Source organism: Stenotrophomonas sp. YJH_SMC_110, assembly GCF_059369255.1.
On the sequence record NZ_JCAFSM010000001.1, the window covers coordinates 851,140 to 962,726 of the forward strand.

The window sequence follows — 111,587 nt, forward strand, 5'->3', positions numbered from 1 at the left end:
GCCTTGGCTGCCTGGTCGCGCTCCCCCACCCAGACGATCCAGGCGGTCACGCCCAGCAGCCAGACCACCAGCAGCACGAACAGCCGCCACAGCCAGCCCAGCAGGCCGGTGCGGGGCCGGTGCCCGTCGCGGCTCAAGGCGCCCCCCAACGCAGCGCGGGCAGGTCGACATTGCCACCGGACAGCACCAGGCCCACCCGCAGGCCGGCAAACCGCTGCGGCTGTGCCAGTACCGCGGCCAGCACGGTGGCCGAGGACGGCTCGACCACCTGCTTGAGCACCTCCCACAGCAGGCGCATCGCGGCCATGGTGGCGGCGTCGTCGACCACGATCACCTCGACGCCGGCCGCGCGCAGCAGCGCGAAGTTGGGGGCGCCGATCAGGGTACGCAGGCCGTCGCAGATGGTGTCAGGGGTGAACGCGCCCTGGCGCTCGCCTGCGGCCAGCGAGCGCGCGGTGTCGTCGGCACCGGCCGGTTCGGCCAGCACCAGCCGGGTCTGGGGACTGGCGAACTGCAGGGCCCGGGCGGTACCGCTGGCCAGGCCGCCCCCTCCGACTGGGACTACCAGCACGTCGAACGGACCGTCGCTGTGCAGCAGCTCCAGGGCCGCGGTGCCCTGCCCGGCCATCACCGCCGGGTCCGCATAGGGATGGACCAGGGTCGCGCCGGTATCGGCCTGTACTTTGGCGCAGGCGGCCTCGCGGTCGGCGATGGTCGGCGGGCAGCGCCAGAGCGTGGCACCGTGGCGGGCGATGTTGGCCAGCTTGGCCGCCACCGCACCTTCGGGCACCACCACGTGGCAGGGAATGCCACGGGTGCGCGCGGCCAGGGCCAGGGCAGCGCCGTGGTTGCCGGACGAATGGGTGACCACGCCGGCACGGGCGCGATCGGCATCCAGCGACCACACCGCGTTGCAGGCCCCGCGGAACTTGAATGCGCCGCCGCGCTGCAGGTGCTCGGCCTTGAACGCCAGCTGCGCGCCGGCCAGCGCATCAAGCGTGCGCGAGCGCAGCACCGGGGTCACGCTGGCGTGCGGCGCGATCCGCGCAGCGGCAGCCAGGACATCGTCGGCACGGGGCAACAGTGAATCGCTCATGACGCAAGATTAACGTATGGCCCCACGCTGGCGACCCCGGCACAGGTCATGCCAGCATGAGGGCCTTCACCTCCATTCATCCTGGGCAGTGAAGTTAAGGGCCGATTCAACGCCTGCGCACGAAGCTGACTGCACAACCCGTCCTCTGGGGGGACCCACCATGAAAACGCGCCTGATGCTTGCCGGTGGCCTGTTGCTGGCCCTGACCGGCTGCACCACCTACGACTATGTCGGCGGTGGCCGCAGCGGCAGCTACTACCACGGTGCGCCGTCGGTGGAGTACCGCTACCCGGCCGGCTATCCCTACAACTACGGCTACCCTTACTACGGCGGCTATGGCGGCTACTACGGCGGCTATGGCAATCCGTACTACTCGCGCCCGATCTACCGCCCGCCGCACAACCACCGTCCGCCACCGCGCCCGCCCGGCAACGGTGGCGAGAACCGTCCGCCGCCGCCGCCGCGGCCGTCGTACAACGGCGGTTCGCCGTGGCGGAACATGGACTCGATGCGTCGCCCGCCGCAGTCGAACATCCAGCCGTCGGCGCCGCCGCCGCCGGCCCGTCCGACCCCGGCGCCGAGCGCGCCGAGGATGAACGGTTCCCCGTGGCGCAACATGGATCGTGGGACGCAGCGCACAGTTGAGCGCTGAACCGTCTTGCATTTCACCCGGTCCAGGTTGCACTCTACGGAACCGGTGACGGCCCGCGTCACAAAGTGACAAAAAGCGAGACGGGCCGCCGCAAAAATCTCTACGTCGATATCCGACAGGAACATCTGGATCCCCCCTGTTCCGGCCCTGTCGGATGTCGGCACCTCTGAAGACAGACGGCCCCGCACTGCGGGGCCGTCTGTTTTGCCGGGTCGCCAACCGGAGAGAGCCCCAGCGTCGGTAGATCCACGCCATGCGTGGTCGGGCCTTTCCCGGCAATCCCAAAAAAACAGGGCCGGACAGTCCCCCGACTGCCGGCCCTCTGCTCCCCCACCGTGCGCCTGTACCGGCCCCTGTTCCAATTCCGGTCACGGGCGCCTGCGGCGCCAGCCACGGTGGGTGCTATTGGGTTATCTGCAATAATCCTGCCAACTTTAGGGCTGATTTCGACGCCGGCCGGCCGGCACCGACGCCGCGGCCCCGAATGGCGCTAAAATCGCCACCCCGGCGCCGCCCCGGCCGCGCCTGCCCCCAGCTGAACAGCCCCATGAACCCGTCCTTCCATCGTTACGACGTCATCGTCATCGGCGGTGGCCACGCCGGCACCGAAGCCGCGCTGGCCGCGGCCCGTACCGGCGTGCGCACCCTGCTGCTGACCCACAACATCGAAACGGTGGGCGCGATGAGCTGCAACCCGGCCATCGGAGGCATCGGCAAGGGCCACCTGGTCAAGGAAATCGACGCCCTGGGCGGTGCGATGGCGCATGCCGCCGACCGTGCCGGCATCCAGTGGCGCACCCTCAATGCCTCCAAGGGCCCGGCCGTGCGCGCCACCCGCTGCCAGGCCGACCGCAACCTGTACCGCATGGCGATCCGCGCCATCGTTGAAGGCCAGGCCAACCTGACCGTGTTCCAGGCGGCCGTCGATGACCTGGTCATCGACGGCGACGCCGTGCGCGGGGTCATCACCCAGACCGGCCTGCGCTTCGATGCCGAGGCCGTGGTGCTGACCGCCGGCACCTTCCTGGCCGGCAAGATCCATGTCGGCCCGACCCAGTACGCCGCCGGCCGCATGGGCGACCCGCCGGCCACCACGCTGGCGGCGCGCCTGCGCGAGCGCCCGTTCCAGGTGGACCGCCTGAAGACCGGCACGCCACCGCGCATCGACGGCCGCTCGCTGGACTACAGCGTGATGGACGAGCAGCCCGGCGATTCGCCGCGCCCGGTGATGTCCTTCCTGGGTTCGGTGGACGAGCATCCGCAGCAGGTCAGCTGCTGGATCACCCACACCACCGAACAGACCCACCAGATCATCCGCGACGCGCTGCACCGCTCGCCGCTGTACAGCGGCCAGATCGAAGGCATCGGCCCGCGCTACTGCCCGTCCATCGAGGACAAGGTGGTGCGCTTCGCCGAGAAGGCCAGCCACCAGATCTTCGTCGAACCCGAAGGCCTGGGCATCGTCGAGATCTACCCCAACGGCATCTCCACCTCGCTGCCGTTCGACGTGCAGCTGGAGATGGTGCGCAGCATCCGCGGCTTCGGCAACGCGCACATCACCCGCCCCGGCTACGCGATCGAGTACGACTTCTTCGATCCACGCGGGTTGAAGGCTTCGCTGGAAACCAAGCTGGTCAACGGCCTGTTCTTCGCCGGCCAGATCAACGGCACCACCGGCTATGAAGAAGCCGCCGCGCAGGGCCTGCTGGCCGGCCTCAACGCCGCACGCCAGGTGCGTGGGCTGGACGGCTGGTGCCCGCGTCGCGACGAGGCCTACCTGGGCGTGCTGGTGGATGACCTGATCACCCACGGTACCAACGAGCCGTACCGCATGTTCACCAGCCGCGCCGAATACCGCCTGCAGCTGCGCGAGGACAACGCCGACCAGCGCCTGACCCCGGCCGGCCGCGAGATGGGCCTGGTGGATGACCAGCGCTGGAGCGCGTTCGAGACCAAGCAGGCCGCCGTCGCCGCCGAGCGCGCGCGCCTGGGCGCGCTGTGGGCGACCCCGGCCAATGCGCTGGGCCGCGAAGTGCAGGACACGCTGGGCGTGGCGGTCAGCCGCGAAACCAACGTGCTGGACCTGATCAAGCGCCCCGAGCTGGATTACGCGCAGCTGATGCAGGTGCCGTCGCTGGGCCCGGCCGTGGCCGACGCCAAGGTGGCCGAGCAGGTGGAGATCGGCGTGAAGTACGCCGGCTACCTGGACCGCCAGCGCGAGGAGATCGAGCGCCAGCAGCGGCATGAAGCCACGCCGATCGCCGAAGGCTTCGACTACGCCACGGTGCGCGGGCTGTCGGCCGAAGCGCTGCAGAAACTGGAGCGCGTGCGCCCGCAGACCATCGGCCAGGCGCAGCGCATCCCGGGCATGACCCCCGCGGCAATCTCGCTGCTGCTGGTGCACCTGGAGCGTGCACGCCGGGGCCGCGTGGCGTAGGCAGCACCGTCCGCTTCTGGTGGGTGCCGACCTTGGTCGGCACGAATCATCAGATCGCGACACTCCATGCTTCCGTGCCGACTAAGGTCGGCACCTACCAGAGCAGGGCGCGTTACCGTGCGTCTGCGCCACCGCCCAGCACCTTGAACAGCGTCACCCGGTTTCCCGCTTCCTGCTGCTGCAGCGCGATCAGGTCCTGCTGCGCGGCAAACAGGCTGCGCTGCGCATCCAGCGCCTGCAGATAGCCGTCCAGCCCGGTGCGATAGCGCGCCTCGGCCAGCGTGTAGCTGCGCTGGCTGGCGGCGACCAGTGCCCGTTGTGCCTCCATCTGCGCGCCCAGGTGATCGCGCGTGGCCAGGGCATCGGCCACTTCACTGAAGGCCTGCTGGATCGCCTTCTCGTACTGCGCGATGCCGATGTCCTTGCCAATCTTCGAGGCATCCAGTGAGGCCTTCAACGCACCGGCGTGGAAGATCGGCGCCGTGATGCTGGGCGCGAACGACCAGCCGCGGGTGCCGGCCGAGAACAGCGTCGACAACGCGGTGGAGCTGTGGCCGTAGTTGGCAGTCAGCGTCAGCGTCGGGAAGAACGCGGCGCGCGCGGCGCCGATATCGGCGTTGGCCGCCTGCAACGCGTGTTCGGCGGACAGCACGTCCGGACGCTGCAGCAGCACGCTCGAGGGCAGGTTGGAAGGCAACGGCGCCAGCCCCACGGTGCCGTCCAGTGCCTGTGCGCTGGGCAGCAATGCCGCGTCCAGCGGAGCACCCACCAGTAACTGCAGCGCATCACGATCCTGCGCCTGCTGGGTCTGCAGCCTGGCCAGCGCAGCGCGCGCGGCGTCCACACTGGTCTGCACCTGCGACAGGTCCAGGCCCGAGGCCAGGCCTTGTGCATGGCGGGCCTCGGTGCGCTGCAGGGTCTGCTGCTGACTGTCCAGCGTCTGCCGGGTGAACGCCAGCGACTGCTCGTCGGCCGCCAGCGCCAGCCAGGCCGTGGCCACTTCGGCGACCAGGCTGGTGCGCGCCGCACGCTGGTTCTCGGCACTGGCCAGCCAGTTCTGCAGAGCCTCGTTCTTCAGGCTGCGGATGCGCCCGAACAGGTCCAGTTCCCAGCTGCTGAAGCCCACCTGCACGGCATCGGCTTCGGTCACCTGGCTGACGCCGATCTCGCTGTTGGCATCACTCACCCGCGAGCGGGTGATGCTGCCGCTGGCATCCACCGATGGCAGCAGCGCCGCACGCTGGATGCGGTACTGCGCGCGTTCCTTCTCCACCTGCAGCACCGCCACGCGCAGGTCGCGGTTGTTCTGCAGTGCCAGCGCGATGACCTGCTGCAGGCGCGGTTCCAGGAACACCTCGCGCCAGGCCGGCATCGCCAGTGCTGGCCCGGTCTCGCCGGTGGCGGCATTGGCGAACTGTGCCGGCACCGGCGCCTCGGGGCGCTGGTAGTGCGGGGCCATGCTCACGCAGCCGCCCAGCACGGTGGTCATCGTTGCGGCCGCCAGGGCGCGCAGCAGCATCGGCTTCATGGGCGTGCCTCCGGGGCAGTGGCGTCGGCCGGCGCACGGCCCGGGAACAGGCGGCGCACCAGCAGGTAGAACAACGGCACGAAGAACATGCCCAGCACCATCGAGGCAACCGTGCCGCCGGCCACGCCGGTACCCAGCGAACGGCGCGCGGCCGAACCGGCGCCGGTGGCGAACACCAGCGGCAACACACCCATCAGGAACGCCAGCGAGGTCATCACGATCGGGCGCAGCCGCAGATAGACCGCCTGCAGGATCGCTTCGCGGGTGCGCTTGCCCTGCTGCTCGAGGATGCGCGCGAACTCGACGATCAGGATGCCGTTCTTCGCAGCCAGGCCAATCGTGGTCAACAGACCGACCTGGAAGTACACGTCGTTGTTGAGGCCACGCAGGTTCATCATCAGCACGGCGCCGAACACGCCTACCGGCACCGCCAGCATCACCGCGAACGGTACCGCCCAGCTTTCATACAGCGCGGCCAGGCACAGGAACACGAACAGCAGCGAGATGGCGTACAGCATCGGCGCCTGGTTGCCCGACAGCTGTTCCTGGTAGGCCATGTCCGACCAGGCGTGGCTGAAGCCATCCGGCAGTGTGTCGGCCAGGCGCGCGATCTCGGCCATCGCCTCGCCGGAACTGACGCCTGGCGCCGGCTGGCCGGTGATCTCCATCGCCGACACGCCGTTGTAGCGCTGCAATGCGGCCGGTGCACTGGTCCAGTGCGCACTGACCAGCGACGACAGCGGCACCATCTGGCCGGCCTGGTTGCGCACGCTCCAGCGCTCGATGTCCTGCGGCTGCATGCGGGCTTCGGCCGTGCCCTGGATGAACACCTTCTTGATGCGGCCCTTGTAGATGAAGTTGTTGACGAAGTCGCCACCCAGCGCGGCGTTCAAGGTGTCATTGATGTCCTGCGGATTGACGCCCATCGCCTGCGCCTTGGCGTCGTCCACCTTCACCGCGTACACCGGCGCGTCTTCCAGGCTGGCGTAGCGCACGTTGACCAGCTTCGGATCCTTGGCAGCGTCCTTCAGCAGCGTGTTGCGCGCGGCCACGGCGGCGGCATGGCCGGCACCGCCTTCGTCCTGCAGTTCCAGGGTGAAGCCACCGGCATCGCCGAGGCCGAGGATGGCCGGTGGCGAGGTGATGAACACCTGCGCATCGGGCACGCTGGCCATGGCCGCGGTCAAGCGCGCGGCGATGGTATCGGCATCGTCCTTGCGGTCGTCCCAATCCTTCAGCCGGATGAAGGCCTGGCCGACGTTCTGGCCACTGCCGCTGACACTGAAACCTGCGGTGGCCTGGATTGACAGTACGCTGTCGTCCTTCACCGCGGCGGCGCTCAGGCGATCCATCACGGCACGGGTCTGCTCCAGGGTGGACCCGGCGGGCAGCTTCACCAGCGCGTTGAGCATGCCCTGGTCTTCATCGGGCAGGAACGCGCCCGGCAGGTGCCACAACAACAGGCCGGTGGCCACGCTCAGCACCAGGTAGAACAGTACGCCCAGCGTGCGCCGGCCGAGGAAGCGGTCGACGCGATGGCGCAGTCGGTTGGAGGTGCGCTCGAAGCGATGGTTGAACCAGATGAAGAACTTGCCCAGCAGGCCCGGCTCGCCAGCGTGGTCGCCATGCGGATGGCCGCCCTTGGGAATCTGGTGCAGGATGCTGCCGCACAGCGCCGGGGTGATGGTCATCGCCACCAGCACCGACAGGATCATCGCAGCGGCGATCGTCACCGAGAACTGGCGATAGATCACGCCGGTGACACCGCTGAAGAACGCCATCGGCAGGAACACCGCGGTCAGCACCAGCACGATGCCGACCAGCGCGCCGGTGATCTGGCCCATCGCCTTCAACGTGGCTGGCTTCGGTGCCAGCCCTTCGAAGGTCATCACCCGCTCCACGTTCTCCACCACCACGATGGCGTCGTCCACCAGCAGGCCGATGGCCAGCACCAGCGCGAACATGGTCAGCGTATTGATCGAATAGCCGAAGGCGGCCAGCACGCCGAAGGTGCCCAGCAGCACCACCGGCACCGCGATGGTCGGGATCAGCGTGGCCCGCCAGTTCTGCAGGAACAGGTACATCACCAGCACGACCAGCGCGATCGCCTCGATCAGGGTGATCACCACTTCCTTCAGCGAGATGGTCACGAACGGCGTGGTGGTGAACGCCACGTGGTAGGTGTAGCCATGCGGCCAGTACTTCTGCAGCTGCTGCAGTCGTGCCTCGACGGCCTTGGAGACGGCGATGGCGTTGGCACCGGCGTTGAGCTCGATGCCCAGCGAGGCCGACGGCTTGCCGTTGAACGTGCTGATGCTGTCATAGCTTTCCGGGCCCAGGCCGATCGTCGCCACGTCGCCCAGGTGCACCACGCTGCCATTGGCATCGGCCTTGAGCACCACCTGCGCGAACTGCTCGGGCGTGTGCAGGCGGCTGCGCGCGGTCACGGTCGCGTCCAGCTGCTGGCCCTTCAGCGCCGGCTGGCCACCGAGTTCACCGGCCGACACGTCGGTGTTCTGCGCCTGCAGTGCGGTCTCGATGTCCGACGGCATCAGCGCGTACTGGCGCATCTTTTCCGGGTCCAGCCAGATACGCATGGCGTATTCCTGGCCGATCGGCTGGATGTTGCCGACACCGCTGACGCGGCTGATCTGGTCGTCGATGCGCGCTTCCATGAAGTTGGCGACATCGAAGTTGTCCATGCTGCCGTCTTCGCTGGTGAACGACAGCACCTCGAAGATCGAACCGCTGGACTTGGTGATGGTCAGGCCGTTCTGCTGCACCGCCTGCGGCAGCGTCGCCATCGCGGCCTGCAGCTGATTCTGCACCTGCACCTGCGCGGTGTCCGGGTTGGTGCCGGTGGCGAACACCAGGTTGACCTGCGCCGAGCCATCGGAAGCACTGGTCGAGGTCATGTACATCAGGTGGTCCAGGCTCTGCTGGGACTGCTCGATGACCTGGGTGACCGCGTTTTCCACGGTCTGCGACGAGGCGCCGGTGTAGGTGGCGCGGATGGTGATGGTGGGCGGGGCGATCTGCGGGTAGCGGTCCACCGGCAGGATCAGGATCGCGAGCAGGCCGAGCAGGCTGACCGCGATGGCGATCACCCAGGCAAAGATCGGCCGGTCGATGAAGAAACGAACCATGCGCGGCAGGCCTCAGTGCGACTTTTCGTCGGTGTTGCCGTTCGGGTCGACCGCCGGCATCGCCGCCAGCTGCGCCGTGGTGGCCGCCACCGCCTTCACCTGCTGGCCCAGCGCTACCGCACTGCCGTTGCTGACGATCACCCGCTCGCCAGCCTTCAGGCCCTGCGTGATCTGCCACTGGTTGCCCACCACCTGGCCGGTGCTGACCCGCCGCTCGACCACGCGATCCTCTGCGTCGAGCAGGCGCAGCAGCGGCTCGCCACGTTCATTGCGCAGCACCGCCTTCTGCGGCACCAGCAGGGCACGCGCATCGGTGGCCATCGGCAACACCGCCTTCAGGTACATGCCCGGCAGAAGCAGGCCCTCCGGGTTCGGAATGACCGCGCGCAGCACCACGTTGCCGGTGCCTGGATCGACTGCGCTGCCGACGAACTCCAGCGTGCCCTCATGGGCATAGGTGCTGCCGTCCTCCAGCAGCACCTTCACCTGGGCCTTGCCATCGATGGCCTTCACCAGGCCGGCGTCGAGCTGCTTGCGCAGCGCCAGCATCTGCGTGCTGGACTGGGTCACATCCAGATAGACCGGGTCCAGCCGTTGAATGGTCGCCAGCGCCGCGTCCTGGCCGGCGGCGACCAGCGCGCCGGCGGTGACGCTGGAGGTACCGATGCGGCCGTCGATCGGTGCGGTCACCCGGGTGTAGTCCAGGTTGATCCGCGCGGCCTGCAATGCCGCGCGCGCGGCAATCACGTTGGCCTGGGCCTGCTTCAGTGCCGAGGTGGCATCGTCGGCGTCCTGCTTGCTGGCCGCGTCCATGCCCAGCAGCGTACGGGTGCGCTCGGCCTTCGGCTGCGCCGACAGCACAGCGGCCTCGGCCTGCGCCAGCTGGCCACGCGCGGTATCGAAGGCGGCCTGGTACGGCGCCGGATCGACCTGGTACAGCAGCTGCCCGGCCTTGACCTGCTGGCCTTCGGTGAACAACCGCTGGCGGATCAGCCCACCGATCTGCGGCCGCACCTCGGACACCTCGAACGGCACCGCCCGGCCGGGCAGGGTCCGCTGCAGTGCCAGCGGTTGCGCGCGGGCGGTGATGACGCCGACTTCGGGGGTGGCCGGGGCCTCGGTCCTGCCCGCCGAGCAGGCCGCCAGGCCCAGCAGCAGGGGCAACAACAACGCACGGGGGGAGCGGAACAGCGGACGCAGGAGTGACATGGGGGGCGTGGGGGCCTTTCGTTGACCCGTGCACGCTGCCGTGAAAGTGTGCAGAGAATATGGAGATTGTGCGACCGGCTCAGCGGGCGCTTGCTTTCGGCGCCGCATGCGCCGCTAATGGCCCGGCGATGGCGAAGATTCGATTCAAATTCGGCCTGACCGCGAAGACCTTCCTCGCGATCTTCACCGCCTGCCTGCTGGTGCTGGCAGTGAACGGCATTGCCAGCCGCGTGGCGTTCCAGACCGGCTTCCTGGACTACCTCAACGACCAGGGCGACCTGCGCATGCAGCGCGTGATGCCACACCTGCAGCGCGAGTACCGCACGCAAGGCGGCTGGGAGCATCTGCGCGGTGACAGTGACCGCTGGGCGCGGCTGCTGCGCCCGGACCTGGGCCATGGGCACGAGGGGCCCGTGCCGCCGCTGTCCGACCAGACCGGCGTTCCCTCGCGGCTGGGCCTGTTCGATGCGCAGCATCGGTTCGTGGCCGGCAACCCGGACGCGATCAGCGACGACGAGCCGCACAGTGTGCAGGTGGACGGACACACCGTCGGCTGGCTGGGCATGGTGCCGTTCCAGACCGTCATCGCTACCAACGACCTGAATTTCTACAACACCCAGATGCGCGCATGGTGGGTGATCGGCATCTCGCTGCTGCTGGTGACCGTAGTGCTGGCCTGGCTGGTGTCGCGCGCGCTGCGCCAGCGCCTGGCCAAGCTGGCCGCCGCCACCCACCGGCTCGCCGCCGGCGACTACGCCACCCGCATCGAGCGCACCAGCGATGACGAGCTGGATGCACTGGTCAACGACTTCAACCGGATGGCGCAGGCGCTGGACGACACCGAGCGCAACCGCCGCGCCTTCATTGCCGACATCTCGCACGAACTGCGCACGCCGCTGGCGGTGGTGCGCGCCGAACTGGAGGCGATCGAGGATGGTATCCGCCCGCTGGACCGCGCCAACCTGGGTGCCCTGCAGGGCGAGATCCGCCAGCTGGGCAAGCTGATCGACGACCTGCACGACCTGTCGATGACCCAGTCCGGCGGCCTGGCCTACCGCTTCGCCCCGCTGGACCTGGTGGCGCTGGTGCGCAGCGAGCTCAATGGCATGCGCGTGCGCTTCTCCACGGCGGGGCTGGCACTGGAAGAAGCGCTGCCCGCCACACCGCTGCAGGTGTCCGGTGACGAGCGCCGCCTGCAGCAGGTGCTGGCCAACCTGCTGGAAAACGCACTGCGCTATACCCATGGCGGCGGCCGCGTGCGCGTGCAGGCTGCGCGCGTGCCCGCCGGCGTGCAGCTGATCGTGGAAGACACCGCGCCGGGCGTACCGGCCGACAAGTGCGCGCTGCTGTTCGAGCGCTTCTACCGGGTGGAGAGTTCGCGCAACCGCGCCAGCGGCGGCAGCGGGCTGGGCCTGGCCATCAGCCACAACATCATCCTCGCCCACCACGGCCATATCCACGCCGAGCCCTCGCCGCTGGGCGGGCTGCGCGTGGTCGTCACCCTGCCGGAGTCCGCATGAGCCTGTCCCCCGCCGCGTCCGCGAAGATCCTGATCGTCGAGGATGAGCCACGCCTGGCCTCGGTGCTGCGCGACTACCTGGCCGCCGCCGGCATGACCAGCGAATGGGTGGACGATGGCGGCCAGGTGATCGACGCATTCGCGCGCTACCAGCCCGACCTGGTGCTGCTGGACCTGATGCTGCCGCAACGCGATGGCGTGGACCTGTGCCGCGAACTGCGCGCCGGCAGCGACGTACCGGTGATCATGGTCACCGCGCGGGTGGAAGAGATCGACCGCCTGCTGGGCCTGGACATCGGTGCCGACGACTACATCTGCAAGCCGTTCAGTCCGCGCGAGGTGGTGGCGCGGGTGGTGGCAGTGCTGCGCCGTTACCGCCCGGACCCCGCTGCACGCGCCAACAGCGGGCTGCACATCGACGAACCGGCGGCACGCGCCACCTGGAACGGCAAGGGCCTGGACCTGACGCCGGTGGAATACCGCCTGCTGCGCACCCTGCTGGCCACGCCCGGCCGGATCTGGGCGCGCGATGAGCTGCTCGACCGCCTCTACCTGGACCACCGCGTGGTGGTCGACCGCACCGTCGACAGCCATGTGCGCAACCTGCGCCGCAAGCTGGCCGACGCCGGCATGGAAGGCGAACCGATCCGTTCGGTGTACGGCATGGGCTACAGCTACGAACCCTAGCCGGTAGTGCCGGCCGCTGGCCGGCAACCGCAGAATTCCAGGTGCGCCCATTGAGGTTGCCGGCCAGCGGCCGGCACTACCCGTGCGCAACTGCGCTACAGTCGAGCACGCTCGACATCAACGGATCACGACTGCATGGACGACATCCACCCGATCGCGCCGGGCAAGCGCGCCGCCATTCTTTCCAGCCTCGCCGACATCGAACGGCGACACGACGTGCGCGTTCTGCTGGCGTGCGAGTCCGGCAGCCGTGGCTGGGGCTTCTCTTCGCCGGACAGCGATTACGATGCACGCTTCATCTACGTGCATCGCCAGCCGTGGTATCTCACCGTCAACGAGAGCACCGGCCCCGGCGATGCGCAGCGGGACGTGATCGAACTGCCGATCGACGATGAGCTCGATGTCAGCGGCTGGGACCTGCGCAAGGCATTGCGCCTGGTTTCAAAATCCAATCCGACACTGATTGAATGGCTGCGCTCGCCGATCATCTACCAGCAGGATCACACCGCAGTGTCGCAGCTTTGGAAGGCAGCTGAGTCGTTCTATTCACCACTGGGCACGTGGTGGCACTACTTCAACATGGCGCGCTCGAACCATCGCGGTTACCTGCGTGGCGAAACGGTACGCACGAAGAAGTACCTGTACGTGCTGCGCCCACTGCTGGCCTGCCAGTGGATCGAGCACGAACAGCCCCCCCCCGCCGATGGCCTTCGAGGACCTGCTGGACCGGCTGCTGCCGCACGGCCCGGTGCGTGAAGCCATCGATGGCCTGCTGGCGGTTAAACGCGCCAGTGCCGAGGTCAGTGCCGGACCACGCGTCGCGGCGATCAGCGATTTCATCGATCGTGAACTGGCCATCCGGACTGCGCAGGCGCCGCAGCTGCCCGCTGGACACGGTGATGCGGCATGGCTGGATGAGCTGTTCCGGCAGATGCTGGCCGAGCACGCGCCGATCTGAGCGGCTGCACCTGACTCGGGTAGTGCCGGCCGCTGGCCGGCAACCGCAGAATTCCAGGTACGCCCATGACGTTGCCGGCCAGCGGCCGGCACTACCACGCAGGTATCATCGCGGTGAACGCCCTGATTTCCGGAGACACCGATGAACCCGCTGCGCCCCTTCCGCGACAAGATGCCCGTCCTCGGCCAGCGCGTGTACATCGATCCGGCCTGCACCCTCATCGGTGACGTGGAACTGGCCGAGGACGTATCAGTGTGGCCGGGTACGATCATCCGCGGCGACGTCAATTACGTCCGCATCGGTGCGCGCACCAATGTGCAGGACGGCACCATCATCCACGTCAGCCACCACAGCCCGTACAACAAGGCCGGTTACCCGACCCTGATCGGCGAAGGCGTGACCGTCGGCCATGGCTGCATCATCCACGCCTGCACCATCGGTGATTACAGCCTGATCGGCATGGGCGCCTGCATCCTCGATGGCGCCCGTGTGGAACGCCATGGCTTCGTCGGTGCCGGAGCGGTGGTCGGCCCGGGCAAGGTGGTCGGTGAAGGTGAGCTCTGGGTGGGCAACCCGGCCCGCCCGGCGCGCACGCTGAGCGACAGGGAGATCGAGTCGCTGCACTATTCGGCCGACCACTACGTGCGGCTGAAGGACGAATACCTGGGCTGAACGGCCAACGCCGCCATGCGGCTCTGCTAAAGTCTGGGCCCGACCAGGACCTGTCGAGACCCCCATGCCTGTGGCTGCCTGCCGGAGAGGACTCCGCCGCCCACAACGAAGGCCATCGCACTGATGGCCGCACCGATGCTCGATACCTACCGCGAGGTGGTGACGCCGGAGGGTGTGCCGCTGCAGTTGCCGGCGGCCGGCCCGGTGCCCCGGGCGATGGCCTGGCTGATCGATCTGGGCGTGCGCATCGCGGTGCTGGTGCTGATGTCGATTCCGCTGGCACTGCTGGATTCGTTCGGCTCCGGGCTCGGCCTGGTGCTGATGTTCCTGGTCTACTGGGCCTACCCGATCGTCTGCGAAGCGCGGTGGGGCCGCACCCTGGGCAAGCGCGCACTGGGCCTGCACGTGCTCGCGCGCGATGGCGCGCCGGTGGGCTGGATGGCCGCCATCACCCGCAACCTGCTGCGCACCGTGGACATGCTGCCGTTCGGCTATGCACTGGGCCTGATCAGCAGCCTGTTCGATTCCCACGGCCGCCGCCTCGGCGACCTGGTGGCCGGTACCGTGGTGGTGCATGCACCGGTGCTGTACCTGCCGCCTCCGCCCACCATCGACAGCGTGCTGGCCCCGCCGCAGCCGCTGCGACCGGAAGAACAGGCGGCGCTGATGGCCTTTGCCGAGCGCGCGCCGCGGCTGTCGGCGGCACGCCAGCAGGAACTGGCCGGCATTGCCGAGCCACTGACCGGCACCCACGGCCAGGTCGGCGTGCTGCGCCTGTATGCCATGGCCAACTGGCTGCTGGGGCGGCGATGAAGCAGGAACAGTTCGTCGCCCGCTACCAGCAGGAATGGCAGGACCTGGAACACTGGCTGCTGCTGCGCGCCGGTGCTTCGCGCCGCACGCGGCGCAAGGCCAGCGCGCTCGCGCTCGACGATACCGCCTTCCCGCAGCGCTACCGGCGCCTGTGCCAGCAGCTGGCGCTGGCCCGCGAGCGCGGCTACAGCCCGCAGCTGGTGCAGCGCCTGCAGCAGTTGATGCAGCAGGGCCACAGCGTGCTGTACCGCACGCCGCCGACGCGCTGGCGCGGTGCGCTGGAATTCCTGGTGGCCGACTTCCCGTTGCTGGTGCGCAGCCAGGCGCGCAGCATGTGGGTGGCGCTGGCGATGTTCGCGCTGCCGGCGCTGGCCTGCTTCGTGCTGGTGCAGGTCTATCCGGACCTGATCCACATGGTGATGGACAACCGCCAGATCGCCGAGATGGAGCGCATGTACGATCCGGCCGCCGAGCGCCTGGGACGCGACAGCGGCACCGACTGGATGATGTTCGGCCACTACATCCTCAACAACATCAGCATCGCCCTGCGTACCTTCGCCAGCGGCCTGCTGGCCGGCCTGGGCACGCTGCTGGTGCTGCTGTTCAACGGCGTGATCATCGGTTCGGTGGCGGGCCACCTGCAGCACATCGGCCATGGTGATCCGTTCTGGCGCTTCGTCGCAGGCCATGGTGCCTTCGAGCTGACCGCGATCGTGATCGCCGGCGGTGCCGGTCTGCAGCTGGGCATGAAACTGCTGGCACCCGGCCGGCGCAGCCGCCTGGATGCACTGGTCGAGGGCGGCCGCATCGGTGCGCGCCTGTGCCTGGGCGTGGCGTTCATGCTGCTGGTGGCCGCGTTCATCGAAGCCTTCTGGTCGTCGATTGCCGACGTGCCGGCGTGGGGCAAGTTCAGCGTGGCCGGCATGCTGTGGGCCGGCGTGCTGCTGTGGCTGTGGCGCGGCGGACGCGGAGGCGGCCATGCGCATTGATCACCTGGACGTGGTGCTGCGCGCGCGCAGCGGCTGGGAAGCAATGGAGCTGGGCAGCGCCCTGTCGCGCCGCCACGCACGCGCGGTATGGGGCAGCTGGCTGCTGGCCAGTGCGCCGCTGTTCGTGGTCTTCAACGCGCTGGGCTGGTGGCTGGATGCATTCGGCTGGGCGTGGCTGGCGATGTGGTGGTGCAAGCCGCTGTTCGAACGGGCGCCGCTGTACGTGCTGTCGCGTGGCATCTTCGGCGAGCCGGTCGGTACGCTGGCGGCCCTGCGCGCGCAACGCAGCTGGGGCAATGCAGGTTTCTGGGGCTACCTGGGCTGGCGCCGTTTCAGCGTGCTGCGCAGCCTGTGCCTGCCGGTGAACCTGCTGGAGGGCAATGCGCCGGCCCAGCGCGGTGCACGCCGCCGCGCTGTGGCCGCTGGTGCGGCGGGTGCCGCCGCCGTGCTGACCGTGGGCTGCATGGCGTTTGAAGCGGTGCTGGTGTCCGGTGCGATCGGCGCGGTGTTCATGTTCATGCCGCTGGAGCTGATGTCCGAATCATGGCGTGCCGCGTGGGACATGATCGGCCAGGACACACCCGCCTGGGCGCGGGCCGGCTTCAACCTGGCGTGCTGGCTGGCCTCGGTGCTGATCGGTCCGTTCTACGTCGGCGCCGGCTTCGGCCTGTACTTGAACCGGCGCACGCAGATGGAAGCGTGGGACGTGGAGATCGCCCTGCGCCGCCTGCGCGAGCGGCTGCTGCCGGCGGCATCCACGCTGGCCCTGCTGCTGTGCCTTGCCCTGCCGCTGGCCTACGCGCCAGTGCATGCGCAGGACGCGCAGACGGCCGCAGAACAGGCAGACGATGCCGGAGAGGACGAGGACAGCGCGGAGGAACCGGCCACTGCGGCGAACGATCCGGCCAATGCACCGGCCATGATCTTCGGTGCAGCGCCAGTGGACACCGCCGGCTTCCGCCAGGCGGTGAACCGCGCCTATGAAGATCCGCTGCAGCGCCCGACCCGCCAGGTCACGCGCTGGAAGCCGATCGAGCAGGCCGAGGAAAAAAAGAAGGAAGACAAGCAGCTGCAGCGTGACACCAACAGCAAGGGTGAACGCAAAACGCGCAAGGACGGCATCGCCTGGCTGGCACGCCTGGCCGAGTGGGGCCTGTGGGGCCTGCTGGGCGTCCTGCTGCTGGTGCTGCTGCTGACCGCACGGCTGTGGCTGCCGTGGCTGCGCGGCAGTGGCCGGCGCAAGGCCGAGGCCACACCGCAGGTAGTGGAAGAACCGGTGGAACTGCCGGTCGTGCTGCCGCCGGACGTGGCCACCCAGGCCGGCCTGCTGTGGGACCAGGGGCGGCCGCGGCAGGCGCTGGCCCTGCTGTACCGCGCCAGCGTGCGCACGGTGGGCGAGCGCAGCGGCATCGCGCTTCCGCCCGGTGCCACCGAAGCGCAATGCCTGCGCGCGTCGCGGCGCATGCCCGATGCCACCGACCGTGACCTGTTCGCGCGCATCGTGCGCATGTGGCAGTACGCCGCCTACGGTGGCCGCCTGCCCAGCCGCGCCGATTTCGATGCATTGGCCGATACCCTGCGCCGGCAGTACAGGTGGCTGGCATGAGTCCGCGCCTGTTCTGGTCGCTGCTGCTGGGTGGGCTGGTGCTGTTCGGCGTGCCGCTGACGATCCTCTACCTGCGCACGCACGAACGCGTGACCGAGACCGTGCAACTGCCGCCGCAGGGCGAAGCTGGCTACAACCCGCTGTACGTGCTGGGCCAGGCCCTGCGTGCCGATGGCATCGAGGTGCACTCGCGGCCGCGGCTGGACCTGCAGCAGATGGCGCTGGGCCCGCACGATACGGTGGTGCTGCTGCAGGACAGCAGCGAACTGCCGGCACCGGCGGCCAGGGCCCTGCTGGCCTGGGTTGATGGTGGTGGCCATCTGCTGGTGCGTACGCCGCCGCCCGCCGAGGACGACGCCAGCAGCACGCAGGGGCCCCTGCTGGACCAGCTGGGCGTGGACAGCCTGTATCAGCAGAGCGACTGCCAGCCATTCCACGTCATCGATGATCCCAGCCACGTCGAGTTCTGCGGTGGCCGTCGCTTCACGCTGGGCTTTGCCGCCAATGCGCGGGCCGAACGGCGCTGGGGCAACGAGCACAGCCTGGTGTTCGCACGCCTGCACCATGGCCAGGGCAAGGTGAGCGTGCTGGCCGACATGGAATTCATGCGCGGCGAGGTGGATTCGCCGGCGGCACGCCTGGCGTCGGCCGCAGGCAAGGCCAGTGATGGCCTGCACGATCTCTCGCACCGCGACCTGACCCGTTATCTGCTCGACCCGAATTACGGCAAGGGTGCGTTCTGGCTGGTCTATGCCAGCCGCCCGCCGTCACTGTGGGCGCGCCTGTTCTACCAGGGCTGGCCGCTGTGGGCGCCGCTGCTGCTGGCCCTGCTGGGCTGGTTGTGGGGCCGCTCGCAGCGCTTCGGCAGCCTGCTGCCGTCGCCGGTGCTGGAACGCCGCTCGCTGCTGGAGCACGTGCGTGCCAGTGGCGAGCTGCTGCTGCGCTTCGGCCACGGCACGCGCCTGTACGACGCCGTGTTCGCCCTGTTCCTGCATCGCCTGCGCCTGCGCGCACCGGTAGCCGCTGCACTGGACGGTGCGCCGCGCGATCAGGCCATCGCCGAACTGCTGAAATGGCCGCAAGGCCGTGTTGCCAGCGCGCTCACGCCCCCGCCACCGCACGATTCCTCCGCCCTGCGCGAGCGCATCCGCTTGCTGCTCCAGATGAGATCCCTGCTATGACCGAAGTCCCCGAGCTGCCGGCGGCCGCCAACGCCCGCCTGATCGAACGCGTCGATGCCATCCGCACCGCCGTTGGACACGCCTTCATCGGCCAGGCCGATGTACTGGACCAGATCCTGGTGGCGCTGCTGGCCGGTGGCCACGTGCTGATCGAAGGCGTGCCCGGTCTGGGCAAGACCCTGCTGGTGCGTGCACTGGCACAGGCCCTGGAGCTGGACTACGGGCGCGTGCAGTTCACCCCCGACCTGATGCCCAGCGACGTCAGTGGCCACGCGGTGTACGACCCGAAGAGCGAGAGCTTCAAGATCCGTCGCGGCCCGGTGTTCACCAACCTGCTGCTGGCCGACGAGATCAACCGTGCCCCGGCCAAGACCCAGTCGGCCCTGCTGGAAGTGATGCAGGAAGGCCAGGTGACCATCGAAGGCAAGGCCTTCACCCTGGCGCCGCCGTTCATGGCGCTGGCCACGCAGAACCCGCTGGAACAGGAAGGCACCTACCCGTTGCCGGAAGCACAGCTGGACCGCTTCCTGCTGAAGGTGCTGATCGACTACCCGCAGCTGGAGGACGAGAAGCGCATGGTGACCGCGATCACCAGTGGCCGTGCCGCCAGCGATTTCGACCTGAGCCAGGTGCCGCGTGTATTGGGGGCCGGCGAGCTGCTGGAACTGCAGCGCGCGACCGCGGCGATCACCGTCGATGACGAAGTGATCGACTACGCGGTGCGGATTGTGGCGGCCACGAGGCAGTGGCCGGGCATCGCGGTCGGCGCTGGCCCGCGCGGCAGCATCGCGCTGGTGCGTGCCTCGCGCGCTCAGGCGGTGCTGGCCGGCCGTGACTTCGTCACGCCGGACGACGTGCGCGACATTGCGCGCCCGGCGCTGCGCCACCGCATTGCACTGGCCCCGGAGCTGCAGATCGAAGGCCAGGACGCCGACGACGTGCTGGGCGCGCTGCTGGCCAAGGTGGAAGCACCGCGCCGATGAGACCGGCCCCGCTGCTGCTGGCGCTGCTGCTGGCCTGGGCTGCCCTGGGCGGCCTGGTGCTGGGCGGGTGGCTGCCGCGCTGGAGCTGGGCGCTGGCAGCCGTCGTCATCGCGCTGCCCGCCTTGTGGGATCTGTGGCGGCAGTCGCGGCGTCCGTCGCCGCAGGTACAGCGCGAACTGCCCGAAGCGCTGGCGCTGGGCGTGCGCCGCGAGGCGGCGCTGCGCCTGCAGGCCGAGCAATCGATGACGGTGCAGGTGTTCGACCTGGTGCCCGGCGGCTGGCCGCTGGAAGCGCTGCCGCAGCGCGTGCGCCTGCAGGCCGGTACGGCGTCCACCCTGCACTACCACCTGCAGCCGCTGCAGCGTGGGCACTTCCGCTTCGAGGGGGTGCACCTGCGCATGCGTTCGCCGTGGCGCCTGTGGTGGCAGCAACGCACGCTGCCGCCGGCGCTGGAGGTGCGGGTCTATCCGAACTTCGTGCCGCTCACCCGCTTCGCATTGTTCAGTGCCGACCAGGCCTCGCGGCTGGTTGGTGCGCACGTGAAGCGCCGCCGTGGCGAAGGCACCGATTTCCACCAGATGCGCGAGTACCGCATCGGCGACAGCCTGCGCCAGCTCGACTGGAAGGCCACCGCGCGTGCGCGCAAGCTGATCTCGCGCGAATACCAGGACGAGAAGAACCAGCAGCTGCTGCTGATGCTGGACAGTGGCCGGCGCATGCTGGCCAGCGAAGGCGGGCTCTCGCACTTCGACCATGCCTTGAATGCCTCGCTGGTGGTGGCTTACCTGGCGCTGCGCCAGGGCGACGCTGCCGGCCTGTACGCTGCCGGTGGCGAACGCCGCTGGGTGGCACCGCAGCGCGGCATGGGTACGGTCGAGCACCTGCTGCGCGCCAGCTACGACCTGCAGCCACGCGCGGTGGCCACCGATTACCTGGCCGCCGCCACCGAGGTGTCGCTGCGCCAGCGCCGGCGTGCGCTGGTGATGCTGGTCAGCAACGTGCGTGATGAGGACATCGAAGACCTGCTGGCGGCAGTGCGCCTGCTGCAGCGGCGCCACCTGGTGTGCGTGGCCAGCCTGCGCGAACGCGAGCTGGACGGCGCACTGGAGGGCGAGGTGCAGACACTGGAAGACGCCACCCAGGCCGGTGCCGCCGCGCTGTACCTGCAGCAACGCGCGAAGGCGCATGAGGCCCTGCGCAGCGAAAAGGTGATGGTGCTGGACGTGACCGCCGATGCCCTGCCCGGCGCGCTGGTGGAACGCTATCTGGCGGTGAAGCGCGAAGGGCTGCTCTGATACCCGCGATCGCTCTGGTAGGTGCCAACCTTGGTTGGCACGGAATCCACAGCGCCGACCAGGGTCGGCATCTACCAAAACCGGTTGCCGGCCAGCGGCCGGCGCTACCCCCTGCAACAACCGCCGCATCGCCTTGGTAGGTGCCAACCTTGGTTGGCACGAACCCACAGCGCCGACCGAGGTCGGCATCTACCAAAACCGGTTGCCGGCCAGCGGCCGGCGCTACCCCCTGCAACAACCGCCGCATCGCCCTGGTAGGTGCCAACCTTGGTTGGCCCGCCCACAGCGCCGACCAAGGTCGGCATCTACCAACGGCGGTTACCGGCCAGCGGCCGGCACTACCCCCTGCAACAACCGCCGCATCGCCCTGGTAGGTGCCAACCTTGGTTGGCCCGCCCACAGCGCCGACCAAGGTCGGCATCTACCAACGGCGGTTACCGGCCAGCGGCCGGCACTACCCCTGCGGCAACCGATGCATCGCCCTGGTAGGTGCCAACCTTGGTTGGCACGAAATCCACAGCGCCGACCGAGGTCGGCATCTACCAAAACCGGTTGCCGGCCAGCGGCCGGCACTACCCCTGAAGCAACCGACGTTGCAACCGCTCCACCGCACGCTGCAGCAGCACCCGGTTGCGGCCCAGCTTCATCCACTGCGGCAGGCGCGAGAACATCGAACCGTTGGTAACGCCCGCGCGCTCGCGCAGAGGCGCGGCAGCGTAGTCGTGCAGTGCCTGCAGATGGGCTTCGTTGTAGGCCCACAGCACGCCGGCCGCAGTCTTTTCGACCAGCCGCAGCGGCAAGCCAAAATGCGGATCGATCGCCTCATTGCCACGCCATCGCGACAACGTGACCTCCACCTCGCTGCTGCGTCCGCACTGACTGCAGTCCGCCGCCAGCGTCCGCAACGGCGACACTGCACGCGCACGGTGCAGCTCGGCGCGGACCCATTTGTGCCCGCAGTATCCGCAGGGACGATAGCCGCTGTAGCGCACGGGCCCGACCCAGTCGCCCGCGGCACAGCAACCGCAGCCGCATCCACTGTCGAGGGCTGCGCTGCAGCCCAGGCAGCGGAAACGTCGCGATTCCGGCGTCCGCACCACCCAGCCGGGCGTATCGCAGCGGTGGCAGCGCACCGCGATGCGGTCCGAATAGCGCCACAGGGCGTGGCCGTCATCCAGATGCCGGCCCGGCAGCGGCGCAGGCCGCAGGTCGCGATTGCGCCGCACCGTCATCAGACGTAGATCCGCGTCGGCGCCTCGTCGACGATCGCGTGCGGCACGAAGCGCGCACTGTCGCGGGTGATCGCGCTGTCATCCTCGCGGATGCCGATGCCGCAGGCATGGTCACCGATCACCCAGCTGCCGATCAGCGGATAGCCGCCTTCGAAGCGGGTGAGAGGATGCGCACGCTGGATGATCGCCGGGCCGTCGTAGGGACCGTCGCTGCGTTGGGTGCTGCCATCGGCCAGGTGCATCTCGATGTTGGCGCCTTCGCGCGAGAACAGCGGTTTGCGTACCCAGCCCGACGCCAGCGTGCTGCCGTCATCGAAATGCGCTTCCAGCAGGTTCGGATGGCCCACGTTGCGCTGCCACAGCAGCGGCAGGATGCCCTTGTTGCTCAGCACCGCCTTCCAGGCCGGTTCCAGCAGCTGCACGCCCGAACCGGGCAGCGCGCGGCCGAATTCCTCGGCCATCAGGTCTTCCAGCGGATACAGCTTGAACAGCGTGCCGATCACCGAATCGTCCAGCGCGGTGAAGCGTCCGTCCTCGGACAGGCCAATGTCCTCGATGGCGATGGCCTGGCCATGCAGGCCGGCCTGCGACGCACAGTCGCGCAGGTACTCGACCGTGCCGCGGTCTTCCTCCGAACTGCCGACCGCGCTGAAGTACAGCGGCGGCGGCAGCTGTGTGGCGAGGTCGCCGAAACGCTCGACCAGCGCTTCGTGGATGGCGTTGAACTGGTCGGCATGCTGCGGCAGGCGGCCGGCATTGCGCTGGTCTTCCAGCCACTGCCACTGGAAGAAGCTGGCTTCGAACAGCGAGGTCGGCGTGTCGTAGTTCAATTCGTACAGCTTGGCCGGGCCGGTACCGTCGTAGGCCAGGTCCAGGCGGCCATAGAGGTGCGGCTGGCGCTGGCGCCAGCTGTCGGCGATCCAGTCGCGGTAGTGCGACGGAATCGCCAGCTGGTCCATCAAGCGTTCGCTGCCGATGACATCACCGACCAGATCCAGCGCCATCTGGTGCAGCTCGGCGCTGGGGTCTTCGATGTCCTGTTCGATCTGGCGCAGGGTGAAGGCGTAATACGCGCGTTCATCCCAGTACGGCTGGCCGTCGATGGTGTGGAAGCGGAAACCCGCCTCTTCCGCGCGCGCCCGCCACTGGGCACGCTCGGCAATCCGGATGCGCTGCATGGGTTGATCAGCCGCCGTAGCTGCCGCTGGTGCTGCGGCGTGCGCTGGTGTTGCCGAAGCCACCACGGCTGGCAGTGACCGCACGGTTCGGCTCGCTGGTGACCGGGGCCAGGCCGGCCTTGCCAGCACCGATGCCGCTGGCGGTGTTCAGGCCACCGGTGCCGCCCGGTGCCGGGCGCGCCCAACCCGCATTCTTGTCCTGGTAAGCCGGTGCCGACGCCGGCGCCTGCGGGGCGAGGCCGCCGCGGTTGCTCAGCATCTGCGACATGAAGAAGCCCATCATCATCGGGCCGATGAACGAGGTACCGGCCGAGGTGTGCTGCTGCACGCACTGTTCCGGCTTGTAGTCCTTCTCGCAGGCTTCCTTGCTGGCGTACTTCGGCGCCGCATCGGCGGCCTGCTTCTGCGCTTCAGCGAACGCATTGCGGCACGACGACGGATCGCCGGTGGCCTCGGTGCAGGCCTCCACCGAGGTATACAGGCCTTCCTGCACCTTCACCTCCGGCTCCTTCTGGCAGGCGGTGAACAGCAGCGGCGCGGCGCTCATCAGCAGCAGCGCGGTGGTGCGGGAACGTTTCATGGCCTCATGCCCTGTCGACGGATCAATGCCCCAATGATGCCAAATCCGGGCCAGCAACCGGAATCGGCAAAGTCCGAAAGATGAACGGACTTTCATTTTCGTCGGCATTGGGGTCAGAGCCCATCGCGCCGCGATGGGATCCGACCCCAGGCGACGCACCGCTCTGGTAGGTGCCAACCTTGGTTGGCACACATCCCGCGGCGCCCGGTCATGCCCGGCGCGCGCAGCCAAGTCTCCGGCAAGAAGCCCCCTTGTTGTTCAAGGGGGGCGCGCCGAAGGCGCGGGGATAAGGGGAAATGCGCGGACCGCCAAGCCGCTGCAAGCGGTGAAGGTGGTTGCAGCAGCAACCGAAAAAATTGGCCATGATCGGCTGACCCCCACGTCGTACGGCCCGCCCGTTCCGCCCGCCATGCCCGAATACCGTTCCCGCACCTCCACCGCCGGTCGCAACATGGCCGGCGCCCGCGCCCTGTGGCGCGCCACCGGCATGAAGGACGGCGACTTCCACAAGCCGATCATCGCCATCGCCAACTCCTTCACCCAGTTCGTGCCCGGCCACGTGCACCTGAAGGATCTCGGCCAGCTGGTCGCGCGCGAGATCGAACAGGTCGGCGGTGTCGCCAAGGAATTCAACACCATCGCCGTGGACGACGGCATCGCGATGGGCCACGACGGCATGCTGTATTCGCTGCCCAGCCGCGAGATCATCGCCGACGCCGTGGAGTACATGGTCAACGCGCACTGCGCCGACGCGCTGGTGTGCATCAGCAACTGCGACAAGATCACCCCCGGCATGCTGATGGCCGCGCTGCGCCTGAACATCCCGGTGGTGTTCGTCTCCGGCGGGCCGATGGAAGCGGGCAAGACCAGGCTGTCCGAGCACAAGCTGGATCTGGTCGATGCGATGGTGGTGGCCGCCGATGACAGCGCCTCCGACGAGAAAGTCGCCGCGTTCGAGCGCAGCGCCTGCCCCACCTGCGGGTCCTGCTCGGGCATGTTCACCGCCAACTCGATGAACTGCCTGACCGAGGCGCTGGGCCTGTCGCTGCCCGGCAACGGCACCACGCTGGCCACCCACGCCGACCGTGAGGCGCTGTTCCGCCGCGCCGGCCGCCTGATCGTCGAACTCTGCCATCGCTGGTACGGCGGCGAAGACCCCAGCGCGCTGCCGCGCGGCATCGCCACCCAGGCCGCGTTCGCCAATGCGATGACCCTGGACATCGCCATGGGCGGCTCCACCAATACCATCCTGCATCTGCTGGCCGCCGCACAGGAGGCGGAGGTCGACTTCGACCTGACCCACATCGACGCGCTGTCACGGCGCGTGCCACAGCTGTGCAAGGTGGCGCCGAACACGCCGAAGTACCACATCGAGGACGTGCACCGTGCCGGCGGCGTGTTCGGCATCCTCGGTGAGCTGGACCGCGCCGGCCTGCTCGATACCACGGTGCCGACCGTGCACAGCGCCAGCCTGGCCGACGCGCTGGAACGCTGGGACGTAGTGCGCAGTGACAACGACACCCTGCATGCCTTCTTCAAGGCCGGCCCGGCCGGCATCCCCACCCAGGAGGCCTTCAGCCAGGCCACGCGCTGGCCGACCCTGGACGTGGACCGCGCCGAGGGCTGCATCCGCTCGCTGCAGCATGCGTACTCACTGGAAGGCGGCCTCGCCGTGCTGCGCGGCAATCTGGCCGTGGATGGCTGCGTGGTGAAAACCGCCGGCGTGGACGAATCGATCCACGTGTTCGAAGGCCCCGCGCGCGTCTATGAAAGCCAGGACGCGGCCGTCGCCGGCATCCTCGCCGACGAGGTGCAGCCGGGCGAGGTGGTGGTGATCCGCTACGAAGGGCCGAAGGGCGGCCCCGGCATGCAGGAAATGCTCTACCCGACCAGCTACCTGAAGTCGAAGGGACTGGGCAAGCAGTGCGCGCTGCTCACTGATGGCCGCTTCTCCGGCGGCACCTCGGGCCTGTCGATCGGCCACGTCTCGCCGGAAGCCGCCAGCGGCGGTGTCATCGGTCTGGTGGAGAACGGCGACCGCATCCGCATCGACATCCCGGCCCGCCGCATCGACCTGCTGCTGGATGAGGCCACGCTGGCCCAGCGCCGCGCCGACGCCGACGCACGTGGCTGGAAACCGCGCGCGCCACGCCCGCGCAAGGTCACCAGCGCGTTGAAGGCCTACGCCCTGCTGGCCACCAGCGCCGACAAGGGCGCCGTACGCAACACCGCCCTGCTCGGCGATTGATGCCGATCCGGTAGTGCCGGCCGCTGGCCGCCATCTGGGAAAAGGGGACGGAGGGGATTAAGTCGTTTGTGCCTCAAACGACTTAATCCCCTCCGTCCCCTTTTTTCAGCCGATCACGCGCTTGAACGGCGGCAGCGCGTCGATGATGCGCTTGCCGTAGCGGCGGGTCAGCAGCCGCGAATCAAGAATGACCACGCGGCCGGTGTCGGTGGAGGTGCGGATCAGGCGGCCGGCGAACTGGGTCAGCGTGCGCAGCGCATGCGGAATGGCGATCAGGTTGAACGCGTTGAGCCCGCGTCCCTCGAACCACTCGCTGAGGGTGGCGGTCTGCGGGTCGGTCGGCACGGCGAACGGCACCTGGGTGATCACCACCGTGGTGCAGGCCTCGCCGGGCAGGTCGAGGCCCTCGCCGAACGAGTTCAGGCCGAACAGCACCGAGCCCTCGCCTGCCTCGACACGCCGCAGGTGTTCCTCGATCAGCCGGGTCTTGGACATCTCGCCCTGCACCAGCACCTGCTTGCGGCGCGCGGCCGGCATCAGCCCGGCCACCTTCTCCATCTTCCAGCGCGAGGTGAACAGCACCATCGAGCCCTTGGCCCAGTCCAGTTCGGTGTCCAGGTAGCGCGCCACTTCGCGCGGGTGGCCTTCGCGGTCGTCCGGCGTGACCGGGAACTTCGGCACGATCAGTTCGGCCTGGTTGGGCAGGTCGAACGGCGACGACAGCGAGACCATCTCGGCCTCTTCCGGAATGCCGTTGTCGATCGCCAGCGCCTGGAAGTCGCCACCGCCGGTCAGCGTCGCCGAGGTCATCACCACCGAGTCCACTTCATCCCACAGCAGCTTGCGCAGCACGTGCGCGGCCGACACCGGCGAACCGTGCAGCACCAGGTCGCCATCGCGGGTGGCAGTCACCCAGCGCGCCATCGGCGGCGCGCCGTCCTTGTCTTCGCGGCGCCACGCCTGCCACAGGTTGTACTGCTGCTCGATCATCTCCAGCGCCATGCCCAGGTTGCGCTGCAGGCGCTCGCGCGCGGCATCGTCCGGCTTGCCCTTGGCCACCTGCGTGGTGGCCGCATGCGCCCAGTTGTAGAGGCTGCGGGTATCGTCGGCCAGTGCCTCGATCGGCTCGCGCCAGGCCTCGGGCAGGCGTCCATTGGCCGCGCGCCACATCGGCTCTTCGTCCGCCGGCGCCGGCATCCACACCCGCTCGATGTGATCACGGAACGCGCGCAGCTGCTTGGCCACGTTGCTGGCGACTTCGATCGCTTCGTTGGGCAGCAGGTTGCCCAGCCGGTCCTTGTCGACCGCGCGGTACGCACCGGCGATCAAGATCTGCAGGCGGCCGGTGCGCTTGGCCATCTCGTCCAGCGCGAGGCTGGCCGCGCCCTGGTCGATCGCCACGTTGCCGATGTGATGGCCTTCGTCCAGCACCAGCAGCATGTCCGAGGGTGGCGCGATCAACGGCTGGCCGTTGTCGCTGTCACCGATCGACAGCGCCGACAGCAGCAGCGCGTGGTTGGTGACCACGATCTGTGCGTCGCGCACCGTATTGCGCGAGCGCAGCACCGCGCACTGCGCCGAATAGGCGCAGCGTCGCCCGGCACAACCCGAGGCCGGCGTGGTGATGCGGCTGCGCAGGCCGGGACTGATGGTCTCCGGCGCATTGTCGATATCGCCATCCCAGCTGCCGCTGGTGAAGGCGTCGGTCAGGCGTTTGGCGATGTCCATCTCGATCGGCGCCAGCGGCCGGTCGAACAGTGGCGCGTCATCCTCGAACATGCCGCCCTGCGAGCCCTCGCCCTGCGCCTCGGCGGCATTGCGCGTGCACAGGTAGCGGGTGCGTCCCTTGGCCAGCGCCACGGTCGCTTCCAGGCCGGTGGCCTTCAGGAAATTCGGGATATCGCGCTCGACCAGCTGCGACTGCAGCGCCACGGTGCCGGTGCTGATCACCAGCTTCTTCTTGGTGGCCAGCGCGATCGGCACGCCTGCGGTGAGGTAGCCCAGGCTCTTGCCGACGCCGGTCGGCGCCTCGACCACGCCGACGCCACCGCTTTTCGACAGCGCGCGCGACACCACGCCGATCATCTGGCTCTGCGAGCGACGGGTGGAGAAGCCGGGGGTGTTGGCCTGCAGCGTCGTGTACGCCTTGCGGATCGCGTCCTTCAAGGTGTCATCGAGCGTGCGCGGAGCGGCGACGGTTTCGGTCACGCCGGGAACTACCGTAGCTGGATCAGGCCGGTCATTGTCGCATGGCCGGCCGCGTTCACTGTTGCTGGCACCCTGAACGAGCCAGCGACGACGCCCGCCGGCGCGCACGGTCCGAAGCCCGCGCCGCACAGGGGCGAAACACGCCGGGCGTGGCCCGGCGCCAGCGCTCAGGCGACCAGGGCGGGACGGCTACGCAGCAGGCGCACCAGCGCCCACACCAGCAGCACCACGCCGATGGCCTCGACCATCGCCAGCGCGAAGTGCACCACGCCGAAGATGGCGCTCATGCCCGAGATGGCGCTGAAGTTGCCGCTGCTGACCAGCCACATCGGCAGCATGCCCGCCGCCAGGCCACCCAGGCTGGACAGCAGCAACAGCAGCAGGCCGACCAGCGCGCCGGTGCGGGTGGCATCGCGCGGCGCACCGACCACCCAGACCAGGCCGACGCACAGCGCGATCAGCACCGGCAAGCGCACGCCGACCATGCTCAGCACGGTCACCATCAGGGTTGTGCTGTCCATCGGTCAGTCCTCGCCGGCCAGCACGGCCGAGCCCTGGCGCAGCGACTGGTAGACCTCGCCGGTCTGCGGGCGCACGCCGTGCCACTGCAGGAAGCTCTCGGCGGCCTGCTCGACCAGCATGCCCAGGCCGTCGACGGTATTGCGGCACTGCGCCGCACGGGCCCAGGCCAGGAAGGCGATGGCCGCCTCGCCGTAGTTCAGGTCGACGGCAGTGGTCATCGAATTGACCAGCGACAGCGGCAGCTTGAACTCGACGTCGCGGTCGCGGCCAGCCGAGGTGGCATTGACGATCAGTTCGAAGTCGCCGAGGTCGCGCAGGTCTTCCCAGTAGCGGCTGATCGCACGGCCGGGCTCGCCCATCGCGTCGATCAGTTCGTCGGCGCGCTCCGGCGTGCGGTTGACCACCACCAGTTCGGTGATGCCGGCATCGAGCAGCGCCGGGGCGACGCTGCGCGCCGAGCCACCGGCGCCGATCATCAGCACGCGGCGGCCGCGCAGGTCCAGGCCGTGGCGGTCGGTCAGGTCGCGCACCAGGCCGATGCCATCGGTGGTGTCGCCGTGCCAGCGGTCGCCCTTGCGCAGCAGCGTGTTGACCGAGCCGGCGCGGCGCGCGCGCGCGGTCAGCGTGGTGCACACCGAGAACGCGGCTTCCTTGTGCGGCAGGGTGACGTTGGCGCCGACACCGCCCTCGGCGGCGAAGGCCTCCAGTCCGGCCAGGAACGCATCCGGGGCCAGGTCGATCGCGCGGTAGTCGATGGCGATGCCTTCCTGGCGACCGAACGTCGCGTGGATCTGCGGCGACTTCGAGTGGGCAACGGGGTGTCCGAAGACGGCGTAACGGTCGGTCATGGAATCCTCAAGCTGGCTAGACTGATGCTCTTTCGTGCACGGAACCGGATGATGCGCATCACCCCGCCCCTGCTGGTGCTCGCCGCCAGTCTACTCTCTGCCCCCGTGGCGATGGCGTTGAACGAGTACGGCATCGAAGGCATGGGCGTGGTCTCGACCCGCGCCGACGAGGGTCGCGCCACGATCAGCGCCGATGGCCAGCGCATCGTCTTCGCCCGCCGCGGCGAGGCCGGCTGGGGCCTGTGGGAGGCGCGCGTGGTGGACGGTCGCTGGCAGCAGGCAAAGGTACTGCCGGTAGGTGTGGCCGGTGAAGCCCGCGATCCCTACTTCAGCCGTGACGGCCGCTGGCTGCTGTTCGCGGCCGGCCGCGAGGGCGCGCTGGCGCTGTACCGCGCCGCGTTGGCCGCCGACGGCCGGCTGGGCCCGGCGCAGCCGCTGGCCGGTGACGGCGGGCGCCGGGAAGAGCGCGGGCCGGCCCTGAGCGCGGACGGCAAGCAGCTGTTGTTTGCCCGCCAGCAGGGCCGTGGCGCCGGCTGGGACCTGTTCGTGGCGACGCTGGATGCGCAGGGCCTGCGCGGCCCGGCCAGCGCACTGAGCGCGTTGAACAGCGCCGACGACGAGACCGACGGCGACTGGCTGGGCCAGGACGGCGCCGTGGTGTTCAGCCGCGGCAATGGCAGTACCGCGCAGGTCTGGAGCAGCGGCTGTGCGTGGAGCGGTGTAGCGCTGCAGCCGCTGGGGCTGTCGTTCAACCAGGCCGGCGGCTGGACCGGTGCGCCGGTGGTCGACAACGCCAAGCCGGGCGAGATGATGGTGGCCAGCAGTGCAGCGAAGGCGCCGCGTGCCGGTGGCGTGGACGTGTACCGGTTGGCGGTGCCGAAGGTGGCGGCGGTGGCCGGGTGCGCGCGGTAGATCCACGCCATGCGTGGATGGCCGTTTGGGAGATGCCAACCTTGGTTGGCATACGTGAAAGCGCCAACCAAGGTTGGCGACTACCAGTAGATCCACGCCATGCGTGGATGAAACGCCCTGTCAGCGCGACAACACCTTGGCGCGCAACTGCTCGTACTCCATCTCGCTCAGCTGGCCGTTGTCCTTGCGCTGGTTCAACGCGGCCAGCTCGGCCTGCACGGTCTCCGGCAGCGCCTGCTCACGGGCCACGTGGCGGGCAGCGGAGAGCTGTTCCGGCGGGCGCTTGCCGGCCCGCCAGGCGGCGATGAAGACAGCGACGATGATGGCGCCGAACACCAGCGTACCGGTGCCCCAGATCAGCCATTGCACCCATCCCAGTTCGGGTCCCATCGCGCAGTCCTCCGTCTATCGTGGCGCTATTGTCAGCGCTCGCGCAGCCATCGCGCCACCTGCGGCGCGAAATAGGTCAGCACACCATCGGCGCCGGCCCGCTTGAAACCCAGCAGCGACTCCAGCACGCAGGCGCGTTCGTCCAGCCAGCCGTTGGCGAAGGCGGCCTTCATCATCGCGTACTCGCCACTCACCTGATAGGCGAAGGTCGGCACACCGAATGTCTCCTTCACCCGGCGCACCAGGTCCAGGTACGGCATGCCCGGCTTGACCATCACCATGTCGGCGCCCTCTTCCAGGTCCAGCGCGATCTCGCGCAAGGCCTCGTCGCCGTTGGCCGGGTCCATCTGGTAGGTCTTCTTGTCGGCCTTGCCGAGGCTGGCCGCGCTGCCCACCGCATCACGGAACGGGCCGTAGAACGCCGAGGCGTACTTGGCCGAGTAGGCCATGATGCGCACGTTGATGTGGTTGTCGGCATCCAGCGCACGGCGGATCGCGCCGATGCGGCCGTCCATCATGTCCGACGGCGAGACGATGTCCACACCGGCCTCGGCGTGCGACAGCGACTGCTTGACCAGCGCTTCGACAGTGATGTCGTTGAGCACGTATCCCTTGTCGTCGATGATGCCGTCCTGGCCGTGGGTGGTGTACGGGTCCAGCGCCACGTCGGTCATCACTCCCAGTTCCGGGAAGCGCGACTTCAGCGCGCGGATCGCACGCTGCGCCAGGCCGTCCTCGGCCCACGCCGCCGACGCGTCCAGCGACTTCAGCGACGGGTCGATCACCGGGAACAGGTCGATCACTGGAATGCCCAGTTCCAGCGCTTCTTCGGCCACCTTCAGCAGCTCTTCGATCGACAGCCGCTCCACGCCCGGCATCGACGGCACTGCGGTGCGGCCCGCACGTTCGTGCACGAACACCGGGTAGATCAGGTCGTCGGTGGTCAGCGTGTTCTCGCGCATCAGGCGGCGCGAGAACTCGTCGTGGCGCATGCGGCGCGGGCGGTAAAGCGGGTGGGACATGGCAGGCTCCGAGGAGTGGCTATTGCAACAGGTAGCCCTGCGGCAGCAGGGGTTCGGGCAACGGGCGTTCGCCGAGCGCGTCGAGCTGGTCGATCTCGATCGTGCGCACCAGCGCGTCCAGCGGCAGGTCGTTCGGCTCCAGGCCGAACGGGTCTTCCATTTCTTCGCCCAGCTGGTCCAGGCCGAAGAAGGCGTAGGCCAGCACCGCCGACAGCACCGGCGTGCCCCAGCCCAGCGAGCTGGCCAGGCCGAACGGCAGCAGCACGCAGAACATCCATGCGCAGCGATGCAGCAGCAGGGTGTAGGCGAACGGCAGCGGCGTGGTGAGGATGCGCTCGCAGCCGGCCTGGATCGACGACATCGCGTGCAGGCGCTCTTCCAGCTGGGTGTAGAGGATCGGGTCGAGTTCGCCGGCGCGCAGGGCGTTGGCCAGCTCGGCAGCGATCATCGACAGCAATGCGTCGGGCACGTTCTCGCGCTGGCCCAGCTGCTCGCGCTGCGGCTTGTCCAGCCACGGCAACGCCGCCAGGGCCACGATGCGCCCGCGCAGGCGCGCGGCCAGCGCATGGGCAAAAGCCGTAGTGAGGTAGGCGATGCGGCGGCGGCTGCCGGCGTCATCGGCCAGCAGCAGGTTCACCTGGCGGGCCAGCGAACGCGATTCGTAGACCAGCTGGCCCCACAGCTTGCGGCCTTCCCACCAGCGGTCGTAGCAGGCGCTGTTGCGGAAACTGAGGAAGATCGACAGGACCAGGCCGAGCAGGGTGAACGGCGTGACGGAAACGCGCTCGATGCCGGTCGGCGGCGCCAGCTCCACCACCGCGGCCACCGCGATGGACAGGATCAGGATGGCCAGCACCTTCGGCGCGATCGCTTTTACGATCGAGCCGCGCAGGATGTACAGCAGTTGCCAGCCGTGGGGACGGGGTCGGATGATCATGGGGCAGCCGCGCCGGGCGCGGATTCACAGGCACGCGGGGGGCTCGCGCAGCCGTTCATTGTACGCCCCTGCCCGGCCCGCGGCCGTGTACCTGCGACGCCCTGTCGCACCCGGCGATGCGGCTCAGATCACGCCGCCACCCAGGCCCAGGCGCAGGATGCCGACCACCACCACGATGCCGTTCAGCACCAGCCCAGCCCAGGCCCGGCCGCGCTTGGTCGGGTGGGTGAACAGGATGCCCAGCGCGGCGATCACCGCGCCCACGGCGGCGAACGGGATCAGGAACCAGTTGCCCCAGCCCAGCAGCGGAATCAGCGCCAGGATCATCCACAACAGCGCCAGTACGCCCCACAACAGACTGATCACGCCCATTCCACTCTCCCGCAGTTGGTTCCTGTCTGTGCACCATAGTCGTTCCCGCCGTCGCCGCCTACTGCCGTTGGCGGGGCTGTCACCAGCAGCGTGCTAGCGTGCCGCCGTGCCTGCTCTGGGCCGGGTGTTGGCGCCGATTCAGAGTGGCCCGCCGATGATCGCAACCAGTCCTACAGGGGTCGTGCCATGAACATCCGTTGGGCCGCGTTGGCGGCCATCCTGCTGGTCGCCGCTGGCTGTGCCAGCACCTCCAAGGTCATGCTGGGGCGCGCCCGCGCGCCGATCGATCCGGCACTGGTGCAGATCTATTCGACGCCGCCGGCCGGCTCCCAGGAAATCGCCCAGCTGGAATCGGCGTCTGCCGTGGGCTTCGGCACGCAGGGCCAGACCGATGCAGCGGTGGCGCGCCTGAAGCGCGAGGCCGCAGCGCTGGGCGCCAATGGCGTGGTGCTGATGGGCGTGGGCAGCAGCGGCTCACCGGTGGGCATGTCGGTGGGTGCCGGCACGTTCGGCTCGCATGTCGGCGGTGGCGTCGGCATCGGTATTCCGACCACGCAGAAGCGCGCCGCCGGCGTGGCGATCTGGGTGCCGAACCCGGAACCCCCGGCACGACTGCCGACGCAGGTGATCACCCCGCAGCGGTGACGCGGCAGCATCACCGCGGGTAGTGCCGGCCGCTGGTCGACAACCTCAGAAATCCTCCCGACGTCAGGGGAATGCCGGCCAGCGGCCGGCACTACCGGGGGGTGTTCAGCGCTTGTACTTCGGCACGAACACCTTGTTCACCGCGTCGGCCAGCTGGTCCGGCGGCAGCAGGCCCTGGTCGAGCAGGAAGTTGTTGAACGCCAGGCGGTCGAACTTCGCACCCAGTGCCAGCTCAGTCTGCATGCGCAGTTCCAGGATACGGGTGTAGCCGTAGAAGTAGCTGCCGGCCTGGCCCGGCATGCGCACCATGTAGCGGTCCAGTTCCTGGGTGGCCATCGCCTTGGACAGGCCGACCTGCTCCATCAGCACGCGCTCGCCGTTGGCGCGGTCGGTCAGGCCGAGGTTGAGCATCGGGTCGAGCATCGCGCGTGCGGCGCGCAGCAGGCGGAACTGCAGTGCGATCATCTGCCCGTCCAGCGGCTCGTACGGCACCATCTCGGCCTCGGCATACAGCGCCCAGCCTTCCACGTTCACCGAATTGAACGCGAACATGGTGCGTGCCAGCGACACGCCGCGCTCGACCATCGCGGTGAACTGCAGCTCGTGGCCGGGGCGGCCTTCATGCGCGCTCAGCGTCCACGCCGCCGCACCGAAGTTGAAGTCGTCGTACTGTGCGCCCGGGCCCGCGGCCGGGTTGCCCAGCGGCAGCACGAAGGTGCCCTGCTGCCCGGTGTTGTTGACCAGCGGCGCAGGCAGGAAATGCGGGGCCGGGCTGGCCGCGCTCTCGGCGGCCGAACCCAGGCGCATCTGCATGGCGCGCTTGGGCACGTCGACGATGGCGTGCTCGCGGATCAGCGGATCGATCGCATCGATCACCTTGCGGTAGTGGCCTTCCAGATGGTCGTCGGCGATCTTGTCGGCCTTCAGCGCGCGGATCACCGCCACCGGGTCGCTCGGGTCGGCCACCTTCAGGCCCTTGTCCTTCACCACCAGCGGCGCCAGCTGCTGCATCGCCGAGCGGGTTTCCATGAACTCCAGCTGCGCACGCTGCATCAGCAGCTTCGGGTCGATGTCGATGCCGACCTGCTTGAGCTGGTAGGCGTACAGCGGCGCCGGCAGCCGTGCGTCGGTGCGCGCCTTCGGCAGCACGGTCGAGCGCGTCCAGCTGGCGTAGTCCTTCATCTGCCCGGCCAGGGCCTTCATCGCTTCATCGGCGCCGGCGATCTGGTACTTCTTCAGCAGCGACTCGATGCCGCTGATGTAGGTCTCGACGTTGTCCAGCGACTGCTGCACTTCGATCTTCGTCGGCTGCAGCAGGCTGCTGTCCTTCAAGCGCTCTTCGTAGCGCTGGCGGGCCAGCGCGGTGAACGCGGTGCCGCCCGGCTGCAGGCCGGCGTAAGCCTTGAGGCGGTCGATCGCCTTGGCCCGGCGCTCGGCCGGCACCTGGTCGGACAGCAGCAGGTTGAGGCCGCTGAACACCGTCTGCGGCGCGTCACTCCACGGCAACAGGTACTTCTCGTTGAGCTCACTGCCTTCGATGTTCTGGTTGGCGGCGTGGATCATGATCTCCAGGTCCTGGCGGACGTTGGGATCCTGCTCGGTGGCCAGCTTCGCCTTCAGTTCGTCGCGGGCCTTGGCCATCGCGGCGCGGTAGCGCTTGCCGTTGTCCGCGCCGAGGTCGGCCACCTTGTCGTCGTAGCCGGGCACGCCGAAGAAGCCGGTTTCTTCCGGCTGGAACGGGCCCTGCGCATCGAGCAGGATCTGCGCCAGTGCGTTGCTGCGGGCGACCCAGGCCGGGCTGGCCGGTGTGGCGGCCTTGGCGGCGGGTGCCGCCAGCGCCGGCGGTGCGGACAGCAGCGGGGCGGCGGTCAGGGCCAGGGCAACGGCCAACGCGATCGGCTTCATGGTGCACTCCAGGACAGGGTTGCCCGCACCCTACGCGCTCAGCGCGGTGGCGACAATCGGCCGGAGGTCACAACGCTGCGGTCAGCGGGCATTCGCCGCGTTCGCGGCAGGCCTGCAGTTCGCATTCCTGCGCGGCCTCATCGTCATCCAGCGCAGTCAGGTCGAAGGTCTGCTTGTTCTCGCCCAGCACGTACATCACCGGGTAGTCCCACACGTCGTCACTGCGGGTGCCCTTCACGAACAACCGGCCGTGTGCGCGGGGGCCTTCCAGGGCCACGGTCAGGCCGACATCGCGCTGGCCGTTGAGCGCGGTCTGCATGCTGCCCAGCGGCATCGATTCGGTACGCAGCGGCTCGCCGAAGGCTTCCACCAGTTCGATGCTGCAGCCGGCGCGACGCATCGCCTCGCGCATCGGTGGGCTCTCGCGTGCCGCCTCACTCCAGCGCAGCACGCTCCAGGCCACCGTGCCACCGGCCCCGGCCAGCACCAGCAGCACGGCCACGGGCATCGCCCAGCGCCAGTGGCGGGACCACCAGCCGGCGGGCTTCGGGCCGTGGGTGGGAATTGGCGGCGGCAGTGTCATCGGCGGGCTCCTTCCCGTCTGTGTTTCAAGGCTTCAGGCAGCGCCCCAGGAAGGCTTCGGCCACACGGTAGCGATGCAGGGCATCGGCGCCGGACAGGCCATGCTTGGCACCCGGGTAGGTCATCAGCTCGAACGGCTGTCCGCGCTTCTGCAGCGCGCTCATCAGACTGGTCGAATTGGTGAACAGCACGTTGTCGTCCGCCATGCCGTGGATCAGCAGCAACGGCGAGCGCAGCCCATCGATGTGGGTCAGCACGCGCGCTTCACGGTAACCGGCGTCGTTGCGCGCCGGCAGGTCCATGTAGCGCTCGGTGTAATGGCTGTCGTACAGGCCCCAGTCGGTGACCGGGGCACCGGCCACGCCGCAGGCGTACTGGTTCGACGCCTTGGCCAGCAGCATCAGGGTCATGTAACCGCCGTTGGACCAGCCCTGCACGCCGATGCGCGCCGGGTCCACCCACGGCTGCTGCTTGAGCCAGGCCACGCCGCGCAGCTGGTCGGTCACTTCCACCGTGCCCTGCTTCCCGTACAGCGCACCACCGAAGTCGCGGCCGCGGCGCGGGGTGCCGCGGTTGTCCAGCGAGAACACGACGTAGCCCTGCTGGGCCAGGTACTGGTTGAACAGATGGTCGCCACGGCCGGGCCAGCTGTCGGTGACAGTCTGGCTGGCCGGGCCGCCATAGACATACACCGCCACCGGGTAGCGCCTGGACGGATCGAAGCCGGCCGGCTTGATCAGGCTGTAGTGCAGCGGCGTCTTGCCGTCGGCGGCGGTGAGCGTGCCGAACTCGACCGGGCGCTGCGCGTCGCGGTAGCGCGCATACGGGTGATTGGGATCGGCCAGGTTGTTTTCCACCAGTGTGGCGATCTTCTCGCCGTTGGCGCGGAACAGCTCGATCTGCGGCGGCGTGGTGCTGTTGGACCAGCTGTCCACATAGACGCTGGCATTGCGGGCGAACGTGGCGCTGTGCATGCCCGGCGCCTTCGACAGGCGCTGCGGCTCACCGCCCTGCAGCGATACCGCGTAGATCTGGCTTTCGCGCGGGCTTTCGATGCCGGCACGGAAGTAGGCCTTGCCGGCCGTCTCATCCACCGCCAGCAGCTCGTCCACCGGCCAGTTGCCGTGGGTCAGCGCGGTGGTCTTGCCGTTGCTGTCGATGCGGTACAGGTGCTGGAAGCCGGTGCGCTCGGACGACCACAGTACGCTGCCGTCTTCAAGGAAGCGCAGGCTGTTGTGCAGCGGCACCCAGGTCGGGCTGGTTTCGTGGGCGAGTACGCGCTGGCGGTTGGAGTCGAGTGCCACTTCCACCAGGTCCAGCTGCTTCTGGTCGCGCGACTGGCGCTGGAAGCTCAGGTGCTGCGCATCGCGCCAATCGACGCGGGCCAGGTAGATGTCCTGTTCCTTGCCCAGGTCGATCCAGCGCGGCTGCGCCTCGGCGGCCGGTGCGATCACGCCCAGCTGCACGCGCACATTGGCGTCACCGGCGGCCGGGTAACGCTGTTCGATCACATCGGTGCGGTCGGCGTAGACCTCGTAGCGCTTCTGCACCGGCACCGGTGCCTCGTCGATGCGCGCGAACGCGATGGCCGAATCGTCCGGTGCCCACCAGTAACCGGTGTGGCGGTCCATCTCTTCATCGGCGACGAACTCGGCCACGCCGTTGCCGATGGTGGTGCTGCCGTCGCGGGTCAGCTGCAGCTGCTTTCCACTGGCCAGGTCGATCACCCACAGGTTGCGGCCGCGGATGAAGCTGACGAAGCCGCCCTTGGGCGACAGCTTGGCGTCGGTGGCGAAGCCCTCACCGTGGGTCAGCTGGCGCACGGCCGCCGCCCCCTGCTGCTTGAGGTCGTACAGGTACAGCTCGCCGCCCAACGGGAACAGCAGGCGCTGTGCGTCCGGCGACCACTGGTAATCGACGATGCCGGTCATCGCGGCGATGCGCTGGCGCTCGCGGCGCGCCTTTTCCTCATCGCTGAGGGTCTCGGTGCCGGGCAGCACCACCTTGGAATCAACCAGCAACCGGGTCTGGCCACTGCCGATGTCGTAGGTCCACAGATCCAGCTGGTTGCGATCGCTGTCCTTGCCGCGCAGGAAACTGACCTGCGAACCGTCCGGCGCCACCTTGGGCTTCATCAGGGTCGGGCCGGACAGCGGCAGCGGGCCGGTGATGGCCTCCAGGGTCAGCTTTTCGGCGTGGGCGGCGGTACTGGTGGCGAGCATGAGGGCAAGCGAAGCGAACAGGTGGCGCATGGAGGATCCCGGCAAACGGCAGGTCCGCCCGGCGGCGGGCGCGGGGCGGTCGTTCCCCCATCCTAACCAAGCCCGTGCAGGAAGGCAGCATGACCTTCTGCCCATGCTGCGGTGCTGGGGTCAGGGCCCTTTGCGTTGCAAAGGGATCCGACCCCGCGGCGGGTCAGCGCTGGCCGAACAGGTGCTTGCGCTCTTCGTCGCTGAGCGGCTTGCCGGCGTTCGGGTTCACCTGCTGGCGCAGCGCATAGGCGCGCTGGGTGGCCGGGCGCGCGGCGATGGCCTCGTGCCAGCGCTTGAGGTTCGGGAACGCGGCGAAGTCCACCGGCAGCTTGTCGTAGGCGCCGATCCACGGGTAGCTGGCCATGTCGGCGATGGTGTACTCGTCGCCGGCCAGGAAGGCGTGCTGGGCCAGGCGCTTGTCCATCACCCCGTGCAGGCGGCGCACTTCGTTGTCGTAGCGCTCGATGGCATAGGGAATTTTTTCTGGTGCGTACACGTTGAAGTGGCCCATCTGGCCACTCATCGGACCCAGGCCGGCCATCTGCCAGAACAGCCATTCCAGGGTGGCCACGCGGCCGCGCGGGTCGCTGGGCAGGAAGCGGCCGGTCTTCTCGGCCAGGTACAGCAGGATCGCACCGGACTCGAACACGCTCTGCGGGGCACCGCCATCGGCCGGGGCGTGGTCGACGATGGCCGGCATCTTGTTGTTGGGCGAGATGGCCAGGAACTCTGGCTTGAACTGGTCACCCGAGCCGATGTTGACCGGGTGGATACGGTACTCCAGGCCGGCTTCCTCCAACAGCAGGGTCACTTTGTGGCCGTTCGGGGTGGGCCAGTAATACAGGTCGATCATGGCGTCGGCTCGGGGTGCGGAAAGGAACCTGAAGTCTAGTGCGTGAGTTGGGTTGGCACCGTCATGGCGGGCCGGTAACCTCGCCTCTCCCCCGAAACGCAGCATCCCCCGCATGAGTGCAAACCGCCCGCCGCTCTCCCCGTTGTCCACGCTGATCTTCGCCTCGCGCTGGCTGCAGCTGCCGCTGTACCTGGGCCTGATCGTGGCGCAGTGCGTCTACGTGTTCCTGTTCGGCAAGGAACTGTGGCACCTGATCTCGCATTCCGCCTCGATGGGCGAGCAGCAGATCATGCTGATCGTGCTGGGCCTGATCGACGTGGTGATGATCTCCAACCTGCTGGTAATGGTGATCGTCGGCGGCTACGAGACCTTCGTCTCGCGCCTGCGCCTGGAAGGCCACCCGGACCAGCCGGAATGGCTGAGCCACGTCAATGCCAGCGTGCTGAAGGTGAAGCTGGCGATGGCGATCATCGGCATCTCCTCGATCCACCTGCTGAAGACCTTCATCGCCAGCGGTGCGCTGGGCGGTATCCCGCTGTGCACGCCGGAGCAGATGAGCGTGGCCGCCGCCAACATCGGTGTCGCCCGCTGCTCGATGCTGACCCAGGAAGGCGTGCTGTGGCAGACCATCATCCACTGCGTGTTCATCCTGTCGGCGATCGGCATCGCCTGGACCGACAAGCTGATGTCCAACGGCCACAGCAAGTCGCACGACAAGGCACACGACCACTGAGGTCGCCGCCGGCCACGACATGATCGCCGCGGCCCCACCCGGCCACCACCCCTTGTGCGGGGCGGTGGCCGGGATGCTAGATTGCATCCTCGCCGTTGCCGGCGGTGGCGTCGGGAAACGCCACCCTGCCGCGCCTGGACCACGGGTCCCGGCCATGCATATCAATGATTTACGTCACGTCGTCTTCTAAAGGGGAGCAGGATGTCGCACGTCTCAACGATCACCGCCGCGCGCCGGTGGCTGCCGGTTGCCTTGGCACTGGCGCTGGCCGCCTGCTCGGGCAAGGAAGAATCCGCAGCACCGGCTCCGGCCGCCGCCCCCACCGCCGCTGCACCGGCCGCACCGGTGGTCGCCGCCAAGGTGCAGTCGATGGGCACCGAGCAGCTGCGTGAGTCGGCCAGCCAGGCCCTGCGCGAGAACCGCATGTACGCGCCGGCCGGCGACAACGCCATCGAGTACTACCTCGCCCTGCGCGACAAGACCCCGGACGACGCCTCGGTGAAGAGCGCGCTGACCGACCTGCTGCCGTACACCCTGATCGCCGCCGAGCAGCACCTGGGGCGCGAGGACTACACCGAAGCGCAGCGGCTGGTGGCGCTGATCGAGAAGGTGGATGCATCCGCGCCGGCCCTGCCGCGCCTGAAGGACGGCCTGGCCAAGGGCGTGCAGAACGCGGCCAAGCGCACCGAGGCCGAAGCCGAGAAGGCCAAGAAGGACGCCGAGGACCGCAGCAAGCAGCAGACCGAACAGCAGCGCCTGGCCGAGCAGCGTGCCAAGGAAGCCGACGCGGCCAAGCAGATCGCTGCGCAGCAGGATGCCGCCCGCCGCGACAACGAGCGCCAGGAAGCCGAGCGCCAGGCCGCCGCGCGCCGCGAAGCCGAGCTGAAGCAGCAGCAGGCCGCCGCCCAGCAGGCCAGTGCCGCACGCCAGGCCGCGGCTCCAGCGGCCGCTGCGGCGCCGAACCTGCGCCCGGTCAGCACCCCGGCGCCGCGCTATCCGTCCGAGGCACTGCGTGCAGGCACCTCCGGCGAAGTGCTGGTGGAAATCACCGTCGGCACCGACGGCTCGGTGACCAACGCCCGCGTGCTCCGCGCAACACCGTCGCGCGTCTTCGATCGCGAAGCCATGAACGCGGTCAAGCGCTGGCGCTTCGAGCCGGTCAGCGCACCGGTCACCACCCGCCGTACCCTGGTATTCGCCCCGGGCGGCACCTGACCGCAAAAAGGGGACGGAGGGGATTAAGTCGTTTCCGCCCCCGCAATGAGGACACGGCCCGGCATGTCCGGGCCGTGTTCGTTTCAGGAGAGGCTGTCGATCAGGCGTTGCAGTGCCGGATCGCGCGCGGCCAGCACCTGGAACAGGCCCAGCGCATGCAGGCCCGGCAGCAGCCCACGCAGATCTGCTTCGGCGGTGGCCCGGGTGGCGTCATCGCTGGCGGGGTCCTGCCAGTCACGGACGCTGGCGAGGAAGGCGCCGACGCTGCCCTTGCGCACGGTGAGGCCGTTTACCTGTACTTCGTTCTGGTGGTCGGGAAGGATGTCCTGGGGCTGCATCGGGGCGGCTCGTGTTGAAATGGGCGCCCAGTGTGGCGCGCCCGGATCGGCGCTTCTGCCGTATAACTGCCAATGGATATGGCAGATCAGACACCGACCGGCTTGATTGATCCGGCATTGGCGGACGCCGACGACGGCCCCATCGTGCTGGCCGGCCAGCTGCGCGTGCCCGGGAGGCGGCGCACCGCCCGCCACCAACACCGGCGCGGTCAATTGCTGGGCGCCCATCAGGGCCTGTTGCGGATCGAAGCCGGGAATCTGCAGTGGCTGCTTCCGGCCGGGCACGTTGCCTGGATACCGCCGCTGCTGCCCCATGCGCTGCTCGGGGCAGACGGGTTCGATGGCTGGAGCCTGTACGTCCGCGCCGATGCCGGCCTGGATCTGCCCCCGCTGCCCCGTATTTTCCAACCCGATGCGCTGTTGCAGGCGGCGGTGACGCGCGCACTGCGCTGGCCGCATCAGGCACTGGACGCTGCGCAGGCACGCCTGGCCGGCGTCATCGCCGATGAGATCCGTGCCAGCACTCCCTTGCCATTTGCCCTGCCACAGCCGCGGGATCGCCGGTTGCGGCGGATCGCGGCGGCGCTGGCGCGTTCGCCGGACGACCTGCGCAGCGTCGAAGCGTGGGCAGCCGCCAGCGGACTGTCCAGCCGCAGCCTCGCCCGCCGTTGGCAGGCCGAAACAGGCATGGCCCTGGGCCAGTGGCGGCAGCGCCTGCGCGTGCTGCTGTCACTGCCACGCCTGCTGGCAGGCGAGCCGGTGATCAGCGTCGCCCTGTCGATGGGCTACGACACGCCCAGTTCCTTCATCAACGTGTTCAAGCGCGAGATGGGGGTAACGCCCGCGCGGTACGCAAAAGGGGACGGAGGGGATTAAGTCGCTTCTGACTCCTCCGATACGCCTGCGCGGCATTACCTGATGCCCTACGCCACGGTGCCGATGCCAGGCTGAGGCCCCCTTCGACCTGGGAATCCCATGCCCCGACAAGCGCGCCTGATGCTGGCCGGCCAGGCCTATCACGTGATCCAGCGCGGTGTGAACAAGGGTGCGATCTTTGTCGACGACATCGACCGGCAACTGTTCCTGCATCTGCTGCACAGCGCTTTCCTCAAGCACCGCGTCGCACTGCATGCCTACGTACTGATGGACAACAACATCCACCTGCTGGCCACGCCATCCACGCAGCGTGGGCTGGCCGATGCAATGCGCATGCAGGGCAACAACTATGTGCAGGCTTTCAACCAGCGGCACGGCCGCACCGGTCCCCTGTGGCAGGGCCGCTTCCATTCCTCAATGATCGACAGCGACGCTTACCTGCTCAGCGTATACCGCTACATCGAACGCAATCCCGTTCGTGCCGGCATTGCGGTCAGTGCTGAAGATCATCCGTGGTCCAGCGTGCACGGCAACCTTCAACGACGCGATGACCCCATGCTGACCCCGCATCCCGCATTCAGAGCGTTGGCCGCGACCGCTCGCAACAGGACGACGGTGTATGCGCGATTCCTGCGCGATGTGAATGCGTCCGCCGATCTGCCCGCAATCCGCAGTCATAGCGCCAAACAGCGTCCGTTGGGGGATGCTGCGTTCCTGCGGATGGTAGAGAAGACGCTCGGGCGCCCGGTGGCGATGCGAAGACAAGGCCGCCCACGCAAGGAGGGGACGGGAGGGGCAGAAACGACTTAATCCCCTCCGTCCCCTTTTTTGGGGTCAGCCGGAGATGGCCAGGCGCTCGTTGTGGTAGCGGCGCACGGCGGCGAACCACAGCACGGCGGCCAGGCCGAGGCTGGCACCAAGGTAGATCGCCCAGACCGTCGGGGTGATGGTCTCGTGGCGGATCACCTTCAGCAGCATCTGGTTCTGCGACAGGAACGGCACGGCGTACTGCCACATCTCGCTCTTCAGCGGGTAGGCCACCAGTGCGTAGCCGGGCAGCATCGGCAGCAGCATCAGCCAGGTCATGTGGCTCTGCGCTTCCTTCATGCTCTTGGCCGCGGCCGACAGGAAGGTCAGCAGCGAGGTACCGATCAGCAGCATCGGCAGCATCACCAGCAGCATCTGCAGCATCGAGCCGACGTTCATGTTGAACTGGCGGCCGATGTTGCCGGGTGCGATCTGCGCGCTCACCTTGAACGCGACCAGGGTCAGCAGCAGCGACACGAAACCGACCACGCAGGCGGCGGCGATCTTGCCGCTGACGATCGCGCTGCGCGAGCCCGGCGTGGCCAGCAGGGGTTCCAGCGACTGCCGCTCGCGCTCGCCGGCGGTGGCGTCCATCACCAGGTAGGCACCCCCGATGAACGAGGTCAGCGTCAGCAGTACCGGCAGCAGCATCGACAGGATCATGCCGCGCTTGGCTTCGGCACTGGCCAGGTCCTGGCGTGCCACGTCCAGCGGGCGTGCCACCTGTGCATCGATGCCGCGTGCCATCAGGCGCAAGGCACCGACCTGGCCGTTGTAGGTGGCCAGCGCCGCCTCCAGGCGTGCACTGGGTACCTCGGCCGCGCGACGCGTGCTGTCCTTGATCACCTCCACCAGCGCCGGCTTGCCCTCGGCCCAGTCCTTGCCGAAGTCCCCGCTGATGCGCAGCGCCACATCGATATCCTGGCTGCGGATGGCCTCGGCCAGGTCCTTCGGCGCCGGCGCGGCATTGAGGCCCTGTGCGGCGAGGAAGCGCACCAGGTTCGGCGCGTTCTCCGCGCCGATCGTCGGGATCTGCAACGGCTCCTCGATCTGGGTGCGCACCCGGCTCTCGGCCAGCTTGCCCATGCCCAGCAGCAGCACCGGGTACAGCAGCGGCCCGAACAGCAGGGTCAGCAGCAGCGTGCGGCGGTCACGCGACAGGTCGCGCAGTTCCTTGCGCATCACCGTCATCAGGGTCGACATCATGCTCATGCGTGCAGGCCCTCTTCGCTGCCGATCAGTTTCACGAACGCGTCCTCAAGATTGGCTTCACCGGCTTGTGCACGCAGTTCGTCGGCGCTGCCGGCGGCCATCACCGTGCCCTTGGCGATGATCACGATGTGGTCACACAACGCGCCCACCTCCTGCATGATGTGGCTGGACAGGATCACGCAGCGACCCTCTTCGCGCAGGCCCAGCAGGAAGCGGCGCAGCGCGCGCGTGGTCATCACGTCCAGGCCGTTGGTCGGTTCGTCGAGGATGACGTTGCGCGGATCGTGCACCAGCGCGCGGGCAATCGCGGTCTTGGTGCGCTGGCCCTGCGAGAAACCATCGGTCTGCCGGTCGAGGATGTCGCCCATGTCCAGCGCGTGCGACAGCACCTCGATGCGTTCGCGGATGCGCTCGGCCGACAGGCCATGCAGCTCGCCGAAGTAGGCGATGTTCTCGCGCGCGGTCAGACGCTTGTAGACGCCGCGCGCATCGGGCAGTACGCCCAGGTGGCGACGTACCTCCACCGGATTGCCGGCGGCATCGATGCCATCGACGCTGATGCTGCCCTGGTCAGGGGTCATCAGCGTGTAGAGCATGCGCATGGTGGTGGTCTTGCCGGCACCGTTGGGGCCGAGCAGGCCGGTGATCTGCCCATCGCCGGCGCGGAAGCCGACGTTGGCGACCGCCTGGATGCGGCCCGTGCGGGTATCGAAGGCCTTGTGCAGGTTGTCGGCGACGATCATGGTTCCCATCCGTTGAACGAGGTGAACGCCGGCACGTAGCTCAGCGTGTCCAGGCAGCCGGCATCCAGCGCCTTGGCATCGGTCTTGTCGATGAACTGGCCGAGCAGCCGCGGCATGCAGCCGGCGGTCAACGTGCCATGGCCCTGGCCACGGGCGACCAGCGCACGGCCATTGGGCAGGCCCTTGAGCACCTGTGCGGCGTAGCGCGGGGGGGTCACCGGGTCCAGCTCACCGGACAGCAGCAGTGCCGGCACGTCGCTGCGCAGCGGCACGGCATCGGTTGCCGGCGCCGGACGGTGCGGCCACACCGGGCAGGCGGCGAAGAAGGCGCTGGCCACTTCGTTGCCGAACAGCCGCTCGGGGTCCTCGGCCGGCGCGTGGTAGCGCGGCGCATCCTCGCTGCAGATCACCGACCACTGCATGCCGCGGTTGATCTGGAAATCCATGCTGCGGTTCGCGCCGCGCGCCAGCGATGCCAACGGGGCATAACGACCGTGCGCGGCTTCATCCAGCACCAGTGGCAGCAGCGAGGAATACTGCGGCACGTAGGAGAAGGCGAAGGCCAGGCCGACCACGCTGTCCGGCGTCAGGACATCCTGCCGCGGTGCGTTGGTACCCGGGTCGCGATACTCGACCGAGACCGGTGCACGGCGCAGGGTGTCGACCACGCTGCGCAGCTGCGCGCGGGTGTCGGTCGGGAAACGCTTGCTGCACGCGGCATCCTTGCGGCACTGCGCCGACTGCAGGGCGATCGCATCCTCGAAGGTGGTCGCGAAGTCGCCACCGACCACCAGCTCGTTCGGTACCACGCCATCGATGACGATGCTGCGGGTGTGCTGCGGATAGGCCCCGGCATAGCGCTGGGCCACGCGGGTACCGTAGGAGCCGCCAACCAGGTTCAGCTGGTCCACACCGAGCGCCGCACGCACCGCATCCAGATCGGCGATCGCCTCGGTGGTGGTGTAGAAGCGCGCATCGGCACGCCCCTGCAGCGATGCGGCGCAGCGCTGGGCGTAGTCGCGCAGCGATGCCTCGGAAGGCGCGGCATCCTCGTCCATCTGCAGCGGCTTGCCGTCCGCGCCCAGGCAGCTGAGCGGGTTGGAGCCGCCGGTGCCGCGCTGGTCGATCAGGAACACGTCGCGCTGCTTGCGCACCTGGCGCAGTGCGGTATCGACGATGACCGCCACCTCGCTGGCCGCCTGGCCGGGGCCGCCGGCCAGGAAGAACACCGGGTCGGGCTGGCTGGCGCCGCTGCTGCCCGATTCCAGCCAGGCGATGCGCAGGCCGATCCGGCGGCCATCGGGCTGGGCCCGGTTCTCCGGCACCTGCAGGGTGGCGCACTGCGCCTCCACGTTGGCGCTGGCGCCTTCGGTGGACAACGTGCAGGGCTGGAAGTCGATCGTGCCGAAGCGGCGGCTGGGTGCATCGCTGGCGCTTCCGGCGGCGGCCGGCGGCGGTTGGCTGCACCCGGCAAGCATCAGGCTGGCCAGCATCCCGGCCAGCGCGAGGTGGTGTCTTTGCATCGTGCTCGTTTCCCCTGGAGGACGTTCCTGTCGACCACGACGGGCTGCCGCGGAAGATGTGACCCAACTTACACGGGCAGCGCGCCGACGGCGATGGGCAATGACGAATCCGCCGCCGACGGCGCGCAGACCTGGCAGTCCCGCGCTCGGCCTTGGCCCGTGCAGGGCGGCATCGGCGGCGGCCAGCAGCACCCCAAGGGCCAGTGTTCCGGCCCGACGGCGATGCGGGGTCTGAAAACGGCGAGCACGGCGACCGGCGCATGCGCACAATCCGCGGAAAACCCAAGGAGACGCCCATGCACGCGTGGTACCTCGGCGGCATCGACCACCGCCCTTTCCTGCACCTGTTCGAGATGAGCGACAGCGCGCTCGCCACGCTCGGCATCCAGCGTCGCTGGGCCGGCGCCAACGGCGGACATCCCTGCCGGATCAGCCTGAGCGACCCCGCGCCTGGCAGCGAGCTGCTCCTGCTGTCCCACGTCCACCTGCCGCTGCATTCGCCGTACCGCGCCGCCGGCCCGATCTTCGTGCAGCGCGGCGTGACCCGTTGCGTCCTGCCGCCGGGCGAGGTGCCCCCGTATGTGCAGCGCCGGATGATCTCGATGCGTGCCTATGACCACGCCGCGCTGATGTGCGGTGCCCAGGTCTGCGCGGGCACCGAGGTGGCCGACCACCTGGATGCACTGTTTGCCGACCCGTCGGTGGCGTTCGTGCAGCTGCACAACGCGGCGCATGGCTGTTTCTCGTGCCAGGCAGATCGGGTGGGTACCGGGACTGCGTCGCGTGATCTCCATGACGTGATCGATGCCACGCCGGTCACGTGACGTCCAGCGCATCCGTTCAGCCCTGCGTGAAGCCTGCGGGAAGGGCTTCACATGCGCAGTCACGGATCGGCACTGCGATGGTTCCGTCCCCTGCAGTGCGGCTCGATACTCGCCGTGGTGCCGCCGAAAGTCCGCCGCGCAGCGCAGCTCCTGCGGTCACCGTTCCCTTTCGACGACCACAAGGATGCGCCATGTCATTACGATCCACACCGCTGTTGCTGGCCACCTCGTTCGCCGCTGCGGGCCTGTGCCTGGCCGGCAGCGCGTTCGCCCACGGCACGATGACCACGCCGGTCAGCCGCGTCTATGCCTGCTTCCAGGGCAATCCCGAGAACCCGACCAACCCGGCCTGCGCCGCTGCAAAAGCGATTGGCGGTTCACAGGCGTTCTACGACTGGAACGGCATCAACCAGGCCAACGCCAACGGCAACCATCAGGCCGTGGTGCCCGACGGGAAGCTGTGCAGCGGCAACAACCCGACCTTCCGCGGCCTGGACGTGAACCGCAGTGACTGGCAGACCACGCCGATCCAGGCCGATGCCAATGGCAAGTTCACTTTCGTGTTCAAGGCGACCGCACCACACGCCACGCGCGACTGGCGCTTCTTCGTCACCCGCGAAGGCTGGCAGCCGGGAAGCCCGCTGCGCTGGGCCGACCTGCAGGAGTTCTGCACGCTGGGCAATACGCCGCTGTCGGCCGACGGCACCTACAAGCTTCAGTGCACGTTGCCGCAGCGCACCGGCCAGCATGTGATCTACAACACCTGGCAGCGCTCGGATTCGACCGAGGCGTTCTATACCTGCATGGACGTGCGCTTCCAGGGAGGCGGAGGGACCGCACCGGCACCGCAATGGCAGGACGCCGGCCCGGTCACCGCACGCAGTGAGCTGCCGGTTGGCACGACGCTGGCGCTGCGCGTGTTCAACGCCAACGGCAATGACGTCGAACGTGTGGAGGCCACCCTGGCCAGCGGCCAGACCGCACCCGCGCAGTGGCCGTTGGTGCTCGCCCGCAAGGTCAATGCCAGTGCCCAGCACGCGCGCGTGGGCGTGCTTGCCAATGGCGTGATCACGCCGACCGCCTCGGCCACCGACAACCGCGTGTACCTGAAGGACGGCAACCGCTTCCAGCTCGATACCCAGGTGCCCGACCCGGGTACACCGTCACCGGGCGGTGATTTCGACCACGTGTACCCGGCGGGCATCGGCAGCTATGTGCCGGGCCAGACCGTGGTGAAGGGCAGCGACGGCAAGCTGTACGCCTGCCGCCCGTTCCCGGAAGGTGCATGGTGCAACGTCAACGCCGAGGCGTACCGGCCGGGTGTGGGTGCGGCCTGGCGCGATGCATGGATTGCATACTGAGACCGGGTACAGGGAACGGTGGCAGAGCGCCGTTCCCTGCATAGCGTGAGACGCGCCAGCGTGTGAGTGGGAAGCCGTTCCCATATGCAACCACGCGATGCTTTTTTGAACGTAATCCGATGGATGCGGGCGGGCGGGATGTCGAGACTTCGCGGGGTTTCACCACCCACAGGAGATCTCCATGCATCTGTCACACCGGACCGTCATCGCGCTGTCTGTGATCGCAGGCATTGCCACCTCTGGCAGCGCGTTCGCCCACGGCACCCTGTCCAAACCCGCCAGCCGTGTCTATGCCTGTTACCAGGGCAATCCCGAAAATCCGACCAACCCCGCCTGCGCTGCCGCCAAGGCCATCGGTGGTGCGCAACCGTTCTATGACTGGGCCGGGATCAACCAGGCCGAGGCCCATGGCAACCACCAGGCCGTCGTGCCCGATGGCGAGTTGTGCAGCGGCGGCAACAGCAAATACCGCGGCCTGGATCTGAACCGCAGTGACTGGGAGACCTCGCCGATCCGAGCCGACGCCCGTGGCCGCTACACGTTCGAGTTCAAGGCGCCGGCCCCGCATGCCACCCGCGAGTGGAAGTTCTATGTCACCCGCGATGGCTGGCAACCGGGCAGCCCGCTGCGCTGGGCCGACCTGCAGGAATTCTGCACGCTGGGCAACGTGCCGGTCTCCGGTGACGTCTACAAGCTGGACTGCCCGCTACCCAAGCGCAGCGGCCAGCACATCATCTACAACACCTGGCAGCGCTCGGATTCGGGCGAGGCGTTCTATACCTGCGCAGACGTGCGCTTCGAGGGGGGCGGTGGTGTGACCCCGCCGCCGCAGTGGCAGGACGCGGGTCCGGTCACTGCCCGTGGTGCGCTGGACGTGGGCACCATCCTGACCCTGCGGGTCTTCAACGCCCAGGGCAACGATCTGGAAAGCCCGCAGATCACCCTTGCCGCCGGCCAGACCGCTGCGAACCAGTGGCCGCTGGCACTGGCCCACAAGGTCAATGGCACTGCGCAGCAGGCGCGCGTGGGGGTGATGAAGAACGGCGTGATCACGCCCGTCGCCTCGGCTACCGGGAACCGCGTCTATCTGAAGCCAGGCCACCTGTTCCAGCTCGATACCCGCGTGCCGGATCCGGTCGATCCGATCGATCCGCCGCCGGCTGACGACTACGACTTCGTATACCCCGCGGGTATCGGCAGCTACACGCCGGGCCAGACCGTGGTGAAGGGCACCGACGGCAAGCTGTATGCCTGCCGCCCGTTCCCGGAAGGCGCCTGGTGCAACATCAATGCAGAGGCCTACCGCCCGGGTACCGGCTCTGCCTGGCGTGATGCCTGGATCGAGTACTGAAGGCAGGGCACCGGGGGCGGCGTGGGGTCGCCTCCGGTTTCCAGGGTTGCCGGTCAGCGGCCGGCACTACCGGGGTTCATGCGGTTGCCGGCCAGCGGCCGGTACTACCGGGGTTCGTGGGGTTGCCGGCCAGCGGCCGGCACTACCAGGTTCGTGGGGTTGCCGGCCAGCGGCCGGCACCAGCCGGACTTACTTGCTGCTGACGTACTTCTCGCGGCGGATCTGCGGGTTGCCCAGGCCGGCGGCCTTCAGCAGCTCGGCGCAGGCATCGACCATGTCCGGGTTGCCGCACAGGTAGGCGATGTCCGTGGCCGGGTCCGGCGTGAAACCGGCCAGCGCCTGCTGCACGTAACCGTGCTGCACGTCCGGATGCGGATCGGCGGGCAGTTCGCGCGACAGGCATGGAACATAGCGGAAGTTCGGGTGTTTTTCGGCGAAGCTGTAGAAATCCTCGCTGTACAGCAGCTCGCCCGGGCTGCGCGCGCCCTGCAGCAGCACGATCTGCGCACCACGTTCGGCCATGGCCTTTTCCAGCAGCGGCAGCATCGAGCGGTACGGGGTAACGCCGGTACCGGTGGCGATCAGCAGGTAGCGGGCATTGTGGTCACCGGGATTCAGGCAGAAGCGGCCGTAGGGGCCGGATGCACTGATCTGGCCGCCGTGCTCCAGCGCCTCGAACAGCGCGGTGGCGGCGCCACCGGGCACGAAGCTGACCGCGATATCCACCGCCTCGCCCGGGCCCAGTGCGTGGTCGTGAATGGTCGCCAGCGAGTAGCTGCGCTTGGTTTCGGTGCCATCGGCGTAGCTGAAATGGACCTGGATGAACTGGCCGGGCTGGAAATCCAGCGGCTGCCCATCGTCACGCACGAACTGGTAGTGGCCGACGGTCGGGGCCAGCATGCGGCGGCCGACCAGCTTGAGGGGGAATTGAACAGGCACGACTTTTCGGGACAGTGTGTAGCCGGGGCAAGCCCTCGGGGTCTTCTATAATAGCCCCTCCCCGCCCCTCTCCAGCGCCAGCCCATGGGCGCGAAGGCTTCGAGCTTGGCATCCCAGAACGATACGGCGCCCGCCCTGCGCGTGCGCGACCTGCGCAAGACCTACGACAACGGCACCCAGGCCCTGAAGGGGGTTTCCCTGGAAGTGGCCCCGGGCGACTTCTTCGCCCTGCTGGGCCCCAACGGTGCCGGCAAGTCGACCCTGATCGGCATCATCAGCTCCCTGGTCAACCTCAGCGAGGGCCAGGTGGAGGTGTTCGGCAGCGACCTGGTGCGCAACCGCAGCGCCACCATGCGCCTGATCGGGCTGGTGCCGCAGGAAATCAACTTCAACCTGTTCGAAAAGCCCTTCGACATCCTGGTGAACTACGCCGGCTTCTACGGCGTGCCGCGCGAGGAAGCGGAGCAGCGCGCCGAAGAGGAACTGAAGCGGGCCCACCTGTGGGAAAAGGCGCAGGTGATGAGCCGCACGCTGTCCGGCGGCATGAAGCGCCGGCTGATGATCGCCCGCGCAATGATGACCCGCCCACGCCTGCTGATCCTGGATGAGCCGACCGCCGGCGTGGACATCGAGATCCGCCGCGACATGTGGCGCGTGCTGAAGGAGATCAACGCTGCCGGCACCACGATCATCCTCACCACGCACTATCTGGAAGAAGCCGAGTACCTGTGCCGCCACCTGGCGATCATCAACCATGGCCAGATCGTCGAGCAGGGGCCGATGCGCACCCTGCTGGCCAAGCTGGACGTGGAGGGCTTCCTGCTGGACATCGACGGTGACCTGCCGGCGCAGCTGCCGGTGATCGAGGGCGCGACCCTGACCGCGCCGGACCCGCACACGCTGGACATCGACATGCCGCGCGCAATGGACCTCAACCGCGTGTTCGCCACGCTCAACGAGGCCGGTATCCGCGTGCGTTCGATGCGTACCAAGAGCAACCGCCTGGAGGAGCTGTTCGTGCGCCTCACCGGCAACCTGGAGAAGCCTGCATGAGCACCACCGAGCTGACCGACGGCCAGCGCAACCGCATCGCACTGATGACCATCGTGCGCCGCGAAGTCGCCCGCATCATGCGCATCTGGGGCCAGACCCTGGTGCCGCCGGCGATCACCATGACCCTGTACTTCCTGATCTTCGGCAACCTGATCGGGTCGCGCGTGGGTGACATGGGCGGCTACACGTACATGCAGTTCATCGTGCCGGGCCTGGTGATGATGAGCGTGATCCAGAACAGCTACGGCAACATCAGTTCCTCGTTCTTCGGTGCCAAGTTCGGCCGCCACGTGGAAGAGCTGCTGGTCAGCCCGATGCCGAACTGGGTGATCCTGTGGGGCTACGTGGCCGGCGCCGTGCTGCGCGGCCTGATGGTGGGCGTGATCGTGCTGATCATCGCGATGTTCTTCACCCCGGTGCGCATTCCGCACCCGCTGGTGATGCTGACCACGGTGATCCTGGGCGCGACGATCTTCTCGCTGGCCGGTTTCATCAATGCGGTGTATGCGAAGAAGTTCGACGACGTGGCGATCGTGCCGACCTTCATCCTGACCCCGCTGACCTACCTGGGTGGCGTGTTCTATTCGGTGAAGCTGCTGCCGGGCTGGGCCGAAGCGGCCACGCACGCGAACCCGATCTTCTACATGGTCAATGCGTTCCGCTATGGCCTGCTGGGCAGCAGCGATGTGCCGCTGCCGGTGGCCTATGGGTTGATGATCGGCTTCGTGGTGGCGCTGACGGCGCTGGCGTTGTGGCTGCTGCGCCGTGGCGTGGGCATGCGCAGCTAAGGGTGGCCTGCAGGGCCTGCGGCCCTGCACCCGCCGAATCAACGTCAACTTCAACGGCAACGGCAAAAGCTGACTATCCGGGGGATGGCGGGGTGGGTCCGATTGCGGGGGACGCCGTAAACCCATCCCTGGGGGCTTGGCCGCGGCATCCATGCCGCGGACACCCCCGCAATCGGACCCACCCCGCCTTCGACAAATTCCGGCGATCTGCCGGGATGTCGTTCTCCGCTGCTGCTGGTAGGTGTCGACCTTGGTCGACACGATGGATCGACGCCATGCGTGGATGGAGCTTTCACGGCAAAGCCGATGTTCCGCTTTTCTCGTTCGGGATTGCAGCTAGGCTGTGGCGATGAAGATCACTTCCATTGCGCTGGACAAAGCCGTGTCGGACGGCCCCATCGATGCCTTCAGCCATGCGTTGCTGGGCGATTCACCCACGCTGGATGAGGTGCTGGAATACCTGGCCTCGCGGCACGCGGCTGATCCCCGGTATCGCTACCTGTGCACGCTCGATGATGCCGGCCAGTGCCGCTACACCAGCATGCACGCGTCAGACGACGCGCGCATCGCGCTCTACGAGAACGAAGACCCGGCAACCCCCGACGATGCGTTGGCGGCACGCGGGCGGTTGCTGGCGCATGTGGTCGCGCAGCTTGAGCATTCGACGCATCGGCTGGAATGGAGCACGCTGGCGGGCACGCTGATGTGCAATGACGCGGACATCGAGGCATTGGTCGCGGCCAATGCCGCACCGGATCTCATCGTCGACGAGGTGGTCTACGTGCAACAGGTGCCCGTGGATCGTGACGACCTGCTGATCGCCGCCCTGCCCAACGGCTACTTCAGCGCGGACTGGAACATCTTCCAGAACCACGCCCTGATCCGGCACCTGCAAGAGCATTACGACTACCGCCTGTTCGGGCTTGGCGCATCGTGGCTGGGCTTCCAGCGTGACAGCGCGCCGTCGCCTGCGGAAGCGGACGCTCTGGTCGCGGACCTGCAGCGCGTCTACGCTGCCGGAACGCACGACACCTGGTCACAACTGGCTGCAACGCTGTCCTCCCGCACCACGCTTCTATTGGGATACACCGAAGGCTTCAGCGAACAGCTGCCCTGAGCGCGGTTCTACACGCGCTCGCGCAGCGAGCGGCCCGCTTCCGCTCCTGATCTGTCTTCCGTGGTGGCCGCACCCGGCCAACCCCACTGAACCGTGCTTTCCGCGAACCACCACGAGTGGCACCGCCGTTGGCCGCGATCTCCGGCACAATCGAAATCCTGATTCCCCAGAACACGGTGAACGTGCAATGCGCATCCTGATCCTCGGCGCCGGCGGTACCGGCGGTTACTTCGGTGGTCGCCTGGCCCAGGCCGGTGTGGACGTGACCTTCCTCGTGCGCCCCGCGCGCGCCGCCCAGCTGGATCGCGACGGCCTGGTCATCCGCAGCCCGCTCGGCGATGCCAGCTTCCCCGTGCAGCATGTCACCGCTGATGCACTGCCCGCATTGGCCGCGCAGAAGCCGTTCGACCTGGTCATCCTCAGCTGCAAGGCCTACGACCTGGACAGCTCGATCGACGCCATTGCCCCGGCCGTGGGCGCAGGCACCACCGTGCTGCCGATCCTCAACGGCCTGCATCACTACAACGCACTGGACGCGCGCTTCGGCCGCGACGCCGTGCTTGGTGGCCTGTGCTTCATCAGCGCCACCAAGGCCCCCGACGGTGCGGTGCTGCACCTGGGCAAACCGGCCAAGCTCACCTTCGGCGAGCGCGACAGCGGCGCGGCCTCGGCGCGCGTGCGCGCCTTCGCTGCGGTCTGCGCGCAGGCCCATCTTGATCACCTGGCCAGCGAACACATCGGCCAGGAACAATGGATCAAGTACACCTTCCTTACCGCGCTGGCGGCGGCGACCTGCCTGCTGCGCGCCGACATCGGCACCATCGTTGCCACCGATGATGGCGAGGCGATCGTGCGCGGCCTGTACGACGAATGCCTGGCCGTGGCCGAAGCCGCCGGTGAACCGGTTCCCGTGGCCGCGCAGGACACCGCCCGCGACACCCTGACCCAGGCCGGCTCGGCACTGAAGGCATCGATGCTGCGTGACCTGGAAGCCGGCCAACAGGTGGAGGCCGAACAGATCGTCGGCGACATGCTGGCCCGCGCGCGCAAGGCCGACCAGGAAGCCCTGCTGCTGCAGGTCGCCTACAGCAGCCTGCAGGCCTACCAGGCACTGCGCGGCGCGTGAGCATCATCTCCGCCGCCAGTGCATCGCCCTCGCGGGTGCTGATCCTCGGGCTGGGCTGGAGTGGCGGTGCGATGGCCCGACATCTGCAGGCATTGGGCGCACACGTCGCCGGCACGGTACGCGATCCCGCATCGGCACCACGCGATGGTCTGCGTCGCCATCCGCTGGGTGCCGATGCCACGCCATCGCCCGCCCTGCTCGATGAGATCGCGCAGGCCGAGGCCGTACTGTGCAGTGTGCCACCCGACGCCGATGGCGATCCTGCACTGCGCCTGCTGTTGCCCGCGCTGCGGGCCAGCCCGGCATTGCGCTGGGTGGGCTATCTGTCGTCCACCTCGGTGTATGCCGACCGCGCCGGCGGCTGGGTCGACGAGCGCAGCGCAGCCGATGCCACTGAAGCAGCCGGCGTGCAGCGCCTGCGGGCCGAAGCGCAATGGCGTGCGCTTGCAGGAGAACGCGGCATCGCATCGGCAGTGTTCCGCCTGCCCGGCCTGTACGGGCCGGGGCGCAATGCGCTGCTGCAGCTGGCGCAGGGACGTGCCCGCCACGTAGTGCGTCCCGGGCTGCTATTCAACCGGCTGCACGTGGATGACCTGGTGACGGTCGTTATCGCGTCGATGCAGCGGCCGTGCGTGGATGGCCTGTATCTGCCGGCCGATGACGAGCCGGCACCGCCGCAGGAGGTACTGGCCTTCGCCGCGCAGCTGGGCGGGTTTGCGATGCCACCTGCCGTGGCATGGGACGACCCTGCACTCAGCCCGACCCTGCGACGCTTCTACCAGAGCAACAAGCGCATCGACAGCCGTGGCACGCGTGAAGCACTGGCGTGGGCGCCGCGGTTCCCCAGCTACCGTGAGGGCCTGCGCGACCTGCTCCGGTAGTGCCGGCCGCTGGCCGGCAATCAACCGTGTTGCCGGCCAGCGGCCGGCACTACCATCAACCTGCGCCGGGCAGGCGGAAGAACGTACGCGTCGCGGCCGTTGCATTCGCGGCGGTAACTGCCACGTCCTCGCCACGGTCACGCGCCAGTTCTTCCACGATGTGCGAGAGAAACATCGGTTCGTTGCGGCGGTCCTTCGGCATCGGCTTCAGCGTGCGCGGCAGCAGGTACGGTGCGTCGGTCTCGATCATCAGGCGGTTGGCCGGGATGTTCTTCACCAGTTCGCGCAGGTGCGCGCCACGGCGCTCGTCGCACAGCCAGCCGGTGATGCCGATGTACCAGTCCTGGTCCAGGTAGTCGAACAGCTCGTCACGCTCACCGGTGAAGCAATGCACCACCGCCGGGCCGATGCGGCCTTCGAAGTTCTTCATCTGTGCCATGAAATCGGCATGCGCATCGCGCTGGTGCAGGAACAGGGGCTTGCCATTGTCCGCGGCCAGCTGCAGCTGGCGCTCGAACGCGCGGTGCTGGGCCGGGCGCGGCGAGAAATCGCGGAAGTAGTCCAGCCCGCACTCCCCCACCGCCACTACTTCCGGGTGGGCATGCAGCGCGCGCATTTCGGCATCGCATTCCTCGGTGTATTCCACCGCGTGGTGCGGGTGCACGCCGGCGGTGGCGTACAGGAAGCCGGGGTGCTGCTGGGCCAACTGCAGGGCCAGTGGCGAGTGCTCGCGGCTGGCACCGGTGATGACCATCTGCACCACGCCGGCCTGGCGCGCGCGGTCCAGCACGGCATCGCGGTCGCGGTCGAAGGAGTCGTGGGTCAGGTTGGCGCCGATATCGATCAGGTGCATGGTCATCGCGGGGGAAAAGTGCCCGCGCATTGTACCTGCGCCTGCCGTGGCCCCTTATCCTTTGCATATGAACGCCCCGCTCTTCCCGATTTCCCCGCTGCTGCCGCAGATCCAGCAGCAGCTGGCCGTGCAACCACGGCTGGTGCTGGAGGCCCCGCCCGGTGCCGGCAAGACCACCCAGGTGCCGCTGGCGCTGCTCGACGCGCCGTGGCTGCAGGGCCGCAAGATCATTCTGCTGGAACCACGCCGGGTCGCCGCGCGCAGCGCGGCGCTGTTCATGGCACGGCAGCTGGGTGAGGAGGTCGGCGGCACGGTCGGCTACCGCATCCGCTTCGAGAACAAGGTATCCGCGCGCACCCGCATCGAGGTGGTCACCGAGGGCATCCTGACCCGGATGCTGCAGGACGACCCGATGCTGGAAACCGTCGGCGCGATCCTGTTCGATGAATTCCACGAGCGCCATCTCAGTGGGGATCTGGGCCTGGCGCTGGCGCTGGACGTGCAGGCGCAGCTGCGCGACGACCTGCGCCTGGTGGTGATGTCGGCCACGCTGGACGGCGAGCGGCTGGCACGCTTCCTCGATGCGCCGCGGCTGAGCAGCGAGGGCCGCAGTTATCCGGTGGCGATCAGCCACTTCCCGGCGCGCCGCGATGAAGCCCTGGAACTGCAGGTGCGCCGCGCGGTGCAGCAGGCACTGGCCGAGCACCCCGGTGACCTGCTGGTGTTCCTGCCCGGCCAGCGCGAGATCGCGCGCGTCCAGGCCGGCCTGCAGGAGTCACTCGATGGCAACGTCGAGGTGCTGGCGCTGCATGGCGAGCTGCCGGTCGAACAACAGGCGCGCGTGTTGCAGGCCGCCAGCGATGGCCGCCGTCGCGTGGTGCTGGCGACCAACGTGGCCGAGTCGTCGGTGACCCTGCCCGGCGTGCGCGTGGTGATCGACAGCGGCCAGGCGCGCGAGCCGCGCTACGACCCCAACAGCGGCTTCACCCGGCTGGACGTGGTGGCCATCGCGCAGGCGTCGGCCGACCAGCGCGCGGGCCGTGCCGGTCGCGTGGCCGAGGGCGTGGCCTGGCGGCTGTGGCCGCAGTCGCAGCGGCTGGAGCCGCAGCGCCGCGCGGAGATCGACCAGGTGGAACTGGCCGGACTGGCGCTGGAACTGGCCGCGTGGGGCAGCAGCGACCTGCGCTTCCTCGACCCGCCACCAGCCGGCCCGATGGGTGCGGCGCGCGAACTGCTGCAACGCCTGGGTGCACTGTCGGACTCGGGCGCGATCACCGCACTCGGGCGCCGTGTACTGGCGCTGGGTACGCACCCGCGGATGGCGGCGATGCTGCTGGCAGCGCCCGATGCCCGCGCGCAGGCGCTGGCCGCCGATCTGGCCGCCCTGCTGGAAGCGCGCGACCCGCTGCGCCAGGGCGGTGACGCGCTGGCGGCCCGCTGGCGCGCACTGGCCGCGTTCCGCACTGGCCGCGCGCCGGGCGATGCCAACCGCAGCGGGCTGGCCGCCATTGATGCCGCCGCCAAGCAGTGGCGTCGCCGCCTGCGCTGCGAGGCTACGCCGCCGGCCAGCATCGAGGCGCACGAACTGGGCGATCTGCTTGCACACGCCTTTCCCGACCGGATCGGTTTCCAGCATCCCGGCGATCCGCTGCGCTACCTGCTGGCCAATGGCCGCAGCGCGCGCCTGCACGAACTGAGTGACCTGCGCGGTGAGCCGTGGCTGGTGGCCAGCGAACTGCGCTTCGAGGCGCGCGATGCGCTGCTGCTGCGTGCCGCACCGGTGGATGAAGGCCAGCTGCGCAAGGCATGGCCGGAGCGCTTCGTCACCGAAGACGTGGTGCGCTGGGAGAGCGAGCGACGCGCCCTGGTGGCGCTGCGCGAGACCCGTTTCGACCGGATCGTGCTGGACAGCCGCTCGGCCGGCCGGGTCGATCCGCAGCACGCCGCGCAGGCGCTGACCGATGCGGTGGCCGAGCTCGGCCTGCAGGCGCTGCCGTGGACCGAGGGCCTGCGCCAGTGGCAGGCACGGGTGGAATCGCTGCGGCGCTGGATGCCCGAGCTCGGCCTGCCCGACTGCAGCGACGATGCCCTGCTGGCCACGCGCGCGCAATGGCTGCAGCCCGCGTTCGCCGGCAGGACGCGACTGGATGCGCTGGATGAATCCAGCTTCGGCGAGGCGCTGAAATCGCCACTGGAGTGGTCACAACGGCAGTTGGTCGAGCGTCATGCGCCGACCCGCATCACCGTGCCGTCCGGACTGGAGCGGCCGATCACCTATGCGCTGGACAGCGAGAGCGGCGATCCGCTGCCGCCGGTGCTGGCGGTGAAGCTGCAGGAACTGTTCGGCCTGGCCGACACGCCGCGCATCGCCGATGGCCGCGTGCCGCTGACCCTGCACCTGCTCTCCCCCGGCGGCCGCCCGCTGCAGGTCACCCAGGATCTGCGCAACTTCTGGGAAAGCACCTACGCCGAAGTGAAAAAGGAGATGAAGGGCCGTTACCCGCGCCACCCATGGCCGGATGATCCGTGGACGGCGACGGCCACGCACCGGGCCAAGCCGCGCGGAACCTGATTGATAGTGCCGGCCGCTGGCCGACAGCCCCCTGGCACCAGGCGGAGAGCATTGCCGGCCAGCGACCGGCACTACCGGGTGCGGAGCCTGCCTGATCCTGAATGGCTGCGGTAAAGTCACACCACGTGCGTCCCCGACTGACATACCGTTTACGGGCAACACGCGACACTGGACTTCGACCCGAGGCAAAGGACCCCCGCATGAGCAAGCTGACCGTAATCACCGACCGCGCTCTGGAGCGCGCCCTGGAGCTGGCCCACACCGCCGGCGATGGCCTGAAGAGCGCCGGTGGCAGCCTGCGCAACGCGGACTGGATCAAGACCGGCGCCGCCCTCGGCGCAGTGAAGACCGGCGGCAAGGTCGCCACCAAGTTCGCCCGCCGCAACCCGGCCGTGACCATTGCCGCGGCTGCCGTCGGCGTCGGCCTGCTCGGCTATGCGCTGTACCGCAAGCAGCAGAAGAAGAAGGCTGCCAATGGCCACGTGGTGAATGGGCAGGCGCAGCGCATCCACGCACGCGACCGTCGCAACGACACCGTGGTGGACGAGCACAGCGATATCGGCAGCGACGCGTGAAGCTGCCCGGGTCAGAGCCCTTCCGCAGGAAGGGCTCTGACCCTACCAGCTACGAGAGGGCCGGATGCCGCGAGGTATCCGGCCCTTTCTGTTTCAACCGATCTGCCGCCACTGCCCCGGCTGCAGGTCGTCCAGCCGGTAGGGCCCCATCGCCACCCGCACCAGCCGCAGCGTTGGCAGGTTCACTGCCGCGGTCATCCGCCGCACCTGGCGGTTGCGGCCCTCGCGGATCGTGATCGCCAGCCAGGCATCGGGCACGGTCTTGCGGAAGCGCACCGGCGGATCGCGTGTCCACAGCGACGGCGCCGGATCGAGGCGCTCGATCTTCGCCGGCAAGGTCGGCCCGTCATTCAGCTCCACCCCATCGCGCAACCGTTGCAGCTGCTCATCGCTGGGCGTGCCTTCCACCTGCACCCAGTAGGTCTTGTCGGCCTTGTGCTTCGGGTCGGTCAACGTGTGCGCCAGCGTGCCGTTATCCGTCAGCAGCAGCAGGCCTTCGCTGTCATGGTCCAGGCGACCGGCGGCATACACGCGCGGCGGCAGGCCGAACCCGGACAGCGTCGGTCGCGGCGGTACGCTGCGGTCGGTGAACTGGCAGAGCACGTTGAAGGGCTTGTTGAAGGCGATCAGCATTGCGGGCACGGCAGTCGGCGGGTGGCGCATTGTCCCATGCCGCGCCACGCGCCACTCGGCTGTAGAGCCGAGCCCATGCTCGGCTCATCGCGCACAGCACGGCGGAACGCAACAGCAGCCGAGCATGGGCTCGGCTCTACAGAGTCAGCATGCGCCAGCCCGGCACCCCTCTTACGGCTTGATGAAGCGCAGGGTCATGCGGTCGCTTTCGCCGATCGTCTGGTACTTCGCATCATCGGCCTTGTCGTGCTGGTTGGTCGGCGGCAGCGTCCACACGCCGTTCGGGTGGTCCTTGGTGTCGCGCGGGTTGGCGTTGACCTCACTGCGCGCGTCCAGCTTGAAGCCGGCGGCCTCGGCCATCGCGATCACCTGCTGCTGGCCGACATAGCCGGTGTCATCGTCGTCAGCCACGTCGGCCTTGGCGCGGTGCTCGACCACGCCCAGCACGCCGCCCGGCTTGAGCACGTTGAAGAAGCCCTGGAACATGCCCTGCGCCTGGCCGGCCTTGCGCCAGTTGTGCACGTTGCGGAAGGTCAGCACCACATCGGCTGAACCGGCCGGGCCGAACACCGGCTTGGCCGGATCGTAGGCGACCACGGCAGTCTTGCCGAACTGTGCCGGTGCAGCGGCGTACTTCCTTTCCAGGCTGTCGCGGCTGCGCTGCTGGTAGTCACGGCCGCGGCCTTCGGGCACCGCCATCGGATCGACCACCGCAGCAACGTAGTGGCCCTTGTCGTGCAGCAGCGGCGCCAGGATCTCCGAGTACCAGCCGTTGCCGGGGGTGATCTCGATGACGGTCTTTTCCGGCGTCACCTTGAAGAACGACAGCGTCTGCGCCGGGTGGCGGAAACCGTCGCGCTTGACGTTGTTGGCATCGCGGGTGGGCGCCTTCACCGCCGCGTCGATGGCCGGCGACACCTGGATCTTCGCCGGCGCGACCGTGGCCGGTGCGGCAAACGCGGGAACAGCGGCAAGCAGGGCCGAAGCAAGCAGCAGGCGGCAACCACGCAGGGACGAAGCAGGCATCATCGGAGCGACTCCAGCGGAAGATGCGGCGAGACTAGCAGCCGCGGCGCCCCAGGTGTTCACAAAACGTTAGCCGCGTGCGTATCGCGGAACACTGTTTTGTGGTCGCCGCCGCAGCACGGTCACACTACGCGTTCTATTCTGGAGCACTTCCCCCAAGGAGTCCGTGCCCATGACGGCAACCCGCGAACTGGGCCGTTCCGGCCTGCATGTACGTCCGCTCGCCTTCGGTGGCAACGTGTTCGGCTGGAGCGCCGATGAGAAGGCCAGCTTCGCCCTGCTCGATGCCTTCGTCGACGCCGGCTTCAACCTGGTCGACACCGCCGATGTGTATTCGGCCTGGGTGCCGGGCAACGCCGGCGGCGAATCGGAAACGCTGATCGGCAAATGGTTCGCGCGCAGCGGAAAGCGCGACAAGGTGGTGCTGGCGACCAAGGTGGCCAAATGGGCCGAACGCCCCGGCCTGACCCCGGACAACATCAATGCGGCCGTCGAGGATTCGCTGCGCCGCCTGCAGACCGACGTGATCGATCTGTACCAGGCCCACGAGGATGATGAGTCGACGCCACTGGAAGCGACCCTGGCCGCGTTCGGCCGCCTGATCGAAGCCGGCAAGGTGCGCGCCATCGGTGCCTCCAACTACAGCGCCACGCGCCTGGCCGATGCGCTGAAGGTGTCCACCGACTACAAGCTGCCGCGTTACGAAACCCTGCAGCCGGAGTACAACCTGTACGACCGTGCCGGCTACGAGAATGAGCTGGAACCGCTGGTGCAGCGCGAACAGATCGGCGTGATCGGCTACTACGCCCTGGCCAGTGGCTTCCTCAGCGGCAAGTACCGCACACCGGCCGATGCGGCCAAGAGCCCGGCACGTGGCGAAACGGTGGTGAAGCGCTATCTGAACCCGCGCGGCCTGCGCATCCTGCAGGCGCTGGATGACGTGGCCAGCAAGCACAGTGCCAGCGCCGCACAGATCGCACTGGCATGGCAGATCGCGCGGCCGTCGATCACCGCGCCGATCGTCAGCGCCACCAGCGTCGAACAGCTGCACGATCTGCTGGCAGCGGCCAACGTGTCGCTGAGCGTGCAGGATGTCGCGCAGCTGGATGCCGCCAGCGCCGAAGCGTGAGGCCCGGTAGCGCCGGCCGCTGGCCGGCATTGCCCACGTGCCGAAGAAAACAATTGAACAAAATGGTTGCACGCGACTAAATCGTGGTTTATCGTGCGCACCTCGTTTCAACAACCTCTGTAAACTTCCCTTGAACGCGCATTCCGTCGCCATCGCCAAACTGCTGCCATGCCTGCGCATGGACGGGCTGGCGCGCGCGTTCGGCAAGGAAGACCAGCTGACAACGGCCTGATACCCGCCCTGCGGAGATCGGCCACCCCGATCTCCGAGGCCTGACGACGCCCTCGGAACGCAAGTCCCGGGGGCGTTTTCGTTTGCGTCGGCACAAGGACCCGCGATGCCAGAACTGCACCCCGCGCGGCAACCCGCCGCTCACTGACCCAGGTTTCTCCCGCCCCGCCGAAGGATTTACTTCGCGCGATCGGCTGCGCCAGGACATTATCTGCATCGCATCAAAACATTATCGCTCGTCGATAATGTCGGTGGCCTGCACCCTCGATTCTCCAACGGTCCCGTTTCCATCACGGGCTGGTGCGCGCGGCGTTGCCGTGGCGTATGCCGGAGGTCGCGGACATGCCATCGCCTGGATCGCCTGCTGGAGGCAGGCGCCGGTTCGCCGGTACGCGGTTCGATTCCGCGCGGTCCCCAACTGGATAGCTCAGCAGGGTAGAGCAACGGATCCTGATTCCGTCTGTCGTGGGTTCGACTCCCACTCCAAACCACATGACCTGTCACGTCATGACTTGAAGCAACACCCGGGGCGCAAGCCCCAGCGGCCATTGTCGCCGTCCACCGCCATCGCCTTCGGGCGGGGCGTGGAAGGCAACGGACCGCACGCCGGGCCCCGGCCCGCCGCCACTGCCAGCCACGTTCCGCCCCGGTGCTGCCTGCCGGGAACGGCGATGGCAGCACTGCCGGCGCACCGAAGGCTCCGCGCGCGGACCGTCCGCCGATGGCCGCCCTCTTCCGCTGCCTGCACGTGGTGTGCAGGCGGCCGCGCCACGACCTGATCGACCCGGGTCATGGCGATTCATCCGCAACGGGTCGAACCACCAGAGCCATACAAGGAGAGACTCCCATGTTCTGGACCATCAAGGTCGTGATCGGCGACGGCGAGCGCGGCCTGGTGTATCGCAACCGTCGTTTCCAGCAGATCCTGCTGCCGGGCGTGCACCGCCTGTCGCCGTTCGGCGGCCGCCCGCACGTGGACATCCACACCGCATCGAAGGGCGCGGCCTATACCGGCAGCGACCAGGACAGCCTGATCGAGGCACTGGGCGCGACGCTGGACACGCACTTCGTGCTGGCCAATGTCAGCGCCACCGAAGTCGGCCTGTTGCTGCGCAACGGCCGCATCGATGAAGTGCTGCCGCCGGGCAGCCGCCGCCTGTACTGGCGGGGTTCGGTCGACACCCAGGTACGCGTGATGGCGCTGGGTGACGAGCCGCGCATCCCGGCGGACGTGCAGCAACGCCTGGGCCAGCTGGGGGTGCTGCCGCGTGTGGCGGTGATCAGCACCGTGCCAAGCGAGTCGGTCGGCCTGCTGTTCATCGATGGCACGCTGCGGCAGACGCTGGACGCCGGCCTGCACGCGTTCTGGAACTTCAACGGCAACGTGTCGGTGGAGCGCGTGGAACTGCGTGCACGTTCGCTGGACGTGTCCGGCCAGGAGCTGCTCAGCCGCGACAAGGTGACCCTGCGGGTGAACCTGGCCGCGACCGTGCAGGTGATCGACCCAGTGCGTGCACACCGCACGCTCAGCAATGCCGATGAGTTCGTCTACCGGCAGCTGCAGTTCGGCCTGCGCCAGGCGATTGCCGCGCGCAGCCTGGACGAGCTGCTGGGCGACAAGGCGGCGCTGGACGGCGAGATCGCCGCCCATGTGCAGGCCGCGATCGAGGGCCACGGCGTGCGGCTGCTCGGCGTGGGCATCAAGGACGTGATCCTGCCGGGCGAGATGAAGGAGATCCTCAATGGCGTGGTGCTGGCCGAGAAGCAGGCCCAGGCCAGCGTGATCCGTCGACGCGAGGAGGCCAACGCCACGCGTTCGCAGCTCAACACCGCAAAGCTGATCGAGGACAACCCGGTGCTGATGCGCTTGAAGGAGCTGGAGGCACTGGAGAAGGTCACCGAGAAGATCGACACGCTCACCGTATTCGGCGGCCTGGATGGCGTGCTGAAGCAGCTGGTGACGATCAGGTAGGGGGCAGCGGCGGCGCAGGGACGCGCCGCCGGCCCATCAAGGACATACACGAAGACATGGACACTCAACACAACTATCAATGGCTGCACGCCGAGGGCACCACGCCGATCAAGGGCTGGGTCAACGGTGTGCCGCTGGAAGCGCAGGCGCATGAGCAGCTGCGCAACATCGCCGCGATCCCGTTCGTCGGGCCGTGGGTGGCCGTGATGCCGGACGTGCACCTGGGCAAGGGCGCGACCGTCGGCTCGGTGATCCCGACCCGCGGTGCGATCATCCCGGCCGCGGTCGGCGTCGACATCGGCTGCGGCATGGCGGCGGTACGCACCACGCTGCGCGCCAACGACCTGCCCGACGACCTGCGGCAGCTGCGCAACAGCATCGAGCGCAGCATTCCGGTCGGCAACGGACGCGGCGGCGAGCATCACCGCATGCCCGACAGCATCCACACGCGGCTCGTGCAGTCCGGGCTGGCCGCCGGCCTGGAGAAGATCAAGGACAGGCACCGCAGAATCCGCACCGACAAGCTCGACCGCCAGCTGGGTACGCTGGGTGGTGGCAACCACTTCATCGAACTGTGCCTGGACGAGACGGACACGGTGTGGGTGATGCTGCACAGCGGATCGCGCGGCACCGGCAACCTGATCGGCACCTACTTCATCGAGAAGGCGCGCGAGGAACTGGCCCGGCGCGTGCTCGGCTTCCACCTGCCGGACAAGGACCTGGCGTTCTTCATGGAAGGCGAGCCGCTGTTCGATGACTACGTCGAAGCCGTGTCGTGGGCGCAGGACTACGCCCGGCAGAACCGCGAGGCGATGATGTCGCGCGTGCTGGCCGAGATGCGCCACCGCTTGCCGAAGTTCCAGCTGGCAGCGATGGCGGTGAACTGCCACCACAACTACGTGCAGAAGGAGACGCACCACGGCCAGGAACTGCTGGTGACCCGGAAGGGGGCGGTGAGTGCGCGCGAAGGCGAGCTGGGCATCATTCCCGGCAGCATGGGCACGCGCAGCTACATCGTGCGCGGCAAGGGCAACGCCGACAGCTTCCACAGCTGCAGCCACGGTGCCGGCCGGGTGATGAGCCGTGGCACGGCGCGCCAGCAGATCACGCTGGCCCAGCACCGCGAGGCCACCGCGCACGTGGAATGCCGCAAGGACAGCGGCGTGCTGGACGAGTCACCGGCCGCGTACAAGTCGATCGACGATGTGATGGCAGCGCAGCTGGACCTGGTCGAGGTGGTGCACACCCTGCGCCAGGTGCTGTGCGTGAAGGGGTAACGGAGCGGTGCCGGCCAAGGCCGGCCTCTACCAGAGCAGCACGTCGCGTCGGGGGTCAGATCGCTTTCTGCGAAAGGGATCTGACCCCGGCACATTCAGCGCGGCACGCTGTCTTCGGCCACCAGCGCATGATGCACGCCGATGCCCGCGCGCACGCCTTCGGCCATGGCCAGGGTGATGTTGCCGACCGTCGTCGCATCGCCTGCGGCATACACGTTCGGCACCGAGGTCTGCTTCATCATGTCGACCTCGATCAGCACCCCCAGCGGGCTCTCGACCAAGGTGCAGCCAAGCTGCTGCACCAATGGCGTGGCCATCGCCTGGGTGGCCGGTACGAACAGCGCACGCTGGGCGATGCGGCGGCCATCGGCCAGCTCCACTTCCAGCCAGGTCGGCTGGTCGCCCTGCACGCCCAGCACCGGCGACGTCTCGATCTGCACGCCGCGCTGCTGCATGGCAGCCCGTTCCTCATCGGTGATCGGCAGGCCCTGGCTGAAGAAGGTGACATTGCCCCAGTCGGCAAACAGCGGCGCCTTGCCGGCGGACATCGGATGGCCGCCAAGCAGGCCGATGGCGCCGCCACCCACTTCGTAACCATGGCAGTAGGGGCAGTGCAGCACGGTGCTGCCCCAGCGCTCGGCCAGCCCGGGCAGTTCCGGCAGCTGGTCGGCGATACCGCTGGCCAGCAGCAGCTTGCGCGCGGCCAGCACCTGGCCATCGGCGGTACGTACTTCCACGCCCTCTGCGCTGGCGTTGGCCTGCACAGCCTCGGCATGCACCCAGCGCACGCTGGGGTAATCCAGCAGCTGCTGGCGCGCGGTCTTCAGCAGCTCGGCGCCGCTGATGCCATCCAGCCCTGGCACCCCGTGCGAATGGCTGGCGAAGCGGTTGCGCGGCGAGCCGGCGTCGATGACGGTGACCGGCCGCCGGGCGCGGGCCAGGATCAGGCCGGCGGCAATGCCGGCGTAGCTGCCGCCGACGATGAGCACATCAGGATTCATGAGGACCTTCCAGGGAACGGTGATGGGCGAGATGGCGGGCGAAGTCGGCGCCGAGCTGGTCCAGCGTGGTCGCCCGCAGGCGCGCCTCCAGCAACCGCTGTGCCTCGCGTGCTCCCTCCAGCAGCGCGCTGTTGACCAGCTGCTGGATCGGGCAGCCGCCGCCGGCGTCGCGGGCGCCGACCTGCACCAGCGGTGGTGCGCCCACGGCCAGGTAGATGTCATGCAGGGTGATCGTTGCAGCGTCGCGGGCCAGCTGGCTGCCACCGCCATGACCGCGGGTGCTGCGTACCAGGCCGGCCTTGTGCAGCTGCGCCAGCAGACGGCGGATCACCACCGGATGGGTCGGCAGGCAGGACGCCAGCTGCCCGGACGTGCGCGGGCCATCCTGGCCGACCAGATGCGCCATCACGTGCAGGGCGTCAGAGAGCGGGTTCGCGGATTTCATGTAACTACATTAGTTACATTTATATCCCCTGTCCAGGGTCCGTATTTGTTCCATATGGACACATTTGTCCTATGAAACACTTCCTTCACATCACTAAACGAAACGCTAATGTGATGTTCGTCGCACTTCAGCGGAAGCGTAGCGGGTCGATACCGCATTGCCCCTTCCCGAGAGTGCTTCCCGATGAATGCGTCTGTCCGTGCTCCGCGCCTGCAGTCCAAGCTGCTCGGCGCGGTTTCTGTTGGCTTGGCCGTGGTCCTGCTGTGCGCGCTGGCAGGCCTGGCCTCCGCCTGGTTGAAGTTGTCCACCGAGGTCCCGCCCGAAGTCGCGCACAGCCGCGATGCCGAACGCCTGCAGCGTGAGTTCCGTGGCCAGGTGCAGGAATGGAAGAACGTGCTGCTGCGCGGGCACGACGATGCGCTGCGCCAACGCCACCTGGATGGCTTCGACAGCGAAGGCCGCCTGGTCGGGCAACTGGCCAAGGGTCTGGCCACCAGCCCGGACCCGCGCACGCGTGAGCTGGCGCAGGCGTTCGTTGGCCTGCACGCGCAGCTGCAGCAGGACTATCACGCGGCGCTGCAGGCATTTGCCGCGGCCGGCTACGATCCCGCGGCCGGCGACAACCTGGTGCGCGGCAAGGATCGCCCGGTGGCGATGGCTCTGGATGCGCTGAGCACGCACGCCACGCAGGTGGCTGAAGCGGCGCTGGCGGCACGTTCGCAGCAGGCCCGGCAGACCCTGCTGCTGTGCGCGGCGCTGACCGTGCTGGCCGCCGTGCTGCTGCTGATCGGTCTGGCCTGGTGGCTGCGGCGTGCGGTGGTGCAGCCGGTGCTGGCAGTGGAAGCAGCGGCGCGCGCGGTGGCCGCCGGTGACCTGCAGCACGCAGTACAGGTGCGCAGCCGCGACGAGATCGGTCGCCTCGCGCAGGCCATGCAGGCGGTGCAATCCACGCTGCGCAGCGTGCTGGATGCACAGGCCGCGATGGCGCAGGCGCACGAAGCCGGCACCATCAGCCATCGCATGGACGCCGCTGCCTTCCCCGGCGCGTTCGGCACCATGGTGGCCGACTGCAACGCACTGGTCGATGCGCACATCCGGGTGAAGATGCGCGCGATCTCGATCATGGGCCGCTACGCGGTCGGCGACCTCAGCCAGGACATGGAACGCCTGCCCGGCGAGAAGGCGGTGATCACCGAAGCGCTGGACATGGCCAAGCACAACCTCGGCCTGATCAATGGCGAGATCCGCCGCCTGGCCGAGGCGGCGGCCGCCGGTGACTTCAGCCAGCGCGGCGACAGTGCCCGCTTCGAGCATGATTTCCGTGCAATGGTCGAAGGCCTGAACCGCCTGATGCAGACGACGGAGCTGAACCTGGGCGAGGTCTCCAGCATGCTGCGCGCGATCGCCGATGGCCGCCTCGGTGCACGCATGCACGGTGATTTCCAGGGGGTGTTCGCCCGTATCGCCGGCGATGCCAATACCACCGCCACGCAGCTGGCCACCATCGTCACCGACATCAAGCACGCCTCCGGCAACATCCACACCGCCGCCGCGGAGATCGCCGCCGGCAACAATGACCTGTCGCGCCGCACCGAGCAGCAGGCGGCCAACCTGGAGGAGACCGCGGCATCGATGGAGGAGCTGACCTCCACCGTGCGCCAGAACGCCGAACATGCGCGCCAGGCCAACCAGCTGGCGATCGGCGCCCATACGGTCGCCTCGCACGGTGGCAGCGTGGTCGGCCAGGTGGTGGCAACGATGGGCGCGATCGAGACCTCGTCGCGGCAGATCGCCGAGATCATCAGCGTCATCGATGGCATCGCGTTCCAGACCAACATCCTGGCGCTGAATGCTGCGGTGGAAGCGGCACGCGCCGGCGAACAGGGCCGCGGCTTCGCGGTGGTCGCCAGCGAAGTGCGTACGCTGGCGCAGCGCTCGGCGGCAGCCGCGAAGGAGATCAAGTCACTGATCGAAGCCTCGGTGGAACAGGTTGGCCATGGCGCACAGCGCGTGCGCGAGGCAGGCGACACCATGGCCGAGATCGTTGCATCGGTGCAGCGCGTGACCGACATCATGGCCGAGATCTCCGCGGCCTCGCAGGAGCAGAGCGCGGGCATCGAACAGGTCAGCCAGACCGTGATCCAGATGGACGGCACGACCCAGCAGAACGCCGCGCTGGTGGAAGAAGCCAGCGCCGCCGCGCGCAGCCTGGAGCAGCAGGCCAACCGCCTGATCGATGCGGTGGATGTGTTCGACCTGTCGACCACGGCGGCGGCGAAGGGCGGGCTGGCACGCGCGGCTTGATTGATCCGGTTGCCGGCAAGCGGCCGGCACTACCGTCGAGCGCAGACAGGGGGAGTGCCGGCCGCTGGCCGGCAGCGTCCAACGCTGCATGGGTGGCGGCATGAACAGTGCGGACCAACGGTCCGCACCCACCACCACCTGCCGTCGTACACGTCGATGCAATGCACCGTTGCCGGCATGCACACGGCCGCTGGCCTACCCTTTCGTGGACATTCCCGCCTCCCTCCCCCTCTGCTGGAGCCCCCATGACTGTCCCCGCCTTCGGTCTCGGTACCTTCCGCCTGAAAGACCAGACCGTGATCGACTCCGTGCGCAACGCGCTGGCGGTCGGCTACCGCGCCATCGATACCGCGCAGATCTACGGCAACGAAGCCGAGGTCGGCCAGGCCATCGCCGATTCCGGCGTGCCGCGCGACGACATCTACCTGACCACCAAGGTCTGGATCACCGCGTTCAAGCGCGATGCGCTGCTGGCCAGCCTGCGCACCAGCCTGGAAAAGCTGCGAACCGAGTACGTCGACCTGGCGCTGATCCACTGGCCATCGCCGAACGACAAGGTCGACGTGCCGATGGAGGAGTACCTGGCCGCACTGGCTGAAGCCAAGGCGCAGGGCCTGACCCGCGAGATCGGCATCTCCAACTTCACCATCGCGCAGACCCGCAAGGCGATCGGCATCCTCGGCGCCGGTGCCATTGCCACCAACCAGATCGAAATCCACCCCTACCTGCAGAATCGCCTGCTGGTGAAGTTCCTGCAGGACAACGGCATCCACATCACCGCCTACATGAGCCTGGCCTACGGCGAGGTGATCAAGGACCCGGTGATCCAGGCCATTGCCGGACGCCACCAGGCCACGCCGGCGCAGGTCGCGCTGGCCTGGGCGCTGCAGCAGGGTTTCTCGGTCATTCCGTCCTCGACCAAGCGCGAGAACCTGGCGAGCAACCTGGAAGCGGCAGCGATCCGCCTGACCGACGAAGACATGGCACAGATCGCCAAGCTCGACCGCGGCCATCGCCTGGCCAACCCGGAAGGCATCGCCCCGGCCTGGGATTGAGGCAGTGGTGCTGTAGAGCCGAGCGCACGCTCGGCTGCTGCCTCCCCGGAACCGAGCATGGCTCGGCTCTACAGGTAGGTGCCGACCTTGGTCGGCACTGAGCCCTGATCGATCGTTGGAACACCGTGCCGACCAAGGTCGGCACCTACGAGAGGGCGGGGATCATCCCCTGCCCTGCAGCAACCACCCACGCATCGCCGCACTGACCTCGTCCGGCTTCTCCATCGGTGCCAGGTGCCCGCAGTCAGGCACCACCACCAGCTGCGAGTGCGGCACCATCGCGTGCATTTCCTCGCTCACCGCCAGCGGCGTGATGCGATCGTTCGCGCCGCACACGATCAGCAGCGGATCGCGGTAGCCGGCCAGCACATCATGGCCATCGCGGCGTTCCAGCGCGCTCTGGCGCAGGAACACGTCCGCGCCCAGGCGGGCGGTCATGTCGCGCACGCGCTGCACCAGCACGTAGTCATCCAGCCGCGACGCATCGATGTAGCTGCGCATCAGCACATCGCCGAAGCCGTGGAACTTCCCCGGCAGGCGCACGCTGGCACGTTGGCTGCGGCGCTGCTCGGCACGTTCCGGTGAATCGGCGTGGATCGAGGTATCGATCAGCGCCAGCTGCAGCACGCGCTCCGGCACAATGCGCAGGATCTGCTGGGCGACGAAGCCGCCCAATGAGAAACCGGCCAGCGCAAAGCGCTCCGGTGCCTGTGCGAGCACGTCCTCGGCCACCGCCTGCAGGGTCTCGCCACGGGTCTGGTCGCCTACTGTGCAGTCGGCGATGTCGGCCAGGTCGGCCAGCTGCGCGCGCCACAGCTCGGCATCGTTGAGCAGGCCGGGCAGCAGCAGCAGGGGAATACGGTCGGTCATGGGGGTATTGTCGCGCCAGCACGGTGACGGAACCATGCCGCAACAGGCGGTTGCGTTGTAGGGTCGCGCCATGCTCGACTGCTGCACGGCCCGTCGAGCATGGCTCGACTCTCAGAAGGCAGCGATACGGACGCGACCATGGCAGACCCCTACAACAGCGGCACCCCCACCCCACCCGCGCTCCGCTTCGATGATGCGCTGGTCACCACCGCCTTCGAGCTGCCTGGGCACCGCGTCGTGCGCAACCTCGGTGTGGTGCGCGGCATCACCGTGCGCTCGCGCTCGATCGTCGGCAACTTCCTCGGCGGTATCCAGACGCTCTTCGGTGGCAACATCACCATCTATACCGAACTGTGCGAACAGGCCCGCGAGGAAACCTACCGCGACATGGTCAAGCATGCGCGGCAGCTGGGTGCCAACGCGATCATCGGCATGCGCTACGACGCCACCGATGTGATGACCGGGCTGACCGAAGTACTGTGCTATGGCACGGCGGTGGTGGTGGAACCGATGCGTTGAAGCTGTAGAGCCGAGCCCATGCCCGGCTCAGGCGTGCCCGTGTGATGCAAGGCAGCCGAGCGTGGGCTCGGCTCTACAATGGCACGTCGGGCACCTCGACCTGCTGCACCGGCAGGGTCACCATCATCACCGTCGGGTCGTCCGGGTCCAGCTTCGTCTTGAAGCCCAGGCTCTGGCACATCGCCAGCATGGTGCTGTTCTCGCGCAGCACCTGGCCTTCGACCACGTCCAGCCCCAGCCACTTGGCGTACTCGATCATGATCGCCATCAGCCGCCAGCCGATGCCATGGCCCTTCAGGTCCGAGCGGATCAGGATGCCGTACTCGCCGCGGTGGTAATCCGCATCGGCATGCAGGCGCACCGCGCCCAGCATCTCGCCGCTGCGCGGTTCGATCGCCACCAGCGCAATCGAGCGCGCGTAGTCGAGCTGGGTCAGGCGCGCGATGAACTCGTGGCTGAAGTGCTTCACCGACTGGAAGAAGCGCAGGCGCAGGTCCTCGTCGCTGACGCGGGCGAAGAACGCACGGAACAGCGCGTCGTCCTCCGGCCGCACCGGGCGCACGAAGGCACGGCCGCCATCGGACAGTTCGATGGTGCGCTCCCACTCCTTCGGGTACGGGAACACCGAGAAACGTGGATGGCCGCGGCCCTTGTGCAGGATGCGCGACGGCGCCACCGCCACGCGGGCGTCGAGGGCGAGGATGCCCTTGCCATCGACCAGCAACGGGTTGATGTCCAGCGTACGCACTTCGGGAATGTCGGCGGCCAGTTGTGCCAGCTTCACCAGCGCCAGCGCCAGTGCGCGCTCGTCAGCCGCCGGCACGTCACCGTAGGCCTTGAGGATGCGCGAGGCGCGGGTCTGGCCAATCAGCTCGTGGGCCAGGCGCAGGTCCAGCGGCGGCAGCGCCAGCGCCTTGTCGTTGATCACTTCGACGGCAGTGCCGCCGCGACCGACCACGATCACCGGGCCGAACGTCGCGTCATCGGCGATGCCGACAATCAACTCGCGCGCCTTCGGACGCACGATGGTCGGCTGCACCAGCAGGCCGTCGATACGCGCATCCGGCCGCAGCTGGCGTGCGCGCGACAGGATCGCGTTGGCCGCGCTCTGCACCGCCGGCAGCGTGGACAGGTTCAGGCGCACACCATCCACTTCCGACTTGTGCGGAATATCCGGCGAGAGAATCTTCAGCGCGACCGTGGCACCGCGTTCCAGCAGCGGCTGCGCCAGGTCCATCGCCTCGTGCGCATCACGCGCATGCATCACCGGCGCGGAGGGAATGCCGTAGGCCTTGAGCAGTTCATGCGTAGCCAGCGGGTCCAGCCACTGCTGGCCGTTGGCCAGCGCGGCATCGACCAGTGCGCGCGCGGCGGCCGTGTCGACGCTGAAGTCCTGCGGCAGGCTGGGCGGCGTTTCCATCAACGCGTTCTGCGCTTCGCGGTAGCGCACCAGATGCTGGAAGCCACGTACGGCTTCGGCCTCGGTCGGATAGGTCGGCACCCGCGCCGCGTTGAGCGTGGCGGTGGCCTGGTCGTCGTTGCCCAGCCACACCGCGAACACCGGCTTGTCGCGGTGGTGGCGCGGGCGCAGGCCGAGCGTGCGGGTGAGTGCCTGCGCGGCGTCCGCCGATGAGGTGAACGCGGTCGGCACGTTGACCACCATCACCGCGTCATTCTCGTTGTCGGCCAGCAGCGCTTCGATGGCCGCGGCATAGCGGTCACCATCGGCGTCGACCACGATGTCGACCGGATTGCTGCGCGACCAGCCCTGTGGCAATACCGCATCGAGCTTCTGCACCGTGCTGTCGGACAGGGTGGCCAGCGTGCCACGCAGCGCGATCAGCTGGTCCACGGCAAGGCGGCCGACGCCGCCACCATTGCTGAGAATGGCCAGGCGGCGGCCAGGGAAGGTGCCCAGCCGCCCCAGTGATTCGGCGGCGGTGAACAGCTCGTCCAGCGCACCGACGCGCAGCAGGCCGGCGCGGTTGAAGGCCGCACCGTACACATCATCGGCGCGGGCCAGGGCCTGCACATGGGTATCGCGGCTGCCCGGCTGCACGCGCTCGGCGCGGCCGGACTTCACCACCACCACCGGCTTGGCGCGGGCGGCGGCACGCGCGGCCGACATGAACTTGCGCGCGTCCTTGATCTGCTCGACGTAGAGCAGGATGGCGCGGGTACGGTAGTCGGTGGCGAAGTAGTCGAGCAGGTCGCCGAAGTCGACGTCCATCGTATCGCCCAGCGAGACCACGGCGGAGAACCCGACCGAGCGCGCCACGCCCCATTCCACCAGCGCGGCGGCAATGGCCGAGGATTCGGAGATCAGCGCGAGGTCGCCGGCCTGCGGAAAATGTGCGGCGATGCTGGCATTGAGCCGCGCGTGCGGCGCGATCACGCCCAGGCAATGCGGCCCGAGGATGCGCAGGCCATGCTTGCGCGCCACCGCCTCTACCTGTGCAGACAACGAACCGGGGCCTTCGCCCAGGTGCGCGGTGAGGATGATCGCCGCCTGCACGCCACGTTCGGCGGCAGTGCGCACCACCTGCGGCACGATCGCCGCTGGTGCGGTGATCACCACCAGGTCGGGCACCCAGTCCAGGTCCTTCAGCCGCTTGACCGTGCGGATGCCATCGATCTCGGCATGCCGCGGATTGATCCACGCCACCTTGCCGGGGAAGCCGGTGCCACGCAGGTTGCGCATCACCGCGCGCCCGGCCGAACGCTCGCGCGGGCTGCCGCCAATCACCGCGACCGACTGCGGACGGAACACGGACTGCAGGTGGTAGGTACTCATGCGCCTACGGTACCCAAATTCCGTGGCGATGGGGTCGGAGGCGGGGTCGGATCCCTTTTCGCAGGAAAGGGCTCCGACCCCTGCTGCGGATATCCGGGGTCAGAGCCCTTCGCTGCGCGAAGGGATCCGACCCCGGCGTGCACGTTTTGTTACAGCAGCGTGCCGTGCAGGATCATCGCGGCGATGCTGAAGTAGATCACCAGGCCGGTCACATCCACCAGGGTGGCCACGAACGGGGCCGAGGCGCTGGCCGGGTCGAAGTCGAGCCGCTTCAGGATGAAGGGCAGCATCGAGCCGGACAGCGAACCGAAGGTGACGATGCCCACCAGCGCGGCGCCGATGGTGATCGCCAGCAGGATCCAGTGCTCGCCGTAGTCGTGCAGGCCGCCCAGCTGCCAGATCACGATGCGCACGATGGCCAGGCAGCCGAGGATGGCGCCCAGCACCATGCCGGTCGGCACTTCGCGCAGGGCCACCTTCCACCAGTCGCGCAGGCGCAGTTCGCGCAGTGCCAGGCTGCGGATCAGCAGCGAGGTGGCCTGCGAGCCGGAATTGCCACCCGAACTCATGATCAATGGGATGAACAGGGTCAGCACCACCGCGCGCGCCAGTTCGTCCTCGTAGTGCTGCATCGCGCTGGCCGTCAGCATCTCGCCCAGGAACAGCACGCTCAGCCAGCCGGCGCGCTTGCGCAGCATCTCGAAGAAGCCGATCTGCATGTACGGCTTGTCCAGCGCTTCCATGCCGCCGAACTTGTGCGCGTCCTCGGTGGATTCCTCGATCAGCGCATCGAGCACGTCGTCCACGGTGACGATGCCGAGCATCTGCTGCTGCGCGTCGACCACCGGAATCGCCAGCAGGTCGTGGCGGCGGATCAGCCGTGCCACCTCTTCCTGGTCCATCAGCGCATCCACTGTTACCGGCGGATTGACCTGAGCCACGTCCAGGATCGATTCCTCGGGCAGGCCGGTGATCAGCCGGCGCATGGTCACCACCTGCTGCAGCTGCTGGCTGGCCGGCTCCAGCACGTAGATCGCGTACACCGTCTCGCGGGTGCGCTCGACCTGGCGGATGTGCTGCAGGGTCTGCGCCACGGTCCAGCTGGCGGGCACCGCCACGTACTCGGTGGTCATCAGTGCGCCGGCGGTGTTCGGCGGGTAGCTGAGCAGCTTCTGGATGACCTGGCGGGCGTCGGTGCCCAGCAGCGGGATCAACCGCGCGCGCTCTTCCTCATCCAGCTCGTGGACGATGTCGGTGGCGCGGTCGTCGGCCATCAGGCCCAGCAGCGCCGCAGCCCGCGCGGGTGGCAGTGCGGCCACCAGCTCACCGCTGCGGTGCAGCTCCGGCGCTTCGAGCATCTTCACTGCACGCGGCAACGGCAGCGCAGCCAGCGTTTCCGCGGCGCGGGTCAGGTCCAGCGTGTTGAGGAATTCCACCGCGTCGGCGGTGTTGTAGTTCGCCAGCGGTGCGGCCAGTGCGGCGGCATCGGCCACCGGGCGCAGCAATTGCTTCTGGTTCATCGGTTTTGCCTTGTGGGGATGCGACCTCGCGCAACGCCAACGCAGGCAAACCGTCCCGGTGTCAGGCGGTGGCCATCGCTGGCGTCGAACGAGGTCGACTTCTACTGTCGCTGGACATGGGTTGGGGACTCCGGGATGCGTATGCCAACGGACGCGCCGCCAGCGGCGGGCAGTCTGGACCCGTGGGCCATGCAGGTCAACCTGGGCGCCCCGCGCTGGGTGGCCGCCCGGCCGGTTGTTCTCGTGCATACACAGGCCGGCGCGCATAATGTCGTGGTGGCGCTCGCCACGCCCTCCCCCATCCGAACGGACGCACAGCGGGCTCCCCCGATGACCAGGTATTCCCATGCATAGCGGTGGTCTGGAACTGGCCCTGGTGCTGCTGCTGGCGGCGGTCATCGCCGTGCCGGTGTTCAAGAAGTTCGGCTTCGGCGCGGTACTGGGCTACCTGGCGGCCGGCGTGGTGCTGGGCCCGGACGGGCTGGGCTTCGTGCAGGACGCCGACCGCATCCTCGGTGCCGCCGAGATCGGTGTGGTGATGCTGCTGTTCGTGATCGGCCTGGAGCTGTCACCGGCACGCCTGAAGGTGATGCGGCGCTCGGTGTTCGGCGCCGGCGCGGCGCAGGTGGCGTTGTCCGGGCTGGTGCTGGGCGGCCTGCTGCTGCTCGATCACTTCCAGTGGAAGAGCGCGCTGGTGGTCGGCGTGGCGCTGGCGCTGTCATCCACCGCGGTCGGCCTGCAGCTGCTGTCCGAGCACAAGGCGATCAACAGCGACCATGGCCGGCTCGGGTTCGCCATCCTGCTGTTCCAGGACCTGATCGCGATCCCGCTGCTGGCGGCCATCCCGCTGCTGGGCGGAGTGAAGAACGAGACCCTGCGCTGGGAAGATGCGGCCGTGGCGCTGGGTGCGCTGGCGGTGGTGATCCTGTGCGGACGACCGGTGCTGCGCAAGGTGTTCAGCATCATTGCGCGGACCCGCAGCCCGGAAGTATTCACTGCCACCGCCCTGCTGGTGGTGCTGGGCACCGCCTGGTTCATGCAGGAAGCCGGCCTCAGCCCCAGCCTCGGCGCGTTCCTGGCCGGCGTGCTGCTGTCCGATTCGGAGTTCCGGCATGAGCTGGAAGCGCAGATCGAACCGTTCAAGGGGCTGCTGCTGGGCCTGTTCTTCATCGCAGTGGGCATGGGCATCGACCTGGACCGCATCGCCGCCGAGCCGTGGCTGATCGCCGCGGGTGTCGGCATCCTGCTGGTGGTCAAGTTCAGCCTGCTCTACGCGGTTGGACGTGTCGCCCGGCTCAGCTCGCGGCAATCGCTGCTGCTGGGCAGCGTGCTGTGGCTGGGCGGCGAGTTTGCCTTCGTGGTATTCAACGAGGCACAGCGCGCGCACTTGCTGGGCAACGCCAACCACGACCGGCTGGTGGCGATCGTCGGCCTGTCGATGGCGATCACGCCGCTGCTGATGATCGCGCTGCTCAAGCTGCTCGGCCAGGAAAAAGCCGCACCACGCGCGGCGGCCGAGGCCGACAAGGTGGCGCCGGACAACCGGCCCAAGGTGCTGATCGCCGGCATGGGACGCTTCGGCCAGGTGATCGCGCGCCTGCTGACCGCGCAGAAGGTGCCGTTCGTGGCGCTGGAGGCGAACCCGGACACCGTTGCCGACCTGCGCCGCTTCGGCAACCAGCTGTACTACGGCGATCCGACCCGGCCGGAGATGCTGCGTGCGGCGGGGGGCGAGCACATCGATGTGTTCGTGATCACCGTGGATGACCCGGAGACCAACCTGCGCGCGGTACGCATGGTGCGCCGGCTGTACCCGGACGCGACGGTGCTGGCGCGTGCACGCAACCGCCAGCATGCCTGGCGCCTGATGGACATGTCGGCCGAGCCGTTCCGCGAAGTGTTCGGCACCAGCCTTGAGATGAGCGGGCGCGTGCTGACCGCGCTGGGCGTGGCACCGGACGTGGCCGAACGCCATGTGCAGCGCTTCCGCGAGCACGATGAGCAGCTGCTGCGCGACCAGTATCTGGTGTACGACGACGAGGCAGCGGTGATCCAGACCTCGCGCGACGCACGCAACGACCTGATGCATCTGTTCGAGGCCGACGCGGAAAGCGACGGCAAGTAGGCGTGCCGACCAACGGTCGGCACCCACCGGGGCACGATCGGCACCCACCGGGGGCAGGGTTGGCACCGACCCGATCGATGGCGGACCCGGTAGTGCCGGCCGCTGGCCGGCAGCCTCGGTATCCCGGAGGTCTCAGCAGGTTGCCGGCCAGCGGCCGGCACTACCCACTGCGGATTCCGATCCCGATGCTCAACCGTTGTCGCGCAGGAACCGCGCCATCGACGAAACGCCCGGCACGCGCGGTTCGAACTCGCCAGCGACGTCGATGAAGCCGCGCATCACCGCGATCTCGCGCGGGCTGCGGTTGAGGCTGTCGCGCACTTCCGGATCGGCACCGGCGCGCAACAGGCGCTGCACCAGCAGCGGCAGTCCATGCAGGGCGGCCAGATGCAGCGGGCCGAAGCCGCGCGGATCGCGCACGTCCAGGCTGACGTCCTCATCCAGCAGGCGCTCTACCGCCGCCATCACCACCTGCTCGTCGCAGGCGGTTCCCGGCTCGGCGCGTGCGCCCAGCAGCAGCAGCAGCGGCGTGACCGAACCGGCGGCGGCCTGGTCCGGCTCGGCGCCCGCCAACAGCAGGGTGTCGAGCAGGGCCAGCAGGCGCGAGCGGTCGCGGGCACTGAAACCGTACAGCGCGGCACAGTGCAGCGGGCCCAGCTGCTGCGCGTCACCGGCATGCACGTCGGCACCGGCAGTGAGCAGGCGCGCGACGATGTCCGGCAGGCCCAGCGCCGAGGCCAGCATCAGCACGGTCACCCCGCCCGGCAGGCGGTGTTCCAGCTTGGCGCCGGCATCGAGCAGGGCCGAAACGATGTCGACCTGGCGCATGCTGACCGCCGCCGACAGCGGCGTCGCACCGCTTGCAGCGGCGTGCTGCGGATCGGCACCGCGCGCCAGCAGCAGGTCGGTCACGGCCAGGTGACCACCACCGGCCGCACGCAGCAGCGCGGTGCAGCCCTGTGCGTCGACCGCGTCGACGGCAAATCCCAGATCGATCAGGCGGCGCACGGCGTCTACATCACCGGCCATCGCAGCGGCCGGCAGATCGGCCTCGCGCAGGGTACGGCGCGGCAGCGGCCACACCCGCCAGTCCAGCCAGTCGGCCAGGTCACGGCGACCGATCGACAGCGCCACGCCCAGTGGCGTCTGACCGTCGGCGGCACGTGCTTCCGGCGAGGCACCGTGCTGCACCAGCAGCTTCAGTGCGCCTTCGCGGGCCAGTGCGGTGGCCAGATGCAATGCGGTCATGCCATGACTGTCGCGCGCCTCGCGATCGACACCGGCCTTGAGCAGGGCCTGCTGCAGGCGCAGCCAGCCCAGGCGTACCGCCAGCGACAGCGGTGGGTCACCGGCCGGCGAAGCGGCGAACGGATCGGCGCCACGCTCCAGCAGTTCCAGCGCCAGTTGTTCCAGGCCGCGGGCGGCCTGGTCGTGCTGTGCGCAGGCGGCCAGGAAGCGTGCCAGCCCACCGCGCCCGGCCGGCGACAGGCCGCGCTGCAGCATGACCTGCAGCGCCGGCACCGCGTCGATGCCGCGCGACAGCAGCGCGAACATCGGCGTATCGGCGCAGGCGTCGCGCACATAGGGATCGGCACCGTGGGCCAGCAGCCAATCGACCGCGCGCGGCTCCAGGGCCAACTCCGGATCGAGCAGCAGGCCGCCCAGTTCTTCCGGCTGGCACAGCCTGGCCAGCGCGGCCATGCCATCGGTGTTGCCGAAGCCCAGCGCTTCGCGCAGCAGGGTCAGCGGCGGACGGTCCGGCAACAGGCCGCTGGCGCTGGCCGCTTCACCGCGCTCGGCCAGGCCATCACTGACGGCTGCCGGCAGCGGATAAGACGGGTCCAGCAGGGCCACGATCGCCCAGCGGCCCGCTTCGGCCGCATAGTCCACCGCGCGGCGGCCAACCGGGTCGGTGGCGTCGGCGGCGATGCCCAGTTCCACCAGGCGCTTGATCAGCAGCGGCGAGACATCCTCGGCCATCACTGCCAGCTGCACCGCATTGCGGCCTTCGCCGTCCACCGCGACCAGGTCCGGCTTGTGCGGCAGCAGGTGCTCGACCACGGCGGCACGGCCGGCACGGGCGGCTTCCAGCCACGGCGTGCGGCCCAGTGCATCGCGCGCTTCCAGGTTGGCGCCGGCGCCCAGCAGCACGCCGATGATCTCCACGTGGCCGGCCAGCGCTGCCTCGTGCAGCGCGCTGCGGCGCTGGCGATCACGCGCGTCGGCGCGTGCCTTGTGCTTGAGCAGCAGCTGCACGCCGGCCGGATCGTCGTCCTCGGTGGCGGCGGCGGCCAGCAGCACCGGGGTGCCATCGGCCGGTTCGCTGCGTGCACCGCGCTCGAGCAGGAAGCGGGCCAGGCGCCAGTTGCCGACCTGGCAGGCCACCGCCAGCGGCGACCAGCCCTCGCGGTTCAGCGCATCGACTTCGGCAGCGGCATCGCGCAGCAGCGCGGCAACGCCCGGGTCGGAACTGCGTGCGGCATGGTGCAGCGGGGTGTTGCCATCGCTGTCGGTGGCACGCGAATCGGCACCGTTGGCGAGCAGGGTCATCACCGCTTCGGGGCGGCCATGCCAGCTGTCACGGGTGGCGGCCAGCAGCGGGGTCATGCCCCGGTGCGGCGCGTTCACATCTACGCCGCGGGCAATCAGCTCGCGCAGCAGGCGCAGGTCCGGCAGCACCGCCGCCAGCACCGCCAGGCTGCGCTGGTCACGCCAGTTCGGGTCCGGCAGCGCATACGGATCAGCACCGGCCTGCAGCAGCTGCAGGCCACGGTCGACGCGGCCCTGGCGCGCGGCCTCATACAGGGCCGGTGTCAGTTCCTGCGGCGCCATCGCCTCCAGCGGCGCGGTTTCGGCCGCAGCGGGGAACATCGGTTCCTGTTCGCTGCTGGCAGCGGCGAACGGGCTGGGGCGCAGCGACACCAGCGGCGCGGGCGCGACCCGCTGCAGCAGCAGGTGCAGCGCCGGCGACAGCAGCACGACCGCCAGTGCGGCGGGCCAGCGTGCGCCGTCCGGCAACAGGCCCGGCCAGGCCGGCAGCACCACCAGTGCGGCCAAGGCGATCACCAGCGCCGCCACGCCAAGACCACGCCAGGCGGTCAGGTCGCGGCCGGCCAGCGCCTGCCAGTGCTGGGCCAGGCTGCCATCCAGGCGTTCGACATCGTTCCACAGCGGCCAGGTGCGCCAGGCCGCCAGCAGGCCGGCACTGACCAGCACGCTCAGGCCCAGCACCGCCGCCAGGCTGCCGCTGTCACGCAGGGCCGCCAGCGGCCAGGCCAGCAGCAGCGCCAGCAGCAATGGCGCGGCAGCCCACAGCGCCAGCAGTGCGGGCAGGTCCTGGCGTGCGACCACCTTCAGCGGCAGCAGCGCACGGCTGCGACGCCACCACGACACGCCCAGCGCGAACGCCGGCTGCGCCAGTGCGGCAAGGATGGCACCCGGCACACCGCCCACCGCGGCGCCCAACGCCAGCATGGCACCCACGGCGAAGGCGATCGACAGGGCACGCGGACGGGAGGTGTCAGTCATAGTGTCGCGGCATCAGGCTGGCCACCGACGGCGGTACCTGCAGGTAGAACCCGCGTTCGCTCATTTCGCTGCGGACCTTTTCAGGATCGGCCTGGGCCAGGCGGCGCTGGACATCCAGGGCCACCTCCAGGACGAAGGTGAGCGTCCCCAGCGAGGTGAGCAGCGGCGCGGGCAGCGCGCTGAAATCATCGCGTCGGGGAACGTAGACGTAGGTGTCCGGCTTGAGTTGGCTTTTATAGACGTAGGCGTGCATGTCCGCGGGACGATAACCCGGGAAGAGCCATGATTGTGTCGGAAAGCCGACACCGGGGAAAGCCGTCAGCCGACGATGGCGGCGCGATCGGCGGCGTTTCCCTTGCGAGGTTCAGCAATGTGGCGGCGACGTTCAGCCAACGCCGCCGCCACGCGGGCGCTTACTTGACCTTGGCGTAGGTGCCCTTCAGCGCGACACCGGCGAGGATGGTGCCGGCGTAGCACTCGTAATTGGTGCTGCTCTTGAACTCGTTCTTCTTGTAGTAGCTGACGATGTCGACCACGGCGTTGGCGCCGCGCGACCTGGCGCCGTCCTGCAGCGCGCGCAGCGCCGACAGCGCGACCCAGCGGCAGGCCTCGGCATCGCTCTTGTTGGCGGCGTTGGTCTTCTTGTTGGTCACGTCTTCACCCAGGCGCTGCTGCACGCTGACCGGCTGGCCGGCCAGGTAGAAGCGCACGCTGCCGTCGATGCCGGCGTCCTTGGCAGCCTGCGAGCTGACCAGCTCCTGCAGGGACTGCTCGACGCGGGTATCGCGGGCAGAGGCGGTGGAGGTCAGGGCCAGCAGCGCGGTGGCAGTGGCGAGCATGAGAGTGCGGCGCATCGAAACTTCTCCTTGTCAGGGGTGCGGGTGGATGGCGGAAACAGTGCGGTGGGGCGGTGGATCACTCGCTCCAGCGGCGGAACACCAGTGAGGTGTTGATGCCGCCGAAGGCGAAGTTGTTGCTCATCACGTACTCGGCCTGCAGTTCGCGGCCCTGCCCGGTGATGAAGTCGAGCTGGCCACAGCGCGGGTCGACCTCGGCCAGGTTCAGGGTCGGCGCGAACCAGCCGGCGCGCATCATCTGGATGCTCAGCCAGGCCTCGAACGCGCCACAGGCACCCAGCATGTGGCCGACATAGCTCTTCAGCGAGCTGATCGGCACGCGGTTGCCGAACACCTGCGCGGTCGCCTGGGTTTCGGCGATGTCACCGTGGTCGGTGGCGGTGCCGTGGGCGTTGACGTAGTCGATCTGCGCCGCGTCCAGGCCGGCATCCTCCAGCGCCAGGCGCATGGCCTGGGCCATGGTGTCGGCGCTGGGCTGGGTGACGTGCTGGCCATCGCTGTTGGTGCCGTAGCCGACCACCTCGGCAAGGATGGTGGCGCCGCGCGCCTGCGCGTGCTCCAGGTCTTCCAGGATCAGCGTGCAGGCGCCCTCGCCCAGCACCAGGCCATCACGGCCGGCATCGAACGGGCGCGGGGTGGTCTGCGGCGCATCGTTGCGCACGCTGGTGGCGAACAGGGTGTCGAACACCGCCGCTGCGGTGGCATCGAGCTGCTCGGCACCGCCGGCCACCATCACCGTCTGCTTGCCACTGCGGATCGCTTCATAGGCCGCACCCACGCCCTGGCTGCCGGAGGTGCAGGCACTGGAGGTAGTGTACACGCGCCCGGACAGGCCGAAGAACACGCCGATGTTGACCGGCGCGGTGTGGCTCATCATCTTCAGGTAGGTGGTGGCACTGATGCCATCGGTGGTGAACTCATTGAGCATGCGCCCGAATTCACCGGTGGCCTCGTGGCTGCCCGAGGACGAGCCGTAGGCCACGCCGGTACGGCCGCTGCGCAGCACCGGATGCTCGTGCAGGCCGGCTTCACGCAGTGCCACCTCAGTGGCGCGCACCGACATGATCGCGACCTTGCCCATCGAGCGGGTGGTCTTGCGGTTGTAGTTCGGCGGCAGCTCGAAATCCTGCGCCGGCGCGGCCAGCTTGGTGTTCAGCCCGGCATAGACATCCCACTCGGGCATCGCACGCACCGCATTGCGGCAGCTGCGCAGGTGTGCCTCGATGGTCGGCCAGTCGTGGCCGAGCGGACTGATGGCGGCGGCACCGGTGACCACCACGCGACGATCGGCGGCCATCAGATCATGCCTCCGTTCACCGAGATCACCTGGCGGGTGATGTAGCCGGCCGGCTCGGACAGCAGGAACGCCACCGTGGCCGCCACTTCGTCGGGACGACCGACGCGGCCGGCGGGAATCAGCTTGAGCGCGTGTTCAACCACTTCATCGTTGAGCATTTCGGTCTCGATCAGGCCCGGGGCCACGCAGTTGACGGTGATCTGGCGGCTGGCCAGTTCCAGCGCCAGGGCCTTGGTGGCACCGATGATGCCGGCCTTGGCGGCACTGTAATTGACCTGCCCGCGGTTGCCGGCCAGTCCGGACACCGACGACAGCGTGATGATGCGGCCAGGCTTGCGCCGGCGCACCATCGGCATGATCAGCGGATGCAGTACGTTGTAGAAACCGTCCAGGTTGGTGTGGATGACCTGGTCCCAATCCTCCGCTGACAGTGCCGGGAAGGCACCGTCACGGGCGATGCCGGCGTTGCAGACCACGCCGTAGTACGCGCCGTGCGCTTCGACATCGGCCTCCAGCACAGCGCGTGCGGCCTCGCGATCAGCCACGTCGAACATCAGTACGCGGGCCTGCTGGCCCAACGCGTGGATCTCGGCCATCACGGCCTGTGCCTCATCCAGGCGGCTGCGGCAATGCACCACCACGTCGAAGCCGTCACGCGCGATGCGCAGCGCGATGGCCCGGCCGATGCCCCGGCTGGCGCCGGTCACCAGCACGCTTCGATTCCCTGTCATGCCTGTCCACTCTCCAGATAGGCCATCGCATCGGCCGGTTCGAACACCGACACGTTGGCTGTCGCCCATTCGTCCTCGCCTGCCAGGATGCGGCAGGCGAACATCCCCAATCCATTGTCACCCAACAGCTCGCAGCGCGCCTGTACGCGCAGCCGCGATCCGCTGGGAAAGCTGCTGCGCGGGCTGCTGTAGCGGCGGCTGCCAAGCAGGAAGCCCAACTGCGGCGGCTTGCCCGCCGCACGCGCACGGCAACCGGCCCAGGCCGCGATGGCCTGCGCCATGTATTCGATGCCGACCCACGCCGGCACCTGGCCCTCCTCGACGAATAGGCCCGCGTCGGGCACCACCAGTTCGGCCTCGATGGTGTCCTGGTCCCAGTGCGTGATGCGCTCCAGCAGGCACATGTCCTGGCGGTGCGGCACCACCTCTTCGATCGCGTACAGCGTGTTCATCGACGCTCCAGCGCCAGCACGGCATTGCTGCCGCCGAAGGCGAACGAATTGCTCAGCACCCGCCGCGGTGCCTGTGCCAGGCGGGTGGCCGGTGCGACCAGCGGCAGTGCCGGCAGCGCGGGGTCTGCCACGCCGTCCCACCAGTGCGGTGGCAGCTGCTGCTGCGGGTTCCCGGCCAGCACGATCCAGCACAGTGCAGCTTCGATCGCGCCTGAAGCACCCAGCGTATGGCCGGTCAGCGGCTTGGTCGAACTGGCAGGCACCTGGTTGCCCAGCACCTGCGACACCGCCAGGCTTTCCATCGCATCGTTGTGGCCGGTGGCGGTGCCATGCAGGTTCACGTAGTCCACTTCATCGGCCGCCCAGCCGGCGCGCTGCAGCGCCTGCTGCAGGGCATCGATGGCACCCAGGCCCTGCGGATCGGGGGCGGACATATGGTGCGCGTCGGCCGATTCGCCCCAGCCGGCCAGGCATACCGGGCCGGGTTCGCGGGTGAGCAGGAACAGCGCGGCACCCTCGCCGATGTTGATGCCGGCACGGTGCTGCGAGAATGGATTGCAGCGCAGGGCCGACACCGATTCCAGCGCGCTGAAGCCGGCCACGGTGAAGCGGCACAGCGAGTCCGCGCCACCTGCGATCACGGCGTCGACGATACCGGCCCGCAGCATGCGTGCCGCCGACATCAGTGCCTTGGCACTGGACGAGCAGGCGGTGGAAAGGGTCCACGCCGGCCCCTGAGCGCCGCTGCGCTGGCGCACGAACTGCGCGGCAGTACCCATTTCCTGCTGGGCGTAATCGAACCCGGGCGGCCATTGGCCCTGTTCGGCATGGGTGCGCAGGGCCTGCTCGGATTCACCGATGCCCGAGGTACTGGTGCCCAGCACGACCGCCACGCGTTCGGCGCCGTGGCGGGCGATCGCGGCGGCCACCGCCGGTGCGATCTGCGCCAGTGCCACGTCCAGCAGGGCGTTGTTGCGCCCGCGCAGGGCGGCCGGCAGTTCTTCCAGCGTCGGCAGCGGTGTACGCACCTGCCCCAGCGCCAGGGTGTGCCCCGGCAGCAGGGTATCGTTGTCGCTGAGCCCGCCCGGCACGCCGGCGAACATCGCCGAAGCCACCGCGTCGCGGCCATCGCCGAGCGCGCAGACCACGCCCAGATCGTTCAGATAGATCGGTGCACTCATCGATCCGGCCCGGCCATGTCGATCGATTCGATGCGCAGCGCATAGCCTTCGGCGCGGTTGTCCAGCTGCACGCTGCCATCGTCCAGGCGCTGCAGCTGCAGCCACACCGTGCCGTCGCGCGACAGGCTGCGCTGATGGCCATCGTCACGGACCTGCCAGCCGGCTGGCAGCGCGGCCGCGATGGCTGCGGTCGGCCACAGCGCGAACTGCAGGTCATCCAGCACGCGCTCGGCGCGCACCTGCGGCGGCAGCCACGGCGCGCGCTGCTGGGTCAGCTGCCGGCCGTCCCACTGCAGGCGCACGCCGGTCTGGCCCATCGCCTGCACCGCCAGCTGCACCTGCTGCGCATCGGCTTCCAGCAGTGCATCCAGGTCGCGCTCATGCGTGCCGAACCGGAAATGCAACTGCTGCTGCAACGCCAGCGGCGCCGGCAGGCTGGCCGGCGACAGGCGCAGCGGCGGCAGTTCCACCAACGGCTTCGGCATGCGGCCGGCGCAGGCCACCAGCAGCAGGCTCAGCAGCAGTGCTGTCGCAGGGGCGATCAGGCGCCGCACAGCTGCTCCAGCACGCGCATGCGGCGGCCACTGTCATCGGCCACGTACGGGTTGTTGGTGTCCCAGGCGTAACCGGCCAGGATGGAGCTGATCATGTCGCGCACTTCGGGCTGCTGCTGCGGGTGGTAGATGATCTTCTGGAAACCGCCTTCGTACCAGCTTTCGACAAAGCGGCGGAAGGTCTTCACGCCCGCCCGCAGCGGGACCGAGAACTCCGCTTCCCAGTCCACGGCTTCGCCGGCATAGCGGCGCGCCAGGCATGCACTGGCCAGCTGCGCGGACTTGAAGGCGATGGTCACGCCGGACGAGAACACCGGGTCGAGGAACTCGCCGGCATTGCCCAGCAGGGCATAGCCCGGCCCCCACAACGAACTGACATTGGCCGAGTAGCCGGTGATGCGGCGCACCGGCAGCACCGCCCATTCGGCATTGGCCAGCAGCCGGGTCAGGTTCGGGTCCTCGCCGACGATGGCCTGCAGTTTCTGCAGGTCGTCGCCCTCGTAGCGCTCGAAGAACGACGGTTCGGCGACCACGCCCAGCGAGCAGCAGCCGTTGGAGAACGGGATTGTCCAGTACCAGACGTCGACGTGCTCGGGATGGGTGGTGATCAGGATCTTGTTGCGGTCGAAGTCCGCTTCGGCCGGAATGTTGTCGCGCACGTGGCAGAAGATCGCCCCGCGCACCGGGAAGTTGGACGGGGATTCCAGCTGCAGCAGGCGCGGCAGCAGGCGTGCGAAGCCCGAGGCGTCGAGGATGAAATCGGCCTCGATGCGGTACTCGCTGCCGTCCGGGCGGCGCACCGTCACCGCCGGCTGCTCGCCGGCTTCGACCGACAGCACTTCATCACCGAAACGCAGCGTGGCCCCCATGCGCTCGGCACCGCGCGCCAGCACGTTGTCGAAGTCGGCGCGCTGCACCTGGTAGGTGGTGCCCCAGCCCGGCGAGAACTTCTTCCTGAAGTCGAATGCGGTACGCGCTTCGCCGTGCACGAAGGCCGCGCCGTTCTTGTGCTGGAAGCCGGCTTCGACCACGTCCTGCAGCAGGCCGGCGGCCTCGATGTACTCCATGCTCTGCGGCAGCAGGCTTTCGCCGATGGAGAAGCGCGGGAACTGCTGGCGCTCCAGCATCAGCACCTGGCGGCCCTGCTGGCGCAGCATCGCCGCAGCCACGGAGCCGGCCGGGCCGGCACCGATGATCAGGATTTCAGTACGTTCGACAGCATCCACAGCAGTATTCATCGGTGCGTCCTTGTTGCTCGATCAAGTGGAAAGAAGGAAGTCGGAAGCTGGCTCAGGCCCGCGGCAGATCATGCGGCGGCGGCCGGAACAGCGGCGAGATCAGCCAGACCAGGCCGATGCCGAACAGCAGGGTCAGGCCGAACGCGCGCAGCGCCGGGGTCTGCGACAGTCCCAGCAGGCCGAACGACAGCCAGGTGCTGGCCGCGCCCACGCACACCGCCAGCCAGGCACTGGCATCGCCGCGGTGCTCGATCAGGAAGATGCCGTAGTCGATGCCCATGCCCAGCAGCAGCATCAGTGCCAGCACGTTGAACAGCTGCAGTGGCTGGCCGAACAGGCCCAGCAGGCCCAGGGTCAACGCACCGGCAATCAGGGTCGGCGCGAACACGCGCCAGGCCTGGCGGCGGTAGCGCAGCCACAGCGCGCCGAACACCAGCACGATGCCGACCAGCAGCAGCCCCCCCATCAGCTTGCGGTAGTGGCCCAGCAGCTGCGAGAAGTCGGCGGTGCGGTCCACCCAGCGCACGCCGGGCAGGCCTTCGGCCGCCCCGCGCAGGGTCGCCAGCGCATCGGCGCGCGACAGGTCATCGACCATCACCACGCTGATCATCTGCCCACCGACCTCACCCACCCACAGGTGGCGGAACGGCTGCGAGGCCGGCGAGGCCAGGAACGCCTCCGCGGTCAGCGGCGTGGTGGCGAAGTCGGGGCGCGGCAAGGGTTCTCCGACCGCATCGGACACGGCCTGCAGCACGCCCGGTTCCACCTTGGCGGTCAGCGCCGCATCGGCCTGCTGGCGTGCCGGCGACGGCAGCCAGTCACTGATCGCGCGGTAACCGCCGATGCGCTTGTCGTTGGCCAGTACACGCAGGCGTTCGGTCAGTGCTTCTTCGCGCTGCAGCAGCTGTGCAGCGTCACTGCCCTGCACCAGATAGAACTGCGCCGGGCTGGGCATGCCCAGCAGCTGGCTCAGGCGGATCTGCTGGGCCATCAGTGCCGGCGGTGAGGACTGCAGGCTGCGCAGGTCGTCATTGCTGTGCAGGCGGGCGATGCCGATGGCAGACAGCGCCAGCGTGATCACCACGAACACCGTCACCGGCCGGCGGCCATGCAACCGCGGGAAGCGCTCCAGCGTGTTGCCCAGCCACTGCGAGAAACGGGTCTGGCGGATCTCGCCGCCATCCAGCCACGGGAACCAGAAGATCACCGTGAGGAACGCGGCGGCCAGGCCGACCACCGAGAACAGCGCCATCTGGCGCAGGCCCGGGAACGGGGCCAGGCCCAGGGCCAGGTAGGCCAGCGCGCTGGTCAGCAAGGCCAGCCACAGGCCCGGCAACAGGTGCCGCAGCAGCTTCCAGCGGCGATCGGCCGGCTCGGCCTGGCGCGAGGCAAACCAGTGGATGCCGTAATCCTCGGCCACGCCCACCAGCGACGCACCGAACACCAGGGTGAGCACGTGCACCTTGCCGAACACCAGCACGGTCACCGCCAGCGCCACGCCACAACCGATCAGCAACGACGCGGCGACCAGCAGGATCGGCCGCAGCGAACGGAACGCCAGCCACACCAGCAGCAGCACCGCGGCCAGCGAGCCCCAGCCGATCGTGTTGATCTCCTGGTTGGCCTGCACCGCGGCCGCCTCGGCGTGCAGCGGCACGCCGGCATGCAGGATTTCCAGCTCCGGCGCTGCCGCCCTGGCAGCCCGCCCGGCACGTTCCAGCAGGCCGTCGAGATGACGCTCACCGTCGAGCTGGAACGCCGAACCCGGTGTATCGAACTGCAGCACGGCCCAGTGCCTGCCCTCGGCTTCGAGCAGGCCGTCATCGCCCAGCCGCAACCCCGACCCCTGCGACTGCTGCTGCCACCATTGCGGCCACAACGACAACGGGTCTTGCCGCCAGTCGGTCAGGCGCGGAGCGCCCATCGGGCCGTACAGCGCGGCCAACGCCTGCTCGGCCAACGCGCCCGGTTCGCTGCCCTGCAGCTGCTCGCGCTGGGCCGGCGTCAGCAGGCGGTCGCGGTACGGCGCGTAGAACGCGCGCGCCTCATCGAACCAGCCTTCGATCGAACCACTGGGCACCAGCAGGGCTCGGTCAGTGTCCTTGGCCATGGCCGCGGCAAAGGCCGCCTGCGCACGCTTGGCGGCAGCGCCGTCCTTGCTGCCCAGCAGCACCACCACCTGCCGCGAGCTGCCGTCGGCGATGCGCCGGGTGACGTCGCTCAACAGGCGGTCATGCGCATCCTGCGGCAGCAGCGCGAGGATGTCGGTATCGATCCGCGATTGCTGGCTCCACAGGTGCCACTGCTGCGCGCCCAGTACCAGCAGCAGCAACAGCCAGGCGATGCCCAGCCAGTGCCACCAGCGCCGCAGCCGCTCCGGTGCGTTCGATGCGACGGCCTCACTCAAAGCGGCGTGCCTCGTCGGCGGTGAGCGTGGCCGGCGCCTCGCTCAATGCACTGAACTGGATCTGCGTGCGGTCCTTGTTGGCCTCGACGATCTCGACCTGGCGCACGTAGCGGTCACCCTGCAGGGTCAGCGACTGGAACGCCTTGGCCAGCATCGCCGACTTCGGCGTCAGCCGCAGCCGCCAGCCCTGCCCTTCACGGCTGGCCGCCACGTTGAACTGGCTGGACAGCGCCTGCACGTCGCCACTCATCAGCGCGAACATGATCGCGTTCACCGAACGCATCGCCGGCTGCTGCCGTGCATCGAGTTCGACACGGGTGCTGCCATCGCGCTGGCGGCTCAGGATGCGGTCGGCGGTGACCACCACTTCGGAAGGGAACGGCTTGAGCGTGGCCCAGATCACGCCGTGCTGGCGCGCGACCACGAACTGGCCCTGCGAGCGCAGCGGGTTCCTGAAGCCGCTGACCTGCTTTTCCTGGCTGAACTGGCCACGCAGCACATCGGGCCGCGCCACCGCCTGGGTGATCGCATCGATGGCGGGGTCGGCCGCCTGCACCTGCGGTGCGGCAACGAAGATCAGCGCGCACAGCAGCACGCTCGAAAGACGGACAAGGGGGTTCACGGCGCAGGTACTCCCAGGCGTTCCCACAGTACCGGCGGGCACTGGTACAGCATTTCCTTGCTGGCCGCGTCCACCGCGACCTGGATGGTCATCGCGCGGGTCAGCACCTGGCCGCTCTGCGCATCGAGGATTTCATACTCGATCTTCAGCCGGTTCTCCCATTCCACGATGCGCGCGACCACGCGCAGCGCCTGGTTGAACAGCAGCGGCCGCACGTACTTCACCCGCGCATCGACCACCGGCCACAGGTAGCCCGATTCGAGCATCTGCGGGTAGTCGTAGTCGTAGCGCCCGAGCAGCGCGCAGCGCGCGATCTCGAAGTACTTGAAATAGTTGCCATGCCAGACCACGTTCATCGGATCGCAGTCATGGAAGGCAGGGGTCAACGCAATTTCGCCAACCCGTTCGATGGCCTCATTCACCGGCATACAGCTCCCAACGTTGCGCGCGGATCTCCACCAGCAGTTCCCGCAGTTCGCGATCCAGCGCGCGGTCTTCTTCAACCAGGGCGATGCGCTGCCCCAGGTCGGCGTACATGTCGGCCAGACTGCCATGCAGCTGCGCGTTAAGGCCAACCCGTTCGCGCAGCGCCAGGCCCTGGCGGGCGGCGATCAGCATTGCCGCCACCACCTGTTCAGTCAGCTCGATCACGCGCAGGCAGTCGCGCGCGGCGATGGTGCCCATGCTGACCTTGTCCTGGTTGTGGCACTCGGTGGAACGCGAGAACACGCTGGCCGGCATGGTCTGCTTCAGCGCTTCGGCAGTCCAGGCCGACACGCTGATCTGCAGCGCCTTCAGGCCATGGTTGATGGCCGCGCGCGGGCCGGTGGCCGCCGACAGGTTGGCCGGCAGGCCGTGGTTGTAGCGGGCATCCACCACCAGCGCCAGCTGCCGGTCGAGCAGGTCGGCAACGTTGGCCACGGTGTTCTTCAGGGTGTCCATCGCCAGTGCGATGTGGCCGCCGTAGAAGTGGCCGCCATGCAGGATGCGCTCGCCGTCGGCGTCGATCAGCGGGTTGTCGTTGGCACTGTTCAGTTCGGTTTCGATCAGCTGGCGCAGGAACGGCAGGCTGTCTTCCAGCACGCCGATGACGTGCGGCGCGCAGCGCAGCGAATAGCGGTCCTGCAGGCGCTGTTCGTTGCGCGGCGGGCGTTCGCTGTGCAGGTCGCTGCGCAGGCGCGCAGCGATGCGGCCCTGGCCCGGGTGCGGCTTGGCGGCAAACAGGGTTTCGTCGAAGTGGTGCGCGTTGCCGTCGCTGGCCAGCACGTTGAACGCGGTCAACCGCGTGGCCATGCGCGCCAGGTAATCGGCGCGCTGCCAGGCCAGGCAGGCCAGGCCGGTCATCACCGCGGTGCCGTTCATGATCGCCAGGCCTTCCTTCGGCCGCAGCTTCAGCGGGGTCATGCCGATCTTCGCCAGCACTTCGGCCGCCGGCTGCACGCGGCCGTCATGCAGCACCTCGCGCTCGCCGCACAGCACCGCCGCCACGTACGACAGCGGAGTCAGGTCGCCGCTGGCACCGACCGAGCCTTCGGCCGGGATCATCGGCAGCACGTCGTGCTGCAGCAGCGTGGCCAGGCCTTCCAGCAGCGGCACACTGACGCCGGACATGCCGCGCACCAGCGACGCCAGGCGCGCGGCCAGCACCGCGCGGGTCTCGACCGGGTCCAGGTAACGGCCCAGGCCGCAGCCGTGGTAGGTGTACAGGTGGTGCGGCAGTTCCGCCACCAGCGCCGGCGGGATGTTCACCGTGCACGAGTCGCCGTAGCCGGTGGTCACGCCGTAGATCACGCCGTCCTCGCGCAGCAGGCGGTCGAGGAAGTCGGCACCGCGCTGGATGTGCGCGCGGAACGCCGGCGCGTCGCTCAGTGCGGCCTCGCACTGGCGCTGGGCCAGGGCAACCACGTCTTCGATGGTCAACGGTGCGTCGCCAAAGCGGCACACGGGTACGGCGTCAGTCGTCATGCGGAGCCTGATCCCAGAAGGGGAAGAAATTGAACCAGTCCAACGGGGACTGGATGACCTGGAGTTCCAGCCAGCGCGCGAAGCGCTGTGCCTGTTCGGCCAGCGCGGCGTCGCGCGAGCCACGCGGCAGCACGATGCGTTCGGCGAACTGTTCGAATGCCACCCGATAGCCGTCGCCCTCGTGCAGGCAGGCCATGGTGTAGACCGGGCAGCCCAGCGCCGCGGCGAGCACATAGGCGCCGATCGGGAACGGCGCGCGGTGGCCCAGGAAATCGGCAGTGACGCTGCGGCCACCCTGTACCGGCGTGCGGTCGCCGACGATGGCAACGAAGCCCCCCGCCGCCACGCGCTCGGCCAGCATCACCGCGGTGGCCGGCCCCATTTCGGTCACCTGCACCAGTTCCACCGCCGCCAGCGGGTCCAGCCGCTGCAGCAGGCGGTTGAAGCGCTGCGCATGCGCGGTGTGCACCAGCACGGTGATGCGGAACCCCGGCACCTGTTCGGCCAGCACCTGGCACAGCTCCAGGCAGCCGATGTGCGCGGTGAGGATCAGCCCGCCCTCGCGGCGCGCGATCTTCTGCAGCACCAGGTCACGATGCAGGTGGATGCGCTCGGCCGGGTAGCGCCCGCCCAGGCCGAGGATCTTGTCCAGCATCGTATCGGCGAAGGCGAAGAAGTGGCGCAGGCTGTCACGCCGTGTCGGCGCGCGGCCGAGCACGCCGCTGTGCGCCTGCAGCCGCTGCAGGTACTGCATCGAAGCCTGGCGCCCTATACGGTTGCCCAGCCAATGGCAGGCCACCACCGGCCACACGCACAGGCGGAACGGCCAGCGCCCGAACCAGCGGTGCACCCAGCACAGGAACAGCACGCCGGCCACCGACGTCGATTCGCCGATGTCGGCCCAGTGCGGGGCACCCTGCGCGGCCGCCATCTCAGCGCTGCCCCCGCAGGCGGCGCCACAGCAGCCGCGGCGCACGCCAGAGCATGCCGAAGAACAGGCGGGTATGCATGCGGCTGATGCGCACGTTGTCGCGCCACACATCGAAGTGCGACACGCCATCGGATGGATAGGTCACACGCGTGGCCAGGTGCTCGACCGGCAATTGCCGCCAGTACAGCCGCACCATCACTTCGGTATCGAAATCCATGCGCCGGCCGATGGTCTCTTCACCGATCAGGCGCAGTACCGGCGGCAGCGGATACACGCGGAAGCCACACATGGTGTCGCGCAGGTGCAGCGACAGCGTGTTGATCCAGACCCAGATGTGGGTGGCGTAGCGGCCATACAGGCGCGCCTTGGGAACACTGGCGTCGTAAGCCGGAATGCCGCAGATCACCGCCTCGGGATGGGCGCGCGCGGCTTCGATGAAGCGTGGCAGGTCAGTGGTATCGTGCTGGCCGTCGGCATCGATCTGCAGCACGTGGCTGTAGCCACGCGCGCCGGCCTCGGCAAAGCCGGCCAGCATCGCCCCGCCCTTGCCCTGGTTGACGTCCAGGCGCAGCAGGTCGACGCCCTGGCGCTGTGCCAGCGCGCGCAGCACCGCCGCGCACCCATCGTGCGAACCATCGTCGACCAGCAGGCAGGGCAGTCCCGCAGCCTGCACGCCATCGACCACCGCCGCGATGGCGTGCTCGTGGTCGTAGACAGGGATCACCACCAGTGGCGCGAATGCGGCACCGGCAACGGCCGGGTCAGTCCGCATCAGCGAAAACCACCCTGCCGCTGGCATGCACACCGTGGCTGGAGGTGTAGCGGAAGGCCAGCACGTTGCGTGCGGCATCCCAGTCCAGCTGCAGGGTCAACTCGTCACCGGGGCGGGCCACGTGCTGGAATTTCACCGCATCCATGCGCACGAACGCGCCCCGCATCACAAACGCCTGGCGGGCGAAGCGCACCGCCCAGTCCAGCTGCGCCACGCCGGGCAGGATTGCCGCCTGCGGGAAGTGGCCCTGGAACGGCCGCAGCGCCGGGTCCAGGGTCATGCGCAGGGTGGCGCTGGCGGCATCGCGGTGATCCCACGCCGGCACCGGCATCAACGGCTGGAACAGCGCCGCCAGCGCGGCCTGGGTCACCTTGCCCTGCGCATTGATCGGCAGCGCCTGCACCAGGCGCCAGCGACGCGGCCGGGTCACTGCGTCATGCGCATGCGCCAGGCGGGCGCCAAGGCGCTGGCCCAGCGCCCGCCGCGCAGCGTCGCCGCCCTCCAGCAGCGCCGGATCGGCCGGCACCACCACGGCGGCCAGCTGCTCGCGCTGCCCGGGCAGCACCAGCACGCGCGCGTCATCCACCTCGGCGTCTTCGCGCAGCGCGCGTTCCAGCGCATCCAGCGACACCCGGCGTTCCTCGATCTTGACGATGCGGTCGGCCCGGCCCAGCAGGCGGAAGCGGCCGTCGGCCATGGCTTCGACACGGTCCTGGGTGCGCCACCAACCGGGGGTGTCCAGGTGCGCCGAGGCCACCGCCAGGCAGCCATCGTCGATGCGCCACTGCACGCCCGGCAGCGGCTGCCACGGCGGCAGGTCGATGTCCCAGCGGCGCCAGGCGATGCCGCCGGTCTCGCTGCTGCCATAGACCTCGGTCGGGGCCACGCCCAGCCACTGCCGCACCTGCCGCGCTGCGTCTTCCGGCAGAGGACCACCGGAGGAGAACACCGCGCGCAGGCGGCCATGCAGGCTGGCCCAGTCGAGCTGCCCGGGCAGGCGCTTGAGGTGGGCCGGCGTCGCCACCAGCACCGTATCGGTACCGGCCAGCGCACCCACCAGGTCTTCGTGGAAGAACCGGCGCGGATGAATCAGACGGCCGGCGGCCAGCGGCCACAGCACGCGGAACAGCAGCCCGTAGATGTGCTGGTGGGACACCGTGCCATGGACCTGCACACCCTCCATCTGCGCACCGAACGCGGCCTGCAGCGCCTCCACCTCGCGCGCCAGCTGGTCCAGGCGCTTGCCGATCGCACTGGGCTGGCCGGTGCTGCCGGAGGTGAACACGCACAGCTCGCAGGCGCGCTCGTCCAGCGCCTGCAGCTCATCGTCCAGCGCGGCGTCCAGCGTCACCAGCGAGCGGTAGTCGGCGGACACGTCGCCTGCGAAGCCGCTCACCTGCGGCTGCAGCGCCTGCAGCGTGGCTGGCAGGTTGTCGGCGGCCAGGAACACCCGCTTGCCGGCATGCCAGGCACCGAACAGCGCGGCGGCAAAGGCCACGGCATCATCGAAGTACAGGGCCCAGTCGCGGCCTTCGGCGGCCGCAAAGGCGGCGCGCCAGGCCAGTACGCGCTGGCGGAAGCCGGCATGGTCGATCACCTCGCCGTCGCACAGGCCGACGCTGCGCTGCGGCCGTGCCTCCAGCAGCAGCCGGTCCAGGGCAATCCACTCAGCCATGCGCGTGCGCCGCCTTCACCTGCCGCCGCACCAGCCACTCCCCTGCGAACAACACGCCCATCATCACGTACGCCAACAATCCGTTGTAGAGCATCCAGACCCGGTCCGACGCGTACAGCGCGGTCAGCAGGGCCAGGCTGCCGTTGAGAACGAAGAAGCCGCACCACACCTGGGTGACGCGGCGGGTATAGGCCACCGCGAACGGCGGCAGGTCCGGCTCCTGCAGCCGCGCCAGGCGCTCCACCAGCGGTGGCCCGAAGCGCAGGCTGGTGCCGAACACCGCCAGCATCACCACGTTGACCAGCGCCGGGTACAGCTTCAGCGGCAGGGCCTGGTTGAGCACGGTGGCCAGCACCGCCAGCAGGCCGGTGCCAGCGGCGGCGGCCCACCACAGCGGCTGTCGCGTGCTCAGTGCACGCAGCAGGGCCAGGGTGAACAGCAGCAGCGACAACCAGCGCGGCTCGAAACGGCCCATCGCCAGGTACACCAGCAGCGGGTAGGCAAGCGAAATCGCTGCCACCACGACGGTACGTGCGCGAGCCATGGCGAAGCCGCCGGCGCTGCAGTCAGGCGGCTGCCTGGTCCGGCAGCAGTCCATGCACGACATCGACGATGTCCTGCACGGTGCGCACGGCCTTGAACGCTTCCGGCTGCAGATTGCGGCCGAGCAGCGGCTTGAGCTGCACGATCAGGTCGACCGCATCGATGCTGTCGATGTCCAGGTCGTCGTACAGGCGGGCCTCGGGGGTGATCCGGGCGGTTTCGATCTCGAAGCTGTCGGTCAGGATGCTGACGATGCGTTCGAACAGTTCATTCTTGGTCATGGCAATTCCTGGCGCCGTTACGACTGGCGGGCGGCGACGAACTCGCCGAGCGCGCGCACGCTGGAGAAATGGCGACGGGTTTCTTCCGAATCGGCCGAGAGGCTGACACCGTACTTCTTCTGCAGCGCCAGGCCCAGTTCCAGCGCGTCGATCGAATCCAGGCCGAGGCCCTCGACGAACAGCGGCGCGGTCGGATCGATGTCCTCCGGCGTGATGTCCTCCAGCGAAAGGGAGGAAATGATCAATTCCTTGATCTCGTGCTCAAGTGCTTGCACGGGGCGGATCTCCAGACAGGTCGAAATAACGAGAAAGGTGCTCGGTGACGCGGCGTGCTGCCAAGGCATCCCCCCTTGGCGAGTCGTCATCGGCCAGGAAGGGCGCGATCGGGATATCTTCGCCGATCTGCAGCCGAACGTGAAAGCGACGTGAGGGGACACGATACCACTTCTGTCCCTTGGTCAACGTCGGCGGGGTGCAGGTGATCCGTACCGGGGTGATGTCCAGCCGGCCGCGGACGGCGATGTTGGCGGCCCCGCGCTGCAGCCGCGGCGGTTGGCCCGGCACGCTGCGGGTGCCCTCCGGAAAGATCACCAGGGTACCGCCGGCATGCACCGCCGCTACGCAGTCGTCGACCAGGCCGGCCCCGTCATCGTTGGCGATGTAGCCGGCCGCCCGCACCGGGCCGCGCATGAACGGGTTGCAGGCCACGGCCCGCTTCACCACGCAATCGGCGTTGGGCAGCAGCGAGATCAGGCAGACCACGTCGATCAGGGTCGGGTGATTGGCCAGAACCAGCAAACCGTCGCGCTGCAGGCGTTCCCCGCCCTCGATCTGGTAGGTCATCACCCCCAGCGCACGCATCAGGCGCAGGTGGCTGGCAAAGGCGACCTGGACCACGCGGCGGGCCCGGCGGCGGCGGACCACCGGGTCGCGCATCAGCAGCAGCACCGGCATCACCAGCACGCCCAGCAGCAGGCCGCCCACGCCAAATGCGGCGAAGCTCAGGCCGGTGCCGAACACCCGCCAGGCATGATCGAGGCGGCGCAGCGCCTCAGCCACGGCGTCCCCAGCGCCAGCGCTGGCCCTGGGCCACGTGCTCCAGCGCCGGCGCGCCAGACAGCAGGAAGCGGTGCAGGTCCAGCGCGTGCGGCAGCGTGCCCGGGGCGGTGGCGGTGGCCTCCGGCGCCGCCTCCCATTGCAGCGAGAGCGTCGGCTGGCCCGCTGTCGGCGCGGTCAAACGCCAGCACCAGGCAAAGAACGGGTCGGGTTCGTCGGCAAACGTCGCGTAAATTTCAGGAAGCGGCGACTCATAGACCACCACCCGCACTTCGCGGGCACCATCGGCCAGCAGCCCGGCGGCCTCCAGGCAGGCGGTCTCGACCGTGGCCTGGCCGGCGGCCAGCGCCAGGTAGTTGCCGCGGTGGCCGCGGGCGATCGAGTACAGCGCCGCGATCGCGTTGTGCACCGACAGGCCGAACCCGGTGGGGGACAGGGGCTGATCGCTGGCCAGCGCCCCCAGCAGGTCCATCGAACGGGCCACGTCGCCGTGGCGGCTGGCGAACACCAGCGGCACCTGGCTGTCAGCGCCCTGCCCGTCCTCGCACCAGCAGGCAGCCTGGATCGCCATCCGGCCCAGCCGCTCGATGCGGCGGCGCTGCATCGCCGGGATCTCGGCCAACGCCGGCGTGTCTTCGCCCTGCGGCGGATACGGCGCATCGGCCCAGCCCAGCCACTGGCTACGCTCGCTCAGGCCGGGCGCCCAGGCGGCCCAGTCGACGATGGAGAATTCGATCATTTAGCGATGGTGCTTCAACGGGAGAACGATAGGCACGAGCCATTACGGCGACGCGCGGCGGCCCCCCATTCCTGCAGCCGTGCGTCCGTCCAGGACGTCGCCGGCTGCCCCCCTGGCCGCCGGAAAGGAGCGCACGCTAGCACGTCCTGCGCGGGGTGTGCAGGTTTCACATTCCCCAACGCGGGGGCCGGCACCGGCCGGCCCCGCATTCAAACGATCAGTGGTAACCGGTGTCGGCGTGCACCTTGCCGCGGAACACCCGGTACGACCACGCCGTGTAGCCGAGGATGACCGGCAGCAGAATGACCAGCCCGACCAGGGTGAAGCCCAGCGAGGAGGCCGGCGCGGCGGCCTGCCACAGGGTCATCGACGGCGGCAGCAGGTAGGGCCACATGCCCAGCACCAGGCCAAGGAAGCCGAGCACGAACAGGGCCAGGCTGAGCAGGAACGGCGGCAGGTCGCGGCGCGGATGGGTCGCGCTGCGCCACAGCGCGGCCGCCACCGCCAGGGTCAGCAGCGGGACCGGCGACAGCCACCAGAAGTTGCCGTCGCTGAACCAGCGGTCCATCAACCGCGAATCGAGGAACGGCAGCCAGCTGCTCACCAGGCCCATCGCCGCGATCACCGCCACCACCAGCGGGCGGGTCATCTGCCGCGCCAGCGCCTGCACGCGCCCTTCCGTCTTCAGGATCAGCCAGGTGCTGCCCAGCAGCGCATAGCCGGCCACCAGCGCGGCACCGGTCAGCATCGCAAACGGGCTGAACCAGGCGAACGCGCCGCCCTGGTAGGCACCGTCCACCAGCGGGATGCCCTGCACCAGCGTGCCCAGGATCACGCCCTGGGCAAAGGTGGCCAGCAGCGAGCCCAGGCCGAACCCCACGCTCCACAGGCGGCGCGAACGATGTGCCTTGAAGCGGAACTCGAACGCCACGCCGCGGAACACCAGCGCCACCACCAGCAGCAGCACCGGCAGGTACAGCGCCGACAACAGCACCGCATAGGCCTTCGGGAACGCCGCCAGCAGCCCGGCGCCGCCCAGTACCAGCCAGGTCTCGTTGCCGTCCCAGATCGGCGCGGCGGTGTTCATCATCAGGTCCAGCTGTTCCTCGTCCTCGGCGAACGGGGCCAGGATGCCGATGCCGAGCACGAAGCCGTCCAGCACCACATACATCAGCACGCCGAAGCCGATCACCGCGAACCACGCCACCGGCAGCCAGGTCATCAGGTCCATGTCAGCGGTCCTCCAGGGGTTCGTCGGCCGCCGACAGCGGGCGTGCCGGCGTATGGCTGCCATGGTCCAGCGACGGCCCCTCGGCATACGGCTGCGGCCCGTGGCGCAGGATCTTCACCAGGTACCAGATACCCCAGCCGAACACGAAGGCATAGCCAACCACGTAGACGCCCAGCGACAGCGCGGTCATCCACGCACTCTGCGGGCCCACCGCATCAGCGGTGCGCAGTACGCCATACACCACCCACGGCTGGCGACCCATCTCGGTAACGAACCAACCCGACAGCAGCGCGATGAAACCGCTGGGCAGCATCCAGTTCCAGCCGCGCAGCAGCCACGGCGAATCCAGCAGCTTGTTCCGCCACAGCTGGAAGGCCGACACCCAGGCCAGCAGCAGCATCAGCGTGCCCAGCCCGACCATGATGCGGAAGGCGAAGAACACCGGCGTCACCGGCGGCCGTTCGCTGGCGGGTACCGAGGTGAGCGGATCGAAGGTGCCGTCCAGGCTGTGGGTAAGGATCACGCTGCCCAGCTTCGGAATGGCCACTTCGAAATCGTTGCGCTCTTCCTTCTCGTTCGGCAGCGCGAACACCACCAGCGGCACGCCTTCGCCTTCTTTGGTTTCATGCCAGTGCGCCTCCATCGCCGCGATCTTCATCGGCTGGTGCTTGAGCGTGTTCAGGCCATGCATGTCGCCAACGAAGATCTGCACCGGCACGGTCAATGCCGCGAATGCAACGGCGGCGATCAGCATGCGCCGCCCCGCTTCCACGTGCGTGCCCCTGCGCAGGTACCACGCACCGACGCCACCAATCACGAAACAGGTGGTGATGAACGAGCCCAGCGCCATGTGCGCCAGGCGGTACGGGAACGAGGGGTTGAACACCACCTGCCACCAGTCCACCGGATGCACGATGCCGTTGACCATCTCGTAGCCGGCAGGCGTATGCAGCCAGCTGTTGGACGACAGGATCCAGAACGTGGAGAACAACGTGCCCAGCGCCACCATGCAGGTGGACAGGAAATGCAGGCGCGGCGAGACCCGGCCCCAGCCGAACATCATCACGCCGAGGAAGCTGGCTTCCAGGAAGAACGCGGTCAGCACCTCGTAGGTCAGCAACGGGCCGATGACCGTACCGGCCACCTCGCTCAGCCGCGGCCAGTTGGTGCCGAACTGGAACGCCATGACGATGCCGCTGACCACGCCCATGCCGAACGACACCGCGAAGATCTTCTGCCAGAAGAAATACAGCTCGCGCCACACGGGCAACTTCGTGCGCAGCCAGCGCCATTCGATGAAGGCCAGCCAGCTGGCCGTGCCGATGGTGAAGGCCGGGAACAGCACGTGGAAACTGATGACGAATCCGAACTGGATCCGGGACAACAACAACGCGTCCAAGGGACGCCTCCTGCCTGTGACCGGTGGGATACCGGACCACTTTAGGAGGATTTCGTTAAGGTAGGATGCGACCGGGTGACGCGCTGCTTCACTTTGTCGCAGGGGTCAACCGTTCTGGTAGCTGCCAGCCTTGGTTGGCACACACGCCCAAACGCCGACCCAGGTCGGCATCTACCAACGGCGACTGGAACGGCCCACCGCCCGGAGGGCGCCTCAGAGCCAGAAATACCAGGCCGCTGCAGCCAGCAGCGCGCCAAACAACAGCACCTGCACCACCACATAGCCCACGCCACCGTCGCGCGACTCAGCGGCAATGCGCTTCTGCAGCACCTCGCTCACATCCGGCGTTGCTTCCTGCTGCGCCTGCTCGCGCAACGCCTGTGCCAGCACGCGCGCTTCCGCATCGCGAGGATCGGTGGGTGGGTTCACAGCAGCTCTCCGGCAGTGGCATGCCGCGTCAGTTCCTGCTTCAGGACCTGGCGCGCGCGGTGCAGGTGGCTCTTGATGGTACCGCGTGCCAGTCCGGTCACCTGCTCGATCTCGGCCAGATCGAAATCCTCCAGGTAATGCAGGCCGACGATCAGGCGCTGCGGCGCGCTCAGCCGTTCCAGTGCCGCGCCGAGCTGGCGCCCGGCCTGCAGCGCCTCGCTCAACTCGGCGGGCCCGGGGCCTTCATCGCCGATCCCCAGTTCCTCCGGCACCTCCACCGCCACCATCCATTGCGCCTCCAGCCGCCGCCGGCGCAGGTGCTGTAGTGCAGTGGTGTAGGCCACCCGCGAAACCCAGGTACGCAACGAAGATTCAAAGCGGAACCGGTGCAGCTGGCGGAACACGGCCAGGAAGGTTTCCTGCAGCAGGTCAGCCACCTGGTCGCGGTCGTCCACCATGCGTCCGATCACATGCGCGCAGGTGCGCTGGTGGGCTTCAACCAGTTGCGCGAAGGCCGACTGCGAGCCATCGATGATGGCCCGCACCAGGGCCTGGTCCGCGTCCAGCGCTTTGGCGGGAGCCGCCGTCGCCGCCGTATCCTCGCGGCGACGGCCCCGCAGTGCCGACAGCGCTTCGCCGAGCAGGCTCATGCGCGGGGCGCCCCCTGTGCCCGTGGCATGCGCCGGCTCAGCCCTTGCGTGCGGCAGGACGGGTGAAGTGCCAGGCCAGCAGCTGGCCCAGGCCGGCACTGCCGACCAGCGCGGCAGCGGCACCGAAGGTCAGGTCACGCGCACCGATGGCCTCCAGCAGGGCCATGGCCAGGGCCAGGCAGACCAGGCTGATGCCCCAGCGCAACGCCCCCTGGCGGCGCCGCTCTTCTTCCAGCACGGCCAGCGAGCGGATCACTTCCTCCGGCACGTGCGGGGCCACCAGCTTGCTGCGCGCGCGCGCATCGGCAATGGCATGGATCGCGTAGGCGATGCAGATGAAGAGGGTGATCGGGATCAGTTCCTGCATGGTCGGGCTCCTGTTCGATGGATGATGCGGGTTCAGGAGAATGGATGCGCGACCACGGCAACCGGTTGCACTAGCTGCCTGCCACCTCGTCGCTGGCGCCGGGCGTGTCCGCCGGGTCCGGGAAATAGGTCTCCACCTGGAAACCCAGCTGCAGGTCCGCCAACAGTCGCAGCAACTGCTGATCCAGCACAAAACCCGCCCATGCGGTCTTTCCAAAGATGCCGACACGCACGCCGATCGAAGCCCCCTCCTGCAGCAGTTCCCCGATCACATCGGCGCGTGCCCGCAGGAGATCGACCAACGCCGGCCAGGCATCCATCAGCCAGCCGTCCTTGCCCCTCTCCAGTACGAACACCACGCGGGTCTCCGCATGCCCGCTGATCAGGCTGCCGTCGCGATCCCGGTATCCGGTTCCGACGTCTCGGGAAAACGCCGGTTCCAGATCCAACCGGGCGGCAATCCCGGCGCCGGCCTCTGTTGGGTGCTGCACGCGCAGCGAGATCCTGTAGTCGTAGCAGTACATATCGGTTCCATCCGAACGGAATGGCCATCATGCCGCACACGCCGTCGCAGCGACCTGGAGGGGGCCATTTTGCCGATTCCGCTGCCATGACCTGTGGCCCCTGCCCCGGGCCCGTGCGGCTGCTACGCTTGCCCGGTTTCCTCTACTGGTGCCGTCCGCCCATGTCCCGAGTGCTGCCCCTGTCCCTCCTGCTGTCGGCCGTGCTGGCCGCACCGGCTGCGCATGCCGCGCCGACGCCGATCACCATCGAACAGGCCATGGCCGACCCGGACTGGATCGGTCCGCCGGTCGAGAAGGCCTGGTGGTCGTGGAACAGCCAGCAGGTGGAGTACCAGCTCAAGCGCAACGGCAGCCCGGTACGCGATACCTTCCGCCAGCCGGTGGCCGGTGGCGTGGCCGCGCAGGTGGCCGATGACCAGCGCGGCACCCTGGACGTGGCCGAGCCGGTCTACGACCGCAGCCGCAGCCGCAGCGCCTTCGTGCGCAATGGCGATGTGTTCGTGCGCGACCTGCGCAGCGGCGCGCTGACCCAGCTCACCCGCAGCAACGAGCGCGCGGGCAACGTGAACTTTGCCGCCGACAACGGCGTGATCTGGCGCGTCGGCCAGAACTGGTTCCACTGGACCGCCGCCAGCGGCGTGCAGCAGGTGGCCAGCCTGAAAGCCGAGAAGGACCCGCGTACGCCGCCGAAGGCCGACGTGCTGCGCGACCAGCAGCTGCGCACGCTGGAAACCCTGCGCCGCGACCGCGAGCAGCGCGAGGCATTGAAGGACCAGGACCAGCGCTGGCGCCAGGCCGACCCGACCCGTGCGCCGGGCCCGGTCTACCTGGGCGCCGACGTCGAGATCGGTGACAGCGTGCTGTCGCCGGACCTGACCCACCTGATCGTGGTGACCAAGCCGAAGGACTTCGACGACGGCCGCACCAGCAAGATGCCGCTGTACGTGACCGAATCGGGCTACGAGGAAACCGAGGACACCCGCACCCGCGTCGGCCGCAACGGCTTCGAGCCACACACCCTGTGGTACGTGGACGTGCGCACCGGCAAGGCCGAGAAAGTCTCGCTGTCCAGCCTGCCGGGCATCAGCACCGACCCGCTGGCCGAGCTGCGCCGCAAGGCCGGCAAGGATGCGCTGAAGGGCGAGCGCAGCGTGCAGGTGATGAGCGACTTCATGGGCGGCGGCATCCGCTGGAGCGCCGACGGCCAGCAGGCCGCGGTGATGCTGCGTGCCAACGACAACAAGGACCGCTGGATCATCAGCGTCAACGCCGCCGACGGCCGCGTGCAGAACCGCCACCGCCTGACCGACAACGCCTGGATCAACTGGGGCTTCAACGATTTCGGCTGGATGGCCGATGGCCGCACGCTGTGGCTGCTGTCCGAGGAATCGGGCTTCTCGCACCTGTACACCCAGGCCGGCACCGCCAAGCCGCAGGCGCTGACCAGCGGCAAGTGGGAAACCTCGGCACCGGTGCCGTCGGCCGATGGCAAGGGCTTCTATTTCCTGTGCAACCAGCAGGCGCCGCATGACTACGAAGTCTGCGCGGTCGACACCGGCAACCGCCAGGTGCGCGAGCTGACCAGCCTCAACGGCGTGGAAGACTTCTCGCTGTCGCCGGACGGCCAGCAGCTGCTGGTGCGTTACTCCGGTGCCTACCTGCCGCCGCAGCTGGCGGTGCTGCCCAGCACCGGCGGCCAGGCACGCGTGCTGACCGACACCCGCACCGCCGACTACAAGGCACGCCAGTGGATCCAGCCGAAGCTGGTCGCGGTACCGTCCAGGCACGGTGCCGGCGTGGTCTGGGCCAAGTACTACGAGCCGGAAAACAAGGAGCCGGGGAAGAAGTACCCGATCGTGATGTTCGTCCACGGCGCCGGCTACCTGCAGAACGTGCACCAGCGCTACCCGGCCTACTTCCGCGAGCAGATGTTCCACAACCTGCTGGTGCAGAAGGGCTACATCGTGCTGGACATGGATTACCGCGGCAGCGAGGGCTACGGCCGCGACTGGCGCACGGCCATCTACCGCAACATGGGCCACCCGGAACTTGAAGACTACAAGGACGGCCTGGACTGGCTGGTCGACACCCAGCAGGGCGACCGTGACCACGCCGGCATCTACGGCGGCTCCTACGGCGGCTTCATGACCTTCATGGCGCTGTTCCGTTCGCCGGGCACGTTCAAGGCCGGCGCCGCGCTGCGCCCGGTGGTCGACTGGCACAACTACAACCACGGCTACACCAGCAACATCCTCAACACCCCGGACATCGATCCGGAGGCGTACCGCGTGTCCTCGCCGATCGAGTACGCGCAGAACCTGCAGGACAACCTGCTGATCGCCCACGGCATGATGGATGACAACGTGTTCTTCCAGGACTCGGTGAACCTGACCCAGCGCCTGATCGAACTGCACAAGGACAACTGGTCGATCGCACCGTACCCGCTGGAACGCCACGGCTACGTGCGTGCCGATTCCTGGCTGGACCAGTACAAGCGCATCCTCAAGCTGTTCGAGCAGAACCTGAAGTGAGCAACGCCGCGGCCACGATCCGGATCGTGGCCGCGGTCATCCTGGATGACCGCGGCCGGGCGCTGCTGGTGCGCAAGCACGGTGCCCGCCGCTTCATCCAGCCCGGTGGCAAGCCCGAACCCGGCGAAGCACCGCTGCAGGCGCTGGCCCGCGAACTGCACGAGGAACTGGGCGTGCAGCTGTGCACCGGTGCCGCCATCGCACTGGGCACGTTCGAGGACTGGGCAGTGAACGAGCCCGGCCACCGCGTGCAGGCCCAGGCCTGGTGGGTGCAGGTGGACGGTACGCCGCAGGCGTGCGCCGAAATTGCCGAACTGGCCTGGGTGCCGCTGCAACCACCGCATGGCCTGCCCTTGGCACCCTTGAGCGAACACCATATCCTGCCGGCGGTCGCCACCCGGGTGACGGCCCGCTGAGCAGGCGGGCGCCGACTGCAAGGACATCGGATGTCAATGTCGATCCCGTCGATCCCCTCGCTGCCTTCCCCGGCCTATCACGCCTGGGTGCGTCCTGTCGCACAGGCCTCGTTCTGGCTGTCACTGGTGCTGACGATCTACTTCGTGCTGCAGGGACTGGTGCTGTGGCCGTTGCACAACCTCGCGCTGTGGCGCCTGGTGGAAAGCGAAGTGCAGCACCAGCAGCTGCACAGCCTGATCTGGCTGCTGGCGCACCCGGTAGCCGCATCGATGGTCGTCGCGCTGTTGTGCCTGGCCTCGACCGTATCCAGCTGGGGCCTGCTGCGCGAACGGCGCTGGGGCCTGTGGAGCTTCGTGGTACTGCTGCTGCTGAGTGGCCTGACCAACTTCGCGGCCGCCTGGTGGCTGGACCTGTTCATGGGCGACTTCATTCCGCTGCTGGCCAATGACCCGGCCCTGCTGCAGGAGCTGCAGCTGAAACGCTGGCTGATCACGCTGACCGTGGTCGGCATGTCGTTCGTGCTTCTCGGCCTGCAGGGCTGGCTGGCCTGGCGCCTGCTGCGGCCGGATGTGCGCTCGCGCTTCCACTGAGTTCTACCGATCCCCGTTCGACAAGGACTGTCGCATGCGCTTGCTGATGCTTCTTCCCGCACTGCTGTTCGCCGCGCTGCCTGCCAGCGCCGACGCGTTGCAGTGTGGCGAATACCGCAGCGCCGATGGCGGCACGGCGCTCGTGTTCACCACCTCCAGCAGCGGCTACCGCCACAACGACATCCGTGAACGGGAGCCGCTATGGGTCGATCGCAGTGCGGCGCAGACCCGGTTGGTCATGCTCGACGATGGCGTGGCGCAACCGATCCGGATCAGTGCCGATGGACAGCGCATCGAGGACGACGTGGTGACCTACACGCTGAGCCACTCCCGCGCCTGCGCCATCGAGCCCAGCGTGATGGACGGCAGCTGTCGCGCCGCCGGCAGCCACTGCATCGCGCAGCTGCCCACGGCCTCACCCGGCCAGGCCCTGCGCGCGTGCAACGAAGGCGTTGGCGCAGGCTGCTCGACGCTGCTGCGACAACTGCGCGAGGACAGCGCAGCAGTAGCCGATGACACCGGCCCGGCCCGCTTCGAGCGCCCGGGCATCTGCCGCGAACCCACACCTGGGCATGATCCGGGGGCCTGCGAGACGCAAACCAGTGATGCGCTGGCTGCCGCCATGCAGCAATTGGGCGAACGTCTGCAACAGGTAGACGAAGACGCGCTGGATTCGCCGCTTCCGGGCGCTGCACGTGATCGTCTGCAGCAGCTGTGCCTGCAACACCGTGGTGGTCGCTTCTGCACCGAGGTTGCCGAGCAGCAGTTGATCGCGCTGGAACCCGCGCTGGCCGTGCAGGCGCTGCAGGTCATCTGCGATGCGGGGCGCGCCAGTGCCTGCGAACGTATTGCGCCATTGCGTGAACTCGGCGCCGATCTACGCCTGGTGCCGCTCCGGCAGGTGCCGTGTGGCCGCTACCAGGCCGAGGGCGGCCAAGTCGACAGGCTCGACTTCGGCGACGGCACGCGCGGCCGCCTGTATGACGGCGCCATCCACCTGCAGCAGGACGGCGAAACCCTTGTCCTGCGCCAGCTGGGCAACGGCGACCTGCTTGGCATGGATACGCAGACCGGTTACCAGCGCTACCAGCCGGTGCCCGGCACGGCACAATGCACGCCCCCGCGCGAGGGCCGTGATTCGCCGTAGCGCCTGGAGTTTCCCGTTCGATCGTCAAGGAGACGACATGCATTCACCCGCACCGCGCCGCCGCTGGCTGGTCTGGGCGCTGCTGCTGGCCGCGCCGATGGCCGCCGCACAGTCACCGCAATGCGGCCTGTTCAAGGCCGACGAAGGCAGCGGCACGCTGCGCATCAGCTCACCGAACCGCGGCGAGCAGAAGCACTTCGGCAGTGCGCCGTCTCCGGTCGCGTTCCAGCAGATCGACGGAAAGCTGCAACTGGTGAACCTGGAGTACGGCCTGCCCAGCGCGTTGCAGGTGCGCGATCGTGGCCGCACCGTCGAGGTGGATGGCACGGTCTACATCCTGCAGGCCCCCGCACAGTGCGCCGCCGCAGCCAGGCCGGCTGAAGGCAGCTGCTTGGCCGATGCGGCGGCGTGCCTGGACAACCGCCGTGAAGCGCCCCCGGCCGCGCTGGAAGCAGGGTGCCGGGAAGGCGTGCCCGGCATGTGCCTGCAGCTGGCCGATCGCTGGCATGACGAGGCCAGGGCGCCGGCCACGCCGGATGAGGCGCAGCAACAGGCCATCCTCGATACCGCACTGGCCGGCATCGAACTGCCTGTGCCGTGCCGGAATGGCGGCTTCAGCAACGAGACACCGGCCTGTGCAGCGGCGCTGGAAGCGGATCCGGCGCTGCAGGAGCAGATCGTCAAGGCCGCGATGGGTGCGGCGATGGTCGAAGCCGTGAGCTCCGTGCTGTCACCCTCCACGCCGGTGGTGGTGCCGGCCGCGCAGCGCCAGCAGCTGTTGCAGTTGTGCCAGCAGGTCGGCCATGGCGGCTTCTGCAGCCGCGTGGCCGAGCTCTCGTGGGAATCCGGCGACCCCTTGCAGGCGGTGCAGGCACTGACCACAGCGTGCGCGCCCGGTAAGGAAAGCGCCGCCTGCGAGCGCCTGCCTGCATTGCAGGCGCTGGGCGCCTCGTTGCGGCCGCAGCCGGCTACGGCGCTGCCCTGCGGCACCTTCCGCGCCGCAGGTGGCCTGATGGATACGCTGGACTTCGGCGATGCAGGACGGGTCGGCATCGGCTGGGACAGCCAACTGCGTGCTCGTGTCGAAGACGGCGACATCCGCATCCGCCACGACAAGGGCGGCGACTTCGTGCTGCGGCCGTTGCCCGGGGGCCAGCTGCTGGGCCTGGACACGTGGACACGCTTCCAGGTGTTCGTGCCGACCGGCGAGGGCGCGAGCACCTGCAGCCCGCCGAAACACTACACGGTGCTGCCGCTGCCTCAGGACTGCCCGCAGGCGCTGGCCAGCGGCGGTGCCGAAGCCTGCTGCGCGCAGGGTAAGCTGCAGGGCTGCAACATTCTTGGCAACCGTCTCGCGCTGTCCGGCCAGTGGCGGCAGGCGGCAGAGCACTACACCACCGTGTGCCGTGCCGGCGTGCGCGAGGGCTGCGAAAACCTGGTCGCAGCGCAGGGCCGCAGCAGCGACATCGACGCCCATGCGACGCTGGAGCGGCTGTGTGCCGCCGACCGCAGCGGCCGCCACGTCGCCTGCGACGTGCTGGACACCGGAAACTGGAGCGCCCTGGAGCTGGGCCGTGTCCTGCAGGAGGCGGTGGACGAAGCGACGGCCGAGGACACTCCGGCACCGCGCGCTTCCAACCGCAAGCGATGAGCCGGCCAAGGCCTGCCCGCAGCTTCGGGCGGGCCCTGCGGTAAAGTAGCGCCATGAACGAATTCGAGCGCGTGCGCACCTACCTCACCGACCTGCAGGACCGCATCTGTGCGGCGATCGAGGCCGTCGATGGCCAGGCCCGCTTCCAGGAAGACCTGTGGCAGCGGGCCGAGGGCGGTGGCGGGCGTACCCGCGTGCTGCGCGACGGCGCGGTGTTCGAGCAGGCCGGCATCGGCTTCTCCGATGTGGCCGGCAGCCGCCTGCCGCCGTCGGCCTCGGCCAACCGCCCGGAACTGGCCGGCGCCTCCTGGCGCGCCACCGGCGTGTCGCTGGTGTTCCACCCGCTCAATCCCTACGTGCCGACCACCCATGCCAACGTGCGCTTCTTCCAGGCGCAGCGCGACGGCGAAGTGGTGGCCAGCTGGTTCGGCGGCGGCTTCGACCTGACTCCGTTCTACCCGTTCGACGAGGACGTGCAGCATTGGCACCGGGTCGCACGCAACCTGTGCACGCCGTTCGGCGACGAGCGCTATGCCGCGCACAAGCGCTGGTGCGATGAATACTTCTTCCTGCGCCAC

At 68.6% G+C, this 111,587-nt stretch carries 100 protein-coding genes, 1 tRNA gene and 1 pseudogene (2 of these 102 only partly in view); 43 read left to right on the forward strand and 59 right to left on the reverse strand.

Annotated features, from left to right (window positions below):
• On the reverse strand, window positions 1-149 hold the start of the coding sequence (locus AC5P6H_RS03825) for a YdcF family protein (RefSeq protein ID WP_032957535.1). It extends 496 nt beyond the left edge of the window; 149 of the gene's 645 nt are visible here — the first part of the coding sequence; the start codon lies at window positions 147-149; its stop codon lies beyond the left edge, outside the window.
• Complete coding sequence (locus tag AC5P6H_RS03830) at window positions 134-1,096, reverse strand: pyridoxal-phosphate dependent enzyme (RefSeq protein WP_014648768.1); 963 nt, start codon at window positions 1,094-1,096, stop codon at window positions 134-136. The genes AC5P6H_RS03825 and AC5P6H_RS03830 overlap by 16 nt, the downstream gene beginning before the upstream one ends.
• Window positions 1,097-1,256: 160 nt before the next feature.
• On the opposite strand from AC5P6H_RS03830, the gene AC5P6H_RS03835 reads away from it, so the two are divergent.
• Window positions 1,257-1,748, forward strand: a complete 492-nt coding sequence (locus AC5P6H_RS03835) for a hypothetical protein (RefSeq protein WP_032957537.1) — start codon at window positions 1,257-1,259, stop codon at window positions 1,746-1,748.
• A 547-nt stretch (window positions 1,749-2,295) separates the two neighbouring features.
• Entirely contained in the window at window positions 2,296-4,185 is a 1,890-nt protein-coding gene (gene mnmG, locus AC5P6H_RS03840; protein WP_227864355.1) for a tRNA uridine-5-carboxymethylaminomethyl(34) synthesis enzyme MnmG, read from the forward strand.
• A gap of 112 nt (window positions 4,186-4,297) precedes the next feature.
• Here mnmG and smeC read toward each other — a convergent pair whose 3' ends face one another.
• The 3 genes from smeC to smeA are packed head-to-tail and all read right to left on the reverse strand — an operon-like array spanning window position 4,298 to window position 10,068.
• A complete protein-coding gene (smeC, locus tag AC5P6H_RS03845; protein ID WP_262225235.1) occupies window positions 4,298-5,713 on the reverse strand; it encodes a multidrug efflux transporter outer membrane subunit SmeC in 1,416 nt (471 codons plus the stop codon).
• On the reverse strand, window positions 5,710-8,859 hold the full coding sequence (gene smeB / locus AC5P6H_RS03850; protein WP_262225233.1) for a multidrug efflux RND transporter permease subunit SmeB: 3,150 nt from the start codon (window positions 8,857-8,859) through the stop codon (window positions 5,710-5,712). Before smeB ends, smeC begins: the two co-directional genes overlap by 4 nt.
• Window positions 8,860-8,871: 12 nt before the next feature.
• Window positions 8,872-10,068, reverse strand: a complete 1,197-nt coding sequence (gene smeA / locus AC5P6H_RS03855) for a multidrug efflux RND transporter periplasmic adaptor subunit SmeA (RefSeq protein ID WP_197575366.1) — start codon at window positions 10,066-10,068, stop codon at window positions 8,872-8,874.
• A 128-nt stretch (window positions 10,069-10,196) separates the two neighbouring features.
• Between smeA and baeS the strand changes: the two genes are divergently transcribed.
• The 10 genes and pseudogenes from baeS to AC5P6H_RS03905 all read left to right on the forward strand — a co-directional run bounded on the left by baeS (window position 10,197) and on the right by AC5P6H_RS03905 (window position 20,771).
• Window positions 10,197-11,588 carry a sensor histidine kinase efflux regulator BaeS gene (gene baeS / locus AC5P6H_RS03860; RefSeq protein WP_049442029.1) on the forward strand — a complete coding sequence of 464 codons (1,392 nt, stop codon included), beginning with the start codon at window positions 10,197-10,199 and terminating at the stop codon, window positions 11,586-11,588.
• On the forward strand, window positions 11,585-12,274 hold the full coding sequence (locus AC5P6H_RS03865; RefSeq protein WP_014648775.1) for a response regulator: 690 nt from the start codon (window positions 11,585-11,587) through the stop codon (window positions 12,272-12,274). Before baeS ends, AC5P6H_RS03865 begins: the two co-directional genes overlap by 4 nt.
• Before the next feature lie 135 nt (window positions 12,275-12,409).
• A pseudogene (locus AC5P6H_RS03870) lies at window positions 12,410-13,232 on the forward strand (nucleotidyltransferase domain-containing protein).
• 141 nt (window positions 13,233-13,373) lie between these two features.
• Window positions 13,374-13,904, forward strand: coding sequence for a gamma carbonic anhydrase family protein (locus AC5P6H_RS03875; protein WP_075075641.1), 531 nt, complete (start codon window positions 13,374-13,376; stop codon window positions 13,902-13,904).
• A 123-nt stretch (window positions 13,905-14,027) separates the two neighbouring features.
• Complete coding sequence (locus AC5P6H_RS03880) at window positions 14,028-14,717, forward strand: RDD family protein (RefSeq protein ID WP_014648778.1); 690 nt, start codon at window positions 14,028-14,030, stop codon at window positions 14,715-14,717.
• A complete protein-coding gene (locus AC5P6H_RS03885) occupies window positions 14,714-15,706 on the forward strand; it encodes a stage II sporulation protein M (RefSeq protein ID WP_014648779.1) in 993 nt (330 codons plus the stop codon). Before AC5P6H_RS03880 ends, AC5P6H_RS03885 begins: the two co-directional genes overlap by 4 nt.
• On the forward strand, window positions 15,696-17,312 hold the full coding sequence (locus AC5P6H_RS03890) for a DUF4129 domain-containing protein (RefSeq protein ID WP_227864353.1): 1,617 nt from the start codon (window positions 15,696-15,698) through the stop codon (window positions 17,310-17,312). Before AC5P6H_RS03885 ends, AC5P6H_RS03890 begins: the two co-directional genes overlap by 11 nt.
• The gene (locus AC5P6H_RS03895) at window positions 17,309-18,493 is read left to right on the forward strand and encodes a DUF4350 domain-containing protein (RefSeq protein ID WP_049442036.1); all 1,185 of its coding nucleotides are present in this window, start codon (window positions 17,309-17,311) and stop codon (window positions 18,491-18,493) included. Before AC5P6H_RS03890 ends, AC5P6H_RS03895 begins: the two co-directional genes overlap by 4 nt.
• Complete coding sequence (locus AC5P6H_RS03900; RefSeq protein ID WP_014648782.1) at window positions 18,490-19,476, forward strand: AAA family ATPase; 987 nt, start codon at window positions 18,490-18,492, stop codon at window positions 19,474-19,476. Before AC5P6H_RS03895 ends, AC5P6H_RS03900 begins: the two co-directional genes overlap by 4 nt.
• Window positions 19,473-20,771, forward strand: coding sequence for a DUF58 domain-containing protein (locus AC5P6H_RS03905; protein ID WP_014648783.1), 1,299 nt, complete (start codon window positions 19,473-19,475; stop codon window positions 20,769-20,771). The genes AC5P6H_RS03900 and AC5P6H_RS03905 overlap by 4 nt, the downstream gene beginning before the upstream one ends.
• Before the next feature lie 572 nt (window positions 20,772-21,343).
• Here AC5P6H_RS03905 and AC5P6H_RS03910 read toward each other — a convergent pair.
• From AC5P6H_RS03910 to AC5P6H_RS03920, 3 genes are read right to left on the reverse strand one after another with little or no spacing between them, the layout of a single operon-like run.
• Window positions 21,344-22,003 carry a hypothetical protein gene (locus AC5P6H_RS03910; protein WP_032957033.1) on the reverse strand — a complete coding sequence of 220 codons (660 nt, stop codon included), beginning with the start codon at window positions 22,001-22,003 and terminating at the stop codon, window positions 21,344-21,346.
• Complete coding sequence (locus AC5P6H_RS03915) at window positions 22,003-23,181, reverse strand: glutathionylspermidine synthase family protein (protein ID WP_032957032.1); 1,179 nt, start codon at window positions 23,179-23,181, stop codon at window positions 22,003-22,005. Before AC5P6H_RS03915 ends, AC5P6H_RS03910 begins: the two co-directional genes overlap by 1 nt.
• Before the next feature lie 7 nt (window positions 23,182-23,188).
• A complete protein-coding gene (locus AC5P6H_RS03920) occupies window positions 23,189-23,761 on the reverse strand; it encodes a DUF1190 domain-containing protein (protein WP_005420172.1) in 573 nt (190 codons plus the stop codon).
• Between the two features lie 409 nt (window positions 23,762-24,170).
• Here AC5P6H_RS03920 and ilvD point away from each other — a divergent pair, with 409 nt between their 5' ends.
• Complete coding sequence (ilvD, locus tag AC5P6H_RS03925; protein ID WP_495202324.1) at window positions 24,171-26,009, forward strand: dihydroxy-acid dehydratase; 1,839 nt, start codon at window positions 24,171-24,173, stop codon at window positions 26,007-26,009.
• A 105-nt stretch (window positions 26,010-26,114) separates the two neighbouring features.
• On the opposite strand, the gene dinG is transcribed toward ilvD, so the two are convergent.
• The 3 genes from dinG to aroE form a co-directional block, all read right to left on the reverse strand.
• Window positions 26,115-28,217, reverse strand: coding sequence for an ATP-dependent DNA helicase DinG (dinG, locus tag AC5P6H_RS03930; RefSeq protein ID WP_049404916.1), 2,103 nt, complete (start codon window positions 28,215-28,217; stop codon window positions 26,115-26,117).
• 167 nt (window positions 28,218-28,384) lie between these two features.
• Window positions 28,385-28,738 carry a hypothetical protein gene (locus AC5P6H_RS03935; RefSeq protein WP_495202325.1) on the reverse strand — a complete coding sequence of 118 codons (354 nt, stop codon included), beginning with the start codon at window positions 28,736-28,738 and terminating at the stop codon, window positions 28,385-28,387.
• A 3-nt stretch (window positions 28,739-28,741) separates the two neighbouring features.
• Window positions 28,742-29,587: a shikimate dehydrogenase gene (gene aroE, locus AC5P6H_RS03940; RefSeq protein WP_032959067.1), complete on the reverse strand. Its 846-nt coding sequence runs from the start codon at window positions 29,585-29,587 to the stop codon at window positions 28,742-28,744.
• 48 nt (window positions 29,588-29,635) lie between these two features.
• Between aroE and AC5P6H_RS03945 the strand changes: the two genes are divergently transcribed.
• Window positions 29,636-30,499 (forward strand): TolB family protein, encoded by an 864-nt coding sequence (locus AC5P6H_RS03945; protein WP_495202326.1) that lies wholly within the window; start codon window positions 29,636-29,638, stop codon window positions 30,497-30,499.
• Window positions 30,500-30,619: 120 nt separating this feature from the next.
• On the opposite strand, the gene AC5P6H_RS03950 is transcribed toward AC5P6H_RS03945, so the two are convergent.
• From AC5P6H_RS03950 to AC5P6H_RS03965, 4 genes are all read right to left on the reverse strand, one after another.
• Complete coding sequence (locus AC5P6H_RS03950; RefSeq protein ID WP_014648792.1) at window positions 30,620-30,889, reverse strand: gas vesicle protein GvpG; 270 nt, start codon at window positions 30,887-30,889, stop codon at window positions 30,620-30,622.
• A gap of 32 nt (window positions 30,890-30,921) precedes the next feature.
• Entirely contained in the window at window positions 30,922-31,911 is a 990-nt protein-coding gene (gene hemB, locus AC5P6H_RS03955) for a porphobilinogen synthase (protein WP_014648793.1), read from the reverse strand.
• A gap of 19 nt (window positions 31,912-31,930) precedes the next feature.
• Window positions 31,931-32,848, reverse strand: a complete 918-nt coding sequence (locus AC5P6H_RS03960; RefSeq protein ID WP_495202327.1) for a bestrophin family protein — start codon at window positions 32,846-32,848, stop codon at window positions 31,931-31,933.
• Window positions 32,849-32,971: 123 nt separating this feature from the next.
• Window positions 32,972-33,220, reverse strand: coding sequence for a hypothetical protein (locus AC5P6H_RS03965; protein ID WP_005420185.1), 249 nt, complete (start codon window positions 33,218-33,220; stop codon window positions 32,972-32,974).
• A gap of 186 nt (window positions 33,221-33,406) precedes the next feature.
• On the opposite strand from AC5P6H_RS03965, the gene AC5P6H_RS03970 reads away from it, so the two are divergent.
• Window positions 33,407-33,865 carry a hypothetical protein gene (locus AC5P6H_RS03970; RefSeq protein ID WP_005420187.1) on the forward strand — a complete coding sequence of 153 codons (459 nt, stop codon included), beginning with the start codon at window positions 33,407-33,409 and terminating at the stop codon, window positions 33,863-33,865.
• A 105-nt stretch (window positions 33,866-33,970) separates the two neighbouring features.
• Here AC5P6H_RS03970 and AC5P6H_RS03975 read toward each other — a convergent pair whose 3' ends face one another.
• The 4 genes from AC5P6H_RS03975 to AC5P6H_RS03990 all read right to left on the reverse strand — a co-directional run bounded on the left by AC5P6H_RS03975 (window position 33,971) and on the right by AC5P6H_RS03990 (window position 39,457).
• Window positions 33,971-35,770 carry a DUF885 domain-containing protein gene (locus tag AC5P6H_RS03975; protein WP_227864349.1) on the reverse strand — a complete coding sequence of 600 codons (1,800 nt, stop codon included), beginning with the start codon at window positions 35,768-35,770 and terminating at the stop codon, window positions 33,971-33,973.
• Between the two features lie 67 nt (window positions 35,771-35,837).
• Window positions 35,838-36,353: a cytochrome c oxidase assembly factor Coa1 family protein gene (locus AC5P6H_RS03980; RefSeq protein WP_014648795.1), complete on the reverse strand. Its 516-nt coding sequence runs from the start codon at window positions 36,351-36,353 to the stop codon at window positions 35,838-35,840.
• A gap of 25 nt (window positions 36,354-36,378) precedes the next feature.
• Window positions 36,379-38,604 carry a S9 family peptidase gene (locus tag AC5P6H_RS03985; RefSeq protein WP_495202328.1) on the reverse strand — a complete coding sequence of 742 codons (2,226 nt, stop codon included), beginning with the start codon at window positions 38,602-38,604 and terminating at the stop codon, window positions 36,379-36,381.
• A gap of 163 nt (window positions 38,605-38,767) precedes the next feature.
• A complete protein-coding gene (locus AC5P6H_RS03990) occupies window positions 38,768-39,457 on the reverse strand; it encodes a glutathione binding-like protein (protein WP_046433096.1) in 690 nt (229 codons plus the stop codon).
• A 112-nt stretch (window positions 39,458-39,569) separates the two neighbouring features.
• Between AC5P6H_RS03990 and AC5P6H_RS03995 the strand changes: the two genes are divergently transcribed.
• The gene (locus AC5P6H_RS03995) at window positions 39,570-40,190 is read left to right on the forward strand and encodes a TIGR00645 family protein (protein WP_041863948.1); all 621 of its coding nucleotides are present in this window, start codon (window positions 39,570-39,572) and stop codon (window positions 40,188-40,190) included.
• Window positions 40,191-40,391: 201 nt separating this feature from the next.
• Window positions 40,392-41,405 (forward strand): energy transducer TonB, encoded by a 1,014-nt coding sequence (locus AC5P6H_RS04000; protein ID WP_014648799.1) that lies wholly within the window; start codon window positions 40,392-40,394, stop codon window positions 41,403-41,405.
• Between the two features lie 83 nt (window positions 41,406-41,488).
• Here the strand turns inward: AC5P6H_RS04000 and AC5P6H_RS04005 are convergent, their stop codons facing one another.
• Window positions 41,489-41,743, reverse strand: coding sequence for a hypothetical protein (locus AC5P6H_RS04005; RefSeq protein ID WP_049442042.1), 255 nt, complete (start codon window positions 41,741-41,743; stop codon window positions 41,489-41,491).
• 78 nt (window positions 41,744-41,821) lie between these two features.
• Here AC5P6H_RS04005 and AC5P6H_RS04010 point away from each other — a divergent pair, with 78 nt between their 5' ends.
• The gene (locus AC5P6H_RS04010) at window positions 41,822-42,619 is read left to right on the forward strand and encodes an AraC family transcriptional regulator (RefSeq protein WP_197606601.1); all 798 of its coding nucleotides are present in this window, start codon (window positions 41,822-41,824) and stop codon (window positions 42,617-42,619) included.
• Window positions 42,620-42,718: 99 nt separating this feature from the next.
• Entirely contained in the window at window positions 42,719-43,429 is a 711-nt protein-coding gene (locus tag AC5P6H_RS04015) for a transposase (RefSeq protein ID WP_495202329.1), read from the forward strand.
• Window positions 43,430-43,453: 24 nt separating this feature from the next.
• Here the strand turns inward: AC5P6H_RS04015 and AC5P6H_RS04020 are convergent, their stop codons facing one another.
• The 3 genes from AC5P6H_RS04020 to AC5P6H_RS04030 are packed head-to-tail and all read right to left on the reverse strand — an operon-like array spanning window position 43,454 to window position 46,904.
• Window positions 43,454-44,638: an ABC transporter permease gene (locus tag AC5P6H_RS04020; protein ID WP_049404907.1), complete on the reverse strand. Its 1,185-nt coding sequence runs from the start codon at window positions 44,636-44,638 to the stop codon at window positions 43,454-43,456.
• Window positions 44,635-45,381: an ABC transporter ATP-binding protein gene (locus tag AC5P6H_RS04025; protein WP_049442045.1), complete on the reverse strand. Its 747-nt coding sequence runs from the start codon at window positions 45,379-45,381 to the stop codon at window positions 44,635-44,637. The genes AC5P6H_RS04020 and AC5P6H_RS04025 overlap by 4 nt, the downstream gene beginning before the upstream one ends.
• Complete coding sequence (locus AC5P6H_RS04030) at window positions 45,378-46,904, reverse strand: alpha/beta hydrolase (RefSeq protein WP_041863953.1); 1,527 nt, start codon at window positions 46,902-46,904, stop codon at window positions 45,378-45,380. Before AC5P6H_RS04030 ends, AC5P6H_RS04025 begins: the two co-directional genes overlap by 4 nt.
• 296 nt (window positions 46,905-47,200) lie before the next feature.
• Here AC5P6H_RS04030 and AC5P6H_RS04035 point away from each other — a divergent pair, with 296 nt between their 5' ends.
• The 3 genes from AC5P6H_RS04035 (at window position 47,201) to AC5P6H_RS04045 (ending at window position 50,440) form a co-directional block, all read left to right on the forward strand.
• Window positions 47,201-47,728: a DUF1203 domain-containing protein gene (locus AC5P6H_RS04035; RefSeq protein WP_041863955.1), complete on the forward strand. Its 528-nt coding sequence runs from the start codon at window positions 47,201-47,203 to the stop codon at window positions 47,726-47,728.
• Between the two features lie 191 nt (window positions 47,729-47,919).
• Entirely contained in the window at window positions 47,920-49,089 is a 1,170-nt protein-coding gene (locus AC5P6H_RS04040) for a lytic polysaccharide monooxygenase (protein WP_046433117.1), read from the forward strand.
• Between the two features lie 181 nt (window positions 49,090-49,270).
• Complete coding sequence (locus tag AC5P6H_RS04045; RefSeq protein WP_014648808.1) at window positions 49,271-50,440, forward strand: lytic polysaccharide monooxygenase; 1,170 nt, start codon at window positions 49,271-49,273, stop codon at window positions 50,438-50,440.
• A 189-nt stretch (window positions 50,441-50,629) separates the two neighbouring features.
• On the opposite strand, the gene AC5P6H_RS04050 is transcribed toward AC5P6H_RS04045, so the two are convergent.
• Window positions 50,630-51,379 carry a ferredoxin--NADP reductase gene (locus AC5P6H_RS04050; protein ID WP_014648809.1) on the reverse strand — a complete coding sequence of 250 codons (750 nt, stop codon included), beginning with the start codon at window positions 51,377-51,379 and terminating at the stop codon, window positions 50,630-50,632.
• Window positions 51,380-51,463: 84 nt separating this feature from the next.
• On the opposite strand from AC5P6H_RS04050, the gene AC5P6H_RS04055 reads away from it, so the two are divergent.
• The 5 genes from AC5P6H_RS04055 to AC5P6H_RS04075 all read left to right on the forward strand — a co-directional run bounded on the left by AC5P6H_RS04055 (window position 51,464) and on the right by AC5P6H_RS04075 (window position 56,344).
• On the forward strand, window positions 51,464-52,432 hold the full coding sequence (locus AC5P6H_RS04055; RefSeq protein WP_005411567.1) for an ABC transporter ATP-binding protein: 969 nt from the start codon (window positions 51,464-51,466) through the stop codon (window positions 52,430-52,432).
• On the forward strand, window positions 52,429-53,220 hold the full coding sequence (locus AC5P6H_RS04060; RefSeq protein WP_014038898.1) for an ABC transporter permease: 792 nt from the start codon (window positions 52,429-52,431) through the stop codon (window positions 53,218-53,220). Before AC5P6H_RS04055 ends, AC5P6H_RS04060 begins: the two co-directional genes overlap by 4 nt.
• A gap of 349 nt (window positions 53,221-53,569) precedes the next feature.
• Window positions 53,570-54,337 (forward strand): hypothetical protein, encoded by a 768-nt coding sequence (locus AC5P6H_RS04065; RefSeq protein ID WP_049442051.1) that lies wholly within the window; start codon window positions 53,570-53,572, stop codon window positions 54,335-54,337.
• A 187-nt stretch (window positions 54,338-54,524) separates the two neighbouring features.
• Window positions 54,525-55,463 carry a 2-dehydropantoate 2-reductase gene (gene panE, locus AC5P6H_RS04070; RefSeq protein ID WP_046433139.1) on the forward strand — a complete coding sequence of 313 codons (939 nt, stop codon included), beginning with the start codon at window positions 54,525-54,527 and terminating at the stop codon, window positions 55,461-55,463.
• A gap of 71 nt (window positions 55,464-55,534) precedes the next feature.
• The gene (locus AC5P6H_RS04075; RefSeq protein ID WP_262093735.1) at window positions 55,535-56,344 is read left to right on the forward strand and encodes a Rossmann-fold NAD(P)-binding domain-containing protein; all 810 of its coding nucleotides are present in this window, start codon (window positions 55,535-55,537) and stop codon (window positions 56,342-56,344) included.
• Between the two features lie 55 nt (window positions 56,345-56,399).
• On the opposite strand, the gene AC5P6H_RS04080 is transcribed toward AC5P6H_RS04075, so the two are convergent.
• A complete protein-coding gene (locus tag AC5P6H_RS04080; RefSeq protein ID WP_046433165.1) occupies window positions 56,400-57,197 on the reverse strand; it encodes a TatD family hydrolase in 798 nt (265 codons plus the stop codon).
• Window positions 57,198-57,264: 67 nt separating this feature from the next.
• Here AC5P6H_RS04080 and hrpB point away from each other — a divergent pair, with 67 nt between their 5' ends.
• Together hrpB and AC5P6H_RS04090 are read left to right on the forward strand one after the other, a co-directional pair.
• Complete coding sequence (gene hrpB / locus AC5P6H_RS04085) at window positions 57,265-59,769, forward strand: ATP-dependent helicase HrpB (RefSeq protein ID WP_197576162.1); 2,505 nt, start codon at window positions 57,265-57,267, stop codon at window positions 59,767-59,769.
• 200 nt (window positions 59,770-59,969) lie between these two features.
• On the forward strand, window positions 59,970-60,344 hold the full coding sequence (locus AC5P6H_RS04090) for a hypothetical protein (protein ID WP_014648816.1): 375 nt from the start codon (window positions 59,970-59,972) through the stop codon (window positions 60,342-60,344).
• 93 nt (window positions 60,345-60,437) lie between these two features.
• Here AC5P6H_RS04090 and AC5P6H_RS04095 read toward each other — a convergent pair whose 3' ends face one another.
• Window positions 60,438-60,977, reverse strand: a complete 540-nt coding sequence (locus AC5P6H_RS04095) for a pseudouridine synthase (RefSeq protein WP_111205360.1) — start codon at window positions 60,975-60,977, stop codon at window positions 60,438-60,440.
• A gap of 171 nt (window positions 60,978-61,148) precedes the next feature.
• Window positions 61,149-62,006 carry a class I SAM-dependent methyltransferase gene (locus AC5P6H_RS04100; RefSeq protein WP_134809419.1) on the reverse strand — a complete coding sequence of 286 codons (858 nt, stop codon included), beginning with the start codon at window positions 62,004-62,006 and terminating at the stop codon, window positions 61,149-61,151.
• A gap of 169 nt (window positions 62,007-62,175) precedes the next feature.
• Here AC5P6H_RS04100 and AC5P6H_RS04105 point away from each other — a divergent pair, with 169 nt between their 5' ends.
• The 4 genes from AC5P6H_RS04105 (at window position 62,176) to AC5P6H_RS04120 (ending at window position 66,612) form a co-directional block, all read left to right on the forward strand.
• A complete protein-coding gene (locus tag AC5P6H_RS04105) occupies window positions 62,176-63,132 on the forward strand; it encodes an aldo/keto reductase (RefSeq protein WP_111205362.1) in 957 nt (318 codons plus the stop codon).
• 649 nt (window positions 63,133-63,781) lie between these two features.
• A tRNA-Gln gene (locus tag AC5P6H_RS04110) sits at window positions 63,782-63,854 on the forward strand.
• 356 nt (window positions 63,855-64,210) lie between these two features.
• The gene (locus AC5P6H_RS04115; protein WP_401730599.1) at window positions 64,211-65,335 is read left to right on the forward strand and encodes a slipin family protein; all 1,125 of its coding nucleotides are present in this window, start codon (window positions 64,211-64,213) and stop codon (window positions 65,333-65,335) included.
• Between the two features lie 56 nt (window positions 65,336-65,391).
• A complete protein-coding gene (locus tag AC5P6H_RS04120) occupies window positions 65,392-66,612 on the forward strand; it encodes an RtcB family protein (RefSeq protein ID WP_014648821.1) in 1,221 nt (406 codons plus the stop codon).
• 95 nt (window positions 66,613-66,707) lie between these two features.
• Here AC5P6H_RS04120 and AC5P6H_RS04125 read toward each other — a convergent pair whose 3' ends face one another.
• Together AC5P6H_RS04125 and AC5P6H_RS04130 are read right to left on the reverse strand one after the other, a co-directional pair.
• Window positions 66,708-67,613: an NAD(P)/FAD-dependent oxidoreductase gene (locus AC5P6H_RS04125; RefSeq protein ID WP_046433157.1), complete on the reverse strand. Its 906-nt coding sequence runs from the start codon at window positions 67,611-67,613 to the stop codon at window positions 66,708-66,710.
• Window positions 67,603-68,058, reverse strand: a complete 456-nt coding sequence (locus AC5P6H_RS04130; protein ID WP_046433160.1) for an Rrf2 family transcriptional regulator — start codon at window positions 68,056-68,058, stop codon at window positions 67,603-67,605. The genes AC5P6H_RS04125 and AC5P6H_RS04130 overlap by 11 nt, the downstream gene beginning before the upstream one ends.
• A gap of 183 nt (window positions 68,059-68,241) precedes the next feature.
• On the opposite strand from AC5P6H_RS04130, the gene AC5P6H_RS04135 reads away from it, so the two are divergent.
• Complete coding sequence (locus AC5P6H_RS04135; RefSeq protein WP_262216736.1) at window positions 68,242-70,362, forward strand: methyl-accepting chemotaxis protein; 2,121 nt, start codon at window positions 68,242-68,244, stop codon at window positions 70,360-70,362.
• Window positions 70,363-70,607: 245 nt separating this feature from the next.
• Window positions 70,608-71,417, forward strand: coding sequence for a 2,5-didehydrogluconate reductase DkgB (dkgB, locus tag AC5P6H_RS04140; protein WP_014648825.1), 810 nt, complete (start codon window positions 70,608-70,610; stop codon window positions 71,415-71,417).
• 162 nt (window positions 71,418-71,579) lie between these two features.
• Here dkgB and AC5P6H_RS04145 read toward each other — a convergent pair whose 3' ends face one another.
• Window positions 71,580-72,287, reverse strand: coding sequence for an alpha/beta fold hydrolase (locus AC5P6H_RS04145; RefSeq protein WP_495202330.1), 708 nt, complete (start codon window positions 72,285-72,287; stop codon window positions 71,580-71,582).
• Between the two features lie 138 nt (window positions 72,288-72,425).
• On the opposite strand from AC5P6H_RS04145, the gene AC5P6H_RS04150 reads away from it, so the two are divergent.
• The gene (locus tag AC5P6H_RS04150) at window positions 72,426-72,806 is read left to right on the forward strand and encodes a YbjQ family protein (protein WP_014648827.1); all 381 of its coding nucleotides are present in this window, start codon (window positions 72,426-72,428) and stop codon (window positions 72,804-72,806) included.
• A 73-nt stretch (window positions 72,807-72,879) separates the two neighbouring features.
• On the opposite strand, the gene AC5P6H_RS04155 is transcribed toward AC5P6H_RS04150, so the two are convergent.
• Both AC5P6H_RS04155 and mgtE read right to left on the reverse strand, forming a co-directional pair.
• Window positions 72,880-75,600 carry a bifunctional acetate--CoA ligase family protein/GNAT family N-acetyltransferase gene (locus tag AC5P6H_RS04155; protein ID WP_445392012.1) on the reverse strand — a complete coding sequence of 907 codons (2,721 nt, stop codon included), beginning with the start codon at window positions 75,598-75,600 and terminating at the stop codon, window positions 72,880-72,882.
• Window positions 75,601-75,749: 149 nt separating this feature from the next.
• Complete coding sequence (gene mgtE, locus AC5P6H_RS04160; RefSeq protein ID WP_495202331.1) at window positions 75,750-77,120, reverse strand: magnesium transporter; 1,371 nt, start codon at window positions 77,118-77,120, stop codon at window positions 75,750-75,752.
• Between the two features lie 346 nt (window positions 77,121-77,466).
• Between mgtE and AC5P6H_RS04165 the strand changes: the two genes are divergently transcribed.
• Window positions 77,467-79,245, forward strand: a complete 1,779-nt coding sequence (locus AC5P6H_RS04165; RefSeq protein WP_014648831.1) for a monovalent cation:proton antiporter-2 (CPA2) family protein — start codon at window positions 77,467-77,469, stop codon at window positions 79,243-79,245.
• Between the two features lie 189 nt (window positions 79,246-79,434).
• Here the strand turns inward: AC5P6H_RS04165 and AC5P6H_RS04170 are convergent, their stop codons facing one another.
• From AC5P6H_RS04170 to AC5P6H_RS04300, 27 genes are all read right to left on the reverse strand, one after another.
• Complete coding sequence (locus AC5P6H_RS04170) at window positions 79,435-82,773, reverse strand: ankyrin repeat domain-containing protein (protein WP_032960601.1); 3,339 nt, start codon at window positions 82,771-82,773, stop codon at window positions 79,435-79,437.
• Window positions 82,766-83,026: a YcgL domain-containing protein gene (locus AC5P6H_RS04175; protein WP_049404015.1), complete on the reverse strand. Its 261-nt coding sequence runs from the start codon at window positions 83,024-83,026 to the stop codon at window positions 82,766-82,768. Before AC5P6H_RS04175 ends, AC5P6H_RS04170 begins: the two co-directional genes overlap by 8 nt.
• A 160-nt stretch (window positions 83,027-83,186) precedes the next feature.
• Complete coding sequence (locus tag AC5P6H_RS04180; RefSeq protein WP_049442064.1) at window positions 83,187-83,627, reverse strand: hypothetical protein; 441 nt, start codon at window positions 83,625-83,627, stop codon at window positions 83,187-83,189.
• Between the two features lie 61 nt (window positions 83,628-83,688).
• Window positions 83,689-84,927: a beta-ketoacyl-ACP synthase gene (locus AC5P6H_RS04185; protein WP_014648835.1), complete on the reverse strand. Its 1,239-nt coding sequence runs from the start codon at window positions 84,925-84,927 to the stop codon at window positions 83,689-83,691.
• The gene (locus AC5P6H_RS04190) at window positions 84,927-85,658 is read right to left on the reverse strand and encodes a 3-ketoacyl-ACP reductase FabG2 (RefSeq protein WP_032960607.1); all 732 of its coding nucleotides are present in this window, start codon (window positions 85,656-85,658) and stop codon (window positions 84,927-84,929) included. The genes AC5P6H_RS04185 and AC5P6H_RS04190 overlap by 1 nt, the downstream gene beginning before the upstream one ends.
• Window positions 85,655-86,110, reverse strand: coding sequence for a hotdog family protein (locus tag AC5P6H_RS04195; protein WP_032960608.1), 456 nt, complete (start codon window positions 86,108-86,110; stop codon window positions 85,655-85,657). The genes AC5P6H_RS04190 and AC5P6H_RS04195 overlap by 4 nt, the downstream gene beginning before the upstream one ends.
• The gene (locus AC5P6H_RS04200; RefSeq protein ID WP_014648838.1) at window positions 86,107-87,291 is read right to left on the reverse strand and encodes a beta-ketoacyl-[acyl-carrier-protein] synthase family protein; all 1,185 of its coding nucleotides are present in this window, start codon (window positions 87,289-87,291) and stop codon (window positions 86,107-86,109) included. The genes AC5P6H_RS04195 and AC5P6H_RS04200 overlap by 4 nt, the downstream gene beginning before the upstream one ends.
• The gene (locus AC5P6H_RS04205; protein ID WP_014648839.1) at window positions 87,288-87,845 is read right to left on the reverse strand and encodes a DUF3261 domain-containing protein; all 558 of its coding nucleotides are present in this window, start codon (window positions 87,843-87,845) and stop codon (window positions 87,288-87,290) included. Before AC5P6H_RS04205 ends, AC5P6H_RS04200 begins: the two co-directional genes overlap by 4 nt.
• Window positions 87,833-89,083: an NAD(P)/FAD-dependent oxidoreductase gene (locus tag AC5P6H_RS04210; protein WP_014648840.1), complete on the reverse strand. Its 1,251-nt coding sequence runs from the start codon at window positions 89,081-89,083 to the stop codon at window positions 87,833-87,835. The genes AC5P6H_RS04205 and AC5P6H_RS04210 overlap by 13 nt, the downstream gene beginning before the upstream one ends.
• A gap of 52 nt (window positions 89,084-89,135) precedes the next feature.
• A complete protein-coding gene (locus AC5P6H_RS04215; RefSeq protein WP_227864177.1) occupies window positions 89,136-91,490 on the reverse strand; it encodes an MMPL family transporter in 2,355 nt (784 codons plus the stop codon).
• Window positions 91,483-92,112, reverse strand: coding sequence for a LolA family protein (locus AC5P6H_RS04220; RefSeq protein WP_041863962.1), 630 nt, complete (start codon window positions 92,110-92,112; stop codon window positions 91,483-91,485). The genes AC5P6H_RS04215 and AC5P6H_RS04220 overlap by 8 nt, the downstream gene beginning before the upstream one ends.
• Entirely contained in the window at window positions 92,109-92,540 is a 432-nt protein-coding gene (locus AC5P6H_RS04225) for an acyl-CoA thioesterase (protein ID WP_032960618.1), read from the reverse strand. Before AC5P6H_RS04225 ends, AC5P6H_RS04220 begins: the two co-directional genes overlap by 4 nt.
• A complete protein-coding gene (locus tag AC5P6H_RS04230; RefSeq protein ID WP_032960620.1) occupies window positions 92,527-94,077 on the reverse strand; it encodes an HAL/PAL/TAL family ammonia-lyase in 1,551 nt (516 codons plus the stop codon). Before AC5P6H_RS04230 ends, AC5P6H_RS04225 begins: the two co-directional genes overlap by 14 nt.
• A complete protein-coding gene (locus AC5P6H_RS04235; protein WP_014648845.1) occupies window positions 94,067-95,008 on the reverse strand; it encodes a lysophospholipid acyltransferase family protein in 942 nt (313 codons plus the stop codon). The genes AC5P6H_RS04230 and AC5P6H_RS04235 overlap by 11 nt, the downstream gene beginning before the upstream one ends.
• Before the next feature lies 1 nt (window position 95,009).
• Window positions 95,010-95,780 carry a glycosyltransferase family 2 protein gene (locus tag AC5P6H_RS04240; RefSeq protein ID WP_014648846.1) on the reverse strand — a complete coding sequence of 257 codons (771 nt, stop codon included), beginning with the start codon at window positions 95,778-95,780 and terminating at the stop codon, window positions 95,010-95,012.
• Window positions 95,770-97,455 (reverse strand): ApeI family dehydratase, encoded by a 1,686-nt coding sequence (locus AC5P6H_RS04245; RefSeq protein ID WP_495202332.1) that lies wholly within the window; start codon window positions 97,453-97,455, stop codon window positions 95,770-95,772. The genes AC5P6H_RS04240 and AC5P6H_RS04245 overlap by 11 nt, the downstream gene beginning before the upstream one ends.
• Complete coding sequence (locus tag AC5P6H_RS04250) at window positions 97,448-97,999, reverse strand: COG4648 family protein (RefSeq protein ID WP_046433259.1); 552 nt, start codon at window positions 97,997-97,999, stop codon at window positions 97,448-97,450. Before AC5P6H_RS04250 ends, AC5P6H_RS04245 begins: the two co-directional genes overlap by 8 nt.
• Before the next feature lie 22 nt (window positions 98,000-98,021).
• Entirely contained in the window at window positions 98,022-98,279 is a 258-nt protein-coding gene (locus AC5P6H_RS04255; protein WP_005411609.1) for an acyl carrier protein, read from the reverse strand.
• Between the two features lie 17 nt (window positions 98,280-98,296).
• On the reverse strand, window positions 98,297-98,554 hold the full coding sequence (locus AC5P6H_RS04260; protein ID WP_005411610.1) for a phosphopantetheine-binding protein: 258 nt from the start codon (window positions 98,552-98,554) through the stop codon (window positions 98,297-98,299).
• Window positions 98,541-99,338 carry a lysophospholipid acyltransferase family protein gene (locus tag AC5P6H_RS04265; RefSeq protein WP_014038937.1) on the reverse strand — a complete coding sequence of 266 codons (798 nt, stop codon included), beginning with the start codon at window positions 99,336-99,338 and terminating at the stop codon, window positions 98,541-98,543. The genes AC5P6H_RS04260 and AC5P6H_RS04265 overlap by 14 nt, the downstream gene beginning before the upstream one ends.
• On the reverse strand, window positions 99,331-100,074 hold the full coding sequence (locus AC5P6H_RS04270) for a beta-ketoacyl synthase chain length factor (protein WP_014648849.1): 744 nt from the start codon (window positions 100,072-100,074) through the stop codon (window positions 99,331-99,333). The genes AC5P6H_RS04265 and AC5P6H_RS04270 overlap by 8 nt, the downstream gene beginning before the upstream one ends.
• Window positions 100,075-100,291: 217 nt before the next feature.
• Window positions 100,292-101,305 carry a cytochrome d ubiquinol oxidase subunit II gene (gene cydB / locus AC5P6H_RS04275; RefSeq protein WP_032960627.1) on the reverse strand — a complete coding sequence of 338 codons (1,014 nt, stop codon included), beginning with the start codon at window positions 101,303-101,305 and terminating at the stop codon, window positions 100,292-100,294.
• A gap of 1 nt (window position 101,306) precedes the next feature.
• Window positions 101,307-102,704, reverse strand: coding sequence for a cytochrome ubiquinol oxidase subunit I (locus tag AC5P6H_RS04280; protein WP_111205369.1), 1,398 nt, complete (start codon window positions 102,702-102,704; stop codon window positions 101,307-101,309).
• 213 nt (window positions 102,705-102,917) lie between these two features.
• Window positions 102,918-103,133 carry a hypothetical protein gene (locus AC5P6H_RS04285; RefSeq protein ID WP_495202333.1) on the reverse strand — a complete coding sequence of 72 codons (216 nt, stop codon included), beginning with the start codon at window positions 103,131-103,133 and terminating at the stop codon, window positions 102,918-102,920.
• Complete coding sequence (locus AC5P6H_RS04290) at window positions 103,130-103,783, reverse strand: sigma-70 family RNA polymerase sigma factor (protein WP_197605241.1); 654 nt, start codon at window positions 103,781-103,783, stop codon at window positions 103,130-103,132. The genes AC5P6H_RS04285 and AC5P6H_RS04290 overlap by 4 nt, the downstream gene beginning before the upstream one ends.
• Before the next feature lie 37 nt (window positions 103,784-103,820).
• Window positions 103,821-104,150 (reverse strand): hypothetical protein, encoded by a 330-nt coding sequence (locus tag AC5P6H_RS04295; protein WP_005414880.1) that lies wholly within the window; start codon window positions 104,148-104,150, stop codon window positions 103,821-103,823.
• Between the two features lie 70 nt (window positions 104,151-104,220).
• The gene (locus AC5P6H_RS04300; protein ID WP_014648854.1) at window positions 104,221-104,673 is read right to left on the reverse strand and encodes a hypothetical protein; all 453 of its coding nucleotides are present in this window, start codon (window positions 104,671-104,673) and stop codon (window positions 104,221-104,223) included.
• Window positions 104,674-104,834: 161 nt separating this feature from the next.
• On the opposite strand from AC5P6H_RS04300, the gene AC5P6H_RS04305 reads away from it, so the two are divergent.
• The 6 genes in view from AC5P6H_RS04305 to hemF are tightly spaced (at most 53 nt apart) and all read left to right on the forward strand, a layout consistent with a single transcriptional unit that may run on beyond the window.
• The gene (locus AC5P6H_RS04305; RefSeq protein WP_142235037.1) at window positions 104,835-107,204 is read left to right on the forward strand and encodes a S9 family peptidase; all 2,370 of its coding nucleotides are present in this window, start codon (window positions 104,835-104,837) and stop codon (window positions 107,202-107,204) included.
• Window positions 107,201-107,620 carry an NUDIX hydrolase gene (locus AC5P6H_RS04310; RefSeq protein WP_014648856.1) on the forward strand — a complete coding sequence of 140 codons (420 nt, stop codon included), beginning with the start codon at window positions 107,201-107,203 and terminating at the stop codon, window positions 107,618-107,620. Before AC5P6H_RS04305 ends, AC5P6H_RS04310 begins: the two co-directional genes overlap by 4 nt.
• Before the next feature lie 30 nt (window positions 107,621-107,650).
• Complete coding sequence (locus AC5P6H_RS04315; RefSeq protein WP_126411517.1) at window positions 107,651-108,211, forward strand: hypothetical protein; 561 nt, start codon at window positions 107,651-107,653, stop codon at window positions 108,209-108,211.
• Window positions 108,212-108,245: 34 nt separating this feature from the next.
• A complete protein-coding gene (locus tag AC5P6H_RS04320; RefSeq protein ID WP_445392016.1) occupies window positions 108,246-109,358 on the forward strand; it encodes a hypothetical protein in 1,113 nt (370 codons plus the stop codon).
• Window positions 109,359-109,395: 37 nt separating this feature from the next.
• The gene (locus AC5P6H_RS04325) at window positions 109,396-111,009 is read left to right on the forward strand and encodes a hypothetical protein (protein ID WP_495202334.1); all 1,614 of its coding nucleotides are present in this window, start codon (window positions 109,396-109,398) and stop codon (window positions 111,007-111,009) included.
• A gap of 53 nt (window positions 111,010-111,062) precedes the next feature.
• Window positions 111,063-111,587, forward strand: the 5' portion of a protein-coding gene (gene hemF, locus AC5P6H_RS04330; protein ID WP_032960638.1) for an oxygen-dependent coproporphyrinogen oxidase. The gene runs 372 nt beyond the window's last position; the window shows 525 of its 897 coding nt (coding positions 1-525); it begins with the start codon at window positions 111,063-111,065; its stop codon lies beyond the right edge, outside the window.

What these genes read in the sequence shown, in the direction of transcription:
- AC5P6H_RS03830 (WP_014648768.1), bottom strand. Translation starts at nt 1,096, where the DNA reads ATGAGCGATTCACTGTTGCCCCGTGCCGACGATGTCCTGGCTGCCGCT.
- AC5P6H_RS03835 (WP_032957537.1), top strand. Translation starts at nt 1,257, where the DNA reads ATGAAAACGCGCCTGATGCTTGCCGGTGGCCTGTTGCTGGCCCTGACC.
- mnmG (WP_227864355.1), top strand. Translation starts at nt 2,296, where the DNA reads ATGAACCCGTCCTTCCATCGTTACGACGTCATCGTCATCGGCGGTGGC.
- smeC (WP_262225235.1), bottom strand. Translation starts at nt 5,713, where the DNA reads ATGAAGCCGATGCTGCTGCGCGCCCTGGCGGCCGCAACGATGACCACC.
- smeB (WP_262225233.1), bottom strand. Translation starts at nt 8,859, where the DNA reads ATGGTTCGTTTCTTCATCGACCGGCCGATCTTTGCCTGGGTGATCGCC.
- smeA (WP_197575366.1), bottom strand. Translation starts at nt 10,068, where the DNA reads ATGTCACTCCTGCGTCCGCTGTTCCGCTCCCCCCGTGCGTTGTTGTTG.
- baeS (WP_049442029.1), top strand. Translation starts at nt 10,197, where the DNA reads ATGGCGAAGATTCGATTCAAATTCGGCCTGACCGCGAAGACCTTCCTC.
- AC5P6H_RS03865 (WP_014648775.1), top strand. Translation starts at nt 11,585, where the DNA reads ATGAGCCTGTCCCCCGCCGCGTCCGCGAAGATCCTGATCGTCGAGGAT.
- AC5P6H_RS03875 (WP_075075641.1), top strand. Translation starts at nt 13,374, where the DNA reads ATGAACCCGCTGCGCCCCTTCCGCGACAAGATGCCCGTCCTCGGCCAG.
- AC5P6H_RS03880 (WP_014648778.1), top strand. Translation starts at nt 14,028, where the DNA reads ATGGCCGCACCGATGCTCGATACCTACCGCGAGGTGGTGACGCCGGAG.
- AC5P6H_RS03885 (WP_014648779.1), top strand. Translation starts at nt 14,714, where the DNA reads ATGAAGCAGGAACAGTTCGTCGCCCGCTACCAGCAGGAATGGCAGGAC.
- AC5P6H_RS03890 (WP_227864353.1), top strand. Translation starts at nt 15,696, where the DNA reads ATGCGCATTGATCACCTGGACGTGGTGCTGCGCGCGCGCAGCGGCTGG.
- AC5P6H_RS03895 (WP_049442036.1), top strand. Translation starts at nt 17,309, where the DNA reads ATGAGTCCGCGCCTGTTCTGGTCGCTGCTGCTGGGTGGGCTGGTGCTG.
- AC5P6H_RS03900 (WP_014648782.1), top strand. Translation starts at nt 18,490, where the DNA reads ATGACCGAAGTCCCCGAGCTGCCGGCGGCCGCCAACGCCCGCCTGATC.
- AC5P6H_RS03905 (WP_014648783.1), top strand. Translation starts at nt 19,473, where the DNA reads ATGAGACCGGCCCCGCTGCTGCTGGCGCTGCTGCTGGCCTGGGCTGCC.
- AC5P6H_RS03910 (WP_032957033.1), bottom strand. Translation starts at nt 22,003, where the DNA reads ATGACGGTGCGGCGCAATCGCGACCTGCGGCCTGCGCCGCTGCCGGGC.
- AC5P6H_RS03915 (WP_032957032.1), bottom strand. Translation starts at nt 23,181, where the DNA reads ATGCAGCGCATCCGGATTGCCGAGCGTGCCCAGTGGCGGGCGCGCGCG.
- AC5P6H_RS03920 (WP_005420172.1), bottom strand. Translation starts at nt 23,761, where the DNA reads ATGAAACGTTCCCGCACCACCGCGCTGCTGCTGATGAGCGCCGCGCCG.
- ilvD (WP_495202324.1), top strand. Translation starts at nt 24,171, where the DNA reads ATGCCCGAATACCGTTCCCGCACCTCCACCGCCGGTCGCAACATGGCC.
- AC5P6H_RS03935 (WP_495202325.1), bottom strand. Translation starts at nt 28,738, where the DNA reads ATGGACAGCACAACCCTGATGGTGACCGTGCTGAGCATGGTCGGCGTG.
- aroE (WP_032959067.1), bottom strand. Translation starts at nt 29,587, where the DNA reads ATGACCGACCGTTACGCCGTCTTCGGACACCCCGTTGCCCACTCGAAG.
- AC5P6H_RS03945 (WP_495202326.1), top strand. Translation starts at nt 29,636, where the DNA reads ATGATGCGCATCACCCCGCCCCTGCTGGTGCTCGCCGCCAGTCTACTC.
- AC5P6H_RS03950 (WP_014648792.1), bottom strand. Translation starts at nt 30,889, where the DNA reads ATGGGACCCGAACTGGGATGGGTGCAATGGCTGATCTGGGGCACCGGT.
- hemB (WP_014648793.1), bottom strand. Translation starts at nt 31,911, where the DNA reads ATGTCCCACCCGCTTTACCGCCCGCGCCGCATGCGCCACGACGAGTTC.
- AC5P6H_RS03960 (WP_495202327.1), bottom strand. Translation starts at nt 32,848, where the DNA reads ATGATCATCCGACCCCGTCCCCACGGCTGGCAACTGCTGTACATCCTG.
- AC5P6H_RS03965 (WP_005420185.1), bottom strand. Translation starts at nt 33,220, where the DNA reads ATGGGCGTGATCAGTCTGTTGTGGGGCGTACTGGCGCTGTTGTGGATG.
- AC5P6H_RS03970 (WP_005420187.1), top strand. Translation starts at nt 33,407, where the DNA reads ATGAACATCCGTTGGGCCGCGTTGGCGGCCATCCTGCTGGTCGCCGCT.
- AC5P6H_RS03975 (WP_227864349.1), bottom strand. Translation starts at nt 35,770, where the DNA reads ATGAAGCCGATCGCGTTGGCCGTTGCCCTGGCCCTGACCGCCGCCCCG.
- AC5P6H_RS03980 (WP_014648795.1), bottom strand. Translation starts at nt 36,353, where the DNA reads ATGACACTGCCGCCGCCAATTCCCACCCACGGCCCGAAGCCCGCCGGC.
- AC5P6H_RS03985 (WP_495202328.1), bottom strand. Translation starts at nt 38,604, where the DNA reads ATGCGCCACCTGTTCGCTTCGCTTGCCCTCATGCTCGCCACCAGTACC.
- AC5P6H_RS03990 (WP_046433096.1), bottom strand. Translation starts at nt 39,457, where the DNA reads ATGATCGACCTGTATTACTGGCCCACCCCGAACGGCCACAAAGTGACC.
- AC5P6H_RS03995 (WP_041863948.1), top strand. Translation starts at nt 39,570, where the DNA reads ATGAGTGCAAACCGCCCGCCGCTCTCCCCGTTGTCCACGCTGATCTTC.
- AC5P6H_RS04000 (WP_014648799.1), top strand. Translation starts at nt 40,392, where the DNA reads ATGTCGCACGTCTCAACGATCACCGCCGCGCGCCGGTGGCTGCCGGTT.
- AC5P6H_RS04005 (WP_049442042.1), bottom strand. Translation starts at nt 41,743, where the DNA reads ATGCAGCCCCAGGACATCCTTCCCGACCACCAGAACGAAGTACAGGTA.
- AC5P6H_RS04010 (WP_197606601.1), top strand. Translation starts at nt 41,822, where the DNA reads ATGGCAGATCAGACACCGACCGGCTTGATTGATCCGGCATTGGCGGAC.
- AC5P6H_RS04015 (WP_495202329.1), top strand. Translation starts at nt 42,719, where the DNA reads ATGCCCCGACAAGCGCGCCTGATGCTGGCCGGCCAGGCCTATCACGTG.
- AC5P6H_RS04020 (WP_049404907.1), bottom strand. Translation starts at nt 44,638, where the DNA reads ATGAGCATGATGTCGACCCTGATGACGGTGATGCGCAAGGAACTGCGC.
- AC5P6H_RS04025 (WP_049442045.1), bottom strand. Translation starts at nt 45,381, where the DNA reads ATGATCGTCGCCGACAACCTGCACAAGGCCTTCGATACCCGCACGGGC.
- AC5P6H_RS04030 (WP_041863953.1), bottom strand. Translation starts at nt 46,904, where the DNA reads ATGCAAAGACACCACCTCGCGCTGGCCGGGATGCTGGCCAGCCTGATG.
- AC5P6H_RS04035 (WP_041863955.1), top strand. Translation starts at nt 47,201, where the DNA reads ATGCACGCGTGGTACCTCGGCGGCATCGACCACCGCCCTTTCCTGCAC.
- AC5P6H_RS04040 (WP_046433117.1), top strand. Translation starts at nt 47,920, where the DNA reads ATGTCATTACGATCCACACCGCTGTTGCTGGCCACCTCGTTCGCCGCT.
- AC5P6H_RS04045 (WP_014648808.1), top strand. Translation starts at nt 49,271, where the DNA reads ATGCATCTGTCACACCGGACCGTCATCGCGCTGTCTGTGATCGCAGGC.
- AC5P6H_RS04055 (WP_005411567.1), top strand. Translation starts at nt 51,464, where the DNA reads ATGGGCGCGAAGGCTTCGAGCTTGGCATCCCAGAACGATACGGCGCCC.
- AC5P6H_RS04060 (WP_014038898.1), top strand. Translation starts at nt 52,429, where the DNA reads ATGAGCACCACCGAGCTGACCGACGGCCAGCGCAACCGCATCGCACTG.
- AC5P6H_RS04065 (WP_049442051.1), top strand. Translation starts at nt 53,570, where the DNA reads ATGAAGATCACTTCCATTGCGCTGGACAAAGCCGTGTCGGACGGCCCC.
- panE (WP_046433139.1), top strand. Translation starts at nt 54,525, where the DNA reads ATGCGCATCCTGATCCTCGGCGCCGGCGGTACCGGCGGTTACTTCGGT.
- AC5P6H_RS04075 (WP_262093735.1), top strand. Translation starts at nt 55,535, where the DNA reads ATGGCCCGACATCTGCAGGCATTGGGCGCACACGTCGCCGGCACGGTA.
- AC5P6H_RS04080 (WP_046433165.1), bottom strand. Translation starts at nt 57,197, where the DNA reads ATGCACCTGATCGATATCGGCGCCAACCTGACCCACGACTCCTTCGAC.
- hrpB (WP_197576162.1), top strand. Translation starts at nt 57,265, where the DNA reads ATGAACGCCCCGCTCTTCCCGATTTCCCCGCTGCTGCCGCAGATCCAG.
- AC5P6H_RS04090 (WP_014648816.1), top strand. Translation starts at nt 59,970, where the DNA reads ATGAGCAAGCTGACCGTAATCACCGACCGCGCTCTGGAGCGCGCCCTG.
- AC5P6H_RS04095 (WP_111205360.1), bottom strand. Translation starts at nt 60,977, where the DNA reads ATGCTGATCGCCTTCAACAAGCCCTTCAACGTGCTCTGCCAGTTCACC.
- AC5P6H_RS04100 (WP_134809419.1), bottom strand. Translation starts at nt 62,006, where the DNA reads ATGATGCCTGCTTCGTCCCTGCGTGGTTGCCGCCTGCTGCTTGCTTCG.
- AC5P6H_RS04105 (WP_111205362.1), top strand. Translation starts at nt 62,176, where the DNA reads ATGACGGCAACCCGCGAACTGGGCCGTTCCGGCCTGCATGTACGTCCG.
- AC5P6H_RS04115 (WP_401730599.1), top strand. Translation starts at nt 64,211, where the DNA reads ATGTTCTGGACCATCAAGGTCGTGATCGGCGACGGCGAGCGCGGCCTG.
- AC5P6H_RS04120 (WP_014648821.1), top strand. Translation starts at nt 65,392, where the DNA reads ATGGACACTCAACACAACTATCAATGGCTGCACGCCGAGGGCACCACG.
- AC5P6H_RS04125 (WP_046433157.1), bottom strand. Translation starts at nt 67,613, where the DNA reads ATGAATCCTGATGTGCTCATCGTCGGCGGCAGCTACGCCGGCATTGCC.
- AC5P6H_RS04130 (WP_046433160.1), bottom strand. Translation starts at nt 68,058, where the DNA reads ATGAAATCCGCGAACCCGCTCTCTGACGCCCTGCACGTGATGGCGCAT.
- AC5P6H_RS04135 (WP_262216736.1), top strand. Translation starts at nt 68,242, where the DNA reads ATGAATGCGTCTGTCCGTGCTCCGCGCCTGCAGTCCAAGCTGCTCGGC.
- dkgB (WP_014648825.1), top strand. Translation starts at nt 70,608, where the DNA reads ATGACTGTCCCCGCCTTCGGTCTCGGTACCTTCCGCCTGAAAGACCAG.
- AC5P6H_RS04145 (WP_495202330.1), bottom strand. Translation starts at nt 72,287, where the DNA reads ATGACCGACCGTATTCCCCTGCTGCTGCTGCCCGGCCTGCTCAACGAT.
- AC5P6H_RS04150 (WP_014648827.1), top strand. Translation starts at nt 72,426, where the DNA reads ATGGCAGACCCCTACAACAGCGGCACCCCCACCCCACCCGCGCTCCGC.
- AC5P6H_RS04155 (WP_445392012.1), bottom strand. Translation starts at nt 75,600, where the DNA reads ATGAGTACCTACCACCTGCAGTCCGTGTTCCGTCCGCAGTCGGTCGCG.
- mgtE (WP_495202331.1), bottom strand. Translation starts at nt 77,120, where the DNA reads ATGAACCAGAAGCAATTGCTGCGCCCGGTGGCCGATGCCGCCGCACTG.
- AC5P6H_RS04165 (WP_014648831.1), top strand. Translation starts at nt 77,467, where the DNA reads ATGCATAGCGGTGGTCTGGAACTGGCCCTGGTGCTGCTGCTGGCGGCG.
- AC5P6H_RS04170 (WP_032960601.1), bottom strand. Translation starts at nt 82,773, where the DNA reads ATGACTGACACCTCCCGTCCGCGTGCCCTGTCGATCGCCTTCGCCGTG.
- AC5P6H_RS04175 (WP_049404015.1), bottom strand. Translation starts at nt 83,026, where the DNA reads ATGCACGCCTACGTCTATAAAAGCCAACTCAAGCCGGACACCTACGTC.
- AC5P6H_RS04180 (WP_049442064.1), bottom strand. Translation starts at nt 83,627, where the DNA reads ATGCGCCGCACTCTCATGCTCGCCACTGCCACCGCGCTGCTGGCCCTG.
- AC5P6H_RS04185 (WP_014648835.1), bottom strand. Translation starts at nt 84,927, where the DNA reads ATGGCCGCCGATCGTCGCGTGGTGGTCACCGGTGCCGCCGCCATCAGT.
- AC5P6H_RS04190 (WP_032960607.1), bottom strand. Translation starts at nt 85,658, where the DNA reads ATGACAGGGAATCGAAGCGTGCTGGTGACCGGCGCCAGCCGGGGCATC.
- AC5P6H_RS04195 (WP_032960608.1), bottom strand. Translation starts at nt 86,110, where the DNA reads ATGAACACGCTGTACGCGATCGAAGAGGTGGTGCCGCACCGCCAGGAC.
- AC5P6H_RS04200 (WP_014648838.1), bottom strand. Translation starts at nt 87,291, where the DNA reads ATGAGTGCACCGATCTATCTGAACGATCTGGGCGTGGTCTGCGCGCTC.
- AC5P6H_RS04210 (WP_014648840.1), bottom strand. Translation starts at nt 89,083, where the DNA reads ATGAATACTGCTGTGGATGCTGTCGAACGTACTGAAATCCTGATCATC.
- AC5P6H_RS04225 (WP_032960618.1), bottom strand. Translation starts at nt 92,540, where the DNA reads ATGCCGGTGAATGAGGCCATCGAACGGGTTGGCGAAATTGCGTTGACC.
- AC5P6H_RS04230 (WP_032960620.1), bottom strand. Translation starts at nt 94,077, where the DNA reads ATGACGACTGACGCCGTACCCGTGTGCCGCTTTGGCGACGCACCGTTG.
- AC5P6H_RS04235 (WP_014648845.1), bottom strand. Translation starts at nt 95,008, where the DNA reads ATGGCGGCCGCGCAGGGTGCCCCGCACTGGGCCGACATCGGCGAATCG.
- AC5P6H_RS04240 (WP_014648846.1), bottom strand. Translation starts at nt 95,780, where the DNA reads ATGCGGACTGACCCGGCCGTTGCCGGTGCCGCATTCGCGCCACTGGTG.
- AC5P6H_RS04245 (WP_495202332.1), bottom strand. Translation starts at nt 97,455, where the DNA reads ATGGCTGAGTGGATTGCCCTGGACCGGCTGCTGCTGGAGGCACGGCCG.
- AC5P6H_RS04250 (WP_046433259.1), bottom strand. Translation starts at nt 97,999, where the DNA reads ATGGCTCGCGCACGTACCGTCGTGGTGGCAGCGATTTCGCTTGCCTAC.
- AC5P6H_RS04255 (WP_005411609.1), bottom strand. Translation starts at nt 98,279, where the DNA reads ATGACCAAGAATGAACTGTTCGAACGCATCGTCAGCATCCTGACCGAC.
- AC5P6H_RS04270 (WP_014648849.1), bottom strand. Translation starts at nt 100,074, where the DNA reads ATGATCGAATTCTCCATCGTCGACTGGGCCGCCTGGGCGCCCGGCCTG.
- cydB (WP_032960627.1), bottom strand. Translation starts at nt 101,305, where the DNA reads ATGGACCTGATGACCTGGCTGCCGGTGGCGTGGTTCGCGGTGATCGGC.
- AC5P6H_RS04290 (WP_197605241.1), bottom strand. Translation starts at nt 103,783, where the DNA reads ATGAGCCTGCTCGGCGAAGCGCTGTCGGCACTGCGGGGCCGTCGCCGC.
- AC5P6H_RS04295 (WP_005414880.1), bottom strand. Translation starts at nt 104,150, where the DNA reads ATGCAGGAACTGATCCCGATCACCCTCTTCATCTGCATCGCCTACGCG.
- AC5P6H_RS04300 (WP_014648854.1), bottom strand. Translation starts at nt 104,673, where the DNA reads ATGTACTGCTACGACTACAGGATCTCGCTGCGCGTGCAGCACCCAACA.
- AC5P6H_RS04305 (WP_142235037.1), top strand. Translation starts at nt 104,835, where the DNA reads ATGTCCCGAGTGCTGCCCCTGTCCCTCCTGCTGTCGGCCGTGCTGGCC.
- AC5P6H_RS04315 (WP_126411517.1), top strand. Translation starts at nt 107,651, where the DNA reads ATGTCAATGTCGATCCCGTCGATCCCCTCGCTGCCTTCCCCGGCCTAT.
- AC5P6H_RS04320 (WP_445392016.1), top strand. Translation starts at nt 108,246, where the DNA reads ATGCGCTTGCTGATGCTTCTTCCCGCACTGCTGTTCGCCGCGCTGCCT.
- AC5P6H_RS04325 (WP_495202334.1), top strand. Translation starts at nt 109,396, where the DNA reads ATGCATTCACCCGCACCGCGCCGCCGCTGGCTGGTCTGGGCGCTGCTG.